This is a genomic window from Streptomyces sp. CAU 1734, assembly GCF_039888735.1.
Lineage (GTDB): Bacteria > Actinomycetota > Actinomycetes > Streptomycetales > Streptomycetaceae > Streptomyces.
The window spans coordinates 1-110,373 of record NZ_JBDQQP010000022.1 but is presented as its reverse complement, the minus strand read 5'-3'; the positions used below and the strand labels follow the sequence as shown (position 1 = coordinate 110,373).

Below are 110,373 nucleotides of genomic sequence, written 5' to 3'. Positions count from 1 at the left end.
CCATGACCGTGGCCTGACGTTCGACGGCGGCGTATGTCGGGTGTGGGAGAGCCGGCCCTGTGCCGGTCACCGCGTAAGGCCGAAATTAAGCAGATCAGGTGAAGCCGCCCACGGGAGAGAGTGAACGCCAGGTGAACCGTGTCGGGCGGCTGGGTGCGCCGCCCCGGGGAGCCCGTACGGGGGTGCGCCGAGTGGCGCACGGGGCCGGGCGGGCGGGCGCGGGCCCGGCGGATCCGGCGGACGGGGTGGACACGGCGAATCCGCGGGAACGGTCCACCTCCTCACTCCGGGGCGGAGCCCCCCGCGTCGTCCCGGCCCCGCGCGTGACCCGTGCGGGGTGATCTGTCCGGGAAATCAACCCGCAAGGTAACGCGCCCCGGGCGCCCGCGCGCCGGGAACACACGGGGGCGCGGCGGCGTGTTGACGGGCGCCGGGCGGCGGGTCAGCGCTCCGGGGCCGGGTCCGGGGTCCGCTCCGGGGTGCGGTTCAGGGTGTCGAGGAAGGCCGTCACGAGCTCCCGGTCCCGTATCTGCGTCAGCCGGCCGCGGGCGGCGGCGGGGGAGAGCCAGACGAGCCGGTCGACCTCGCTGTTGGGGGCGAAGGAGCCGCCGGTGTCCCGGGCGGCCCAGTAGCGGACCTCCTTGGGCCGGCCGTCGACCTCGTAGCGGACGGTCGGCAGCGCGGGTCCGAGCGCGCAGTCGCGCCCGGTCTCCTCCAGGACCTCGCGCAGGGCGGCGGCCCGGAATTCCTCGCCGCGCTTGAGCTTGCCCTTCGGATGGGACCAGTCGTCGTACTTGGGGCGGTGGACGAGACAGATCTCCACGCCGTCGCCGCACGGGGAGACGCGCCACAGCACGCATCCCGCCGCGAGCACCGGCCCGTCGCCGGGGGTCACCGGACCGCTCCCGGCAGCGCCGGGCCCTCCGCGCGGCCGGTCCGGCCGTGGCCGGGGATCCGCGCCCAGAGCTCGTGGAAGGCGAACCGGACGGCCTCCACCTCGTGCCGCTGGTCGGCGTGGAGGATGCCCAGCGCGTACGCGGTCGCCGGGGCGATCCGGGGGGTGCGGGCGGCCTCCGCCGCCGCTGCCGCCGCCTCCGCGGCGTCCCGGTGCCGGTCCAGGAGCGCCCCGGCGCGGCGCAGCGCCGCCATGGCCGGATCCGGCTCACCGGCCAGCACCTCGCCGGCGTACCGGTGCAGCCGCAGCAGCCGGCGCACCCGGTGCCACGGGGCGTCCTGCGCCTCGGAGGAGGCGATGGCGAGGCCGTTCATCAGTGCCTCCGCGTGGTGGAGCCGGCCCGCGGGGGCCGGCGGAAGGGCGGCCACCGCGTGCAGCAGCCGCTCTTCGGCGGCGGGGACCGGCAGCGGTTCCGGGAGGGGGTGCGGTACGGGGACGAGGGGGATCTCCGAGGCGAGTACGGCGACGGAGTCCGCGAGGGCGTGGAAGCGGGCGGAGCCCAGTGCCCGGAGGGCGGCCGAGTGGGCCCGGGTCCTGGCCGGATCGAGCCGGCGCTCCAGCAGGGCGGCGGCGCGGGCGGCGCCGGCGGTGAGGGTGCCGCGCCCGGCGGCCGGGGCGGGTCCGCGGCCGGTGCGTCCGCCGGCCGGGCGGGGCAGCGCCGCCCGCCCGCCCGCGGGCCCGTGGCCGGTGCCGTCCTGCCCGCTGTGCCCGCCGGTGCCGGCCGGGGCTCCGGAGAGCCGGCCGAGCGCGTCCAGCAGCCGGTTCAGCCGGGAGAGGCAGGCGTGTTCCTCGGCGAGTACGGCGGAGAGCCAGTTCAGTTCGGTACGGAGCCGGTCCGCCCAGACCGGGTCGAGCAGCGGGCGGAAGGTGTGGAGCGTGCCGCTGATCCGGCGGGAGGACATCCGCAGGGCGCGGGCGGCGTGCTCCGCCGCGGCTCCCTCCGGGCCCGCGCCCCCGCCGCTCTCCTCGTGGAGCCGCAGTCCGCGCAGGAACTCCGCCGCCCGGTCGTTCAGATACGCGGTGAGCGCGGCCGTGGCGGGCGGCCCCGGGAGACCGGGGCCGCCGGCGGTCCGGCCGGCCCCGGACACGCGGTCCGGGGCCGGCACTCTCCCCCGGGCGGGGAGTCGTGTCACATCAGGGTTGGGCACGCCTTCGCCTCCGGGCGTCAATGAGCATCTCCTGCACATTCCGCAGCGGCTGGCCCTCGGGGTCGGTCGCATGGCGGGTCCAGGCCCCGTCCGGGCCCAGGTGCCAGGAGGACGTGGAATCGGACATCCCGGTCTCCATGAACCGGGTCAGTGCCGCGCGGTGCGCCGGGTCGGTGACCCTGACCAGCGCTTCGATCCGGCGGTCGAGATTGCGGTGCATCATGTCGGCGCTGCCGAACCACACCTCGGGCTCGCCGCCGTTGCCGAAGGCGAAGACCCGGGAGTGCTCCAGGAACCGCCCCAGCACCGAGCGGACCCGGATGTTCTCGGAGAGCCCGGTGACACCCGGCCGGATGGCGCAGATGCCGCGTACCCAGATGTCCACCGGCACCCCGGCCATCGACGCCCGGTAGCAGGCGTCGATGATCGCCTCGTCCACCATCGAGTTGACCTTGATGCGGACATAGGCGGGCCGGCCCGCGCGGTGGTGCGCGGCCTCCTTGTTGATGCGGGAGACCAGTCCGTCGCGGAGCGACTTGGGGGCCACCAGGAGCCGGCGGTAGGTCTCGCGCCGGGAGTAGCCCGAGAGCCGGTTGAAGAGGTCGGAGAGGTCCGCGCCGACCTGCGGGTCGGCGGTGAGCAGCCCCAGGTCCTCGTAGAGCCTGGCGGTCTTGGGGTGGTAGTTCCCGGTGCCGACATGGCTGTAGCGGCGCAGGGTCTCACCCTCCTGGCGGACCACCAGGGAGAGCTTGCAGTGGGTCTTCAGGCCCACCAGGCCGTAGACGACATGGCAGCCGGACTCCTCCAGCTTCCTGGCCCACTTGATGTTGGCCTGTTCGTCGAAGCGGGCCTTGATCTCGACCAGGACCAGCACCTGCTTGCCGGATTCGGCCGCGTCGATCAGCGCGTCCACTATCGGGGAGTCGCCGGAGGTCCGGTAGAGCGTCTGCTTGATCGCGAGGACGTCCGGGTCGGCGGCGGCCTGCTCCAGGAACGCCTGGACGGAGGTGGAGAAGCTGTCGTACGGGTGGTGCAGCAGGACGTCCCGCTCGCGCAGTGCCATGAAGATGTCGGGCGCGGAGGCGGACTCGACCTCGGCGAGGTCGCGGTGGGTGCCCGCGATGAACTTCTTGTACTTCAGCTCGGGCCGGTCCTGGGAGGCGATGCCGAAGAGACCGGTCAGATCGAGCGGGCCGGGCAGCGGATAGACCTCGGCGTCGGTGATCTTCAGCTCGCGGACCAGCAGATCGAGGACGTACGGGTCGATCGACTCCTCGACCTCCAGCCGGACCGGCGGGCCGAAGCGGCGCCGCATCAGCTCTTTCTCCAGCGCCTTGAGGAGGTTCTCGGCGTCGTCCTCCTCGACCTCCAGGTCCTCGTTGCGGGTGACCCGGAACATGTGGTGCGCCAGCACCTCCATACCGGGGAAGAGCTCCTCCAGATGGGCCGCGATGACGTCCTCCAGCGGGACGTACCGCTGGGGCGACGCCTCCAGGAAGCGGGTGAGCAGCGGCGGGACCTTGACCCGGGCGAAGTGGCGGTGCCCGCTGACGGGGTTGCGGACCACGACGGCCAGATTGAGGGAGAGCCCGGAGATGTACGGGAAGGGGTGGGCCGGGTCCACCGCCAGCGGGGTGAGCACCGGGAAGATCCGCTGCCGGAAGAGGGTGAAGAGCCGGGCCTGCTCCTTCTCGGTCAGATCCGGCCAGCGGATGAGGTGGATGCCCTCGTCGGCCAGCGCGGGCGAGATGTCCTGCTGGAAGGTGGCGGCATGCCGGGCCATCAGCTCGCGGGAGCGGGTCCAGATCAGATCCAGCACCTCGCGCGGCTGGAGGCCGGAGGCGGAGCGGGTGGCGACCCCGGTGGCGATGCGCCGTTTGAGGCCGGCGACCCGGACCATGAAGAACTCGTCCAGGTTGGACGCGAAGATGGCGAGGAAGTTAGCCCGTTCGAGGAGGGGGGTCGCCGGATCCTCGGCGAGTTCCAGCACTCGTTCGTTGAAGGCGAGCCAGCTCCGCTCCCGGTCCAGGAAGCGTCCCTGGGGCAGTTCGCCGCCCGGGCCGCCGTGTTCCTCCTCGTCGTACGCGTCGAGATCCGCGTCGAGATCGGGCTCCAGGTCGGAGACCGTGGCGGCGACCGTGTGCGGCCGGTGCGCGGCTATGGAACCGATGGACGGCTGGGGATGCTGGACCGATGCCTCGGCGGGCTGCTGACTCATGAACCCATTCTTCCGCGTGGTGGGCGGAACGAGCGCGTCGGAGCGGGCCGGGGGGATCACGGCGTCCGGCGGAATGGTGACCGAGTCGGGTACAGCGGGCTGCATTGAGTGAGGATCGCAACGCTGTCTGAATGGCCGGTTAAGAGGATATGACGCTGGGGAATCGATGCGGCGCCCGCTGGGATACCGGCGCTGAGCTGCGAGGTTTCCGGGCCGGATGGGGTGTGGGGGCCTCGGTGATCAAGGAAGGGCGCCCGGATGGCGGGATTCCGCCGGGGTGGGCGGACCGGTGTCCGGGCTTCGGCCCCGGGGCGGGCTCCCCGGGGCCGCCGCCGGTCAGGACTCCGTGCGGTACATCAGATCGACCTCGTGGGTGATGAAGCCCAGCCGTTCGTAGACGGTCACCGCGGCCGTGTTGTCCGCGTCCACATAGAGCATCGCCGCGGGCAGCCGCTGTGCCGCCAGATGGCGCAGTCCGATCGCGGTGAGCGCCTTGCCGAGGCCGCCGCCCTGGGCGTCGGGCCGGATGCCGACCACGTACACCTCGCCGAGCCGCTCCGCGGCGTGGACCTTGGTCCAGTGGAAGCCGATGAGCTCGCCGTCCCGCTCGGCGAGGAAGAATCCGGCCGGGTCGAACCAGGGCTCGCCCTTGCGGTCGTCCAGGTCCCGCTGGGTGAGGGAGCCCTGCTCGGGGTGGTGGGCGAAGGCGGCGGCGTTCACCGCGAGCCAGGCGGCGTCGTCCTGCCCGGGGACGAAGGTGCGCACACTCACCCCGGGCGGCAGCACCGGCTCGGGGAGGTCGAGCGGCTCCAGCGGCCTGCGCAGCTGGCGCAGTTCGCGGAAGAGGGTGAGGCCGAGCACCTGGGCCAGATGGCGGGCGGCCGAGCGCCCGCCGTGCGCCCAGACCCGCAGCCGCTTGCCGGAGGCGGCGAGCAGCGCGCTGCCGAGTGCCCGGCCGTGGCCCTGCCCCCGGTGCGAGGGGTGGACGACCAGTTCGGCGGCCGGGGCCTCGACCGGGTCGGTGTCCTCCAGCTGCGCGTATCCGACGAGCTCGCCGCCGGCGGTCAGCAGCAGATGGCGCACGCCCTCCCGCCGGCCGCCGCGGAGCTGGAGCCGTCCCTGCTCGGAGACGGCCTGGGTCCCGTCGGACGCGGCGGCCTCCGCGAGCAGGGTGAGTACGGCATCGGCCTGTTCCGCCGTCGGCTCGTCGAGGGTTTCGATCTGCCTGCCGGGCCCGGGGGGAACTGCGTCGGTCGTCATGGGGACAGCCTAGGACGGCGCCCCCGAGAGCAGCAGGAGGGGCAGCGGCGGGGCGCAACAGTGGGACGGGCGTCGCACCCGAATCATGGTGCCGTGACACAGTGTTGGCGCACACTCATTGCCTCGCGAAGGGGAGGGGCCGCCATGCCGCCGAGGAGTTATCCGACCGCCCGACAGCGGCGGCTGGGGGCGGAATTGCGGAAACTGCGCGAACGGGCGGGGATGTCCGGCGCCACCGCCGCCGCGTTCCTGGGCGGTGAGCGGGCCCAGATCAGCCATATCGAATCCGGCCGTTACGGGGTGAGCGCCGAGCGCGTGCGCCGGCTGGCCGCCCACTACTCCGCGACCGACCGGCATCTCGTCGACGCGCTGGCGCAGATGGCGGAGGAACGCACCAAGGGCTGGTGGGAGGCGTACCGGGGGGTGCTGTCGCCCGGTTTCCCCGATCTGGCCGAGCTGGAGCACCACGCCACCGGGGTCCGCCAGATCCAGATGCTGCACATCCCCGGACTCCTCCAGACCCGGGAGTACGCCCGGGAGTTGATCCTCGGCGGGGTCGCGGGGCTCCCGGAGGCCGAGCTCGCTCCCCGGGTGGAGTTCCGGATATCCCGGCGGGGGATCTTCGACCGCCCGGTGCCGACCCGGTACGAGGCACTGGTGCACGAGGCCGCGCTGCGGATGCGGTACTGCTCGGACGAGGTCATGCGCGGGCAGCTGGAGTTTCTGCACGAGGTCTCGCACTGGCCGAGTGTCACGGTGCGGGTGATCCCCTTCGGCGCCCGGATCACCGGTTCGGTCCATTCGATGATGTACGCGAGCGCCGGCATTCCGCCGCTGGACACGGTCCAGCTGGACAGCGCCTTCGGCAGTGGATTCCTGGACGCCGAGCCGCAGCTGGCGCGGTACCGGGTGCTGCTGGAGTCGGCGGGGGCGGCCGCCCTCGACCCCGATGAATCGCGCACCGCGCTGCGGCGCATATCCCGGGAACGGTGAGTTCTTCCGCATGTCCGAGGCAATCCACTGGCAGAAGTCGTCGTTCTCGGGTGCGGACGACACTCAGGACTGTGTCGAGCTGGCCGGTGTCGACGGAATGATCCGCCTGCGCGAGAGCGACCACCCCGACCAGGTCATCACGATGCCCGTGGAGCGGCTGCGGTCGTTTCTGCGCGGCGTCAAGGCGGGCGAGTTCGACCATCTGACCGGAGGTCCGGCGGGCTGAACGCGCGGCGCCCCTCCTCGCCGTCCCGGCGGGCGCCGGCGGCCGGGTTCGGCACAACTGTGTGACGTCCCACTGTTGCGCCGTGGCGGAGCGCGGCGCTACCGTCGCTGTGCGTCGCCACCACGGGCCGGTTCCCGGCCATGCCACTGCGACAGGAGGCGAGACATGCTCGCGCCGTCCCACTCGGCGAGCCGGCCGGGGGCAATGCCGCCCTCGCGACGGATTCGCTCATCCCTGGTCCGCACCGGACTCCGGTACGAACTCCTGCTCCACCGGCCCTGTGCCGAGAACGAGAACGAACGCTGCCCCGAACCCCAGGAACTGGGCGCGCCCGACACCCCGCGCCGGGCGATCCGGGCCCTGCGCGACTCGGTGCGGGCGCGGGCCGCGCTGCTGGGCCCGCGCGACCGGTACGCCATTCTGGAGGCGCTCGACGACCACGGCGAGGGCGGGCTCTCCGGCGATGTGCAGGCGGTCGCCGCGCTCCACCGGGGCCTGCCGGTCGGTTTCGCCTTCACCTCGCTCAGCGGCGACCATCTCGAATGGGCGGTGCGCCCGGTGACCTTTCTCGCGCTGGTCCGGGTCCGGGACGGCGGTGCGGCCTGTCCGCCCGGCCGGAGCGCGGAGACGGCCGCCTTCGAGCCGCGCACCGTGCGCCCGGCGGTCCATCCGGCCCGCGGCCCGCGCACCGTACGGGCGGCGAGATCCGGTCCCGCCTCCGGCGGGCACAGCCGCGCACCGGCGCTCTGAGCCGTGCGGGCCGGGCGGAACACTCGTTTCCGCCCGGCCCGGCGGGGCCGCGCTCAGTAGATCTTGCGCGCCTTCGCCGCGGTGTTGCCGCAGAACGCCGCGTCGGTGACGGACGCCGCCCTGCTCCAGTCGCCGTTCTGGTTGGAGGCGACCGCACGCCGGCCGTTCTCCGTGGTCACGACCTCGGAGACGGAGCCGACGATCCCGCCGCTGTGGCCCCAGACCTTGGTGCCGCAACTGGTCTTGTAGGTGTAGACACCGAGGCCGTATCCGCCGCCCTCGCCCAGATCCCCGGCGGGCACCACGGTCTTCATGGCCCTGAGCTGCGCGGGCGGCAGCACCTTGCCGCCGAGCAGGGCACGGAAGAACCGGTTCAGATCGCCGGTGGTGGAGATGATGTCGCCGTCCGCCCAGCCCTGTGAGCCGTTCATCCTGGTGACGTCGTAGATCCTGGGCGCCGGCGTGGTGAAGTCGTAGAGGCTGGAGTACGCGCGGCTGCTCGGCTTCGGCAGGTGGACGCTGTTGCCGGGCTGGCTGGTGGAGGTGAGACCGAGCGGCTCGATGATGCGCTCGCGCACCGCGCGCTCATAGGCCGAGCCGGTCACCTTCTCGATGATCAGGCCGGCCAGGATGTAGTTGGTGTTGGAGTAACTGTGCTTGGCGCCGGGCTCGAAGAGCGGTGCGTGGCCCATGGCGACCCCGACATGGTATTCGGGCGGAATCGTGTCGTACCGGTGCTTCAGAAAGCCCGGGGCCAGCAGGTACTTCTTGACGTACTCCTCGTCGGCGAGATAGTCGAAGAGCCCGCTGGTGTGGTTGAGGAGCTGCCGTACGGTGATCTTCCGGCCGTCGTTGCCATGGCCCCGGACCACTCCCGGCAGATGCTTCTCCACCGTGTCGTCGAGATCGAGCTTCCCCTCGGCCTCCAGCTTCAGCAGTACGGTCGCCACGAAGGTCTTGGTGATGCTGGCGATCCGGAAGCGGTCGTTCACATCGCGCGGCTTCCCGGTGGTCCGGTTGCCGACGCCCGCGTGGTCCTTCCAGGAGCCGCCGCGGACGCTCTCCGCCGCGACCACGCCGGGGATTCCGCCCGCCACGATCGCCTCCATGGCCTGCCGGGCCGCCGGGTGCCCGCGCTCGCCCGCCTGCTCCGCGTGGGCGGGCGCGGCGAAGGCGGTGGCGGCCAGGGCCGCCGCCACGATCCCGGCCGCCCCGGCCCGTGCCGCGCTCCGGGCTATTCCGACGTGTGCTGTCATGTCCTGCTCCTCGCTGTGTGGTGTGTGCCGGTTCCCGGCGGCGGTGGTACGGGAAGGTCAGCGCCCGGACCCGGCCGCGGCCTCCCGGGCGGCCGTCCTCCCCCGCGGGCCCGTGTCCGGCTCCGCGGCGCTCGCGCCGGCCCTCGCCTCGGCGCCGTCGCAGAACCCGGCCGTCAGCAGCTCGGCGAGCCCGCCGTCGGACCAGTCCCCGTTGAGGTTGAAGGTGAAGGACCGGCTGCCGTCCTCCGAGGTCGCCGAGTACGAGGTGGAGCCGATCCAGCCGCCGCCGTGGCCGAAGATGGTCTTCTTGGTCTTTCCGCAGGTCAGAACATTCCGCTCCAGACCGAGCCCATAGCCGGAGCCGGCGTCGTCCGAGGCGGGGCTGATGGTCTTCATCTTCTTCAGCTGCGCGGCCGGCAGCAGCTTGCCGCCCAGCAGCGCGCGGTAGAACCGGTTCAGATCCCGCGAGTCGGAGATCATGTCGCCCTCGGCCCAGGACTGGGAGGCGTTCTGGTGGGTGACGTCGTGGATCCTGGTCGCGGCGGGGTCGAAGGAGAGCTTCGAATACGCCCGGCTGCTCGGCAGTTCCATCCGCGACCGGTTGCCGGGCGCGGTGGTGGCCCGCAGCCCCAGCGGCTCGATGACGCGCTCGCGCACCTCGCGCTCATAGGTCGAGCCGGTCACCTTCTCCATGATCAGGGCGGCGAGGACGTAATTGGTGTTGGAGTACGCGTAGTCCGTGCCGGGCTCGAAGCCGGGCGGGTGCTTCATCGCGGTGGCCACCGCCACCTGCGGGCTCCGGTAGTCGTAGCGGTGCTTCAGAAAGCCCCCGGCCGCCATGTACTTGTTCCGGTACTCGGTGTCGTTGAGGAAGTCGTATACGCCGCTGGTGTGCTCCAGCAGCTGCCGCACGGTGATCTTCCGGCCGTCGTGGCCGTTGCCCCGGACCAGGCCCGGCAGATGCTTCTCCACCGTGTCGCCGAGACCGAGCCTCCCCTCGGCCTCCAGCTGGAGCATCACCGTGGCGACAAAGGTCTTGGTGATGCTGGCGATCCGGAATTTGTCGTTGGTCCCGCGCGGCTTGCCGGTTCGGCGGTCACCGACGCCCGAGGTGCCCTTCCAGACCCGGTTTCCCTCTCTCACCTGCGCGGTCACCCCGGGGATGCCGCTCGCCACGATGGCGTCCATGGCCCGCTGCACCTCCGGCCGCTGCGGTGTCCGGTCCCCCTGCTGCGCCCGCGCGGAGGCGGTGAACGCCGTGGCGGCCAGGGCCGCCGCGGTGATGCCCACCAGCGCGGTGCGTGCCCCGATGCGTGCTCTCATGCCCGTACTCCTCACTCTTCCGCCCGTCCCGTGGTCGGCGGGGCGGGCGGTGTCGCTGTGCTGCCGTGCGCGGCGGCCGTCGCCGTGCCCGTACGTGCCCCCGCTTGATCCGGTTCCATTGGGTTTCCGATGGATCGGAGGGGCCTGTCCGGATTCATTCGGACGGCCGCCGGGGCGGGTGCGACGGGTCGGTGCGGTTCCGCCGCCGGAGCGGCCCTGTCCGTACGGCTGTGGTGTTCCGTGACGTGATCCCGTCCGGGCAGGGCCGCCGCGCAGCGGCATCGCCTGAAGTGACCTCGGGGGGAGGGGTTTTGGTTGATCGGCGTTCCGCTATGGCCGAATACCGCCGCTGGCGGAGAACGCACTTCCGGGCGCGATCCGGCCCCGGACGGCGCGCGAAGGCAATCAGGTCGTGACCTCATCCCTCTGTCGCGCTACGCGCGTTGACTCTAGGCTGCGCTCGCAGCCCCCCATTTCAACCGCCCAACCAGCAAGGGGAACGATGACACCCGTCCCGCAGAGCACCCAGCGCACGAGAACGGAGCGCCGGGTCAAGCGCACGCTCGCCGCGGTCGCCGGACTGGCCACCCTGGGGGCGCTGGTCGCCGCCATGCCCGCCGGATCCTCCGCGCAGCAGGGGAAGGACGAGCGACACCGGGGCAAGGACCGCACCGTCGACGTCCAGCTCCTCTCCTTCAACGACTTCCACGGCCATCTGCAGCCGCCCTCGGGCTCGGGCGGCCGGGTCACCCACACCAACCCGGACGGCACCACCCGGACCATCGACGCGGGCGGCGCCGAGTATCTGGCCACCCATCTGCGCGAGGCCCGCAAGGGGAATCGTTACTCCGTCACCGCCGCGGCCGGTGACCTGATCGGCGCCACCCCGATGCTCTCCGGGCTCTTCCACGACGAGCCCTCCATCGAGGCGCTGAACAAGCTGGAGCTCGACGTCAGCTCGGTCGGCAACCACGAGTTCGACGAGGGTGCCAAGGAGCTGGCCCGGATCCAGAAGGGCGGCTGTCACCCCACCGAGGGCTGCTACGAGAAGGGCAAGCGCTTCAAGGGCGCCGCCTTCCCGTACCTCACCGCCAACGTCAACCACGAGAAGACGGGCAAGCCGCTCCTCGACCCGTACTGGGTCTGGAAGGAGAACGGCGTCAAGATCGGCTTCATCGGAGTGACCCTGGAGGGCACCCCGGACATCGTCAACTCCGAGGGCATCAAGGGCCTGAAGTTCGCCGACGAGGTCGAGTCGATCAACAAGTACGCCCGGATCCTGGAGCGCCAGGGCGTCAAGGCGATCGTCGCGCTGCTGCACGAGGGCGGCTCGCCCGCCTCCTCCTCGTACAACTACAACTGCGACAGCCCCGGCCCCGGCGACGGGATCTCCGGCCCGATCGTGGAGATCGCCAGGAACGTCAGCCCGCAGGTCGACGCGATGGTGACGGGCCACACCCACCAGGCGTACGCCTGCTCCATCCCGGACCCCTCCGGCAACCCGCGCACCGTCACCTCGGCCGCCTCGGCGGGCCGGCTCTACACCGACACCACGCTGACCTACGACCGCCGCGTCGGCGACGTGGTCCGCACCTCGGTGAAGTCCGCCAACCACGTCGTCACCCGCGATGTGCCCAAGGCGCCGGACATCACCGCGCTGATCGACCGCTGGAACACGCTGGCCGCCCCGGTCGCCAACCGTCCCGTCGGCCACATCGCCGCCGACATCGAGAACCCGTTCACCGAGGAGCGCCCGCTGGGCAATCTGATCGCGGACGCACAGCTCGACGCGCTCGCCCCGGCCGACAAGGGCGGTGCGCAGCTCGCCCTGATGAACCCGGGCGGCATCCGCGCCCCGCTGACCCACAAGGCGTCCGGCGCCGAGGGCGACGGAGTGGTGACCTACGGCGAGGCGTTCACCGTGCAGCCGTTCACCAACATGATGAATGTGGTGGACCTGACCGGCGCCCAGCTGGTCACCGCGCTTCAGCAGCAGGTCAGCGGCTCGAACCAGGGCGCGCCCAAGATCCTCCAGGTCTCCCGGGGCTTCACCTACACCCTGGACATGACCAGGGCGGGTGCCGACCGGGTCGTCACCGGCTCGGTGCGGCTGAACGGCGAGCCGATCGACCCGGCGAGGACCTACCGGGTCGCCATGAATGAGTTCCTCACCGGCGGCGGCGACGGCTTCGCCGTCCTCAAGGAGCACAAGAACAAGCTCGTCGGAGCCTCCGACCTGGATGTCCTCATCGACACGCTCGCGAAGTCCAGCGCGTCCGCGCCGCTGACCCCGCCGGCGCCGGGACGGATCACCGTCATCAAGTAGGACGGTGGCACGAGGGCGGGGCGGCGGGGCCGGGAGGGCCCGCCGCCCCGCTTCCCTCTGTGCCGCGCGCCTCCCCGGCCTCCTCAGAAGGAGGGCGGTGCCGGGGGCCGCGGCGGGGCCGGTACCGCGGGCGGCGGCTCGGCGGCCCCGGGAAGGCTGATGGCCACCCGCGTACCGCCGCCGGCCGCCGGGGTCAGCTCCACCCCGCCGCCGGCCTGCTGCACCGTGCGCGCCACGATCGAGAGACCGAGCCCTGAGCCGGGCAGCGCCCGCGCCGACGGCGAGCGCCAGAACCGCTCGAAGACATGCGGCAGCTCATCGGCGGGAATCCCCGGCCCGTGGTCGCGCACCGTCAGCTGACCCGCCGCCAGCCGCACCTCCACCGTGCCGCCGGGCGGCGAGAACTTCACCGCGTTGTCCAGCACATTCACCAGCGCCCGCTCCAGCGCGGCCAGCTCGGCCCGCACCCACCAGGGCGCCAGCGAGGTCTCGAAGACCAGCTCCGGACCGCGCAGCCGGGCCCGCTCCAGCGCGGTGCCGGCGATCTCGTGCAGCGGCACCACCGTCAGCGGCCCGCCCTGCGCGGCGTCGGGCCGGGAGAGCTCCTGAAGATCCCCGATCAGCGCGGCCAGCTCGGTCAGCTGCGCCTTCACCGAGGCCAGCAGCGCGCGCCGGTCGTCCGGCGGAATCGCCCGGCCGGTCTGCTCGCTCCGCGCCAGCAGCTCGATATTGGTCCGCAGCGAGGTCAGCGGGGTGCGCAGCTCATGCCCCGCGTCCGCGATCAGCCGGGCCTGCCGGTCCCGGGAGGAGGCGAGCGCGGCGGTCATCGCGTTGAACGAACGCGAGAGCCGGGCGATCTCGTCCTCGCCGTCGGCCGGGATGTGGATGGTCAGATCCTCCGTGCGGGCCACATGCTCCACGGCCCCGGTCAGCCGGTCCACCGGCTTCAGCCCGGTCCGCGCCACCCACAGGCCCGCCAGGCCGGCGCCGATGACACCGAAGCCCGCGAGCCCGGAGAGCAGCAGCGCCAGCCGGTTCAGCGAGGTGTCGATCTCGTCCAGCGGCCGGGAGACCGAGACGGTGACCGGCAGGCCGTTGCCGATCCGCATCAGCGAGGTGTGCACCCGGACCGGCGAACCGTCGGCCGTGACGCTGTCGTGCAGCGCGCTCTTGCGCTTGCCGTTGGCGACCTCGACGTCCGAGGGCTTGACCTTCACCGGCTCCGAGTACGGCGCGACGCAGCGCCTGCCGTCCGGGGCCACCAGCTGGAAATAGGCGAAGGGCGGGAAGTCCTGGTCGACCCGGGCGTTGTTGTAGCAGTTGTCATAGGCCTGCTGGACGGCCTCGGCGGGCGCGGAGGTGTTGCGGAGCGTGTTGTTGAGCTCCGCGTTGAGCTGATTGCGGGTGAGCAGCCAGGAGACGACGGCCACCGCCGCCACGGCGATGGCGACCGCGACGGCGACCAGCAGGGCGAGCCGGGATCGGAGCGGAAGGGCGCGGAACCGGGCCGCCGGACCCGTCACGCCTCACCGCTCCCGGCCCGCAGCACATAGCCGACCCCGCGCACCGTGTGCACGAGCCGGGGCTCGCCGCCCGCTTCGGTCTTCCGGCGCAGATACATGACGTACACATCCAGTGAGTTGGAGCTGGGTTCGAAGTCGAAGCCCCAGACGGCCTTGAGGATCTGCTCCCGGGTGAGCACCTGACGGGGGTGGGCCAGCAGCAGTTCGAGCAGGGTGAACTCGGTCCGGGTCAGCTCCACCGCGCGCTCGCCCCGGTGGACCTCGCGGCTGGCCAGATCCATCCGCAGATCGGCGAAGGCCAGCACCTCGTGCCCGTCGTCCGCCGCGCCCGGGGCCTCCGCCCGCCCGGCGTAGGAGCTGCGGCGCAGCAGGGCGCGGATCCGGGCGAAGAGCTCGTCGAGCTCGAACGGCTTGACGAGATAGTCGTCGGCCCCGGCGTCCAGCCCGGTGACCCGGTCGCCGACGGTGTCCCGGGCGGTGAGCATCAGGATCGGCACGGTGGAGCCGGTGCTCCGGATCCGGCGGGCGGCGGTGAGGCCGTCCATCCTCGGCATCTGGATGTCCAGCACGATCAGCTCCGGCCGGTACGCCTCCGCCTTGGCGAGCGCGTCGGCGCCGTCGACGGCGGTCTCGGTGGCGTACCCCTCGAAGGCGAGGCTGCGCCGGAGGGCGTCACGGACTGCGGGCTCGTCGTCGACGATGAGGATGCGTTCGCCTTCACGGGGAGTGGTCGTCATGGGATCAGGGTTTCACGGCGGCCGGGACCGCACACGGAGCCGGTACGGGCTCCGTCGCGGTCAGCCTCCGGCGCGCAGATCGCCGAGGCTGTCCTTGACGGTGTCGACGGGGATGGCGAAGCCGAGCCCCACACTTCCGGCGGCCCCGTTGGCGGCGCTGGGCGAGTACATGGCGGAGTTGATGCCGATGATCTCCCCGCGCATATTGATCAGCGCGCCGCCGGAGTTCCCGGGGTTGAGGGACGCGTCGGTCTGGATGGCCTTGTAGGTGGTCTTCGACTCGCCGGTGTCGCCGTTGAACTGCCGGCCGCCGAATTCGAAGGGCCAGCCGGTGCCGTCCTGCCGCTGTTGCCGCTGGGCGCGGTCGGGCTCCTTGGCGACGGTGACATCGCGGTCGAGCGCGGAGACGATTCCGCTGGTCACGGTGCCGGTGAGGCCCTCGGGGGAGCCGATGGCCACGACTTCCTCGCCGACCTTGACGTCCTTGGAGTCGCCGAGCGCCGCGGCCCGCAGACCACTGGCCCCCCGCAGCTTGATCAGGGCGAGGTCCTTCTCCGGCTCGGTCCCGATCACATCGGCGGTGTATGTCTTCCCGTCGCTGAGCCGCACCTGGACGGTCTGGGCGCCGGAGAGCACATGGCTGTTGGTGACGATCTCGCCGTCGGAGGTGATGATCACCCCGGAGCCGGTGGACTGGCCGGCCCTGATCTCGACGATGCTGGGCATCAGGGCCTGGGCGACCCCGGCCACGGTTCCGGCGCTGGTGGTGGAGACGGTGGTGCCGCTGATCCCGGTGGAGCCCCGTGCGGCCTCGCTGCCGGCGGCCCGGTCGATCAGTACGGAGACGCCGCCCCCGATCGAGGCGGCGAGCACCGCGACGGCCAGCACCAGGCCGATCGGGCGCCTGCCGCGGCCCCGGTGCCGGGGTGCGGCGGCCGGGGGTTCGGCGGGGGGCGGCGGATAGGCGGCCCAGGGGGCGCCCGCGGCGGCGTCGTACGCCTGCGGATGGTACGGCGGGTGTGCCTCGTGGGCCTGATCGCGGTAGTGGTCCGTCATGCCCCCGACTCTCCCGGCCGCACATGAGAACCGTCTGAACTGCCACTGAGAAGCCGCGCAGAACTCGGTGGAAGCCGGATGAATCCCCGGCTCAGGTGGCGGCGGCGAGGGTGTCCGCGAGCCGGTCGGCGCCCGGGGCGCCGGCGGGCAGCGACCGGTAGAAGGCCACGGCACGGGTCCGGGTGAGACCGCCGCGGTAGCCGGGGGGCAGACTGCTGTACGCCTCGGCCGCGATGTGCGCCGCCTCGGCCCGCTCGCCGTCGTGCGCCCGGCAGGACGCCCGGTCGATGGCGATCAGCGCCCTGGTCATCAGCGAGGGCGCCCGGGAGAGCTCCAGGGCCCGCTCCTGGGCCTCGTACGCCCTGCGCGTCTCACCGAGCTGGGTCAGGGCCTGGCTGGCGTGGACGAAGTGCTTCTGGAGCGGATAGCCGAACCAGGTGTCGGTGCGCTGCTGCGGCACCAGGCGCTCGGCGATGGCCTCGGTGTCGGCGACCGCCTTCAGCGCCTTCTCCCGGTCGCCGGTGGCGGCATGCGCGCGGGCGGCGACGGCGGCGGCGAGCGCGGCGGCGGCGGACGGCTTGGCACCGGCCAGCTGCCGCGCCCGGGAGGCGAGCGCGGCGGCGGCCCGCGGTGCGCCGTAGTTCAGCGGGACCATGGCCTCGCGGCCGAGCACCCAGGAGTGCAGCAGCCGGTCGCCGGACTGTTCGGCGGCCCGTCCGGCCGTCCCGAACCAGCGGTGCGCCTCGCGGTGTTGACCGAGATCGTGCAGGACGATCGCGGTCATGCCGGCCATCCGTCCGGTGATGTAGCAGAGTTCCGTCCGGCTTTTCACGGTCTGGGGCCGGGAGAGCAGCGGATGCAACTCCGCGAAGTCCTCCAGGAGATGGGAAAGGACATCGCTGGGGTTCTGCCCCCGGTATCCGTATCCGTATCGCTCGGTCGTGGTCTCCCAGAATCCGATGTCGGCCGCGCTGGGGTCGGCGGCCAGCGCGGCATCGATATCGTGACGGGCGTTGGTCAAAGCGGCGAGCCCGGGACCGGCCAGTCCGGCAGCGAGCGCGCCGCGCAATAGGTTGCGGCGCTTCATGGGGTCGTCTCCGTCTTGGGTGTGGGGCCCCGGAGTTGTTGAAGCCTGTGCTTCCCGCGGCCTTTCCGCCAGGGCCGAGTCCCGGCCCCGATCGGCCGGTTCCGCCTTGACGGTGTCGAACATTTCTTCCGCTCCGGCAGCCGTGTCCGGTGCCAGGAGCACTGCCAATTCCTCAGTGGTCAGCTTGAGGAGCTTCGCGATCTTGGGGCGCTGCCAGGGGTGGGGCGCGGATCTGCCGCTCTCCCACCGCTGAACCGTGGTCCGGTCGGCGCCGACCTCTTCCGCGAACTTCTCCTGACTGTAACCGCATGACTTCCGATGCTGAATAAATCCGTGTCGTCTGGCGGTCATTCTCGTACCTCCGGCGCCGGAGAAAACTTCCCAGGTGAGAGTATCCGGTGCCGCAACTCCGCGGCAGAAGTGCGGCATTTGCGCGGTGGTGGCCGGAGCGGGCTCCCGGTTGACTCTCTCAGTCCAGCACCGACCGAGCCGAGGGGCAGCGATGAACGATCCCGGACGGGCCCAGCGGGCCGCCGTCATTCAGTCCGCCGACATCCCCCGCCGGGGCGAGTTCATACGCGTGTGCGCCGCTCCGGCTCTCACCCGGAAGAGTGCTCCGGGTAACCGCGATGCCAACCCGACGCCGTTCGGCGGGAGTTGGTTCGGCATTGGACTGAGGTGGTCGTTCATGAGTGCTGCAAACTACAACGAATATCGCTACCGGGTCGGCGAGGTGGTCACGGACACCGCCGGCAAGCGCGTCGGAAGGGTAATGGGCCATGTGGGAGGGCGAGTTCAGCTCCGCCCGCTGCACGGCGGTGTGGAGTGGGACGCGCTGCCGCAGAATCTGCGCAGGCTCACCTCGTCCGACGCGCTGAGCGCGGCGGTCGCCGAGGTCAACGCGCACAGCCGGCGGCGGGTCTGATCCGCCCGGCGGGAGCGCTCCCGCCCGCCGCCGGGGGCGGCGGCCACGCGTCCGGGGTGCCCGCGGCACGGCCGGCCGGGGTGATCGGGCCCCGGCCGAGCGGCCCCCGGGTGTTCTCCCGCGGTGCCCCGGTCCGGCCGCCGGTTCTCCCGGCCGGCGGCCTTCCTCCGGGTCGTGGGCGCCCTGGCGCGGGGCAGTGGCCCACCGGTGGGCGTTCAGGGGCCCGGGTCTCCGGGCGGGGGAGGGCCGGCGGGCGCGGCCCGGGGCTCAGCCGCAGCCGCAGGAGCGGCGGATGACCAGGCCCGACGGGAAGAGCCGGACCCGCTCGCGGCGGGAGCCGGCCAGCCGGAGGCTCTCGTCCAGGACCAGATCGACGGCGACCCGGGCCATCGCCGGACGGTCGGAGGAGACCGTGGTCAGCGGGGGGTCCGTCAGATGGGCTTCCTTCACATCGTCGAAGCCGGCCACCGCCAGCTCGCCCGGGACGTCGATGCGCAGCTCGCGGGCGGCCCGCAGCACGCCGATCGCCTGGTCGTCCGTGGAGCAGAAGATCGCCGGCGGGCGGTCCGGGCCCGACAGCAGCTTCAGGGCGACCTGATACGCCTCGTAGCGGTTGAAGGGGGCCTTGAAGAGCCGGCCCTCCACCGAGCGGCCGGATTCCAGCATCGCGCGGCGCCAGCCCTCGACATGGTCGGTGACCGGGTCGCCGACCGGCGGGGTGGTGTCCGGGCCGCCGAGGCAGGCCACATAGGGATAGCCGTGTTCCAGCAGATGGCGGGTGGCGAGCTGGGCGCCGCCGACGTCGTCCAGGACGACCGCGACGTCGTCGATCGCCTCGGGGCGCTCGTGCAGGAGCACGACCCGGGCCTCCCACGCCTCGATCTCCTGCGCGGCCTGCTCGGTCAGACCCTGGCTGACCAGGATCAGACCGGCGACCCGCATGCCGAGGAAGGCGCGGAGGTAGTGGACCTCGCGCTCCCGGCGGTAGTCGGAGTTCCCGACCAGCACCATTTTCCCGCGCTCGGCGGCCGCCTGCTCGACCGCGTGGGCCATCTCCGCGAAGAACGGCTGCCGTGCGTCGGGGACGATCATTCCTATGAGGTCGGTCCGCCGCGACGCCATCGCCTGGGCGACCCGGTCCGGTCGGTACCCCAGTTCCTTGATCGCGGCGAGTACTCGCTCGCGCGTGGCCGGGGCGACCGGCCGGGGTCCGTTGTTGATGACGTAGCTGACGACGGCGGTCGAAGTCCCCGCCAGTCGCGCCACATCGTCCCGCGTCACCTTGGCCACGCGCGGCAGTCTACGCGTGGTGACCTACCTCTGGGCAGGGCTTACAGCGGCTTTCTGCTGCTCGGCGGGTTCACCCGAACGGGTGAGTGCCGAGGCGGCCTCGGCGGCCTCCCGCTCCACCTTCTCGGGGGCGACGAAGCGGTAGCCGACATTCCGTACGGTGCCGATGAGCGACTCGTGCTCGGGGCCGAGCTTGGCGCGCAGCCGCCGGACATGGACGTCGACCGTCCGCGTACCGCCGAAATAGTCGTACCCCCAGACCTCCTGGAGCAGCTGGGCCCGGGTGAAGACCCGGCCGGGGTGCTGGGCGAGGTACTTCAGCAGCTCGAACTCCTTGAACGTGAGATCGAGCACCCGGCCCTTCAGCTTCGCGCTGTAGGTCGCCTCGTCCACCGAGAGATCGCCGTTGCGGATCTCCATGGGGGAGTCGTCGCAGCCGATCTGCCTGCGGCCCATCGCCAGCCGGAGCCGGGCCTCCACCTCGGCCGGTCCCGCCGTGTCGAGCAGGACGTCGTCGACACCCCAGTCGGCGGTGACGGCGGCGAGGCCGCCCTCGGTCACCACCAGGATCAGCGGGCTGCCGGGCCCGGTGGACCGCAGCAGCTGACAGAGCGACCGCACCTGCGGGAGCTCGCGGCGGCCGTCGATCAGGATCACATCGGCCCCGGGAGTGTCCACGAGGGCGGGGCCCTCGGCCGGTGCCACGCGCACGCTGTGCAGCAGCAGTCCGAGGGCGGGGAGTACCTCCGCCGACGGCTGGAGGGCATTCGTCAGCAGCAGAAGGGAACTCATCGCGCCCCACCTGCCCCGGTCCGGGTCATTGTTTGGTGCACGGTTCGCTCGCCCATAACGTCGGTTCCTCCTCGGTCCCTGCGAGGACGTTGGTGCGGCCCTGCTTTGTACGGTTGGTTCATCTGCTCGTAACAACGGTCAGAAAACACAAAAGGACCCGGGGGCTGCGTCGCCCGGATCCTCTCCGAGCACAATAGCTCACATGCGTTCCGAGCCAGAGGGCCGATTTCACAGTGCGGACGCCCTGCCGGCTTTGCGCGGCTCTTTCCGCGAAGCCCTGCGTACCACTCTTACCACTTTCGATCGCGTCCCGATCGAAGCCGAGTACAGACCGCGTACGGGGGCGCTCGAATCGCGCACAACCCGCCCTCGGGACGAGACCGCGATCGTGATCGCCCATGGTTTCAGCGGCTCGCTGGACCGGCCGTCGGTGCGCCGCGCGGCGGGCGTGTTCGCCGCCCACGCGGCCGTGGTGACCTTCTCCTTCCGTGGTCACGGCCGGTCCGGCGGGCGCTGCACGGTCGGTGACCGCGAGATTCTCGATCTGGCGGCGGCCGTCGCCTGGGCGCGTGAGCTGGGCCACCGGCGGGTGGTGACGGCGGGGTTCTCGATGGGCGGATCCGTGGTGCTGCGCCATGCCGCGCTGTACGGGCCGGGCGCCGGCCCCGGCCGGTCGCTGAGCCGGGGGCGTATCGAAGCGCGGGAGGCGCACAGGGCGCACGCCGCATATACGCAGAGTGACCCGCACGCCCCCGTGAACGGGGTGTCCGCCGCCGGTGCGGACGCCGTCGCCGCGGTGAGCGCGCCCGCCCGCTGGTTCTACCGGGGCACCGTTCCGATGCGGCGGCTGCACTGGGTGGTGTCCCGGCCGCTGGGCCGGGCGGTGGGCCGGTACGGGCTGCGCACCCGGATCGAACCGGCGGCGTGGGACCCCGTACCGCTCTCCCCGGTGGAGGCGGTGCCGCTGATCGCGCCGGCCCCGCTGCTGATCGTGCACGGCGACCGCGATCCGTACTTCCCGCTCGACCATCCCCGGGCCCTCGCCGCCGCCGCGGGAGCGGGGGATCCGGTCCGGCTCTGGCTGGAGCCGGGGATGGGCCACGCCGAGAACGCCGCCGGCGACCGGCTGCTCGGCCGGATCGGGGCCTGGCTCGCCGATCCGGAGTCCGCCGGCGATGGCTCATGATGGATGCGGACGACCGACAGGGGAGAGGCATATGCCGGCGGTGACCATCCGCTACTGGGCGGCGGCGAGGGCCGCGGCCGGGACCGACGCGGAGCCGTACGAGGCGGGCACGCTCGCCGAGGCCCTCGCGGGGGTCCGGCAGCGGCACCCCGGCGAGCTGACGCGCGTGCTGCGGCGGTGCTCGTTCCTGATCGACGGGGACCCCGTCGGGGTCCGGGACCATGAGACCGTACGGCTGGCCGAGGGCGGCACGGTCGAGGTGCTCCCGCCGTTCGCAGGAGGGTGAACCGCACAGCATGAGCAGTGACAGCAGCGATCAGCAGTATCCGTACGGGCAGCAGCCGGATCCGCACGGTACGGATCCGTACGGGCAGCCGGACCCCTACGGGCAGCAGCAGTACCACCAGCCGCAGCAGCAGCCGGGTCCGTACCACCAGCCGCAGCAGCAGCCGGGTCCGTACCACCAGCCGCAGGCACCCCGGGCGTACGGACAGAGCGGGCCGTACCAGTACCCGCAGCCCTCGCCGGGGGAGTACCAGGAGTCCGCCCAGACCTGGGAGGGCGAGACCTGGAGCACTCAGTACCAGCCGGCGGTGCCCGCCGCGCCCGCGCCCGGGCCGGCCGTTGAGGAGACCGCCCATCTGCCGCCGGTGCGGGAGGCGTACCCCCCGCAGGCGCACGGCGGCCACCGGCGGGCACCGGTCGCGCCCGCACCTCCCGGGTCGCTCCAGGGGGCGCTTCCGCTGCCGCCCGAGGCACCCGCCCCGCACCGCGCCGCCGGGCCCGGCACCCCCGCCGGACCCGCCGCCCCGGAGCCCGCCGAGGGCTACACCACCCCCACCACCGGCGGCAACGCCCGGATCACCGACGCTCAGCGGGCCCGTGCCGAGGGGCGCTCACCGATCATTCCGCCGGGGATCCAGCCGGCCGTGCTGACCGCCGGACTCGGCCTGCTCATCGCGGGCGGCGCGGCGATCGGCTCGTACGCCCTGCTGCTCCCGCTCGTCCTGCTCCAGGCCGTCACCGCGGCCGGCTGGTTCCGGCTGAACGGCATGTGGCCGGCCCGGCAGGGCATCGCGCTCGCCTTCGCCGGCGGGCTCGTCGCCGATGGCGTCCTGCTCACCGCCGGCCGGGAGAACGCCCCCGCCGCGATCCTCGGCACCCTCGGCGTCTGGGTGCTGATCACCCTCGTCCTCCAGCTCCGCAGCCATGCCAGCCCGGACGAACGCATGCAGGGCCTGATGGCCACCGTCGCCTCGGCGGCCCTGGCCGTCCTCGCGGCCGGATACTTCGCGGCCGCCGACGCGGCGGTGATCACCGGCGCGGTCGCGGTCGCCGCCGCCGTCGTGGTCCGCGCGCTGCCGCTGCCCGGGATCGTCTCCGTCGCCGCGGCCCTGGCCGCGGGCGCCGGTGCCGGTGCCCTCGCGGGCCGCTTGGCGGATCTCGGCTCCGGCGGGGTGCTGCTCGGACTGGGCGCCGGCGGCCTCGCGCTGATCGGACTGCGGGTGGCGAGCTATGACTATCCCTCCCGGTTCGTCCACTTCACGGCCGGGGTGGCGCTGCCGCTGACCGCTGCCGCGCCCGGCGTCTATCTGATCGGCCGGATGCTGGCCTGACCGGCCCGGATCCGGTGCCCGGGGCCGCGCGGCGGCCCCGGGCACCGGAACCAAAGGAGCCGCCCGTTCGTCGGTTCCCAGCGACAGGGTGTTGTCCGGAGCCGGGTGAAAGGGCGCGGAGAGCGGCCGAATCGCCAGCTGGGGGAGACCGATCATGCGCGCCGTGCGAATACTCCTGATCCTCGCCGTGGTCCTCGGCGGGATCTTCATCGCGGCGGACCGGATCGCGGTCCACTACGCGGAGTCCGAGGCCGCCGACCGGATCAGAAGCAGCCAGGATCTGAGCGACACCCCCGAGGTCTCGATCAAGGGCTTCCCCTTCCTCACCCAGGTCGCGGATCGCCGGCTCGAACGGGTCGACATCAGTCTCGCCGGGATCACCGCGAGCGCCGGCGGCCGGCCCGTGCGGGTCACCGAGGTCCGGGCCGAGCTGAGCGATGTGCTGATCCGGGGCAACTTCTCCTCCGCCGTCGCCGCGCGGGCCGACGGCTCCGCGAGGATCTCCTACGCCGATCTCGCCAGGTCCGCGCCCGGGGGTGCCACCGTCTCCTGGGCGGGTGCCGACCGGGCCGCGAAGAACCAGGTCAAGGTGACGGGTCCGCTGGTCCGGGTGCTGGAGGGGGCGGGGATACCGGTGCCCCGCGCCGTGGCGGACGCGCTGGGGGACCGCAGTGTCACCGTGCACAGCGAGGTCGAGCTCACCGGCGGCGACACGGTCCGGCTGAGGGCCGAGTCCCTGCCCGATCTGCCGGTGCCCGGCTTCGACACCGAGCTGCGCCGCGCCCTGGACTACGAGCTGAGGATCGAGCGCCTGCCCGTGGGCCTGAAGCTCGACCGCGCCCGGGTGGATCAGGGCGGGATCGAGTTCTCCGGCACCGGCAGGGATGTGGCGCTGGTGGGGTGAGGCCCCCGGGCCTCACCCGACGGCGGTGGCCATCCGCGGCAGCGCCGCGGCGGAGAGGATCACCGGAGGGGCGTACCAGCAGTAGTGGAGTAGCTAATTCCGGACCGGGATCCGGGTCAGCCGCTCCGTGACCGGGCCCGGATGGAAGGCGATGGTCAGCGGGACGCCGGTCTCCGCCGTCACCTCCGGGGCGAGGAGGGCCGGGAGCAAGGGTCCCGGCGTGAGCGGATTGGCGCCGGCGGTCCGCACCCTGTGCCGCGCCTTCTCTCCCCCGGGAGGGCGGTCAGTCCGGCAGATGGAGGGAGACCAGCCGGTCCAGATGGACCCCTGCCAGCAGCAGCGCGCGCTCGTCCCGGGCGACCTGTGCCGCGAACTCCGCTCCTTCCAGCGTGCTGATCACCGTGCTCGCCAGTTCGTCCGCCGTCCTGTCGTCGATGCCCGCCGCCCGCAGCCGCTCGCCGACCAGCCCCTGCCAGCGGGTGAACGCCTCGGCCGCCGCTTCCCGGATGTCCGGGAAGCGGGCGGCCGTGCCCAGCGCGGTGGCGGTGACCGGGCAGCCGTCGGCCCACTCCGAGGCGCGCAGCGACTCGGCCAGGCTGCGGGCGACGGCGCCGATCGCCGCGCCCGGATCGGGCTCGCTGTCCAGCAGCTCCCCGAGCACCCCGGAGAACTCCTCGTCCCCGCGGTGCACCGCGGCCACCGCCAGCTCCTGCTTCCCGCCGGGGAAGAAGTGGTAGACCGAGCCGAGCGTGGCCTCGGCCCGCTGCGAGATCTGCTTGATCCCGGTGCCCTCGTACCCCTGGCGCTGCATCAGCGCCGAGGCGGCCCGGACGATCCGCTCCCGTGTGCCGGGCCGGTCCTCGTCCGCCGCGGGCGTACCGTGCCGCTGTGTCCTGGTCTGCATCCCCCGAACGTACTGGATGGAACGTCCACTACAGAAGCCCCGCCCGCGCTTCCCCGGCCCGGTCGGCCGCATGGTGAGACGGCTCTGTCCGATGGGTAGAAGGCCAAGGGGGCCGAGACCTGGAAGGAGTGGTTCCGGACCCGGTGCAACCTCGTCTTCGTATCGAATAGTGGATGATCGTGTCTCGGTATTTGACACACCGGTGACATTGCGGGCGCTTCGTCCCTACGATCGGTCGCATGAAGCAGCGACAGGCGGATCTCACGAAGCGGCGGGCAGTCGACCTGTGCCGCGTCGCCGCCATGCTCTGTCGCGCCATCTGAGCGGGAGCGTTCGCTCCCCTGCCCCGGCCCTTCGACCCCTCTCACGGATCAGGGCCACCCGCTGTGCGCCGCGTACGCACGCCTCCCCGCGTCCCTCACGCTCCCGCACAGCTGATTCGCAAGCTTTCTTCGCACCGCCCGCCGCACACTGCCCCGGAGGAGAACAGCATGAGCCGCAGCGACGTCCTGGTTGACGCCGACTGGGTCGAGGCCCACATCGACGACCCGCAGGTCGCCATTGTCGAGGTCGACGAGGACACCTCGGCCTACGAGAAGAACCACATCAAGAACGCGATCCGGATCGACTGGACGAAGGACCTCCAGGACCCGGTCCGCCGTGACTTCATCGACCAGGAGGGCTTCGAGAAGCTGCTCTCCGCCAAGGGCATCGGCAACGACACCACCGTCATCCTCTACGGCGGCAACAACAACTGGTTCGCGTCCTACGCCTACTGGTACTTCAAGCTCTACGGCCACGACAGCGTCAAGCTGCTCGACGGCGGCCGCAAGAAGTGGGAGCTGGACTCCCGCGACCTGGTCGACGGCGCGCAAGTCCCGCAGCGCCCGGCCACCGAGTACAAGGCCAAGCCGCAGGACGCCTCCATCCGCGCCTTCCGTGACGACGTCGTCGCCGCGATCGGCACGCAGAACCTCGTCGACGTGCGCTCGCCCGACGAGTTCAGCGGCAAGCTGCTCGCCCCGGCCCACCTTCCGCAGGAGCAGTCGCAGCGTCCGGGCCACGTCCCGACCGCCCGCTCCATCCCGTGGTCGAAGAACGCCAACGACGACGGCACCTTCAAGTCGGACGACGAGCTCAAGGCCCTCTACGAGGACGAGCAGGTCGACCTGGCGAAGGACACCATCGCCTACTGCCGCATCGGCGAGCGCTCGGCCCTGACCTGGTTCGTGCTGCACGAGCTGCTCGGTGTCGAGAACGTCAAGAACTACGACGGCTCGTGGACCGAGTACGGCTCCCTCGTCGGCGTGCCGATCGAGCTCGGCGCCGCCAAGTAGTCCTGCCCTTCCCTGCTTTCCGAAGCTTCCTGATCTGGAGAACCGTATGTGTGGAGCGAAGGCCGGGGGCCCCGACGCCTCGGCGATCAAGCCCGGTGAGACCACCATCCAGGGCCATGTGACCCGCGACGGCGAGCCCGTCACCGGTTACGTCCGGCTGCTGGACTCGACCGGCGAGTTCACCGCCGAGGTCCCGACCTCGGCGACCGGCCAGTTCCGCTTCTACGCGGCCGAGGGCACCTGGACCGTCCGCGCCCTGGTGCCGGGTGGCACGGCCGACCGTACGGTCGTCGCGCAGACCGGTGGCCTGGCCGAGGTGGCCATCGCCGTCTGACGCGGGCCGGACCCGGGCGGCTCGACCGCCCATTGATCATCCGTCGAGCGATCGGTGATCATATTGAACGGCCGAAGGGCCGCATCCCCGGGGGTTGGACGCCACTGGATCGGGGTGCGGCCCTTCGGTTGTGCCCGCCGCCCGTCCCGTTCGGTGGCGGGGGGCCGATCCGGTCGTACGCTGGAGACATGTACGCACGGCGGCGGCGTGCCTATTTCCTGCTGATGGGCGTGTGCCTGCTTCTCTTCGTCACCGCCGGGGCCCTGGTGAGGCTCTGGTCGGTCCCGGCGGCCGTCGCCATGTGTGTGGTGGCGATGGTCATTCCGCCCTTCGCGGCGATCATCGCCAACCGGCGCGGCCCGGACGATCCCTGGTGGGACGAGGAACAGCCGCCGCCGCCCCCGCCGCGCCGGCGGCGCCGGGGGGACTCGCCGACCGGTGACCCCGAGTCCGACGAGTGGTGGGACGAACTCGACGGCAAGCGCAGGCCGTGAGCGGCCGGCGCCCGGCCGGTCAGTAGACCAGCGCCTGTACGCCCTCGCCCATGATCTCGCCGAGGAAGACCTGCGCCCCCGCGATCCGCACGCCCTCCAGGACGTCCTCCCCGGTGATCTCCCGGCGGGCCGCGCACTGGGTGCACAGGGTGATGCGCCCGGCCGTCAGGATCGAGTCGATCAGCTCCGGCAGCGGTGCCGCGTGCGGCAGTTCGAACTCCGCCGCCCGGCCCTGCAGCGCGAACCACGAGGACTCGCCGGTCAGCCAGAGCGACACCTCGACCCCACTGGCCACGGCGACCGCCGCCACCGTGAACGCCTGCGAGCACCGCTCGGGCGCGTCGGCACCTGCGGTCACCTTGATCACGAGCTTCTTCGCCATGACCGAACTGTAATCCGGGCCGCCGCGACCCCGCGCATCCCCGGCGGGCCGGATGTGTGCACGATGCACGGAGGAAGTCGGCGGGCCGGATCCGGTGGGGTCTCCCGGCCGGGCAACGGCTTTCCCGCCGACGCCGGCCGACCTCACACCGGCGGCCGGGCCCCAACCCATTAGGCTGGGGACCGGTCCGTTTCCACCCCGCGGTCCCCCGTGCGTACCGAGGAGCACCCCGTGCTTGAGTTCTTCTTCGAGGCCCTGCTGGTTCTGGTCTGCGTCGGCGTCGGCGCCTTCGCGGCCCTGACCGTGAAGAAGCTGTACCAGGGCCAGCGCTGACCGCCCTTTCCGTACCGCCCCTCCCCACAGATCGCCTGAGCTGATCATGATCGAGATTCCGTCCGACCTGAACCCGGACCTCGTCCCCCTCGCCTTCCTCCTCGGCACCTGGGAGGGCGCGGGCGTCTCCGACTTCCCCGGCGCCGAGAAGTGCAACTTCGGCCAGTCCGTCACCTTCAGTCATGACGGGCGGGACTTCGTCGAGTACTCCTCGCACAGCTGGGTCCTCGACGCCGAGGGCGGCAAGGTCAGGCCGCTGGAGAGCGAGCACGGCTACTGGCGCATCGACAAGGACCGCAAGGTCGAGATCGTCATGGTCCGCGACCAGGGCGTGGTCGAGGTCTGGTACGGCGAGCTCGCCGATCAGAAGCCGCAGATCGACCTGGTGACCGACGCCGTCGCGCGGACCGCCGCGTCCGGCCCCTACAGCGGGGGCAAGCGGCTCTACGGCTATGTCAAGGGCGACCTGATGTGGGTGGGCGAGAAGTCCACCCCGGAGGTTCCGCTGCGGCCGTACATGTCGGCGCATCTGAAGAAGGTCGTCACCCCGGAGCAGGTGGAGTCCTGGGCCAAGGACCTCGGTGACCTCCCGGACGACGGGATCACCTTCTTCAAGTAGGCCAATGCCGCGAGCGGGCCGCCGGACCGGCGGCACCGCCGCCGCGCCTGCCTACACTGGGAGCGTGGTGAGCACCGACTGGAAGAGTGATCTGCGGCAGCGCGGCTACCGGCTGACCCCGCAGCGCCAGCTTGTCCTGGAGGCGGTCGACACCCTCGGCCACGCGACACCGGACGACATCCTCTGCGAGGTGCGCAGAACCGCCTCCGGGGTCAATGTCTCCACCGTCTACCGGACCCTGGAGCTCCTGGAGGAGCTGGGGCTGGTCTCGCATGCCCATCTGGGCCACGGCGCGCCCACCTACCATCTCGCCGACCGGCACCATCACATCCATCTGGTCTGCCGGGACTGCTCGGCGGTGATCGAGGCCGATGTCTCCGTGGCCGCCGACTTCACCGCGAGGCTGCGCGAGACCTTCGACGGCTTCGACACCGACATGAAGCATTTCGCGATCTTCGGCAGGTGCGGCGGGTGCACGGCCGCCCGCGAGAGCGCCGCCGAGGCGGCCTCCTCCGGGTCCGGGGATCGCGCCGACGGGGCGCCGGCCGGCGAGTCGTAGGCTTTCCCCATGGCCACTGTGAAGAGCCCTCTGCTGTCCCTGCCCGGTGCCGTCCCCGCCGAGGGCGTCGACGAAGGCGTCGCCGCGCACTACGGCGATCTCTTCCGCGAACAGCGGGCCCTCGCCGACGGCAGGGGTCTGGTCGATCTCTCGCACCGCGCGGTGGTCACCGTCACCGGCGAGGACCGGCTGGTCTGGCTCCATCTGCTGCTCACCCAGCACATGACCGACCTTCCCGCGGGCCGGGCCACCGAGTCGCTGATCCTCACCTCCAACGGCCATATCGAGCATGCCCTCTATCTGGTGGACACCGGCGACACCGTCTGGATCCATGTGGAGGCCGGCTCGCAGGGGGAGCTGATCGACTATCTGGAGTCGATGAAGTTCTACTACCGGGTCGAGGTCGCCGACCGGACCGCGGACTTCGCGGTGGTGCATCTGCCCGCCGGATCCATCGCCGAGGTGCCCGGGGGTGTGGTCGTCCGCGAGATGTCCCACGGCCGGGATCTCTTCCTGCCGCGCGCCGATCTGCCGGCGTTCGCCGCCGCGCACGGCCCGGCGGCCGGGATCCTGGCGTACGAGGCGCTGCGGGTGGAGGGTCACCGGCCCCGCTTCGGCTTCGAGACCGATCACCGCACCATCCCGCACGAGCTGGGCTGGATCGGCACCGCCGTCCACCTCCAGAAGGGCTGCTACCGGGGCCAGGAGACGGTGGCCCGGGTGCAGAATCTGGGGAAGCCGCCGCGCCGGCTGGTCTTTCTCCATCTGGACGGCAGCGAGGTGCATCTGCCGGGGCACGGCACACCGGTCCGGCTGGCCTCGGACGGCCCGGACGGGCGCCCGCTGGGCTTCGTCACCAGCTCGGCCCGCCACCACGAGCTGGGGCCGATCGCGCTGGCGCTGGTGAAGCGGAACGTACCGGTGGACGCGGAGCTGATGGCGGGGGAGACCGCGGCGGCTCAGGAGACGGTCGTCGAGCCGTAGGGACCGGAGGGGCCGGGGCGACAGCCGTACGGCCCCGCCGCGGCCCCGGCGCGGTCATATGTCCAGCAGCACCGTGAACGGCCCCTGGTTGGTCATCGAGACCCGCATGCTCGCGCCGAACCTGCCCGTGCCGACCGTCGCGCCCAGCTCCCGCAGCCGGGTCACCACCTCGTCCACCAGCGGTTCCGCCACCGGCCCCGGCGCCGCCGCGTTCCAGGTGGGGCGGCGGCCCTTGCGGGCGTCCCCGTAGAGAGTGAACTGCGAAATCACCAGCAAGGGTGCATTCACCTCCGAGCAGGACTTCTCGCCCTCCAGAATCCGCATCGTCCAGAGCTTGCGGGCCAGTTGCGCCGCCTTCTCCGGGGTGTCCTCATGGGTGACCCCCACCAGCACACACAGCCCCTCGCCGGGGATCTCGCCGACCGTCGAGGTCCCGGACTCATCCGTCACGACGACGCTGGCGCCGTCCACTCTCTGCACCACAGCACGCATACAGACCAACCTATCCGGGGCTGAACGGGTGCAGAGCACCTGCGTCGGACGGCCGCGGAGTGGCACGATGCACGGAGGCGGTGCATCCCCTCGGCCCTCCGGGCCCGGTGAGACCCCATGCACCGGTCGAGGGGACGGACGCAGGCATATGAGCACATCTGGAACCGGGCAGCCGGGCGGCCCCGTATCGGCCCCGGCGCTCCCGCCGCCGGCGGTCGCCGCGCCGGCCCACTCCGGCGCCGGCGCCGTCCGCCCGCCCAGGCCGCCCCAGCAGCGCGCCGGCGCGGACACCCTCACCGAGCAGCCGCAGTACGAGGTGCGGACCCTGCGCCTGACCGAGCTGCGCGCCCTGCGCCGCGACTCTCAGCGCGACGAGGCCGACCTCAGCTATGTGCGGCGGCTGCTCCAGGGCCGGATCGACATCCTCCGGGCGGAGCTGGCCCGGCGCACCGACCCGGAGGCCCCGGTGGTCGACCGGCTCTCCGAGATCCTCACCGACACCCCCTCCCGGCTCCGCACCTCAGCCCGCCATGTGACCCTCTCCACCCCGCACGGCGAGGAGTACCGGCTGCTCGCCGCCGACATGCTCGGCGATGTCGAGCTCTCCGACCTCACCGCCCGGACGGACGACGAGCTCCTCGCCGGTCTCGGCCGGCTGATCGGCCATGAACAGCGGGTTTCGCTCCGCCGGCACCTCCTCCAGCGCACCACCGACGAGTGCAGCGCCGAGATCGCCCGCAGGTACCGTGAAGGCGAAGCACAAGTAGACGACCTGCTGACCTGAAGCGATCCTTCCGGAAGCGGGTTCCCTTCCGGAAGGCCATCGATGAGCAAGCAGCCCCGCCCCGCCGAAACCTCCGGCGCGATACCGCCGGTCCTCGCCGAGGTCGTGCGTTCCGGCTTTGTCGAGGGCCACCACCGGGGCTCCCTGGTCCTGCTCGCCGCCGACGGCTCCGTCGAGTACGCGCTCGGGGATCCCGCCGCCCCCGTCTTCCCCCGCTCCAGCAACAAGCCCTTCCAGGCCGCCGCCGTGCTGCGGGCCGGGCTCGACCTCACCGGTGAGCGGCTCGCACTCGCCGCCGCCAGCCACTCCGGCGAGGGCTTCCACCTCGCACTCGTCCACACCATGCTGGCCGAACACGGTCTGACCGCGGCGGATCTGAGCACCCCGCCCGATCTGCCGCTCGACCCGGTCGAGGCCGAGAGCTATCTCGCCGCCGGCCGGGTGCGCGAGAAGGTCACCATGAACTGCTCAGGCAAGCATGCGGCCATGCTCGCCGCCTGCGTCCTGAACGGCTGGGACCGCGCTTCCTATCTCGATCCGGGCCATCCCCTCCAGCGGCTCGTGCACACCGTGGTCGAGGAGGCGGCGGGCGAGCGGGTCGCGGCGGTCGGCACGGACGGCTGCGGGGCGCCCCTGATGGCGATCGGCCTCACCGGCCTCGCCCGCGCCTTCCGCTCCCTGGTCCTGGCGGAGCCCGGCACCCCCGGACGGCGGGTGGCGGACGCGATGCGCGCCCACCCGGAGTACGTCGCGGGCACCCGCCGGCCCGACACCTGGCTGATGCGGGAGGTGCCGGGCACGCTCGCCAAGATGGGCGCGGAGGCGGTGCAGGCCGTGGCGCTGGCGGACGGCCGGGCCCTCGCCTTCAAGATCGACGACGGCGGTGCGCGGGCGCTCGGCCCGGTGCTCGGCCGGGCGCTGGAGCTGCTGGGCGTCGACTCCCCGGTGACCGCCCGGATCGGGGAGGCGCCGCTGCTCGGCGGGGGCGTGCGGGTCGGAGAAATTCGGACGACTTTCTGACGCCGTTCTGCCTAGCGTGGGCGGCATGACGATTGAGACCCGCGGCATCACCGAGTCCGAATTGCCCGAGTGGCTGCGGGCCATGTCCACCGGCTTCCTGATGGCGCCGACGCCGGGCGAGCGCGAGATCGAGCTCCGCCGGTCCATGATCGACTTCGGCCGTACGCAGGGCGCCTTCGACCGGGGCCGCTGTGTCGCGACCTACCGCGCCTTCGCCCAGCACCTCAGTGTGGTGGGCGGGGGCACGGTGGTGTCGAACGGCATCACCAATGTCAGCGTCTCCGCCACCCACCGGCGGCGGGGTCTGCTCACCCGGATGATCACCGACGATCTGACGGCGGCCAGGGACCGCGGCGACATGGTGGCCTCGCTGATCGCCGCCGAGTACCCCATCTACGGCCGGTACGGCTTCGGCCCGGCCACCTGGACGGCCCAGTGGAGCATCGACGTCCCGCGCACCGGTCTGGACCCGCGCCGGGCGGGCCCGGCCGGCGGCGGCCGGATCGATCTGGTGGACGGCGCGGATGTGCGCGAGCTCGGCCCGGCGCTCCACGCCCGGCTGGAGGGGGTGCGGGCGGGTGTGGTCCGGCGCAAGGAGCGCTGGTGGCAGGCGGCCACCGGGGAGGTCCAGCTGCCGAGCATGCCGTGGACCGAGCCCTTTTACGCGGTGTACCGGTCGGCCTCCGGTGAGATCGACGGCCTGGCGGTCTACAGCGCCGACGACACCTGGGGCGACGCCAAGCAGCCGCTGAACACGCTGAGGGTGCGGGATCTGCTGGCGGTGAACCCGGCGGCGGAGCGGGCGCTGTGGCAGTTCCTCTGCTCCATCGACTGGGTGGTCACCGTGCGCTCGGGCAATCGCGCGCCCGACGATCTGCTGCCCCAGTACCTCCCGGATCCGCGCGCGGCCCGGATCACCACCCTGGCCGACATGATGTGGCTGCGGATCCTCGATGTGCCCCGGGCGCTGGAGGCGCGCGGGTACGCGGTCTCCGCCGGTCTCGTCCTGGAACTGCGCGACCGGATGGGTCTTGCCGGGGGCCGCTTCCGGCTGGAGGTGTCGCCGGAGGGGGCGGAGTGCGTCCCGACGGCCGGGCCGGCGGATCTGACGATGGACATCGGGGAGCTGGGCGCGCTCTATCTGGGGGACGCCTCGCCGGTCCGGCTGGCGGCGCTGGGCACGGTGGAGGAGAACCGGCCGGGCGCGGCGGCGGTCGCGGAGTCGGTGTTCCGCACTCCGCGCCGCCCCTGGTGCCCGGACATCTTCTGACCCCGCTCCCCTCTCAGCGGCCGGAGGCGAGGGCCGGGGAGAGCAGCAGCACCCCGCCGATGCCCGCGCAGGCGGCGTTCTCGGACTTCACTCCCACGGTGAGCAGGGCGAGTCCGAGCGCGGCCGTGAGGCCGAACCGCGTCTGTATGTACTGCTCGACGACCAGGGCGATCAGTGGCATGGGCGATTCCCCCTCGGATGGGCTGAGCCGGGCTCTCCCGGGTGCGGGCCGGCACCCGTACGGCGGTGGACGGGTCCGGACGGCCGGTGCGGCCGGGAGGTGCGGGAGGTGCGCGGGCGCCCTGGCGGGAGCCCGGCGCCGGGAGGTGCCGTGACACGGCACGGACGGCGCGTGGTGCGGGACGCCCGCCGGATCCCGCCGCCGTCGCCCGCCGGTACCGGAAGGCGGTCCCGGTGAGCGGGGCGGCAATATCCTGGCCAAGTGGCGGCCAACTTCACTTAAGTTGTCCCCAGTTGTTCAAGATAGATAAACAACTCTCCAACATCTCCCGCCGATGAGCGCAGAGTTGTAGCGTTCTGTTGTGACCCAGGAGCACCGCGCAGCCCATGGCACCCGGAAGCCCTCGCCCGCCGATGTCGCCGGGATCCTCTCCGGCCGGATCCACGAGGGGCAGCTCAGGGACGGGGAGCGGATGCCCACCCAGGAGGCCCTGGCCGAGGAGTTCGGCATCGACCGCCGCGCCGTCCGCCAGGCCCTGGACCTGCTCCGCAAGGCCGGGCTGCTCACCGCGGCGGTCCGCGGCGCCCCGGCCCGGATCGCCCTGCCCCGCCCGCCCGGCCCGGACGGCACCGAACCCCAGCAGACCGACGCCGGCCTCGGCCCGCGGCTGCTGGCGGCCTTCCGGGAGCGGGACGTCCGGCTCGACGCCATCTGCCTGACCGCCGAATCACTCAATCTGGCGCTCGCCGAACCGCTGCGCCTGATGCGCACCGGCCGGCTCGCGCCCCGCACCGTACGGGTCCGGCTGCTGCTGCCCTCCCGCGATCTGGAGCTCGCCTTCCCCCGCCCCGCCGGTGACTCGGTGGACGAGAGCCGCGTGCACGAGCACTGGCTCTCGCTCCGCAACAGCCACGGCCGGGTCCTCGGGGCCGGGCTGCGCGCCCTGCGCACCACCCGGGGGATCGATGTGGAGGTGACCCTCAGGGCGCTGCCGTTCACCCCGCCCGTCAAGCTCTATCTGCTGAACGGCTCCGCCGCGCTCTTCGCGTACTACACGGTCACCCGGCGCGAGGAGCAGATCGGCGACAGCACCGCCGAGATCTTCGACGCGCTCGGCAGCGATTCGGTGCTCTTCCCCTTCGAACGCGGCGGCGGCACGCGCGACGATTCCTTCGTCACCCAGTCGCAGGCGTGGTTCGACGGGCTGTGGGGCACGCTCGCCATGGACATCTCGCTCGGCAGCTGATCGGCGCCCCCGCGCCCGTACCCACCCCTGCCCCGTACGGACGGAGCGCTGTGACCGCCTCGCACCCGACCGCTGTGCCCGGTCTGTTCACCAAGGCAGGCTGTGTCCTCTTCGACTTCGACGGACCCGTCTGCCATCTCTTCGCCGGGCATCCGGCCGCCGCGGTCGCCGCCGGACTGCGCCGGTGGGCCGCCGGGCGCGTCCCCGGCGGCCTGCCCGTCCCGCCCGGGCCGGCCGACGACCCCCTCGCGCTGCTGCGCGCCGCCGCCGTCCGGGACCCCGGCGGAGAGCTGGTGCGGGAGATGGAGCGCCGGCTCACCGCCGAGGAGATCACCGCCGCCGGGACCGCGCGCCCGACCGAGGGCGCGGACGAACTGATCCGGCGGCTGGACGCGGCCGGCTTCCGGCTCGCCGTCACCACCAACAACTCCGCCGCCGCGGTGCGCCGTTATCTCGCCCGCCCCGGGACCGCGGACCGCTTCGGCCGCCATGTCCACGGCCGCCGACCGGATCCGGCGCTGATGAAACCGGATCCGGACTGTCTGCGGCGGGCCCTGGAGACCACCGGCTCCACCGCCGCCGAGGCCCTGATGATCGGCGACTCGGCGGCGGACTGCGAGGCCGCCGCCCGGCTCGGGGTCGCCTTCCTCGGCTACGCCCGCACCCCGGCCAAGCGCGAACGGCTGGCGGCGGCGGGGGCGACGGAGATCGTCGCCGGCATGACGGAACTGACCTCGGTGCTCGACACCCTGGAGACCGGACGGCCGTGAGCCGCCGTCTCCCCGGCCCCGGCCAGGAGCGGGAAGTTGGCCGGCGATGTCGAATGAAGTGGCCGAGTTGTACAGCCGAGTTGTGCACCCGGGCGGTGTGACTGCTATACCGTCGCTACAGCCCGCGCCGTGGGGCCGCTCCCGAAGAGGTGACATCGGCGGAAACGGTCCACCGTGCGCGGGCCGTACGGGTAACTTCCCCCTCATCACACCATGGGTGGACCACATCATCACCCGCACCACAAGCACCAGAGGCACCCAGCGATGACAGACGAGCCGGCATCGGAGGTCCATCGGCGGGCCGTCGCGCTGAGCCGCGACGACCGGGAGGTCGTGGGCCCGCTCAAGGGCTACCACCACGAGGCGTACGCCTTCCCCCTGCCGGCCGGCAACCCGCTCCGGGAGCGGTTCGAGCGCGGAAAGCTCCGCGCTCCGCGCCCCGGGGTCCTCTGGTACGACCGCCGCTGTTTCGCCTCCGAGGACGAGCTGCTGCGCGCCCTGCGGGGACGGATCTCCCGGATTCCGGAGACGATGGAGGTCGCCGACGGATTCCATCTCCAGGGCTTCATCGAGGGCAGGACGCTCGGCGCCGGAGCGCTCTCCGGCCACTCCCTCTCCCCGCGCCACGAGCGCCAGCTCGGCCGGCTCTTCGGCGAGCTGGTCGCGGTCAAGACCGATGAGCTGGACGGGGTGGCGCGCACCTGCCCGCCGGGCGGGCCCCCGCCGTCCGGCGAGGACTCGGCCGCCTTTCTCGACCGGCTGGCCGGCTTTACCCGGGACCAGGTGTACGGGCGCAATGAGGCCGTGTACGGCGAGCTCTTCGACGGACTCGGGGTGCGCCCCGCCGCGCTCGACCGGGTCGGGTCCCCGGCGGCCGGCCGGCTCGCGAACCGCCCCTTCGCCCTGCTCCACGGCGATCTGCACCGGCGGAACCTCATCGTGGACACCCGGGGCGACCTGTGGACCATCGACTGGGAACTCGCCATGATCGGCGACCCGCTCTATGAACTGGCCACCCATCTCCATCTCATGGGCTACCACCGGCGCGAGGAGCGCAGGGTGGGGCTGCGGTGGGCGACCGCGGTGGAGAGCGTGCTGCCGGGGAGCACCCGGGCCTGGGTACGGGATCTGCCCGCCCTGCTGGCGTACAAGCGCACCCAGTCGGTCTTCACCGATGTCATCCGCACCGCCGCGGCGCTGGGCCCGCGGTCCGATCCGAACTGGAAGGCGCTGCCGGGCGCGGCCTGGAAGGTGCGCCGCGCCCTGATCGCGGCCCGTGAGCCGCTGGGGCTGGCCCACGTGCCGTCGCTGCCGCAGGTGATGGCGGTCTACCGGGGCTGGCTCAGGTCGGGCGGCGGCTGAGGCGGTGGGGGCGCCCCCGTGCCCGTACCGCTTCCGTACCCCTCCCGTACCGCTTCCGTACCGCTCTCCCGTGCCGCTCGCTCACCGTGTCCGCAGCCGGAAGAGCGGTCCCGACGCCGCCACTCCCAGCAGGGTGAGCCCGCCGCACCAGGCGAGCGCGATCCAGGGGGCGTTCCCCACCGGCTGATCGAGCAGCAGTCCGCGCAGGGATTCGATCAGCGGGGTCACCGGCTGGTTCCCGGCGAAGGCGTGCAGCCAGTCGGGCATGGTCTCGATCTTCACGAACGCACTGCTCGGATACGGCAGAAAGGTCATGAAGAAGGTGAATCCGCCGGCCACCTCCGGGCTGCGCGCCAGCAGTCCGAGCGCCGCCGACAGCCAGGAGACGGCCACCACGAAGAAGAGCAGCAGCCCGCCGGCGGCGAGCCAGTCGGCGGCCGAGGCGGCCGGGCGGAAGCCGATCAGCAGCGACACCGTCAGCACCAGCGCGGTGGAGAGGATGTTGCGCAGGGCGCTGGCGACGACATGGCCGGTCAGTACCGGTGTCCCGCCGACGTCCAGCGAGCGGAAGCGGTCGATGATCCCGCTCTTCATGTCCTCGCTGACCCCGACCGCGGTGGTGGAGGCGCCGAAGGACGCGCACAGCACCAGGATGCCGGGCACGACATAGGTGACATACGCCGTTCCGGTGTCGATCGCCCCGCCGAAGAAGTAGATGAAGACCAGCATCAGCATCAGCGGCAGCAGCAGGGCGGTGATGATCGCGTCGATGTCCCGCCGGCTGATCCGGATCCGGCGCCCGGTGAGGGTCGCGGTCCGGTGCAGGGCGAGGGCGAGACGGCCGGGCGGCGCGGGAGAGGGCCGGCCGGCCGCCGGCGGTCGCGGGGTGTCAGGCATGTCCGGGCTCCTTGCCGGTCAGGGTCAGAAAGACATCGTCGAGAGTCGCCTGCCGCACGGTGAAGCGGACGACATCGCACCGCTCCGGGTCGGCACGGTCGAGCAGGGCGCGGATTCCGGCGGCGGTGCCGTCGGTGGGGAGTTCGACGGTCAGGGCCCCGGGGGAGCAGCGGGCCGTCCGCGATCCGGCGCCCTGATCCGTACGGGCTTCGCAGACCCGGCCGGAGATCCCGGTTCCGGTGCGGTTCCGGACGCGCGTGAAGGCGGCGGAGTCGGTGACCACGAGATCGAGGCGGTGATCGGCGACCCGTGCCTTGAGCTCGTCGGAGGTGCCCTCGGCGATCAGCCGCCCGCCGTCGATCAGCGCGATCCGGCCGGCGAGCTGATCGGCCTCCTCCAGATACTGCGTGGTGAGGAAGACGGTGGTGCCGCCCGCCGCGAGCTCGCGCACCACCTCCCACAGCTCGGCGCGGCTGCGGGGATCGAGTCCGGTGGTGGGTTCGTCGAGAAAGACGACCTGCGGGTCCCCGATCAGACTCGCGGCGAGGTCGAGCCGCCGCCGCATGCCGCCGGAGAAGGTCTCGGCGCGGCGGCGGGCGGCTCCGGTGAGCCCGAAGCGTTCGAGCAGCTCGGCGGCGCGCCGGCGGGCGGTGGTGCGGGACATCCCGTGCAGCCGGGCCACCATCCGCAGGTTCTCCTCGCCGGTCTGTTTCTCGTCCACCGCCGCGAACTGGCCGGTCAGGCTGATGGCCCGGCGCACCCGGCCGCGCTCGGCGGCGATGTCCCAGCCGGCCACCCGGGCCCGGCCCGCGTCCGGGGGAGTGAGGGTGGCGAGGATGCGAACGGTGGTGGTCTTGCCGGCGCCGTTGGGGCCGAGCAGGGCGAAGACGCCGCCGCGTTCGACGCGCAGGTCGACGCCGTTGAGGACGCGGACCCGTCCGTACGCCTTGGTCAGTCCGGCGGCCTCGATCGCCGCCGGCTCCCGGCCGGGGGCGCGCTCCGTGCTCCGCCGGCCGATGACCGGTGTCCGGTCCATGGCTCCTCCTTCTGCGTATGGCATACGCGTTATTGCGTAAGGGTTACGCATTACTAGGATGGAGGTCAAGGGGAACCGGCGCAGACGAGAGCGAGACGCGATGAGGGACCGCAGCGGCGGTGCGCGGGACACGGCCGGCGCCGGCGGCTCCGGCCGCACGGACGACACCGGACTGCCCGCGAGCATCGAGACGGCGTGGGGGCTGCGCGAACGCCCGGCGAAGGGGCCCAAGCCCGGACTCGGCCTGGACAAGATCGTGGCGGCGGCGGTCGCTTTGGCGGCGGCCGAGGGGCTGGGCGCGGTGTCGATGGGCCGGGTCGCCCGCGAGCTCGGTGTGGCCACGATGTCCCTCTACCGCTATGTCGCGGCCAAGGACGAGCTGTACATCCTGATGCAGGACGCGGTGGCCGGCCCGGCGCCGGCACCCCCCGCGCCCGGCACCGGCTGGCGGGAGGCGCTCACCGCCTGGGCGACGGAACACCGCGCGCTCTTCCGGCGCAACCCCTGGGTGCTGCGCATGCCGGTCTCCGGACCGCCCGTCACCCCCCATTCGGTGGCCTGGTGGGAGTGCGGCCTCGCCGCGCTCGCGGACACCGGACTGGACGAGGGCGAGAAGATCGGCGTGATCATGCTGGTCGCCGGGTTCGTGCGGAACGAGGTGCTGCTGTCGGCGGATCTCGCGGCCGCGATCGAGGCCCAGGGTGTGGGGGCGGACGAGGCGATGCGGAGATACGAGCGCACACTCCGGCGGCTGGCCGACCCGGAGCGCTATCCGGCGGTGGCCCGGCTGCTGGAGTCCGGGGTGATGACGGCCGGTCCGTCCGACCCGGAAGGGGATGCCGACGCCGAATTCGATTTCGGTCTGGAGACCCTGCTGGACGGTGTCGATGCCAGGATCCGGCGCCGCCGGACCGCGCCCTGAGGGCCTGGCTCAGGGCCCGGGCCCGGGCGCGGCGGGTTCGAGGCCGAGCCGGCCGTCCAGGGCGCCGGCGCCGCCGAGCCGGGCCAGCAGCGCCGGTGAGATGTAGAGGGACTCGACGGTCACCCGGCGCCTGCCGACGAGGGTGGCCTGGGACGAGGTGCCCGCCACCACATGACGGTGGGTCAGCCCCAGCTCCCCCGGCAGGGCGAGACCATAGGTGTTGTCCTCGGTCACCATGTCGTACGAGACGACGAAGGAGACCTTGTTGTCCACGGCCCGCTGGAGCACCTCGGCGAAGGAATCGCGCCGTAATCCCCGGAGATAACGGTGATCGGGGGCGCCGCTGGTGCCCTGGTACGGCGGATCCAGATAGACCAGCGCCTCCGGCTCCGCGCCGACCAGAGCGTCCTCGTAGCCGCCCGTGGTCACCGCGGAGCCGCGCATGGTGACCGAGGTCCGGCGGATGCGGTCCGCCATGTTCCCCGGCCTCGCCCCCAGCCGCCGGTGATCGGCGCCCTGGTTGAACTCACCCGTCCGCCGGCTGTAGCGGACGGCCGCCTTCACACACCGGCAGAGCAGATAGAGCAGCAGCTCCGGCCGCTTCGTGGCGTTGAACTCCGCCCGGGTGCGCAGGAAGTACGCGCGCGGGTCGGCCAACTGCTCGTTCCAGAGCCGGGTGTACTCGTCGATCAGCCGCCGGGGATCCTCGATGACGAGTCTCCAGAGCGCCATCAGCGGCTCATTGACATCCGAGATGTGCGCCGCCGAGGCGAGACCGCGGTGGCGCGCCGCCACCGAGACCGCCGCCGATCCGGCGAACGGCTCGACCAGCCGGGGAACCCCGCCGTCGGGAAAGAGCGAGAGGATCCGTCCCGCGAGCGCCCGCTTGCTGCCCTGGTAAGGAAAGACCTGCGGGACGGCCCCGGGCGGGCTCGGGCCGTCGGCCGTCCGGGGCTCTGGTGGGTGGCCGGCAGCGCTCATCCGAGGGAGGCTACCCGATGGCTCCCGTCGCCGTACGGCCTTCCGGAGCCGCCCTGTTGGTGTGCCGCGGCCGGTCCGGGCGGGCGGATCTCAGGCACCCGGCGGACGTTCCCGCACATCGGCGACGACACAGCTGATGTTGTCGGGGCCGCCGGCGCCGTTGGCCAGCGCGATCAGCTCGCGCACCGCGTCCGAGGGCTCCTCCGCGGCGGTGAGCACCCGGCGGATCTCCCCCTCCGCCACCACCGACGAGAGCCCGTCCGAGCAGAGCAGATAGCGGTCCCCCGGCTCCGCGTGGCGCAGCCGGATGTCGGGGGTGGTGTCGGCTCCCCTGGCCAGCGCCCGCACCAGCAGCGAGCGCTGCGGATGGGATTCGGCCTCCGCCTTCGTGATGCGCCCGTCCGCCACCATCGACCGGGCCGCGGTGTGGTCGTGGGTGATCCGGAAGAGCTCCCCGCCGCGCAGCAGATGGGCGCGGGAGTCGCCGATGTGGACGAGGGCGAGCTGCGATCCGGTCCACAGCATCGCGGTGAGCGTGGTGCCGGTCTCCTCCGGCGCGGAACCGGTGCCGGTCCGGGCGACCAGTTCGGCCGCGCTCCCGATGGCGTCCTCCAGGGTGTTGAGCAGGGCGCCCGCGGGGATCGCCCCGGCGTCCAGCCGGCGGAACACCTCGACGGCGGCGGCGCTCGCGGCGGCTCCCCCGCTGCCGAAGCCGTCGGCGACCGCGAGCAGCCGGGATCCGGCGTGGGCGGTGTCCTGGTTGGTCTCGCGGACGAGGCCGGTGTCGGAGAGGGCGGCGTAACGGATCTCCAGAGGCGGAGTCGCGGAGGTCATGGCGGAGTCCTTCCGTTCGAAGTGCTCGATGAGGAAGCCGGCGAGGTCCCGGCGGGCGGCGGCCTCCGCCTCGGCGCGGGCCCGGAAGACCCGGATCTCCCGGGCGGCGGCGCCCGCGTCCAGCCCGCACACCCGGGTGATGAGGGCGAGCGGCATGCCGATCCGGCGGAGCCAGGCCACCAGCCGGGCCTGTTCGAGCTGTTCGGGGGCGTAGAGGCGGTATCCGGTCACCGGGTCCACCCGGGCGGGCACGAGCAGTCCGAGGCTGTCGTAGAGGCGCAGTGCCTTCGGTGAGAGCCGTGCCGCCCTCGCGAAGGCTCCGATGGTCAGCAGGCCCATGCGACGTCCCTTCCGTTCTGCTCGTCCCGATGAGTCTGTGTCCTCCCCCAGGGGCAAGGTCAACGGGCGTCCGGAACGGGGAAAACCTTCTGGCGGGGCGTCCGCAGGCGGGGGATCATGGACCGGTGACATCGATCGAACGGGTGGCGCCCGCCGCCGGACGGGTGGCGCCGGCCGCGTCGGCGGCGGACCGCTTCCAGGACCACGCCGATCTCTGGAGCGCGGGGGAGATCCGCCCCGCCGAGCTCGTCGCCGCCGCCTGCGACGCGCTCGTCGCCGGGCTCGACAGCCCCGCGCTGCGAACACTGGCCGCCTGCACCAGGGGCGAAGCGGATTACGACGTACCGGATTTGCTTCCCGGGGCGCTGGGCGAACTCGGTCTCGTCTTCCGTCCGGCCGGCGGTGCCGAGGGGCGGGAGGCCGGTGCGCGGGCCCTCGCCCGCCGCATGCTCGCCGGCGATCCGGACCCCCGCGGTTTCGCCTTCCACATGCACCGGACGCACGGACACGGACTGCCGCTGACCGAACGCCTGGCCGAACTGAACGACGAGTACGACGAGTACGGCGGTCACGGCTGTTTCCCCGGCGACCGGACCCCGGCCGAGATCGACGCCGAGGTCATGGCCGAGGCGCGCCGCCTCGCGGTACGCCCCCGGCGTACGGCGGACCGGCCCGCCCCCGCCGCGCTCCGACGGGCCTCTCGCCGGCCGGACCGGACCGCGTGCTGACCGGTGGTTCACCGGCGTCCGCCGCCACGACACCTCGCGAACGGGGAAGGGAACGATGAACGACAGCGCACGGCTCACCGGGCGTTTCGAGGCGGACCGGGCGCATCTGCGCGCGGTGGCCCACCGGATGCTCGGCTCGGCCGCCGAGGCCGATGACGCGGTGCAGGAGACCTGGCTGCGGCTGTGCCGCTCCGACACCGACGGGGTCGAGAACCTCTCCGGATGGCTGACCACGGTGGTCTCCCGGATCTGTCTGGACATGCTGCGCACACGCGAGTCGCGGCGGGAGGGCCCGCTGGAGACACGGGAATCCGGAGGGGCCCTCGTCCCGGAGGGCGGTTCCGGCACTGCTCCCGGCCGGGGTCCCGAGGAGGAGGCGCTGCTGGCCGACACGGTCGGGGTGGCCATGCTGGTGGTGCTCGACACGCTCACCCCCGCCGAGCGGCTCGCCTTCGTCCTGCACGACATGTTCGCCGTCTCCTTCGACGAGATCGGCACCATGATCGAGCGCTCCCCGGCGGCGGCCAGACAGCTCGCCAGCCGGGCCCGCCGCCGGGTCAGGGGCGCCGGTCCGGCGCCCGGCACCGATCTGCCCCGGCGCCGGCGGGTGGTCGAGGCGTTCCTCGCCGCCACCCGGGGCGGCGACTTCGAGGCACTGGTCGCCCTGCTCCACCCCGATGTGGTCCTGCGGGCCGACCCGGCGGCCGGCCCCACGCCCCGGCCGGTCGTGGTGCTCGGCGCCCATACCGTGGCCAAGGGCGCGATGGCCGCGATGGGCCGGGCCCGGTTCACCGGACCGGCGCTGGTGGACGGGACCGCCGGACTGGTGATGGCGCCGCTCGGACGGCTCTTCCTGGTGCTCCGCTTCGAGATCACCGATGGGCTGATCACCGGCATCGAGGTGATCGCGGAGCGGGAACACCTCGGCCGGCTCGAACTCGCGCCGTTCGGCGACTGACGCCCGCCGGTGCCGTACGGGGATTCCCCGCCCCGTACGGCACCGGGACCAGCCGTACCATGTAACGCATGAATGCGTTGAGCGACCCTTACGAGCTACGGGTGGGCGTCCCCGCCGCCGAGGTCTACCGCCGGCTGCGCACGGACGCGGGACTCTCCGACAAGGCCCCCGAGGCCGTGGCGCTCGCCCTCCCCAACACCTGGTACGGCGTGGTCCTCCACCATGCCGGGGAGCCCATCGGCATGGGACGGATCATCGGTGACGGCGGCACCGCCTTCCAGATCGTGGACATCTGTGTCCACCCCGCTCACCAGGGGAAGGGGCTCGGCGGAGAGATCATGGCCGCGCTCACCGGGGAACTGGAGCGCCGGGCGCCCGCCACCGCGTATGTCTCGCTGATCGCGGACGGGCCCGCGCGTTTCCTGTACGAGAAGTTCGGCTTCGCCGACACCGCGGAGCACGGCTCGATCGGCATGTACCGCACGATGGGCTGACGGAGTGTCACGAGTGGCGCGGGTGGTGGACGGCCCGCCGGGTCCGGGCCGTCCACCGGGTGCTCCGTCCGGGCTCAGCCGGCGGCTCCGACATAGGCCGCGAGGTGCTCGCCGGTGAGCGTGGAGCGGTCGGCGACCAGATCGGCCGGGGTGCCCTCGAAGACGATCCGGCCGCCGTCGTGGCCGGCCCCGGGCCCGAGGTCGATGATCCAGTCGGCGTGCGCCATGACGGCCTGGTGGTGTTCCACGACGATGACCGACTTGCCGGAGTCCACCAGCCGGTCGAGCAGGCCGAGCAGTTGCTCCACATCGGCGAGATGGAGCCCGGCGGTGGGCTCGTCGAGGATGTAGACGCCGCCCTTCTCGGCCATGTGGCCGGCCAGCTTGAGCCGTTGCCGCTCGCCGCCGGAGAGTGTGGTGAGCGGCTGGCCGAGGGTGAGATAGCCCAGGCCGACATCGGCGAGCCGCCCGAGAACACGGTGCGCGGCGGGGGTGTGCGCCTCGCCCGCGCCGAAGAACTCCCCGGCCTCCGCCACCGACATCGCGAGCACCTCGCTGATGTCCCGGCCGCCGAGGCGGTACTCCAGTACCGCCGCCTGATACCGCTTGCCCTCGCACTCCTCGCAGGTCGTGGTGACCCCGGCCATCATCGCCAGATCGGTGTAAATGACACCGGCGCCGTTGCAGCCGGGGCAGGCGCCCTCGGAATTGGCGCTGAAGAGCGCCGGCTTCACCCCGTTGGCCTTGGCGAACGCCTTGCGGATCGGATCGAGCAGCCCGGTGTACGTGGCCGGGTTGCTCCGCCGCGAGCCGCGGATCGGGCTCTGGTCGACCGAGACCACCTCCGCACCGGCGGTCCCCGACCCCGCGGGCAGTGATCCGTGCACCAGCGAGCTCTTGCCGGAACCGGCCACACCGGTCACCACGACCAGCGTCCCGAGCGGGATGTCGACATCGACATCGCGCAGATTGTTCGCCGCGGCGCCGCGGATCTCCAGGGTGCCGGTGGGGGTCCGTACGGTCTCCTTGAGCGCGGCCCGGTCGTCGAAGTGCCGGCCGGTGACGGTGCCGCCGGTCCGCAGCCCCTCGACGGTGCCCTCGAAGCAGACGGTGCCGCCCGCCGAACCGGCGCCGGGGCCGAGGTCGACGACATGGTCAGCGATGGCGATGGTCTCCGGCTTGTGCTCCACGACGAGGACGGTGTTGCCCTTGTCCCGCAGCCGCAGCAGCAGATTGTTCATCCGCTGGATGTCGTGCGGGTGCAGGCCGGTGGTGGGCTCGTCGAAGACATAGGTGGTGTCGGTGAGCGAGGAGCCGAGGTGGCGGATCATCTTGACGCGCTGCGCCTCGCCGCCCGAGAGCGTGCCCGAGGGCCGGTCGAGCGAGAGATAGCCCAGGCCGATCTCGACGAAGGAGTCGAGCGTCTGCCCCAGCGCGGCGAGCAGCGGTGCCACCGAGGGCTCGTCGAGACCGCGCACCCACTCCGCCAGATCGCTGATCTGCATCGCACAGGCGTCGGCGATCCCGGTCCCGCCGATCCGCGACGACCGGGCGGCCTCGCCGAGCCGGGTGCCGTCGCACTCGGGGCAGGTGGTGAAGGTGACGGCGCGGTCCACGAACGCCCGGATGTGCGGCTGCATCGCCTCCCGGTCCTTGGCGAGGAACGACTTCTGGATCTTGGGGATCAGGCCCTCGTAGGTGAGGTTCACACCCTCGACCTTCACCTTGGTCGGCTCCCGGTAGAGGAAGTCCCGCATCTCCTTCTTGGTGTACTTGCGGATCGGCTTGTCCGGGTCGAGAAAGCCCGACTCGGCGTAGAGCCGTACGGTCCACCAGCTGTCCGACTTCCAGCCGGGGATGGTGAAGGCGCCCTCGGAGATCGACTTGGAGTCGTCGTAGAGCTGGCTCAGATCGATGTCGGAGACGCTGCCCCGGCCCTCGCAGCGCGGACACATGCCGCCGGTACGGGTGAAGGTCTGCTTCACCGTCGTGCGGGCACCGCGCTCGACCGTGATCGCACCGCTCGCCCGGACCGAGGGGACATTGAAGGCGAAGGCCCCGGGCGGGCCGATGTGCGGCTTCCCGAGCCGGCTGAAGAGGATGCGCAGCATCGCGTTGGCGTCGGTGGCGGTGCCGACGGTGGAGCGGGGGTCGGCACCCATCCGCTGCTGGTCGACGGTGATCGCGGTGGTCAGTCCTTCGAGTACGTCGACCTCGGGCCGGGTCGAGGCCGGCATGAAGCCCTGCACGAAGGCGCTGTAGGTCTCATTGATCAGCCGCTGCGACTCGGCCGCGATGGTCCCGAACACCAGTGAGCTCTTGCCGGAACCGGAGACTCCGGTGAACACCGTCAGCCGCCGCTTCGGGATCTCGATGCTGACGTCCTTGAGGTTGTTCACGCGCGCGCCGTGCACGCTGATCACATCGTGACGGTCGGCGGCGTGCGGCGCGGCCGGCTCCGTCCTCGTCGTCCTCTTGGCCCTGCTCATCGTCTCTCCGTTCTCCCGGCGCGGACTCTCCCGGCGCGGACCGCCGTGATGCGGGCTTCCGCGGTGCGCGGGCCGGCCCGCGCACCGCGCCGGCTCCGCCGGTGTCGCCCGGTCGAGCCAACCACTCAACCAACATCGGACAATACGCCCGGTTCCGGTCCCGGGCCGCCGCCGGCCGGGCTCACGGGGCGGGCGCCGGCCCGCCCGGGGCGTCATCGCAGCAGGCGGCGGCGCCGGGTGCGGGCTTCCCGCCCATCCGGTCGGCGCCGGCCTTCACGACATAGACCTCCCACGGCTCCCGGCCGGGCCCGTGGACCCAGACCTTGTCCTGGAGGGCGTAGCAGCAGGAGGTGTCGTTCTCCTCGAAGGTGGCGAGTCCCGCCTCCTCGAGGCGCTGTGCGGCGGCGGTGACCTGTCCGGTGGAGGCGACCTCGACGCCGAGGTGGTCCAGGCGGGTGTCCCGGCCGGGCTCGCCCTCGATGAGAACGAGCTTGAGCGGGGGCTCGGCGATGGCGAAGTTGGCGTAGCCGGGGCGGCGCTTGGCGGGCTCGACGCCGAACAGCCGGGTGTAGAAGGTGACCGAAGCCTCAAGGTCGGCGACCTTGAGGGCGAGCTGAACACGGGACATGGCGGACTCCTCGAACACTCTGTATTGATGTTTATCGATGCCTTGCGGTGTCGAGCTTGCCCCTTGGATCGAAGTTCGTCAACATAGAGGTATGTCGAAACAAGAGCTTCCGGTGATCGGGCGGGACACCGCCGCCGAGGGCTGCTGCCCCGGCCTGTTGTCGGCACCGCTGGACGAGGACCGGGCCGTGGTGCTGGCGAAGGTGTTCAAGGCGCTCGGGGACCCGGTGCGGCTGCGGCTGCTGTCGATGATCGCCTCCCGCGCGGGCGGGGAGATCTGCGTCTGCGACCTCACCCCGGCCTTCGGCCTGTCCCAGCCGACGATCTCCCACCATCTGAAGCTGCTGCGCGAGGCGGGGCTGATCGCCTCCGAGCGGCGCGGGACCTGGGTGTACTACCGGCTGCTGCCGGAGATGACCGACCGGCTCGCCGGCATCCTCACCCGCCCCGCGGGCGAGTCCCCGTCCGGGCCCGCGGAGCTCTCCGCGTGACCGCCCCGGCCGTGACGCCGGGCCGGCTGTCCTTCCTCGATCGCTACCTCGCCGTGTGGATCCTCACCGCGATGGCCGCCGGCCTGCTTCTCGGACGTCTGGTCCCGGGCCTCGGCGGCGTGCTGGCGGGGGTGACGGTGGCCGGGGTGTCCCTGCCGATCGCCCTCGGCCTGCTGATCATGATGTACCCGGTGCTCGCCAGGGTCCGTTACGACCGCCTGGACACCGTCACCCGCGACCGGCCCCTGCTGGTCTGGTCGCTCGTGCTGAACTGGCTGATCGGCCCGGCGCTGATGTTCGCGCTCGCCTGGATCCTCCTGCCCGATCTGCCGGAGTACCGGACCGGGCTGATCATCGTCGGGCTGGCCCGCTGCATCGCCATGGTGATCATCTGGAACGACCTCGCGCGCGGCGACCGGGAGGCCGCCGCCGTCCTCGTCGCGGTGAACTCCGTCTTCCAGGTCCTCGCCTTCGGCCTGCTGGGCTGGTTCTATCTCGACTTCCTGCCCGGCCTGCTCGGTCTGGCGGCCACCGGCCTGGACATCTCCGCCCGGGAGATCGCCCGCTCCGTCCTGATCTTCCTCGGCATCCCGCTCGCGGCCGGGTTCCTGACCCGCCGCCTGGTCGAGAGGTCGCGGGGCCGCGAGTGGTACGAGTCCTCGTTCCTGCCCCGGACCGGACCGCTCGCCCTCGGCGGGCTGCTGTTCACGATCGTCGTGCTCTTCGCCCTCCAGGGCGAGGCGATCACCTCGAAACCGCTGGACGCGGCCCGGATCGCGCTGCCGCTGCTGGTGTATTTCGCCGTGATGTGGGCCGGGTCCATGGCACTCGGCCGCGCGGCCGGCCTCGGCTACCCGCGCACGACGGCACTGGCGTTCACCGCCGCGGGCAACAACTTCGAGCTCGCCATCGCGGTCGCCATCGCCACCTTCGGAGCCACCTCCGGGCAGGCCCTCGCGGGCGTCGTCGGCCCGCTGATCGAGGTCCCCGTCCTCATCGGCCTCGTCCATGTCGCCCTGCGCCTCCGAGGCCGCTTCCCCCCGACCGCCGCGGCGGCCCGTCCCGCCGTCTCCCCGGAAGGCCCCGCCCGTGTCTGACGCCCGGCCGAAGCCGTCGGTGCTGTTCGTCTGCGTCCACAACGCCGGCCGCTCCCAGATGGCCGCCGCGTTCCTCACCCACCTCGCCGGCGGCCGGATCGAGGTCCGCTCCGCCGGTTCCGCCCCCGCCGACCGGATCAATCCGGCCGCCGTCGCGGCCATGGCGGAACGCGGTATCGACCTCACCGCCGAGATCCCGAAGCTCCTCACGGCGGAGGCGGTGCGGGCGTCCGATGTGGTGATCACCATGGGCTGCGGCGACACCTGCCCCGTCCTCCCCGGCAGGACCTACCTCGACTGGCGGCTCGACGACCCGGCCGGCCGGGGGGTCGACGCGGTCCGGCCGATCCGCGACGAGATCGAACGCCGGGTCCGCGCCCTCATCGCGAACCTCGCCGCCACGCCGTCCTGACCGGCGGCTTCCCGGGAGACCAACCCGCCGAGCGCCGGGTACGCGGCCCCGGGCGCGGCGGCTCACTCCTTCCCGCAGGAGCCCGGCCCGGCCCGTCACACGTGGCGCGGAACACTATTGCAAGCATTTGCTTGCAATAGTTAGCGGGGCGGGGCACCATCGAACCATGGCATCACTCAACGTCGGGAATCTCGGTGAGTACCTCCGCGAGCAGCGGCGCAACGCCCAGCTCTCGCTGCGGCAGCTCGCCGACGCCGCCGGGGTGTCCAATCCGTATCTGAGCCAGATCGAGCGCGGGCTGCGCAAGCCCAGCGCGGAGGTGTTGCAGCAGGTCGCCAAGGCGCTGCGGATCTCGGCCGAGACGCTGTACGTGCGGGCCGGGATCCTCGACGAGCGGGATCGCGACGAGCTGGAGACGCGGGCCGTCATCATCGCCGACCCCTCCATGAATGAGCGGCAGAAGGCCGTTCTGCTCCAGATCTACGACTCTTTCCGCAAGGAGAACGGATTCGAGACCGCGACCGGGGCAGCCGATCCCGGTGCGGAGTCCGTGGCGGACAAGGGTTCCGGCCCGGGTTCGGACACCCCTGTCGACGGCCCCCGCACGGCCGGCGGCAGCGATGCCGGCCACAACTCACCCTGAAACGTGTTCCAGGAGGACCAAAGTCATGGCCATCACCGATGACCTCCGCAAGACCTTCGCCGACCCCACCCCCCTCTACTTCGCGGCCGGCACCGCCGACCTCGCCTTCCAGCAGGCCAGGAAGGTGCCCGCGCTGCTGGAGCAGCTCGCCGCCGAGGCGCCGGGCCGGATCGAGGCCGTGCGCGGCGCCGACCCCAGGGCCGTGCAGGAGAAGGTGACCGGGCAGGCCAAGGAGGCCCAGGCCACCGTGCAGGCCAAGGTCGGCGAGGTGTTCGGCGGGCTCGACACCGATCTGAAGAAGCTCGGCGAGACCGCGCAGGACCTCGCGCTGCGGGGCGTCGGCGTGGCCGCCGAGTACGCCGTCAGGGCGCGCGAGACCTACGAGAAGGTCGCCGAGCACGGTGAGCAGACCGTGCGGTCGTGGCGCGGTGAGGCGGCGGAGGAGATCACGGAGATCGCCATCGCCGTGGAGCCCGAGCCGGTGAAGCCCGAGCCCGTGAAGCCCGCCGCCGGGTCGGCCGAGGTCACGGAGCCCGCCGAGCCCGTCACGGAGCCCGCCGGGTCCGCCGAGAGCGCGTCCGCCGGGGCCGAGGCGCCGAGGACGGCCGGCCGCAAGCCCGCCGCCCGCCGCCCGGCCGCCCGCAAGTCCGCCGCGAAGAAGAACACGCCGCCGGCGGAGTGAACGCACCCCCGCGAAGCGGGCCGGGCACCTTTGGGGGTGTCCGGCTCGTTCTCCGGGTACGTTGGCGATGACGTGCCTTGACCACTCACTAGGCGTAGGCGGTACCCATCATGTTGCGCGCAGGATTCGACGCCGGTATCGGGATGATCATCAGCCTGGTCTTCCTGGTGACCTCGGTGACCGCACTGATCATGGCCCTGCTGGCCCGCGATGACGCCTACCGGGCCGCCGACAAGCAGACCAAGAGCTTCTGGCTGGTCATCCTCGGCGTCACCGTGGCGGTGAATCTGACGATCAGCATGCTCTTCCTGTCCATCGCCGGACTGATCGCCAGCATCGTCTTCTTCGTGGATGTACGGCCCGCGCTCGCGCAGGTCTCCGGCGGCGGCAAGGGCCGGCGCGGCGGATCCAGCAGCGACGGCCCGTACGGCCCGTACAACGGCGGCAGGTAGTACCGGAGGTCCTGGCCGGGTCCCGTCAGTCCCGGCTCAGCAGCAGTACCGCCACGTCGTCCGTCAGCTCCCCGCCGTTCAGCTCGCGCGCCTCGGTCACGGCGGCGTCCAGCAGCGCCTCGCCGTCCAGCCCCTCCGCGAGCTGCCGGTTGATCATGCGCAGCATTCCCTCGTCGCCCAGCCGCTGCCGCGTACCCGGGCCCGAGCGTCCCTCGATCAGCCCGTCGGTGTAGAGCATCAGACTCCATGCCGCGCCCAGCTCCACCTGGCGGCGCGGCCAGCGGGCACGCGGCAGCAGACCCAGCGCCGGGCCGCCGCTCTCGTGGGACTGGGGGAGCAGGGGTGCTCCCCGGCCGTCCCGGACGATCAGCGGGGACGGATGGCCCGCCAGGCAAAGACCCGCCCGCCTGCCGTCCGGAGCGATGTCGACCGTGCAGAGCGTCGCGAAGATCTCCTCGCTCTCCCGCTCGTGCTCCAGCACCCGCTGGAGCGTGGACAGCAGCTCGTCCCCGCACAGTCCGGCGAAGGTGAGCGCCCGCCACGCTATCCGCAGCTCCACGCCGAGCGCCGCCTCGTCCGGGCCGTGGCCGCAGACATCGCCGATCATCGCGTGGACCGTGCCGTCCGGGGTGCGGACGGTGTCGTAGAAATCTCCGCCGAGCAGCGCCCGCGAGCGCCCGGGCCGGTACCGCGCGGCGAAGCGCAGATTCGCCCCCTGGAGCAGGGGAGTGGGCAGCAGACCGCGCTCCAGCCGGGCGTTCTCCTGCGCCCGCAGCCGGGACTCGGCCAGCTTCCGCTGGACGGTGTCGGCCCGCTTGCGCTCCACGGCGTACCGGACCGTGCGACTCAGCAGCCGTCCGTCCAGCTCGTCGCGGAAGAGATGGTCCTGCGCCCCCAGCCGTACGGCGTCGGCCGCGCGCTCCGCGTCCCCCGAGGTCGTCAGCGCCAGTACCGCGTGCCGGGGCGCCAGACGCAGCACATGCCGCAGCGGGGCCAGCTCCTCGTCACCCGCGCCGCCGGGCAGCGCGAGATCGACCAGCACACAGTGGACGTCGTCGGTGAGCAGCCGCTCCGCCTCGGTCAGATTCCGTGCGCTGCGGACCCGCACCCGGAAGCCCGCCCCGCTGTCCGGCTCCGGGACGCGGAAGCTGCCCGGGTCGTCCTCGATCACCAGCAGGGTCAGCTCCCCGCCCGCGGCCGACTTTTCCGCGGGGGCGTTCCGCTGACGCGGTACAGGTACAGGCATGTGATCCGGTTTCCTTCCCTCCCCCCGAGGGCACGGCGGGGCGACATTCGACATCCCGCCAGACGGGGACCATAGCGGTACCCCGGCCCGGAGCGGAATGGCGAGAGCGGGAGGGCGGGGGAGAGCCGCCCGGGCCCGCCCCGGCCTGCCCGGGCGGGCCCGGGGCCCGCGCCGGTACACGGAGGACATCCGGGGAGAACCGCGGCGGGCGGCCATGACGAACATCACGCGCCGGGGGACCCCGCCGGACCCGGCCGCCGGTCCGGCCCCGCCCCGCGATCCGGCGCCGGGTGTGCCCGGTCCCGGTCCCGATGCCGCCGCCCGCGGCTACCGCTCCGGGCGGACCACGCCGAGGATCCTCATGGAACCCGCGCCCGCGAGGGTCACCTGCCGGCCCGGCCGAGGGGAGTGGACCATCATGCCGTCCCCCACATACATGCCGACATGGCTCGCGTCCGCGTGGTAGATGATCAGATCGCCGGGGCGCATGTCCTTCACGGCCACCCTGGGGAGCCGGCGCCACTGCTCCTGTGAGGTGCGCGGGATGCTCTCCCCCGCCGCCGCCCACGCCTTGGAGGTCAGCCCCGAGCAGTCGTATGTACGCGGGCCCTCGGCACCCCACTCGTACGCCTTGCCGATCTGCGCCTTCGCGAAGGCCACCGCCTCCGCGCCCCGCGCGCTCGCCCCGCCGCCGGGACCGCCCGGCGCGCCGGACTTCAGCCAGTCGTTCTGCGCCTTCTCGGCCGCCCGCTTCTCCAATATCAGCAGCCTGGCCAGCTCCGCCTCGGCCAGCCGTCCCTCCAGCCGCTCGGCGGCGGCGATCCTGCTCGTGATCCGTGTCCTGGCACTCGCCTGGGCGGCCCGCTCCGCCTCCAGGTCCTTCCAGTGAGCCCCGGCGTCCTCGGTGTACGTCTCCAGCTCCGCCTGGGCCCTGGTCAGCTCGGCCATCAGATCGCCGGTCGCCTTCATGCTCTGCCGGACCCGCTCCACGCCGTCCAGGAAGAGCCGGGGATCGTCGGTGAGGACCAGCCGCGCGCCGGCCGGCAGCCCGCCGCCCTGATACTGGGCCCGGGCGGTGGCACCGGCCAGATCCCTCAGCGTGGCGATGCGCTCCCGCCCCTTCTCGATCCGCTGTGCCAATGCGGCGATCTCCGCCGACTTCCGCTTCGCCCGCTCCTCCGCGAGGTTGTACGCGTCCGTCGCCGAGACCGCCTGGTGGTACAGGCCCTCTATCTCCAGGCGCACTTGCTCCAGCGACTTCTCCCGGGGGGCGTCCGGCGGCAGCGGAACGGCCGGCAGCACCGGCGCGGACGGCCGCGCGGGCAGGGAGACGGCCGCCGCCGGGAGGGAGACCCCCGCGGCCGGAGCCGGCGCGGCGAACGCCGTGCCCGGCGCCGCGAGCACGGTCAGGGCGCAGCAGAGCAGGGTCATCGCGGCAGTGGCACAGTGGCGTCGGTTCACGACTCCCCCTCCATCGTCAGCGGAGCTGACGCTCGGCAAACCCGACCGGACCTGATTGACCGTCAGTAACGTGTGCGATGCCGTGATGGTGACACGGCACCCCGTGGAGCGACAGGGTCACCCGGAGACCGTCCGGCGGATCACTCCGGACCGCGTTCCCCCGTGATCACTGACGAATGATGGCCGCCCCGTGTTCCCGATTCGTACGGACGTTCACTCGAATCGGGGAGCGAATCGGGGAGCGAGCGCCGCCCACTCCACCGTCACCTCGCCCTGTCTCCACCGCCGCCGGCCGTCCAGCAGCGGCCAGTCCGCCGCCAGATCGCCCACCGCCCTGATCCAGCGCTGCCGCGCCCCGAGCGAGGCGAACGGCGCCGCCGCGGCCCACGCCCGGTCGAAGTCCCGCAGAAACGCATGCACCGGCTCACCCGGCACATTCCGGTGGATCAGCGCCTTGGGCAGCCGCTCCGCCAGATCGGACGGCCGGTCCAGCGAGCCGAGCCGGGCCGCGAAGGTGACACCGCGCGGACCCCGAGGCCCCAGCGCCACCCAGACATGGCGCCGCCCGATCTCGTCACAGGTCCCCTCGACCAGCAGCCCGCCCGGCGCGAGCCGCCCGCAGAGCCGCTCCCACACGGCGGCGACCTCGCCCTCGTCGTACTGGCGCAGCACATTCGCCGCACGGATCAGCATCGGCGGCTCGGCCACCGGGAGCTCGAAACCGCCGTGCCGGAAGGTCAGCCCCTCCCGCTCGTACGGCCGCGCCGCCGCGACCCGCTCCGGATCGATCTCGATCCCGACCACCTCGCACCGCGGATCGGCGGTGCGCAGCCACCCCAGCAGTTCCAGCGGGGTCCAGGGAGCCGCCCCGTATCCGAGGTCGACGGCCACCGGCCGGTCGCTGCGCCGCAGCGCGGGGCCGTGGACGGCCGCGATCCAGCGGTCCATCCGGCGCAGCCGGTTCGGGTTGGTGGTGCCGCGGGTGACGGTGCCGACGGGACGGTTCTTCCCGGACGTCGCACGGGGCGGAGGGGTGGGGCGGGGCATGCACCGAGCGTATGCGCCCCGCCGGGCGGACCGTGCGTCACGCCGGCACCCGCCGCCGCCCGGACCGTGCACCCCGCGCGGGAGCCCGTACCCGCCCCGCCGCCGAAGCTTCGCCCTCCCCCCGCCGCCCGCCGCGAGCAGCCACGCCCCCACCCGGCCGCGAGCGCCCCCACCCCCCGCCACCACCCAAAGCAATGATTTGGCAAAGTGATGGAGGGCGGGAAATGGAAGCGAAGGGTCCGCTGTTGTGTGCCCTTGGACGGCTGCTCGAGCCCGCAGCTTGTCGTGCTCGAAACCGGCCGCGTACCACGCCGGAACGGAGGATCGTCGACGTGAGCCAGTACGGCCAGTACGTCTCCCGCCTCGGCAGCGGCCTCAAGCCGCCCCTCATCAGATTCCCCGGCGGCCACCGCAAGCCGCGCCGGATCGCCATGCTCAGCGTCCACACCTCCCCCCTGCACCAGCCGGGCACCGGCGACGCCGGCGGGATGAATGTCTACATCGTGGAGCTGGCCCGACGGCTCGCGGCCATCGGCATCGAGGTCGAGATCTTCACCCGGGCCACCGCCGGCGGCCTCCCGTCCTCCGTCGAGCTCGCCCCCGGCGTCCTGGTCCGCCATGTCGACGCCGGCCCCTACGAGGGCCTGGCCAAGGAGGAGCTGCCCGGACAGCTCTGCGCCTTCACCCATGGCGTGATGCAGGCATGGGCCCGCCACCGCCCCGGCCACTACGACCTCGTCCACTCCCACTACTGGCTCTCCGGCCATGTCGGCTGGCTCGCCGCCGAACGCTGGGGCGTGCCCCTCGTCCACGCGATGCACACCATGGCCAAGGTGAAGAACGCCGCCCTCGCCGAGGGGGACCGGCCCGAACCCGCCTCCCGTGTCATCGGCGAGACCCAGATCGTCGAGGCCGCCGACCAGCTGATCGCCAACACGGCCGAGGAGGCCGGCGAACTGATCCGGTTCTACGACGCCGATCCCGCCAAGGTCGCCGTCGTCCACCCCGGGGTCAATCTCGACCGCTTCCGCCCCGCCGACGGCCGCGCCGCCGCCCGCGCCCGGCTCGGCGTCCCCCAGGACGCCTTCGTCCCCCTCTTCGCCGGACGAATACAGCCCCTGAAGGCCCCCGACATCCTGCTGCGCGCCGTCGCCCTGCTGGTCGAACGCGACCCCGGCCTGCGTTCCCTGCTGTACGTCCCGGTCGTCGGCGGCCCCAGCGGCAGCGGCCTCGCCAAACCCGAGGGGCTCCAGAAGCTGGCCGCCCGCCTGGGGATCGCCGACATCGTCCACTTCCACCCCCCGGTCGGCCAGGAGCGGCTCGCCGACTGGTTCCGGGCCGCGTCCACCCTGGTCATGCCCTCGTACAGCGAGTCCTTCGGCCTGGTCGCCATCGAGGCACAGGCGGCCGGCACCCCCGTGGTCGCCGCCCGGGTCGGCGGACTCCCGGTCGCGGTGGACCACGGACGGACCGGCTTCCTCGTCGACGGCCACAACCCCGCCGACTACGCCCGCGCCCTCCACCGGCTGCTGGCCGGCCCGGAGGTGGCCGACCGCATGGGCCGCGCCGCCGCCCGGCACGCCCAGTCCTTCGGCTGGGACCGCGCCGCGGCGGCCACCGCCGACGTCTACACGGCGGCGATGTACGAACACCGCCGCCGGGTACGCTCACGCCATGTCTGACGCACGGCGGCACCACGAGACGATCGAGCGCGCCCTGAAGGACGCGGATCTCTCCTGGGAGAGCCCGGAACCCGGCTCCTACGCGGTGACCCTGCCCGGCACCGCCAAGCTGGCCACCACCTGCTCCCTGCGCGTCGGCAGGCACTCCCTCTCCGTGAACGCCTTCGTCATCCGCCGCCCCGACGAGAACGCCGCCGCCGTGCACCGCCGCCTGCTGGAGCTGAATCTGCGGCTGTACGGAGTGGCCTACGCCGTCGACCGGCTCGGCGACATCTATCTCACCGGCAGGCTCCCGCTCGCCGTCGTCACGGCGGAGGAGCTGGACCGGCTGCTGGGCTCCGTACTGGAAGCCGCGGACGGGATCTTCAACACGCTCCTGGAGATGGGCTTCGCCGAGGCGATCCGCAAGGAGTACGCCTGGCGGGTCTCGCGCGGCGAGTCCACCCGCAACCTCGACGCGTTCGACCGCCTGACCGGCGGCGCGGGCGACCCCCCTCCGGGGCACTGAGCCCCGCCCGCTCAGACCCCCGCCCTCCCCGTGTCCGGGGCCTGGTTCTCCCGCTCCGCCGGGGGCACCCGGACCGGCGCGGGCACGGCCGGGAACCCGGCGTCCGCCGGCAGATTCCGCATCAGCAGCCCGTACCCGAGACCCGCGACCGTACCCAGGACCGCGCACATCCCCCACAGCCACCCGGCCCCGAATCCGTCGATGACGAATCCGGCGGCCAGCGGCGCCACCAGAGTCGCCACCGACCAGGTCAGGGTGTACATGCCCTGGTAGCGGCCCCGGCCGTGCACCGGGGAGAGCCGTACCACCAGTCCTGTCTGGGTGGGCGCGTTGACGATCTCGGCCAGCGTCCACACCACCACCGTCAGCGCGTACAGCCCGATCGACCCGGCGAAGGCGGTGAGCCCGAAGCCGTACCCCGCCAGCAGTGAGGACAGGATCAGCAGCCGGCGCGGATCGCGGTGTTCGATGAAGCGGGTGACCGGGATCTGCAGGGCCACGATCAGTACGCCGTTGAGCGCCATCACCGTGCCGTAGTCGGAGGGGGAGAGTCCGGTCTCGCCCATCGCCAGCGGGAGTCCGACGAGCCCCTGCATGAAGATCAGCGCGATCAGGAAGGAGAGGACGACCACGCCCATGAACCGGCCGTCGCGCAGTACGGTCGCCAGACTCACCGGCGGTTCCCGGTCGCCCGCCTTCCCCGGGTGCGCCGGGCGGGACTCGGGCAGTTTGATGTAGACGAGGACGGCGCAGGCCAGGGTCAGCGCGGCCTCTCCCAGGAAACCGGCCAGATAGCTGTACTCGGCGATGAAGCCGGCCGCCACCGCGGAGATCGCGAAGCCGAGGTTGATCGCCCAGTAGTTGAGCGAGAAGGCCCGCACCCGGTCCTCGGGCCGCACGATGTCCGCCATCATCGCCTGCACGGCGGGCCGGGAGGCGTTGCTGGCCATGCCGACCAGACAGGCGACGGCGGCGATGGCCACCGGGTGGCTGACCAGACCGAGCGCGGCGACCGACACCGCCGTCGAGAGCTGGGCGATCAGCAGGGTGGGACGCCGTCCGAGCCGGTCCGTCATCACCCCGCCGGCCAGCGAGGAGACGACTCCGCCCAGCCCGTACAGGGAGACCACGACCCCGGCGTACGAGGCGGAATAGCCGAGGTCGGCGGTGAGATAGAGAACCATGAAGGTGGCGACGAACCCGCCGAGCCGGTTGACCAGGGTGCTGGTCCACAGCCACCAGAATTCCCGGGGCAGCCCCGCGACGCTCTCCCGCGCGGCGCGGCGCAGTCCGGCAACGAGCATGGATCCCCCAGGAGCTTGAGCAGCAGTGTAAGAGTCTCTAGACAGGTTTGAACATTACCTGGGGCTCGGGGCCGATGGGCAGTTGATTTACCGGATCTGTCCATCGTCAGCCGTATGGCCCAGCCTCACCAGTCACGTCGAACACAGCCGTCCCGCAGCACCGGCCCCGGGGGACCCGCTGGGTCACCCCGCTCACCACCGCCCCGCGGCTCCGGACCGGAGCCGGAGCTTCCGCGCCCGCGCCTCCCGCGCCTCCCGCGCCTCCCGCGCCGTACCCCCGCCGCCCGCCGCCCGCCTCGCGCCCTCCGCCCCTCCGCCTCGCGCCCCCGCCCTCGCGCCGGCCGGGGCGAGGGCGGAGGGCGCTCATCCCCCGGACACCGGCCGTCCGGAGAGCGGACGCGGGTCCTGCCCGCAGGGTGGACGGGCCGCTGTCCGAAAGGTGGACGCCCCGCCATGAGCCGCCGGGAGAATACCCAGCTCAGAGCCGGTACAGACGCCTCGATCGGGCGATGACCAGCACACCTGTCCGGAAGGCGGTACGCCCGTCCATTAGGCTCGGAGGCATGGCCGACGCACCGTACAAGCTGATCCTCCTCCGCCACGGCGAGAGCGAGTGGAACGCGAAGAATCTGTTCACCGGCTGGGTGGACGTCAATCTCACCGACAAGGGCGAGAAGGAGGCGGTCCGCGGCGGTGAGCTGCTGAAGGACGCCGGCCTGCTCCCGGATGTCCTGCACACCTCGCTCCAGAAGCGCGCCATCCGCACCGCCCAGCTCGCGCTGGAGTCCGCGGACCGCCACTGGATCCCGGTGCACCGCTCCTGGCGCCTCAACGAGCGGCACTACGGCGCGCTCCAGGGCAAGGACAAGGCGCAGACGCTCGCCGAGTTCGGCGAGGAGCAGTTCATGCTCTGGCGCCGTTCGTACGACACCCCGCCGCCGCCCCTGGAGGACGGCACGGAGTTCTCCCAGAGCGGCGACCCGCGCTACGCGACCATCCCGCCGGAGCTGCGCCCCCGCACCGAGTGCCTCAAGGACGTCGGTGTCCGGATGCTGCCGTACTGGTACGACGGCATCGTCCCGGACCTGCTGGCCGGCCGCACCGTCCTGGTCGCCGCGCACGGCAACTCGCTGCGCGCGCTGGTCAAGCACCTCGACGGCGTCTCCGACGAGGCCATCGCGGGCCTGAACATCCCGACGGGTATCCCGCTCGCCTATGAGCTGGACGCCGACTTCAAGCCGCTCAAGCCCGGCGGCACCTACCTGGACCCGGACGCGGCCGCCGCCGCGATCGAGGCCGTCAGGAACCAGGGCAAGAAGTAGTCACACCCCGCGCATGCGCGATGGCCCCGTCCCCCTGGGGGACGGGGCCATCGCGGTGTCCGCCGGGCGGGTGCGGCCGTCAGCCGCAGCCGCCGCCGCACTGGCAGGATCCGCCCGACTGACAACCGCACGAGCAGCCGGGGCCGCAGGAGCAGGAGAGCGCGGGCGGAACCATCACTTCGATCGGGAATGCCTGCCTGAGGTCCGTGCTGGGGGAGTCGGCCATGGGTTCCTCCTCATCGGCGTACGAGATCGGCGTACGAGCCGTGCAGGATGTACGGGCACCCCCCGGTCAGCCGGCCGGGGCGTGCCGCCTCCCGCCATTCCACGACGGCCCCGGCGGGCGCGTCAACGGCGCGCGGAGGCGCGACTCCCTCCCCTGTCGTACGGGATTCACGCGCCCTCCACCGGTGTCACCGGCTGGATCTCGTCGGCGTGCTCCCCCGTCACCAGATAGACCACCCGCTTCGCCACCGACACCGCGTGATCGGCGAACCGCTCGTAGTAGCGGCCCAGCAGGGTCACATCCACCGCGGTCTCGATGCCGTGCTTCCAGCGGTCGTCCATCAGATGCTGGAAGAGCGTGCGGTGCAGCAGATCCATCTCGTCGTCGTCGTTCTCCAGCTGGAGCGCGAGATCGACGTCCTTGGTGATGATCACCTCGGCGGCCTTCGCCATCAGCCGCTGTGCCAGCTGGCCCATCTCCAGGATCGTGGCCTGGAGATCTCTCGGCACCGCGGAGTCCGGGAAGCGCAGCCGGGCGAGCTTGGCCACATGCTGGGCCAGATCGCCGGCCCGCTCCAGGTCGGCGCTCATCCGCAGTGAGGTGACCACGATCCGCAGATCCGTGGCCACCGGCTGCTGCCGGGCGAGCAGGGCGATGGCGCGTGCCTCCAGATCGTGCTGGAGATCGTCCACCTTCTGATCGGCGGCGATCACGGTCTCGGCCAGCTTGAGATCGGCGTCGAGCATGGCCGTGGTGGCGCGCCCAATCGCCGAACCCACCAGCCGGGCCATTTCGACCAGGCCCTCGCCGATCGAGTCCAGTTCCTCGTGGTACGCGTCCCGCATCGGGTTCCCTTTCTACAGGTGAACAGAGGTCCGGGTGGGTCTCTCGGACCCCCACGCTCCCACGGTGAGTCCGAAACGCGTCCAGGGCCTCCCGGCCAAATGAACCGGCCCCGTCCCCTCGGTGAACTCTGGGCGACGAGTGTTCGAGGTGCCACCCGATTGGCTGTGAGCATGTCCGCGGCCACGCATAACCTGGATACATGGACGTGAACGCGGCGGTCGCCGCAGTGGCGGCACTCGCCGGTCTCCTGACCGGCGTCATCGCCGTACTGGCGTTCCGCTGGAGCGAGCGCGAGCAGCGCCGTCCCACCCGGACATCGCTGCACACCGACGCCGTGCTGCCACCCGGAGTGGACACGGTGCTCTCCGTGCTGCGCTCCTCCGCCGTGGTGCTCGACGAGAGCGACTCGGTGGTCAAGGCGTCCTCGGCCGCCTATGCCCTGGGTCTGGTCCGTGGCGGAAAACTGACGGTCGAGCCCATGATGCAGATGGCCCGGGACACCCGCAGGGACGGCGAGATACGCCAGGTCGAGCTCGACCTCCCGCGCCGGGGCACCGGCCGGGGCGAGGCGCTGGCCGTCTCGGCCCGGGTCGCCCCGCTCGGCTCCCGGCTGGTTCTCCTGCTGGTCGAGGACCTCACCGAGGCCCGCCGGATCGAGGCGGTGCGGCGGGATTTCGTGGCCAATGTGAGTCATGAGCTGAAAACCCCGGTGGGGGCGCTCTCGCTGCTCTCCGAGGCCGTCATGGACGCCGCCGACGACCCCGAGGCCGTCTTCCGCTTCGCCGGCCGGATGCAGATCGAGGCGACCCGGCTCACCAATCTCGTACAGGAGCTCATCGACCTCTCCCGGGTGCAGAACGACGACCCGCTGGAGGACGCCGAGCCGGTCCGGGTGGACGAGCTGGTCGCGGAGGCCATCGACCGCTCCCGGCAGCCCGCGTCCACCAAGCAGATCACCATGGTCAGCGGGGGCACCGCCGGATTGCACATCTGGGGCAATCGCGGCAAGCTGGCCGCCGCGCTCGGCAATCTCGTCGAGAACGCGGTCAACTACTCGCCGGCCCGGACCCGGGTCGGCATCTCCGCCCGCCGGGTCTCCGTGCCGGGCGGGGACCAGATCGAGATAGCCGTCACCGATCAGGGCATCGGCATCTCCGAGAAGGATCGCGAACGAATCTTCGAACGCTTCTACCGGGTCGACCCGGCCCGCTCCCGGGCCACCGGGGGCACCGGCCTGGGGCTGGCGATCGTGAAGCACGTGGCCGCCTCGCACGGCGGGGAGGTCACGGTGTGGAGCACCGAGGGGCAGGGATCCACCTTCACCCTCCGCCTTCCCGAGGCGGGCGCCACCCGGGACCGTCCCCGCGCGCAGACGGTCACCGAGCCGGTCGCCGACACGGACGACACGGGCGACACGGGCGGCGACCCGGCCGCCGGCCCGTACACCCCGCTCGACACCCCATTCGCCCCGCACGCCGCGCCCGGCCCGCCGTACGGGTCGGAAACCCCCTCCGACCCCGCGTCCTCATCGGACCCGCGGTCATCACCCGGCCCGGGGACGGCCTCCGAGGCCGGCCCCGGTGCCCACCACCACCGCCGCCCGGACCCACCCGGCGGCGGCGCGCACGACGACCGGCCCCACGACCACATTCCCAACACCGACATCCCTGCCCCGGAGGTCCATCCGTGACCCGAGTGCTCGTCGTCGAGGATGAGGAATCCTTCAGCGACGCCCTGTCCTACATGCTCCGCAAGGAGGGCTTCGAGGTCGCTGTGGCGACCACGGGCCCCGAGGGGCTCGATGAGTTCGACCGCAATGGCGCCGACCTCGTCCTTCTCGATCTGATGCTGCCCGGGCTGCCGGGCACGGAGGTCTGCCGTCAGCTGCGCGGCCGTTCCAATGTCCCGGTGATCATGGTGACGGCCAAGGACAGTGAGATCGACAAGGTCGTCGGGCTGGAGATAGGAGCCGACGACTATGTCACCAAGCCCTTCTCCTCCCGCGAGCTGGTCGCCCGCATCCGCGCCGTTCTGCGCCGCCGGGGGGAGCCGGAGGAGGTCACCCCGGCCGCCCTGGAGGCCGGTCCGGTCCGGATGGACGTGGACCGCCATGTGGTCACCGTCGCCGGCGGCAAGATCGATCTGCCGCTGAAGGAGTTCGACCTGCTGGAGATGCTGCTGCGCAACGCGGGCCGGGTGCTCACCCGGATGCAGCTCATCGACCGGGTCTGGGGCGCGGACTACGTCGGCGACACCAAGACCCTGGACGTCCATGTGAAGCGGCTGCGCGCCAAGATCGAGCCCGACCCGGGCGCGCCGCGCTATCTGGTGACCGTCCGCGGCCTGGGCTACAAGTTCGAGCCGTAGCCGGCGGCGGGCGAGCCGCTGAGAGCAGACGCACGGAGGGCGCCCCACCGGTCATCGGTGGGGCGCCCTCCGTGCCGGACCGGCCGGGGTACGGAGAAGTCGCTGCCCGTCACGGGCCCGCTGAGGTCAGCCGGTGCTCTCGGTGGAGCCGTCGGCGGGACCCTCGGCCGGGTCGGCCGAGCCCTCGGCCGGGGCGCCGGGCTCACCGGACTCGTTCTCGCCGCCGGGCTCGCCGCTCGCGGCGTCGGAGGGGGTGCCCTCCGGCTCGGCGGACGGGGAGGGCTTCGCCGGCGCCGGCAGTGAGCTCGGGCCGAAGTCCCCGAAGCCGTCGGCGGTGGCGGCCACCACAAACGACTTGATCTTGACATCGCCGGTCTCGCTGAAGCGGAAGACCACTTCCTGGACGCCGCCGATGTTCCCGGCGAGCTCCTGGGCGTTCTCCACCACGGCGGAGGCGTTGCCCTTGCCGCCGATGACGATCGAGCCCTGCGCGGGCACGGTCACCGGGCCGGAGCCCTCGGCGGGGGAGAGCTTCACGGTGCCCGCGCCGCCCCCGAGGGTGACCGAGTCGATGGTCTGCTCCGCGGTGCCCGAGTTGAAGATCGTCGCCGAGATGACGGCCGGGCCGTCGGCCTCACCCTCGGCCCCGGTGATCACATTCGAGTTCTGAATGTTGATCGAGTCGACCTTGACATTGGCGGTGTCCGGCTTGATGCCCAGCGACTGCGCGTTGTTGCCCGCGCCACAGGCGGTGAGGACGGCGATCGACAGCGCGGTGGCGGCCGCGGCGAGGGCGCCGCGTCGAAGGTTGGCCCCGGACGGAGTTTGGGGGAGGCTCACGGCGGCGGCATCTCCTTGGACATACGGACTGACGGTTGACGGGTCGCTCGAACCGGCGCAATGGCGGCCGGGAGCGCGAGGGTTCGCGATACCGCCCGAGATCACCTCAGTTCGCCGACAGATTACAGAGCCGCCGCTCCCGCCCCGCACCCGACCCGCCCCTATGCGCACGCGGCCGCACCGGCCGGCTCCCCCGAGTCGCCCCCGGGGAGCCCCCCCCGGGCCCCTTCCGGGGGTGCCGGGAGGCCGGGGCCGGTGGCCCGGGGCCGGGCGGGGCGTTTCCGCGATCCGGCCCGCCCGCTGTCCGGACCCGCCGCGATCGGCCCTGCGGTGATCGGCCCGTCCGCTGTCCGACCTGCCGCGATCCGGTCCGCGCGTGACCCCGCCCCGTGATCCGATCCGATCCGCCGCGATCGGATCCGCGTGATCAGATCCGATCCATACGCGCTCGGACCCACCCGCGATCCGGCCCGCCGCGATCCGATCCGTGCGCGATCGAACACCCATGTCCTCTCGTCCGGTCCTTGAGCCGGTTCGGGGACGCTTCCGCCGAAGTGCCGATGCCGGTGTTTCGCACCGCGTTCACATATCACCGTGATCAATTTCGCCGCCCCGGCGCGCATTCCCTTCCGAATAGAACCGGCGCGCCTTCGTTGATCAATTCAGGATTCCGCGTCAGATGCCCCCGTACGGGTGAACGACCGTCGAACGGAGTACAGGAAGTCCACCGTCGGGAACCAGGCAAATCGGGACGTTCATCTGCGTCTCGGCGCCGTGTGGCCGGCGCGACATGCCCGTTTCCCGCCCCCCGCACAGCGGCTCCCACCTGCGAATACCCCCTTCCGGAAGCTGCTCGCAGCACGTACCGCGCGCTGTTGTCAAGCCCCGAGATATGCCCTGACCTGCGAAAACGCCATTCAGAAGATGCTGTATCCGTGTTACCCTGGATAGCCACGGAAGGGGTACCTGTCACATGACGTTCAAGGTTGGCGACACCGTGGTCTATCCCCATCACGGGGCCGCGCTGATCGAGGCCATCGAAACTCGCCAGATCAAAGGCGTGGACAAGACCTACTTGGTGCTCAAGGTCGCCCAGGGCGACCTGACGGTGCGCGTGCCGGCGGACAATGCGGAGTTCGTGGGTGTGCGTGATGTGGTCGGCCAGGACGGTCTCGACCGGGTCTTCGAGGTGCTGCGCGCGCCGTATGCCGAAGAGCCGACGAACTGGTCCCGGCGTTACAAGGCAAATCTGGAGAAGCTTGCTTCCGGCGATGTCATCAAGGTCGCCGAAGTGGTGCGTGACCTGTGGCGTCGTGAGCGTGAGCGCGGGCTTTCCGCAGGTGAGAAGCGGATGCTCGCGAAGGCGCGCCAGATCCTGGTGAGCGAGCTCGCCCTCGCGGAGAACACCAACGAGGACAAGGCCGAGGCTCTGCTCGACGAGGTCCTCGCGTCCTGACGCAATGGCGCATCAATGCCGCGGTGCCCGCTGACATGACATGATCATCTTTGATCACGGTTCTGTCGCCGGGCGCTGCGGCATGTTCAGTTGTGCATGTCTTCATTGTCCTTGAACCGGACACCTTGCCCATGAGTGTCCGCACTCGCCGCGCACCAACCCCCTGGTAGTGCGTGGCGTGCCGGGCCCGGGGCGGCAGACGCGGACCACTGGTCACGGAAGGGTCCGTCAAGGCGTCGCGCCCGGCACGCTGTGGCCATACCCATGTCGGCCGAGGAAACAAACCTGCCGGAGTGCAACCGATGTCAGACGAATCGCTTCCGCCCCGTACCGCGGCCGTGATCCCGGCTGCCGGCCGGGGTGTACGGCTGGGCCCCGGAGCCCCCAAGGCGCTCCGAGCGCTGAGCGGCACGCCCATGCTCGTCCACGCCGTACGCGCCATGGCCGCCTCCAACGCGGTCTCCCTCGTCGTGGTCGTCGCCCCGCCCGGCGACACCGCCCCGGTGCGGAATCTCCTCACCGATCTGGTCCTCCCCGACCGCACCGAACTCCTCGTCGTCCCCGGCGGCGAGAGCCGCCAGGAATCCGTGCGTCTCGGTCTCGACGCCCTGCCCGACGACATCGGCACCGTCCTGGTCCACGACGCGGCCCGCCCCCTCGTCCCCGTCGACACGGTGGACGCGGTCATCGAGGCCGTACGCGCCGGGGCCACCGCCGTCGTCCCGGCGCTCCCGCTCGCCGACACGGTCAAAGAGGTGGAGCCCGGCGAGAAGGGCGAACCCGAACCGGTCGTCGCCACCCCCGACCGGGCCCGGCTGCGCGCCGTGCAGACCCCGCAGGGATTCGAACGCGCCACTCTCGTCAACGCCCACCACATCCTCGCGGGGGCCGACGGGGAGGCGACCGACTGCGCGGGCATGGTCGAGCGCCTCGGCGGCTCCGTCGTCGTCGTACCCGGCCACGAAGAGGCGTTCAAGGTGACCCGGCCGCTCGATCTCGTACTCGCCGAGGCGGTACTCGCCCGCAGGAGGGCCAACGATGGCTTCTGATCCCCGGCCTCCCCAGCCCCCCCGTCGGCCCCTTCAGCTCCCGCTGGTGGGCATCGGCACGGATGTGCACGCCTTCGAGGAGGGCCGTGAGCTCTGGTGCGCCGGGCTGCTCTGGGACGGCGACGACGCCGGATCCGGCCTCGCCGGCCACTCCGACGGCGATGTCGCCGCCCACGCGGCCTGCGACGCCCTCTTCTCCGCGGCCGGTGTCGGCGACCTCGGCACCCACTTCGGGACCTCGCGCCCCGAGTGGTCCGGCGCCTCCGGGATCACCCTGCTCACCGAGGCCGCCCGGATCGTCCGCGCCGAGGGCTTCGAGATCGGCAATGTCGCCATCCAGGTGATCGGTGTCCGCCCGAAGATCGGCAAGCGGCGGGACGAGGCCCAGAAGGCGCTGGGCGCGGCGATCGGCGCGCCCGTCGCCGTCTCCGGGACCACCACCGACGGCCTGGGGCTGACCGGCCGCGCCGAGGGGCTGGCCGCCATCGCCACGGCCCTGGTCTACCGCCCCTGACACCCGGCCGGCGCGCTTTATCACGAAGTGATCTCGGCGCCGGGCGCGTACCCGCCCCGGCTCCGGTGCGCGCCCGGCCCCGCGAGGTCCCTGCGGCCGGCGCCCCGTCCCGTACGCCCCGCGCCGCCCCCGGCGTACCGCGTCCGCGGGAAGCCGGCCGGACCGCACCCGGCGCACCGGTGGACGCGGCCCGGCGCCCGCGCGCGGCCCGGATGCGACAGACGGGTGAACCCCGTGTGAAGGAATCGGCCGACCGAAATAATCGGGAGCTGTGACGTGCTGCACACGCAGGGGGATCGTCGCCGCCCGGCCGCTCCGACGCGGCCGTCACCGAAAGGCCGTAACCATGACCGCCGAACTCTCGGACGACCTGAAGGCCCGGCTGGACAGCCCCGTCTTCGTCAGCATCGCCACCATCCAGCCCGACGGCACACCCCAGGTGTCCCCGGTCTGGGTGAAGCGCGACGGCGACGACCTCCTCATCTCCACCACCATCGGCCGCCGCAAGGAGAAGAATCTGCGCCGGGACCCCCGGGTGACGGTTCTCCTCCAGCCCTTCGACGCCCCCTACACCTACGCCGAGATCCGCGGCACCGCCGAGCTCACCACCGAGGGCGGCCAGGAGCTCATCGACGAACTCTCCGTGAAGTACACCGGCAAGAGCTACGCGGAGTTCAACCCCGCCGCGGCCGACGACGCGCCGCGCGTGGTCGTCCGTGTCACCCCGCGCAAGGTCGTCGGCCGCATCTGACCGCCCGGCCCCGCCGGACCCCTCACCACTGCCCCGCCGATGGCCGATGACGGCCGTGGAGCACCGCCCTCACCAGGGCGCATAACGCGCCGATAAGAAAAATCAGCCCCGCGACCCCCAGGGGTCGCGGGGCACTGCCGTGCGCCCACTACCCTGGTTGCGTGACCATTCGCCTGTACGACACCAGCGCCCGGCAGATCCGTGACTTCAACCCGCTCGTTCCGGGCTGTGTCTCGATCTACCTCTGTGGCGCCACCGTGCAGGCCGCACCGCACATCGGCCACATCCGCTCGGGGCTGAACTTCGACATCATGCGCCGCTGGTTCGAGTACCGCGGCTACGACGTCACGTTCATCCGCAATGTCACCGACATCGACGACAAGATCATCTGGAAGTCGGCGGAGCAGAACCGCCCCTGGTGGTCCATCGGCTACGAGAACGAGCGCGCCTTCAACAACGGCTACGACGCCCTCGGCTGCCTGCCCCCCACCTATGAACCGCGCGCCACCGGCCACATCACCGAGATGGTCGAGATGATGCGCGGCCTCATCGAGCGCGGGCACGCGTATGAGGCCGAGGGCAATGTCTACTTCGACGTGCGCTCCCTCCCCTCCTATCTGGAGCTCTCCAACCAGGACATCGACGAGCTCCGCCAGCCGTCCGGCGAGGGCGAGACCGGCAAGCGCGACCCGCGCGACTTCGCCATGTGGAAGTCGGTCAAGCCCGGCGAGCCGAGCTGGGAGACCCCCTGGGGCCGCGGCCGTCCCGGCTGGCACCTGGAGTGCTCCGCCATGGCCCACAAGTACCTGGGCAGCGCCTTCGACATCCACGGCGGCGGGATCGACCTGATCTTCCCGCACCACGAGAACGAGATCGCCCAGGCCAAGGCGTTCGGTGACGAGTTCGCCCGCTACTGGGTGCACAACGGCTGGGTCACCATGAGCGGCGAGAAGATGTCGAAGTCGCTCGGCAATTCGGTGCTCGTCTCCGAGATGGTCAAGCACTGGAAGCCCATCGTCCTGCGCTACTACCTCGGCACCCCGCACTACCGCTCGATGATCGAGTACAGCGAGGAGGCACTGCGCGAGGCCGAGTCCGCGTTCGCCCGTATCGCCGGCTTCATCGAGCGCGTCTGCGAGAAGGCCGGGGGGCCGGTCGAGCCCGCCGGCGAGGTGCCGCTCGCCTTCGCCGAGGCGATGGACGACGATCTCGGCGTCCCGCAGGCCCTCGCGGTCATCCACACCACCGTCCGGCAGGGCAATTCCGCCCTCGCCGCCGACGACAAGGAATCCGCCGTCGCCCGCCTCGCCGAGGTTCGTGCGATGCTCGGAGTACTCGGTCTCGATCCGCTCGACCCGCACTGGGCGGGTGACGCGGAGAGCGGTGAGGATCTCCACGGCGCGGTCGACACTCTCGTGCGCCTCGTGCTCCAGCAGCGCGAGGCGGCCCGTTCCCGCAAGGACTGGGCCACCGCCGACGCCATCCGGGACCAGCTGCAGCAGTCCGGTCTCGTCATCGAGGACAGCCCGGAGGGGCCGCGCTGGACGCTCGGCCCCCGCTGAGCCCCGCCGAGTGTGCCGTCCGGCTCTCCGGGCGGCACACTTCATACGTACGTACGCCTACGGATTTCACGGAAACAGGTAGCAGTCATGGCCGGGAACAGCCAGCGCAGGAACCGCCGCACGTCCAACAAGAAGGGCGCGCAGGTCGGCAGCGGTGGCAAGCGACGCCGCTCCCTGGAGGGCAAGGGCCCGACGCCGCCCGCCTCCGCCCGTAAGGGGCATGTCAAGAACCGGGCCGCCAACGCCAAGGCCAGGCAGACCACCCGCCGTCCCGTCGCCCGCCGCGGCGGCAAGGGCAGCTCCGAGATGGTCGTCGGCCGCAACCCGGTCTTCGAGGCGCTGCGCGACGGCGTGCCCGCCACCATGCTCTACGTCCAGCAGTACATCGACAACGACGAGCGCGTCCGCGAGGCGCTCCAGCTCGCCACCGCCCGGGGCAAGCTCCACATCATGGAGGCCCCGCGCGCCGAGCTGGACCGGATGACCAACGGTCTCAACCACCAGGGCCTGGTGCTCCAGGTCCCGGCGTACGAGTACGCGCACCCGGAGGACCTCGCTGCCTCCGCCGCCGACCACGGCGAGGACCCGCTGATCGTCGCCCTCGACGGTGTCACCGACCCGCGCAACCTCGGCGCGGTCGTCCGCTCCGTCGCCGCCTTCGGCGGCCATGGCGTGGTCGTCCCCGAACGCCGCGCGGCCGGCATGACCGCGGGCGCCTGGAAGAGCTCGGCGGGCACCGCCGCGCGCACCCCGGTGGCCCGGGCGACCAATCTGACCCGCGCCCTGGAGGGCTACCAGAAGGCGGGCATCACCGTGGTCGGCCTCGCCGCCGACGGCGAGCACAAGGTCGGCGACCTCGAACAGCTCGGCGGCCCGGTCGTGATCGTGGTCGGCAGCGAGGGCAAGGGCCTCTCCCGGCTCGTCGGCGAGACCTGTGACTACCTGGTCCGCATCCCGATGCCGGGCGGCGCGGAGTCGCTGAACGCCGGCGTCGCGGCCGGCGTGGTGCTGTACGAGGCGGCCAAGCGCCGCGGCTGACGGTCCCCGGCCCGGCCTCGCCGGACCATGCTGTCCGGAGCCGGGCCTCCCGGACCCGTTCTCCCACACCCGGATCCGTCCTCCCGCAGCCGGGCTTTCCGGATCCGCCCCCCGGCCCGGGCGGGCGTCCCGGGCCCGGCGCGCGGGGCGCACGGGGGGTGTGAGGGGCGTGCGGCCGATGGGCCGACGCCGCCTCCGGACCCCCCGCCGGGCCTCTCACCAGCCTTGACGGGTCTCGGACAGATCCGATCCGTCAGGGCAGTGTCCTAACCGGATGTCACTCGGTTAGATGAGTGTGGACACCAGAACGCCCCGGCCCGGGTTCGATGATCAGCCTGCGCTGAGCATGGTCAAGGTTGACTGCGACCCCGCGCAGGTCATCGTGAACCACGCCAGCTTCCGGGTCCGGCTCGCCCCGAGCCCGCGCATGGCACGAGGCCAGTCGGACACCGCCCGTATCCCTGTCGTCGGCGCGGGCGGGACGGTGGTCCGGCGCCGGGCACCCGTTGTCTGGAGCGGCAGGTCCGCGCCGGGCGACTCGGGCGCGACCGGGCTCCTCCAGGCCGTGCGCAACAGCACCGCGACCGCCACCGCCGAGCGCGAGCGGTACGGCTCCGGCGGGGAGGGATACGGCTCCGGCGGATACGACACCGGATCGACCCAGCTGATCCCCCGGGTCGACCTGGTCGGCGACACGGTCGGCACCACCGGTGTCGCCGACACCGGCCCGATCCCCGTCATCGGCACCCGGAGCCGTCCCCTGCTCCCGCCGATGCGGCAGGCGATCGGCGCGTACGACGCCCACCAGCCGTACGGGCCCCCCGGCTCGGACCACGATCCCTACGACGACGAGCCCACCGCGATCGGCGACCACCCGGACAGTCCGGGCGGCGAGACCGTGCGGCACGCCTACTACCCCGGCCGCCGGATGAACCTCGGCGTGGTGCTGCTGCCGCTGCGGGTGTTCCTCGGCTTCATCTCCATTTACGCGGGCATGGGCAAGCTCTGCGACCCCGTCTACTTCGACGGCGGGGAGCGCGGCTCGATGATGAAGTGGCTGCACTCCCTGGACCCGTGGCCGCTCGCCGAGCCGCTGCGGGACTTCGCCCTCTCGCACCCGGTGGGTGCCGGTCTCACGGTCGCCTTCCTCCAGGTCGTCGTCGGTGTCCTCACCGTGCTGGGGCTCTGGCAGCGGGTCGCCGCCGTGGTGGGCGCGCTGCTCTCGGCGGCGCTGATCCTCACGGTGAGCTGGAAGACCGTGCCGGCCTACGACGCGCCCGACATCATCTACCTCGCGGCCTGGTCCCCGCTGATCATCGCGGGCGCCCCGGTCTACTCCATCGACGGACGCCTCGCCGGCGAGGCGTGGCGCAAGCTCGGCCCGCGCACCGAGATCGGTCTGCTGCGCCGCCGGGTGCTGCGGCGCGGTTCGCTGGTCGCGGCGGTGGTCGTCGGACTCACCCTGCTGATCGGCTCGATGCTGGGCGGCGCGGTGCGCTCCACCGATCTGGTCACCGTCCCGGGCCCCAACCAGGACCCGACCAACTATCTGCCGGGCTCATCGCTCCCCGACGGCAGGCCGACCGGTGAGCGCAGCTCCTCCGGCCCGAGCGGTTCCGGCGGCGACAAGCCCTCGCCGTCCGCCAGCCGCGCGGAGACCCCGGAGCGGCGGAAGTCCACCCCGGAGACCTCCGAGGACCGCACGGTCCGGGAGACCGCCGGAACCACCGCCGGTGCCGAGCGCTCCAGCAGCCCCGCGAGCACCGGCGGCGCCCAGCCCCCCGGCCGCTCCCAGCCCGCCCAGCAGCAGCCTCCGGCGGGCAGCTCCGTACCGTCGTCGAGCGGCGGCGCGGGCAGCGGCGGCTCCGGCAGCGCACCGGGCGGTACCCCGGACAACACCGGCTCCACGGGTGGCGGTTCGAGCAGCGGCGGCTCGACCGGCGGCGACAGCGGCCGGGTGATCGGCGGCCTGCTCGGCTGAGACATCCGGAAGGGAAGGCGGCCACCTCAGCGGGTGGCCGCCTTCCGTATGTCCACGTCTTCCGCGTCCGCGCTTTCCGTACGTCCGCCTCTTCGCGCGTCCTCCCGGCGGATGGCTAGCCGGCGGTCTGCGCGCGCAGTTCCTTCGCCGCCTCGGTCAGGTCCTTGGCGGTGTCGATGGCCCGCCAGTAGGCGCCGTTGGGCAGCGGGAAGCCCGCCAGCCGGCGCTCCCGTGCCAGCCCGGGGAAGGTGGTGCGCTCATGGTCGCCGAGGTCCGGCAGCAGTTCGCGGAAGGCCGCGGAGAAGACGTACACACCCGCGTTGATGAGATACGGCGACGGCGGCGACTCGATGAAGTCGGTGATGTGCCCGAAGGCGTCGGTCTCGACGGCTCCCCAGGGGATCCGGGGCCTGGCCAGGGCGAGGGTCGCGGTGGCGTCGCGCTCGGAGTGGAAGGCGGCCATCTCACGGAGCGAGAAGCGCGTCCAGATGTCGCCGTTCGTCGCGTACCAGGGCAGATCCGGGCGCGGAAGGGCGGCGGCGGCGTACTTGAGACCGCCGCCGCGGCCGAGGGGTTCGGCTTCGACGACGGTGGTGACCCGCAGCGGCAGGTCCGCGCTCGCCAGCCAGTCCTGGAGCACCTCGGCGAGATGGCCGCAGGAGATGACGGCGTCGGTCACGCCCTCGGCGGCCAGCCAGGAGAGCTGATGGCCGATGATCGGGACCCCGGTGCCCGGGATCTCGACCATCGGCTTGGGGCGGTCGTCGGTGTAGGGGCGCAGCCTGGAGCCCTGGCCGCCCGCCAGGACCACGGCCTGTGTCGGATACGTGGGCGTATACATGCCGTGAACGATATGCGGCACCGCCGCCGGCCGGGGCGCGGGTCCGCCGGAGGTCCCGTGCGGTCAGCTCCCCTGGCTCTGCTGGGCCACCCCGGCGGCGAAGGAGGTGTCGCAGACGGGCTTGGAGTAACTCTGCGCGCGGGTGGGCCCGAAGCGGTCGACGGCGGCCCGGCCGAGGGAGCGGGCGATCGACATGCAGTGCTTGGCGAGCGACGGGCTCGCCTCCACCTCGCGCTGGAGGTGGGTGAGGACGGTCCCCGGGTTCTGCTTCTGCATCTCGGTGAGGAGCTTGCCGCGCAGCACCTCCTGAGGTGCGCGGGGCTTGGCGCGCACGGAGACGTTCTGCGCGGAGGCGGTGAGCAGTTGGGTCTCGCTGGTCTGTCCCGCCCACGGGACGCTGGTGACCGCGAGGGTTCCGGAGAGCACCAGGACGACGGGGAGGACGAGAGCGAGCGTGCGGCCGATACGGCGTGCTGAGTGGGTCACGCGAGCGAGCGTAGCGGCCGGTAATCATCCGGCGACATTTCGTCACTCCAAGGAGGGACCGTGTCAGGCGTCTTTTCGAATGAGTGTGTCGAATGGACGCGCGGCGGCGATGGATGAAATGACCGGTGTATGCAATTCTGTCCGGCCCGCCGCCGGCCCGCCGCCGGCCCGCTGTCCGGCCCTCGACGCGGAACGGCCCCGCGGTGATCCGCGGGGCCGTTGCCGGTGTTTCCGTTCAGGGAGCTCAGTCGGTGAGGCGCTCACCGGTCGAGGTGGCGAAGACGTGGATCTCGCCCGCCTGCGGCACGACGTGCAGCTCGGAGCCCTTGGCGGGCACGGAACGGCCGCCGACGCGGACGACCAGTTCCTTGTCCTCGTTGCCGACCCGGGCGCTGCCGTACACAAAGCCGTCGGAGCCGAGCTCCTCCACGACGTTGACCTGGACGGCGAGACCGGCCGGGGCGTCCTTGGAGAGCGTGGCGGCCGAGGTGCCGTCGTGCTCGACGACATCGAAGTGCTCGGGCCGGACGCCGACGGTCACCGTCTTGTCGCCGCGGTCGGCGGCGGCGCTGAGCGCCTCACGGGAGACCGGGACGACGCTGTTGCCGAACTTCACGCCGCCGTCGGTGATCGGCACCTCGACCAGGTTCATGGCGGGGGAGCCGATGAAGCCAGCGACGAAGAGGTTGGCGGGGCGGTCGTACATGTTGCGCGGGGAGTCGACCTGCTGGAGCAGACCGTCCTTCAGCACGGCGACGCGGTCGCCCATGGTGAGGGCCTCGGTCTGGTCGTGGGTGACGTAGACCGTGGTGATCCCGAGACGGCGCTGGAGCGAGGCGATCTGCGTACGGGTCGAGACACGCAGCTTGGCGTCGAGGTTCGACAGCGGCTCGTCCATGAGGAACACCTGCGGCTCCCGCACGATGGCCCGGCCCATGGCCACCCGCTGGCGCTGACCGCCGGAGAGCGCCTTGGGCTTGCGGTCCAGGTACGGGGTGAGGTCGAGGATCTTCGCGGCCTCTTCGACCTTCTTGCGGATCTCCGCCTTGTTGACACCGGCGATCTTGAGCGCGAAGCCCATGTTGTCGGCGACGCTCATGTGCGGGTAGAGCGCGTAGTTCTGGAACACCATGGCGATGTCCCGGTCCTTGGGCGGCAGGTGCGTGACATCGCGCTCACCGATGCGGATGGCACCGCCGTTGACGTCCTCCAGACCCGCGAGCATGCGCAGGGAGGTGGACTTGCCACAGCCGGACGGGCCGACGAGGACGAGGAACTCGCCGTCCTCGATGTCGATCTGGAGCTGGTCGACGGCGGGCTTGTCGGAGCCCGGGTAGAGCCGGGTCGCCTTGTCGAACGTAACGCTGGCCATGGTGGCTGGTCCCCTCACCGGCAGGAACGTGCCGGACGATCCGAGTAAAGGATTGGTGTAGTCCACTCGAGTGGACTGCTGGTGACGCTACCCGCCGATTTCTGATCTGTCAGTAACGGTATGGGAACGAGATTTTCGTTCGGGGTGAGGTGGGGGTTTGGTTACACTGCTACGGCTGCCTCCTTAGCTCAGCTGGCCAGAGCAACGCACTTGTAATGCGTAGGTCGTCGGTTCGAATCCGACAGGGGGCTCGGCGAAAGGCCAGGTCACGTAGCCCGTGACCTGGCCTTTTCTCGATTCTGGGGTGGATGCGGGGCGGGGGCGGCGCGAGGTGGCCCGTGCGGGCGGGGCGCCGGCCGGTCTGGCTGCCGCTGTGGCCGAGAGTGTCGGAGACGATCTCCAGTTCCACGCCGGCGGTGCGGCGGCGAAGGCTCATCGTCGAGGAGGGTGTGGACCGCCGGACCTGGAACCGGCGCTCATGCACCGGCCACACCCGGGGTCCGATCGACAGGACGCGGGTCCACCGCCGCAGGCGATTCCGGGTACTGCACAAGACGGCGTGGCCAGTTCCGGCAATACGGATCAGCCCGCAAGGTCAGTCGCTGCGGACGATGACCGATGCCGACGTGTTCTTCTCGGCCTCGGTGAAGAGGAGAGTGGGTTCGGTGAGAATGTCGCGCCCCGTTTCGCTCTGGTAGATCTCGTCCACGCTGCCGAACCTGGCATCGGAGTAGTCCAGTCCGAGAAGAGCCGCGGCCCGGCGGACCGAAGGTTCGTCCGGTCCTTCGATCTCGATGAATGTGGGCAGGTCCGGCCAGGTGTCGAAGTCGAAGGCGATCTCCCCCAAGCACCACTCCTCGCGGTAGTTCTCCTGGTAGCGGACTTCACGGAGGCCCAGGTGACGAAGGATGTCTGCCATGGCGTGCGGATCCGCCACCTCGGTCTCGATCTCGGTGGTGCCGTCGATCGTGGTGGCGTCGGTGACCTGCTTGAGTGTGAGTGTCGAGCGGGTGCCCTCGTCTCGGAGCCGGATCCAGGCTCTCTCGTCGAGGGAGTCGTTCTCGAAGATCTTGCGGGTGAGGAGGGTGCGTGGGAACGCCTGGACGGCGCCGAGCTCGGCCAGCCTTGCTTGAAGGCCGGCGACGTCGACGTACAGGAACTTCGCCTCGTACTCGTGCTTCATGATTCCTTCTTCTCATGGCTGCGGGCGTCTGACGCACGGGCCGCGAGAAGCAGGCCCATCCGGTGGGTGTGATCCTCGAGTCGGCCGACGTGGGCCCGCTCGCCGAATTCGTCCGTGCGCAGTGTGAGCAGGACGTCCCAGCCGCCGATGAAGTGACGTCCAAGCCTTTCGGGAGACGTGTAGTGCTCGACCGGATGATGACGTTGACCCACCGGCATCATGAACTCCGCCCCGAACAGTCCGCCCGGCTTGACCAGACACTGCATGCGTTCGACGAATGTGGCGAGCGGCTGACGATGGTTGGCGCTGTAGTGCCATGAACAGCTTGTCCAGACCGCGTCACAGGGCATTTCCAACGGCTCGGTACGGAGGAAGTCTTCCTCCACGATCCGTACGCGGCCGCAGAGCCCTTCGAGTTCGAGCCGGTCGATCAGGCCCATCGCACTGGCATGCTTGTCACCCGGAAGGCTGACCTCACCTCCGCGCAGGGCGATCGGGTCGCGCTCGACGGCGATGACGTGATAGCCGGCGGCTGCCAGCGGCAGGACGAACTTGCCGTCGCTCGCTCCGATGACTGCGACGGTGGCGTCAGGAGTGGCGTGCTCCTTCAGTGTGGCGAGGAACTGAGGGAAGAAGGTGAGGGTGTGCTCCCAGAGGCTCTGTGTCCGCACGGTGATGGGCTCCTTGCGCATTGGCGGCCAGGATCGCCTGAAGTACCTCGTTGGGCCGAAGACCTGTGGTGTCCACGCGGTGCGTCGGGAAGTCGGCATAGGCATCGGCGACACGGTCGGCCGCGGTCTCGATGAGGACGTCCCAGCGGGAGACGGGTTTCCCCCGGCGGCTGAGGCGATGTTGGCGCTCACTCTCGGTGCAGATCAGTTGGTAGGTGGTGGGCTGTGGAAGACCGGGCGGCAGCGTGATGCCGAGACCGGCGCCAAGAGCCCGATGGCTGGTCAGGCAGCGGGCGAAGTAGCTCTCCACGACGACCGGGAGTCCCGAGGCAAGGCACCGTCGTATCTCGTCGGTGGCGGTGAACAGAGCGGAGAGGTAGAAGCACATCCGGGCTTCGGCGCTCCCCCTGCGGTCCACCTCGCGTCTCAAGGGCTGGTAGAAGGGCGGCACCGTAGGTACGAGGACCGCCCCGCGGGCGGCGGCCAGCATGGGTGCGATGGTCGACTTGCCGGTACCGCGAAGCCCTTCGAGGCTTTCGAACAGCGGCTGGTCAGACACGGGCGTACACCACGTCGGGAACCGCGAGGGTCAGTTCGTCGGTGGGGCTGGGCCGGTGGACGATGCGGTTGGCGGGCTTGTCGTACCAGAAGGCGTGCGAGTCCCTGCCGACCGCTTTGCAGGACATGGTGAGCGCGCCGCGCGGGTCGGCCTCGATCCGATCGATCTCCGATGGGCCGGCTGCGGGGGCGCAGATCTCCGGGGCACCGTGCTCCGACAGGTCTTCGTCGACGATCACTTCGATGGTGAGTTCGGCCGCCTGGAGCCGCTCACGCAGATCGGCGTACGCGGCGGAGTCGGTGATCAGGAGTTCGGGGTGGGAGGCGGCATTGCCGACCGGCCGCAGACAGTGCAGTTTGAGCTGACGCACCCCGAGGTTCCCCAGGATGCCGGCCAGGGGGAGTACCTCGGTGATGTTCCGCGAGGTGACGGTCATGGTCGCGCCGGTGGGGACACCGAGTCCGCGGGCAAGACCGAGGGCGTGCAGCGCGCTCTGGTAACTGCCGGACCTGCGGATGTGATCGTTGGTCGAACCGACGCCCTCCAGCGAGACCCTCAGCAGATCCAGGTACGGGGCGATCGTGGCGAGCCGGGGTTCGATCCGGTACCCGTTGGTGCAGATCTCGACCCGCAGACCCAGCTGCTGCTTGGCGTACCGGACAACCTGAGGCAGGTCTTTATGGACGAACGGCTCACCGCCGAGCAGGGTGACCGACTCGGTGCCGTACTGGTCGCGCATGAGCGTGAGCAGATTGATCGCCTCGTCGGCGGTGAAGGCGTCGGCATGCCGGAGACGCTCGCCGTGGAAGCAGTGCAGGCACTCGAAGTTGCAGCGGTACAGCAACTGCAAGTACAGCATTCGGATCCTGCGAATTCCGGTGACTTCCCCGATCACATGAGCCTCCTGGGCCGGTCGACTGACTGGATGCCTGATGGTGGCCGAGCGGGCGAGGACAGCATCACCGCGTATGCGGACGGCGCGGGGACGTCCTGGGACGTTTCAGCGTGCCGAGAAGGACTCCAGGATGCGGATGAGGCCCGGCGTGTCGGAGAGGTCGGCGAGTACGGTGGCCGCGCCGGCGGCGGCGAGTTCTTCGGCGCTGTGGATGCCCGAGGCGACCGCGACGATCCCGGAACCCGTGGCCAGGGCGGCCTCGATGTCGCGCGGGGTGTCCCCGACAATCACCACGGGCACGTCATCCGTCACCCCGCGGAGATGCTGGGCTCGCTCCCGGGCGACACTCACAAGATCGGGACGCTGTTCGGCGTCGGCGCCGAAGGCGCCAACAGACAGGTCCAGCAGGGAATCGAGACCGAAGGCGGACAGCTTCACGCCGGCGTTGGCCGCGATGTTCCCCGTCAGGACCGAGGACACCCAGCCGTCGCGCGTCGAGGCCGCTTTGAGGGCGTCACGCACTCCGGGCAGGGCGGTACCCCGCTTGCGGAGCTCGGCAAGACGCTCCTCTCCGGTCCGGGCGAGGGCGGCCTCAATGGTGGGCCAGCTCGGTTCGGGCAGGCCGTGCCGGATGAACATCTCCCGCATGATCAGACGATCCGTACGTCCCTCTGTCCGCGCAGGCCCGGCCGGTACACGCCCCGCCAGTGCCGAGAAAGCCGCCGCGTAGATCTCCTTGCTCACCCCGGCGTTGTCGATGAGCGTGTGGTCGATGTCCCACAGAACGATGAGCTGCATATCGCCAGGGTAGGGATCCGTCTCTGCCCCCCCGTCCAGAGAACGTCCCGAAACGTCCTTGTCCGATCTTGGTCGTCTCGGCTTCGATGAGACCCGTGAACGAGCGACTGCACTCCGTACTCGCCCAGCGTGGCGTCTCACCCGAGTCGCTCGCGGAACTCTGCGAGGTGGACCCCAAGACCGTGGGCCGCTGGCTCGGCGGGCGCCTGCCCCACCCTCGGCACCGATTCAGCGTCGCGCAGCACCTGCGGGTGGAGGAGACTTTCCTCTGGCCCGCCTCTCACCCGCGTGTCAGCCGACCCGGCACCGGACTCGGTGCCGAGCTCGTCGGTACCTACCAGAACCGGGCCAGCGTTCCCCGGGACACCTGGCTCTCGCTGCTCCGGGAGTCCCGGCAGCAGATCGGTGTCCTTGTCTTCTCCGGCACCTTTTTCGCCCAGTCCAATCCACATGTGGCGAAGATGCTCGCCGAGAGGGCGGCCGGCGGGGTCCGGGTACGGCTGTGCTTCGGCGATCCCACTGGCACGGCGGTTGCGATCCGGGGCCGTGAGGAAGGTATCGGAGACACCCTGGCCGCCAAGATCCGCGCCTCCCTCACCTACTACCGCTCCCTGCTCTCGGAGGCGGGGTGCGAAGTGCGGCTGCACGACACGACGCTCTACACCTCCATGTTCCGCTATGACGACGACCTGCTGATCAATCCGCACGTCTGGGGCCAGCCGGCCAGCGCCAACCCGCTTCTCCACCTCCGAAGGGCTGACGCCACTGGGTGGTTCGACAACTACGCTCAGAGTTTCGACGCCGTCTGGGCCGCCGCGCGGCCCTGGACACCCGACCAGGAGGGGACCGCCGCACATGGGCAGAACTGAGTACTACAACGAGCCCACCGCCCCGAAGGCGAACACCCTCATCCCGGCCAGCAACCTCTTGGTCGTCGACGACCAGGGCGCCATCCTGCTCCAGCGCCGCCGCGACACCGGTCAGTGGGCCCTGCCCGGCGGAGCCCAGGACATCGGCGAGACGGCGGCACAGTGCGCGGTACGGGAATGCCTGGAGGAGACCGGCATCGTCGCCGAGGTCACCGGCTTCCTCGGCGTTTACACCAACCCGAACCACATCGTCGCCTACACCGACGGAGAGATCCGCCAGCAGTACGAGAACACCTACATCGGCCGCCCGGTAGGCGGCGAGCCCACGATCAACGACGAGGCGGATGGCGTCCGCTTCATCCAGCCGGACGATCTCGACGCGTACGACATCCACCCGAGCATGCGCCAGCAGATCGGCGACTACCTGGCCGGCACGTACCCCTACCTGGGCTGACCCGCCTGGGCTGCTTCCACCCGTTCCACGGCAGAGAAGATCTCCGGTGACGCCCGGCGAATGAACCGCCCGACGAGGCTGTCCGTCCCGTAGCGGCCCAGGATCTCCGCCACCCGCTCCTGGGCGGTGGTCTGTTCCCCGTCGGGTGTGGTCGTCATGTCGCAGTACACCAGCGCATCCACCACCAGGGGCTCCTCCAGCAGGGGGAACTCCGCCTCCAGCGTCTTCCGCAGTCCGCGTTCCTCGGCCTCCAGCAGCGCGAAGGAGTGGTTCGCCACCAACCGGACCAGCCGCTCGTCGGCACCGTGCTCGTCACGGAGGAACCGGGCGCCGTCGAGCGGGTGGAAGCCGGTCACCGCAAGCCGGGGTGCGTACCCGACGTCATGGAGCACAGCAGCTGCCGCCAACAGATCGGCATCCTTCCCCAAGACCCACCCGACTCTGCCCGCTCGGGCTGCGACTCCCTGGCTATGCGCCCACCGTCGAGAAAGCACATCACCAAGCTCGGCTTCCGCGATCTGCCTGGCCCAGGCGACCATCGCCTCTTTCATAGCCTTCTACCTGCCCGGAAAGGCTGGTCGCCAGTCGCACTGGGTCAACAGGTCAATTCCGTCACCAGTTCACCGACGTCCGCCCGCCACCTGCGGACCTGGTCCTCAGTGGGACCGATCTCGTACTGGTGGTAGTGGCACCCCAGGCAGAGGTGCGACCAGACGGCGTTGGCCCGGCGGGCGGTCGTCGCGGCGGTGTAGCAGCGCAGGCAGAGCATCTTGGCCCGCGTGGTGATGTCGGCGAGGCCCGGCACCGCGGCTTCGAGCGTGCGGTCGACGGCGATCTCCAGGGCCGTCCGCAGCGCGAGGGAGGCTCCACGGTGGCGGCCGGCCGCCGTTGCCCCGACGCCGGGGTCGGAGAGCATCCGGTCGGCCGTCAGCAGCAGCTCTTCGATGGCGGTGTCCGGGGTGCTCGTCACTTGGTCACCTCTGCCTTACGCACCTTCTGCGCGAGGTCTTTGATCTCGTCCACGAAGCGGTGAGGGCCGGCGATCCGCGCCCCCGTGGCGTGGGCGCCGCTCTGGCACTGCTTGAGGAGGTCCACCGAACGCGATCCGCAGCGGGCGCGGAGTTCCCGATACACACCGTTAGCGGGGCCGATGTCGCCGAAGAAGGCCGGCGAGGCCATTTTCATGAGCTTGTCGGCGTCGGCTACGGCGGCGTGCAAATCGTGTTCGGAACCCCCGGAGCGGAGGTGCTGGACCCAGGCCGCTTCGACGAAGGCGTTCTCCAGAGCGACTCGGCACAGGCTGGGCAGCACATGGGTACGCGCCGCCTCCGGCAGGTTCTCGGTGCCGGCAAGGGCCCTGGCGTCACCGATCGCCTGGCGGACCGGGTCGGTCACCGGCTTGACGCTCACCTCGGACGACTTGCCCCGCTCGACCTCGAACACCGTGACGGGCAGCTCCCGCGTGGTGAAGGCACGCCGGAGCCGGGTGTCGTGGGTGAACACGATCACCTGCCGGTGTTCGCCGAGCTCGTGCAGGACCTGTGCGAGCCCGTTGACCTTGGCCGGGTCCATGGACTGCACGGGGTCGTCGATGACGATGAAGCCGAACGGGCTGTCGGCTGTGGCAGCCCGGGGCAGGAACAGGGACAGCGCGAGAGAATGCTGCTCTCCCTGACTCATCACGCTCAGTGCCGAAGCCTCCTCGCCGTCGACAGTGACGTCCATGACGAGCTTGCGAACGGTGGCCTTTTCACTGCCCTGAAGACTCACCGACCGGAGGTCGATATCGCTCTCCTGGCGAAGCTTCTCCCAGATCTGCTGAGAGTGACCGGTGGAGCCCTCCATACGCTTCTCCCGCAGTTCGGCGGTGAGCGCTTTGACCCAGGCACGAGCTTTTCGCACGTGCCCCAGCCGGGGTTCGCCCTCCGCCGCGGCGCGAGCCTTCTCCGTCCAGCTCGCCAGGCGCGTGACAAGCTGGCGCCACCGCTCGTCCCGCTTCTCCAGCTCCCTGGTGGCGTTGTCCTTCACCGCGGCGCAGGCGTCGGCCAGGGTCAGGGCAGTGTCGTGGATGCGCTGGGCGAGCTCCTTCGGGTCGTTGACCGTCCGGCAGGCGAGCCAGGCGCTCCACGGATCGGAGAGGGCTGCCGGGATCCGCGGGGGCGCCTGAATGAGGTTCTGTGCCTCCCGCGCCGCCGACCGCAGTTCGCTGCGGGCGTCCTCGGCGGTCTTCGCCTCCTGGCGGAGCATGGCGATCTGCGCACTGGCGCCCGCGGCCCACGCCACGTCGAGGATCTGCTCCGTGCCGCATACGGGGCAGGACTCCTCTTCGGGGTGACGGTCGTTGTGGGCCAAGGCCTTCTCCAGGAGGTGGGCGCGCTGCAGCGCGTCCTCGGCGCCGGTCAAGCGAACATCCTCGACTCCGGCAAGCGCAAGCCCGGCTCGGACACAGTCCGAGCCGGGCGTCTCCGTTCTGTGGACGCGGCGCCGCAGCCGGGTGAGCCCTGGTGCCCGCCGTGCGGCCCGTACGCCGTCGGTCCGGTGCCCGGAGGATCTTCGCGGCCGGGGCTTCCGCGCGGTTCCGGTCCGCGCGGAAGAGTTCGGTCAGTGCCGGCCCGAGATCCGGTCGGCCAGACTCGCGACCCGGTCGGTCTCCGCCGTGCGGGCCAGGGACTCGCGGCGGTCCGCGCCCCGGTAGGCCGCGTACATCGCCTGGACCCCCAGCCAGCGCAGCGGTTCCGGTTCCCAGCGGCGGACCCGGTGGTTGACCCAGGGGAGGGTGGTGAGTTCGGTCTCCCCGGCCTGGCCCGAGTCCTGCTGGATCAGGTCGCGCAGGGTGCGGGCGGCGAGGTTGGCGGTGGCGACGCCCGAGCCGACGTAGCCGCCCGCCCAGCCCAGACCGGTGGAGCGGTCCAGGGTCACCGTGGCGCACCAGTCGCGGGGGACGCCGAGGACGCCCGACCACGCGTGGTCGACGCGTACCCCCGCCAGGGTGGGGAAGAGGCGGATCAGCATCTCGTGCAGGGCCCGGACCGTCGCCGGACGCGTACTTCCGTCGTTGTCGGTGCGGGAGCCGTAGCGGTACGGGACGCCCCGGCCGCCGATCGCGATGCGGTCGTCCGCCGTGCGCTGGGCGTATATGTAGGCGTGGGCGAAGTCGCCCAGGGTCTCGCGGCCCTCCCAGCCCAGGGTCTCCCACCGGGACGCGGAGAGCGGTTCGGTCGCGATCATCGAGGAGTTCATCGGCAGCCACTCCCGGCGGCGGCCCTTCACCGTGGCGGTGAAGCCCTCCGTGCAGCGCAGGACATAGGGGGCGCGGACGGTGCCGTACGGAGTGACGGCGTGTTTGGGGCGGATCTCCGTCACCGGTGTCGACTCGTGGATGGTCACCCCGAGCGCCTCCACCGCCTCCGCGAGACCCTTGACCAGTTTTGCCGGCTGAAGCCGGGCGCCGTGCGGGGTCCAGGTGGAGCAGACGGCGCCGGCGACCCTGACGCGGTCCGCCGTGGCCCGCGCGCCGTACAGGGCGCGGTCCGTCTCGCCGAAGGCCGCCTCCGCCGCGTGGAAGGCCCTGAGCCGGGCCGCCTGTGCCGGGGTGCGGGCGACTTCGAGCACTCCGCCCCGGTGGACGCCGGCGTCGATGTTCTCCTCGGCCGCCGCCCGTACGACCTCCGCGACGGTGTCGTTCATCGCCCGCTGGAGGCGGACGGCCGCGTCGTGGCCGTGCAGCCGGGCGTACCGGTCGCGGCCGGCGATGCCGTTGTAGAGCCAGCCGCCGTTGCGCCCGGAGGCGCCGTAGCCGCAGAACCTCGCCTCCAGGACGGTGATGTTGAGGAAGGGCACGGCCTTCTTCAGGTAGTACGCCGTCCACAGCCCGGTGTATCCGCCGCCGACGATGCAGACATCCGCCGCGGCGTCACCGGGGAGCGGCTCGCGCGGGACGGGGAGGCCGTCCTGTGCGTACCAGAACGAGATTCCGCCGTTGACGGTGTTTCCTCCGGTCATGGTGCCGCCCCGTCCCCGCTGTTCGGTCGCTCCTCGCACGCGCCCGCCGCGTACGCGGCCGACTGTACGCAGCGGGCCCCGCCCGCGCCCCGCCCCGGGTGCCGGAAATACCGGGCGACGGGTCGGCACTCTGTCCATACGATCGGGGCATGATCGAGGTACCGGAAGAACTCGTCGCACTCCAGTACAGGCACGCGGGCGAGGCGGGCCGCGCTTTCATCGCCGCGCTTCCCGCGCGGACCGCGGAATTTCTCGACCGCTGGGAGCTGAGAAGGACCGGCGATCCCCTGCACGGTTTCGCCGCGCTCGCCCTGCCGGTGTTGTGCGCCGACGGCACCCCGGCCGTGCTCAAGCTCCAGAACCTGGACGAGGAGAGCGCCGGGGAGCCGGTCGCCCTGCGCGCCTGGGCGGGCGAGGGCGCCGTACAGCTGCTCGGTCATGATCCGGAGACCAATACGCTGCTGCTGGAGCGGCTGGACTGGTCCCGCGATCTCGACGGGATGCCCGACGCGCGGGACGCGGTCCGGATCATCGCCGAACTGCTCGCCCGGCTCACCGCACTGCCCGCGCCGCCGGAGCTGCGCCGGCTGGGGGACATCGCCGCCGGGATGCTGGAGGAGGTCCCGCGGCGGGCGGCGCTGCTCGGTGACGACGCCGAGCGCCGGCTGCTGCTGGAGTGCGCCGGTGCCGTGCGCGAGGTGGCGGGTGAGAGCGGGGACCGGCTGCTCCACTGGGATCTGCATTACGAGAACGTCCTGGGCGCCGGGCGGGAGCCCTGGCTCGCCATCGATCCCAAGCCGCTCGCCGGGGACCCCGGGTTCGAGCTGATGCCCGCGCTCGCCAACCGGTTCGATCCGGACGACACGCTCTGGCGGTTCGATCTGATGACCGGGACGCTGGGTCTCGACCGGGCGCGGGCGAAGGCGTGGACGCTCGGCCGGGTGCTCCAGAACAGCCTCTGGGACCTCGCCGACGGGGAGCCGCGGCTGGACGCGCAACAGGTGTCCATCGCGCGGACACTACTGGCAAACCGATGACCGGATCGGGCAGGCTGACTCCTATGATCCGTACAGCCGTGCCCGAAGACGTCCCCGAGATCCACCGTATGGTCCGCGAACTCGCCGAGTACGAGAAAGCGCTGGACGAGGTGCGCGCCGACGAGGAGCAGCTGCGTGAGGCGCTCTTCGGCGAGCGGCCCGCCGCCTACGCGCACATCGCGGAGACGGACGACGGCGAGACCGTCGGCTTCGCCCTCTGGTTCCTGAACTTCAGCACCTGGCGCGGGGTCCACGGGATCTATCTGGAAGATCTGTACGTGCGCCCCGAGCGGCGCGGCGGCGGGCACGGCAAGGCGCTGCTGACGGAGCTGGCGCGGATCTGTGTGGAGCGCGGCTACGAACGCCTGGAGTGGTCGGTCCTCGACTGGAATTTGTCTGCCGTGGAGTTCTACCGATCACTGGGCGCGGTGTCAATGTCGGAGTGGACCGTGAACCGGCTGACGGACGACGCCCTGGCCAAGCTGGGAGCGCGGTAGGCCAGCCTTCACGCACCTGAGCCCCGTCCGTCTGCCTCGGGGGAAGCTGACGGACGGGGCCGGTACCGGGGGCTCAGGCAGGGTCAGAACCCGGACCTCCGTTATCCCTACCGGGACAGCCCCGATGGCCTCCCGGAGAGGGCTCCGCGACCCCTTGCAGCCGCTCGACCTGTCCAAGGGCGAGACGGGCCGAAAGGGGCGTCTGTGACTACCTGTGAGGACTAGGCTCCGGCCATGGCTGAGCCTTTCGTCAACGGCGACGTGCACCACCGCGCTTGCGGCATCTGCCCGTCTCGTTTCTTCCCTGTCGGGGAATTCGACGTGTTCGAGCGTCCTACCAAGGAATGCCCGTTCAACCCGAACGACGGGCATCGGTACGCGACGGACGGAACACTGGTCTGCGTCCATCCCGAGAAGGTCGGACTCCCGGCCGGGCGGTACAAGAGCGAGAACGTACCGCTCAAGGTCGAGCTGTGCTTGCCCGCCGACGAATCCGACGTTGTTCCGTACCTGCACGACTTGCTGTACGGCGTAGCGCCCGTGCTGCTCAACGATCTGATCGGGCAAGCCCAGGTCGAGATCCGGCGGACGTTTCCCGACCTGGACCCGATCACGACGCTACGCCGCGCACTCAGCTAGCCAGCCGTGGCGAACCCGGGGGCGAATCGCTTGCCCCCATCGAAGATCCCCATGGGCTCGTACTTGGCGCTGACGACCGCCCGCCGTTTTTCGGTCTCTTCCCTGCCGAACCAGTACCGCTCATTCAGCGGTCCCCATGCGGCGCGGTAGATCTGGTGGGTGTAGTCGCCGTGGTTCCATGCGCCGATCTGTTCACGGTCGGTCGCGTGCACGAACCGAATCCCGGTCCGGTCCTGGATACGGGACAGGACCGTGAACTGAGCGGCCAGCGCGTGGATCATCTCGTCCACGGGGACGGACACCGGAACCTCAGCGGCGTATTCGTCGCCGGTCATGTCGTAGACGGCCGCCTTGATCGCCATGGCCCGGATGGCTTCCGGGAACAGGGGCTCGACATCCTTGGCGATGTCGTAGCCGTCCACCAGCGCGTACCCCATGTAAGAGGTCCAGTCGTCGTTGTACTTCGCGCACGCCGTCCGCAGACGGTCGTACTCCGGGTCGGCCTCGATGGTCGCCAGGATCTCGCGCGCTCGCTCAGCCACCTTCTCAGGGGCGGGGCGGACAAGGGTTGCGTTCACTCTCCACTCTCCTTTTCGGTTGCGTGCCTTTCCGAACCCGTCCGGCCGTCGACCGTCACGCAGACAGCCGGACGGGGTGCCGCCCGCTCCCACTGGAATCCATCGAGCTGGGGGAAGCCTGATCGTTGGCTGTCCAGTGGGGCGGAGTCTCTGCGGTTATGCGCCTATGCCACGGGCCACGACTGCCAGCTCAGCCGGCGGGGCCATCCATTCGATTCCGCCCCCCTTCGGGACTGACGAACGCCATGGGGACACCCTGCGGCCGGAGCGTTCCGCCTTTGGGGATGTAGCGGCGAGGGTCCACCCAGTCGGGGACGATCGCGCGCAGTATGCCGACCCGTCCGTCTGTCGCGCACGCGCGCGCGGATGTGCTTGTCAGTGACCATCAGCGCTCCCGGGCCCGATGGTTCCCGTAGGGGTGTTGCGCCGCTTCTCCGGGGCTCCGAGCAGCGTCACCAGCTCCGGGGCCGGAAGGCTGTCCCGCACGGCGCTGCGGCACTCCATGTGCAGGCGCAGGGATACCGGCCGGTCGAAGCAGGAGGCGAAGAACCTGACGCGCATGTGCGGCTCGAACTTCCCGATGGGCTCGGGGCGCTGGTGGCGCGCCTCTACCCGGTCGGAGCGCGCCAGTACGGCTGTGAACGTCCCGCCGTCCGTCGGGGCCGTCACCGGGGGCACTCCCGGTGCACGTAACCGGCGATGGCGGGCGCGCCGGTCGGGCGATCCTGCGTGACCCGGTTGACGCGCTCGTACCGGCCGATGGGGGTGCCGCACCTCAGGCACGTGTACCCGTCCGGCGCGTACTCGTACCGCTCTGAGTCCGGCGCGAGGTTCGGGCCAGGACCGATGTTCTGGGGTGCGGTCACTACAGCACCACCTTCCCGGTTGTGGCGTGGTCTCGGTAGTCGGCGAGACCCCTGTAGAGGCGATCGAGGGTGGCCCGGTTAGCCCGGGGGAAGGGACCGCGCGGCGTGTCCAGCGGGAAGGGGTGGAGAACCACCTTGACGGGTCCGTTCGGCGTCTCAATCGTCGCGGGCAGGGTCACGGACCACGCGCCCGCGCGGTTCGCCCACCGGACGTACTGAAGGGCGACAAGCTCGCCGTCCGTGAGGCCCGCACCCTCTTGGGCAACAGGCGCTCGACGGGGAGTAAGACGCGGCGCTCCGTGTCGCCGTCCCGTCGCGGTCTGCTACTCATCCGGCTGCCTCCTCGCTCGCTCCCTGGGGGGTTTCGGTGCGTGACCAGATGAGCACAACTACCCGTAAGCCAAAGGGCTTTGAGCGGCACTTCTCACATTCTCGAACATCGTTCGATGCCGTTCTCAGAGCAACACGTGAGGTCAGAGCATGAATGAGGATGGTTCCACCGGAATTTTGAATCCCTTTGAGACCTTCGGTGCGGACGTGAGGGAGATGCGGAAGGCGCGCAAGATGACAACGACTGGCCTTGGTTCAGCCGTTGGCTACTCAGCGGCCTACGTGTCCAAGGTGGAGCGCGCCAAGCTCGTGCCCAGTGAGAAGTTCGCCGTGGGATGCGACTGTGTGTTCGGCACTGGGACGATGCTTCTCCGGCAGTACGTCCAAGCCCTTGAGGGGGACCACCCGTCTTGGTTCGTGCCGTACCTCCAGTACGAGCGGCGAGCGCGGCAGATCCTTGCCTACTCGACGCTGAGCCCCAACGGGTTGCTTCAGACACCCGCGTACGCACGCGCGCTGTACGGGATGAGCGTTCCCCGCCTCTCGGAAGAGCAAGTGGAAGCCAAAGTCGCTGCGCGCATGGCACGGCGGGAGATCCTGGACCGCATCGACCCACCGGCCCCTGAACTTTGGGTCGTGCTTCACGAGGCTTGCCTACGGGTTGAGGTAGGTGGACGACACGTGATGGCTGGCCAGCTCCAAAGCCTGCTGGACGACGCTCGGCGGCCGAACGTATCTCTTCAGCTCTTGCCGAATACTGCCGTACCGGCAACTTCCAGGCCCTTTACGCTGCTCACCTTTCAGGATGCGCCGATGGTGCTTCATGCTGAGGGTCCGCAAGGCGGACGACCCCAAGAGGCACCCAAGATCACGTCCGCCGCGATGGCGATTTACGATCGGCTACGGGCAGAAGCCCTTGGCCGAGATCACTCGCTGGCCCGCATCTTGAACGCTCTTGAGGAGTACACACGATGACCCCCCGAACCCAGCCCGCACACACGTGGGTGAAGAGCAGCTACAGCGATGCCAATGGCGGCGACTGTGTCGAGTGGGCTCCCGCCGTCGCAGCGGCAACCGGCGTGGTCCCCGTCCGGGACAGCAAGCGCCCGACCGGCCCGGCCCTCATGCTGTCGCCCAGCGCGTTCGTCGGGCTGGTGACGCTAGCCCGCAGCACTGATGTGGGCTGAGGATCGCCCCGCTCTGAGAACCCCGTTCGGTGCAGCCGGGCGGGGTTTCTCATGCCCGCACCATGTGCGATGAGATGGCAACATCCGCTGGAAGAAGGTGCGTTGCTGATTGTTTCCCAGCCGGCTGCAACCCCAGCGCTTCCCAGCGTTCCCCGGGAATGGCGAAATCCCCCGACGGCTCACCCCGTAGCGGGGCGGTCGTCGGGGGCCAGTCGGGCCTCCAGGGAGGTGGTCGTCCTCGCGGCGGGCCCACGTGTCGGAGCTTCGACCGAGGGGGCGGGGGTCTGCCTGAGGCTTCCCTCTCCGGCGTCGACCTCGAGCAGGCTCTTGGGCGTGATTGCGGCCGTCGGTCTCACCAGGGATTTCCCCAGGTCAAAGGACGGTCGGTATGCGGGGCAGAGGTCTTGGCGGACCCTGGATCCCGTACAGACACCGAGCCTCTATCACGCTTCGATGCCCCGGCGGGCACCTCAGGAGGTGCCCCCTACCTCCAGTCTCACGCAGAGCGGTAACACCTGAAATGCGTATAGGCAATCAAGTACCCTAGAAAATGAAGGGACTTGGAGGTGTACCCATGGCCTGGGCCATGAGCAACGACTATGCGGCAATCCTGACAACGCTCAACGCCACTGTGCTAATTGTTGGCACAGTTCAGCATTCATCGCTAATGGCAAAATTGGGCCGGAGGACCGCGGCGGAAATCAGGGATTTGCATGATGTGATGGGCCAGTTGATTGAAGACCTCAGGGCCGGGGTGGAATCTTCGCCAGAGCTACTTCGCAGGTCGAGTTATCTGCAAAAGATCGCAAAGAAGAAACGCCCCTACATCTTAACCGCATCCTTTGTCTGGATGGTCGTGTGTATGCTTTTAATTTCCTCTCAAATTGATATCCTCAAATGGGCTGGCGCCGCTAAGCCGGGAGTAAGTTCGGGGCTAGCGCGCAAGGCTTTCATGATCACCGTAGCGGCGATTTTAGTGCTGGCGGTTGAGGCAATTTTCAGTGCTGGTGTAAACGCAAAGGAAGAAGCTAATAAAGTCATGGTAGATTTCAACCTGAAATATCCTCAAGCGGAACTCTATGCACTTGCTAACCGTCAGGCTGAGAGGAATCTACCCCAACCTGAAAGCGATACAACGACGCCAGATGCTCGGCCTTAACGCGACCGCATGGATTCCACGCAGCCTCCGAATGCTGCCTCTATGGCCGGCTGTGGGGTGGAAACCCCGAGCGAGCTCCTACTGAGGCATCGAATCAGCGTGTCGCAGTAAGGGTGATTCGCTGAATGGCTGCCGGATGCGGGAACGCGTGCGCCATACGCATGGTGGCCTTGATGGCTACCTGGTCGCTGGTGAACTTCGCGTCCGTGGACACGTCCAGGCGCACGTCCCGACGCATCACCACCTGTACGCGGTCGCGCGGGATGCCCCAGACGGTGCCGGCCTTCACGGCGCTGGTGACGTGCAACGGCACGCCCAGGATGGTGCGCCGGGTCGGCATGGTGGGGTCGGAGCCCAGAAGCGGGACGTTGCTGTCCTTGGCCTGCTTGAGCTTGCCCAGGGCCAAGGCGTCCACCGGGTTGGCGGCGAACGCGGAGAGCGTGGCTCCCTCCTCCTCCGCCTGGCTGAGCGCCACCAGGAAGGCATCCGTGTTCGTGAAGGCCGGACCGGCGTCCACAATGCCGACGCCATTCACCTTCTCCAGGCCCTTGGGAGCCGGGGCCGGAAGATCGCCGAAAAACGAGCGGTCCAGGATTCGGGCGATGGAGCGGGCCAGGCCGTTGCCCACCAGGGTCTGAGCGTCGGGGTTGCTGTCCTCGGCCAGTTCGGAGGAGACGACGGACAGACCCGCGATCTTGGCCGGGGTGACCTCCAGTTCTCCCAGGGTGGCGTCCGTCGGGGTGATCTCCTCCCCCTCCGCCACGAACGACGCGCCCGCGTCCGTGTCCACCATCGGGATGTGAATGGTGGTGCTGGCCGTGGTCAGCTTTGTGGCCACCTGGAGCGCCACGCTCTCCCGCTCCACGGGCTGAACGATGAGCGGGCCGTGGTCGTCGGGGGTTATGCCGGACGCGCCGGTTGAAGTCGTCAGAAGAGCCAAGGTTGTTTCCCGGTGCAGTAGTCAGAGGTTCTTGCGGGCGGCTTGGAAGACGCCGCCCCAGGTCGGTGTCCGGTGCTCGCCGGACGGGGTGAGGCCGCCGCGTCCGTGCCCCGGCGGGTTCAGAGCCGTGTGCATGGCCCTGTTGATCGCGCTCGCCACCGCCGCCAGGCGGTCCGCCGAAAGCTCCTCAGGGAGGGCCTGGGCGATCTCCTCCGTCACGTACGGGTAGCGGCTCACGACGGCCGCCACGGCGTCCGAGCGGGCCCGCCGCTCTTCTTCCTCCTCCAGCTCCCGCACGCGGGTCTGAAGGGCTTCCACGTTGAGCTCCGCCGGGTCCGTCAGGGGCGTCTCACGGCCGTCTGAGGGCGTCACGGACAGCTCAGACACCGCCATGGCTCATCTCATTCCGAGCGGAGTAGATGGGCCGCATGGCGGCCCGTGCCTCCGCCTCCGAGATACCGCCGTTGGTGTAGGCATTGCGCGTCATCTCGCCAAGGTCCTTGGCGGTCTTGTCACGCAGTGCGCTGAAGTCCGACGCCTGGGCGTGTGCTCCGCTCTCACGTGCCAGGTGCAGGGCGTCGCAGAGAGCGGCGACAAGGCGGCGGGTCAGGTTGATGCGATCGAGGATCAAAGAGTTCTCCGGAGGGGAATTCTGGGCATACGAAAACCCCGCGATCCGGAGTGCTCCGGAACGCGAGGTTGGATGGCCATGTTTCGCGCAGAGCGCTCCCGATGCCAACGGGGTGATCAAAGATGCCCAACTGGGGCGTCTCCATAGGTATTAACTGGGAGTCGTGACACTTGAGATGCGGAACGGCGTCCCGCCGGGAACGGTCACTTCACCCAAGGGGCAAATAAAGTGCCCTGGAGAGGTTCTTCTCTATATGTGTGCAGGAGAAAGAAGGTTCCCAGGGCACTTTATTTGCCCCTTGGCGCGCCCCTTCGTAACTGATGGTCGAATCGGTTGCTACGTAACGTGAGAGGAAGGCTGGAGTGTTTACGGGAGAGCGCTTCTCTTGTGAGGTGCCTCTCATGTGCATCCAGTTACGAGAAAGGCCCGCCCTCCCAGAGGGAGGACGGGCCCATGTGCGATTGCCCTCGTTAAGCGGCGGTCGCCAGTTCATGATCCTGAGCTTGGGTTGGAATGTACGTGTCTTCCTCGCCCGCCCAAACGGATCGGATGCTCAGGTCCTTCATGCCCGGAGTCCGCACCATGTACGTCCGCTGGAGCGCCAATCCGAGAACCGCCCGGCGGGACTCCAGGGCTTGGCCGTCTCCAGCCGACAGGGCTTCCGCCGCCTCTTCCGGGTCAAGCAACATGGACAGGTCGATCACCGGTTCCGGCAGCTTTGAGAGTGCTCCCTCCACGGCGGCCAGTTGCGCGGAGATGCGGGTCCGGCGTCGTTCGTACCGTGACGGGCCCTCCACATCATCGAACTCCCCGCGCTCCCACCGAGCCTCTTCCAGGGACTCCAGGCGCGCCCGGAGCGTCTGGGCCTTGGTCTCAAACGCTCCCCGCTCCGCGTCGTACTCCGGGGCGTATGTCGTGAGCCAGCGCTGTTCGACCGCACGGAGCATGGGGTCATCGGGTTCCATCGCGGCCAGCCGAGTCATGACGCGATCCGCCACAAGGCGCTCCAGGTCGTTCGCGACGACGGAGGAAGAGGAGCAAGGGTGGCCGTGCGCCTTTGCCGCGCATCGGTAGAACGATCGGCGCGGCGGCTTCCGCCGGTTGCCGACCATGGCACCACCGCATTCCCCGCATCTGGCGAACCCGGCCAACAGGAAAGTGACCGGACGCCCGGGGGAGCAGCCTTTCCCGGTGAGCTTGCCGGGCTTCTTCACAGTGCCCTTACGGGTGCTGAGACGAGCGAGAATCCGGCGGTGTTCCACTTCCGTGATCAGTCCCTGACCCACGTGGATCGGCTCTCCGTCGGCGGACTCCGCGATCTTCCCGTCGTGGACCATGAACCCGGCCAGAATCGGGTTCGTCAGGATGTGCCGAACGGTGGTGAGGCCCCAGGAATCACGGGAGCGGATCGGTGTCTCCTCAATGTGCGCGGCTTCCTCGTCGCGGCCGGCCTCACGGAGCCGGGCCAGTTTCTCCACACGCTTGGCGTACCGGAGAGTCGGGACCCCGTCCGCTGTCACACGGGCCGCTATTCCCCGGAGCGTTCCTCCGGCCAGAAATTCCCGCACCATGCCCCGGACGATCGGGCCATCCGTCGGGTGCGGCTCCAGGTGGCGGTCCGCATTCACCACAAAGCCGAACGGGCGCTCTTTCACCCATCGGCCCTTTTCGCGGTCGCGGAACTGTCGGGCCGCGACACGGAGCTGAATGTTCTTGGCCTCTTCCTTGGCCTGTTCCGCGAGGAACGATGCCAGGGTGACCCAGCCGGGGTTCGCGGAGTCCAGGTTGTCCTTCAGGGAGACGAACCGGACCCCGGTGTCCTCCACCAGCTCCACGACGTCCGCGAGCTGCCTGATCCCCTGGCGTGAGACCCGGTCCCACTTCCAGGCGATCAGCAGCGTGGGGCGATGCTCCCGGACGTACACCGCCATGGCGTCGAACTCAGGACGCCGGACCTTGGCCTTGGAAGCGCTGACGACCTCCCGGAAGACCTTGATCTCCACGTCAGGGCCCACCAGCTCCCTGGCCTTCCGGACACAGTCCGCTTCCTGTCCCTCCAGGGAGTCGGACACATACGTTTCATGCGAAAGCCGCAGGTAGAGCACTGCGACGGTACAAGCGACACTCAAAGACACGGGTACCCACCAGCGTTCACGTCCAGGGTTTACCTCCGTCCACTGGGGGCCGTGACACGGCACAAAATGGCTGGTGGTGAGTGCTCAACTGGAACACCCCGTCGATCGACTTCTACTGCGGCCTCGGCGCGCGGCCGCAGGACGAGTGGACGGTCTACCGGCTGACCGATGACGCCCTGGCGCGGCTGGGGCGGCGGGAGCGGTAGGCCGCCGGGGCCGAGGGCGGGGCCGGACGGCCCCGCCCTGTGCCGATCAGGGGATCAGGACCACTTTGCCCATGGTGGCGCGGGTCTCCATGGCCCGGTGGGCGCCGGCCGCGTCGGCGAGCGGGAAGCGCTGGACGGCGGGGCGCAGCCGGCCCGCGGCGGCCTCGGCGAGTGAGCGGGTCTCCAGATTGCGGACATCGCCGCCCGCCTTCTCGATCATCGCGGGGCCGAGGACGGACTCGGAGGTGATGCCGCGCTCGGCGAGCTCCGCCTCGGTGAAGGAGAGCGGGCCGTCGGCGAACCAGCCGAAGACGAGATGCAGGCCGCCCTTGCCCAGCAGATCGACGGCGGCGAGACCGGTCTCCCCGCCGACCGCGTCGAAGACGACATCGGCCTTCCGGCCGCCGAGGAAGTCGCGGACCTCCTGGTCCCAGCCGGGGATCCGGTAGTCCACCGCGAGGTCGGCGCCGTTCGCGCGGACCCGGTCGACCTTGGCCGTACCGCCGGCCAGGCCGATGGCCACGGCGCCGACGTTCTTCGCGTACTGCACCAGCAGGGTGCCGATGCCGCCGGCCGCCGCCGGGATGATCGCGATGTCCCCGGGGCCCAGTTCGGTGAACTGGAGGATGCCCAGCGCCGTACGCCCCGTGCCGATCATCGCGATGGCCTCGGCCTCGCCGAGCGTGCCCGGAATCTCATGGAGCCTGGCCGCCTCGGTGACGGCGAGCTCGGCGTAGCCGCCGGGGCCCATGCCGATATGGGCGACGACCCGCTTGCCGAGCCAGCTCTCGTCGGTGCCCTCCCCGAGCGCGTCGACCACGCCCGCGACCTCCCGGCCGGGGATGGCGGGCAGTGACGCGGGGCTGGCCGGGTGGCCCTCCATGCCCTCGCGCAGTGCCGTGTCGAGCAGATGGACACCCGCGGCGGCGACCGCGATCCGTACCTGGCCGGGGCCGGGTACGGGGTCCTCGACCTGCTCGTGGACGAGGTTCTCGGCGGGGCCGAAGGCGTGGAGGCGGATGGCGCGCATGGTGTGGGCTCCCCTGGGATCCGGCCGGTGCGGGACGCGTCCCGGCCGAGGTCGTTCCGGCGGTTGCGCCGGTGCCGGCACCGGTGGGTGCCGTCGGGGACAACTCTCCGACCTCAAGTCTTGTTGAGGTCAAGCGCCGCCGGAGATCCCGGTTCAGGAGCGCGGGAACCTGGCCTGGAGATCCCAGATCACCGGGTTGTCCGCGAGCCCGTCGTGCATGTCGGTGAGGTCCGCGATCAGATCGTGCAGAAAGTCCCGAGCCTCGCGGCGCAGCTCGCTGTGGCTGAAGGTGAGCGGCGGTTCGTCGCGGGCCATCCAGTCGGCCTCCACATCCACCCAGCCGAAGCGCCGCTCGAACAGCATCCGGTCGGCGGACTCGGTGAAGTCCAGCTCGGCCCGCTGGGGTCCGGCCGCCCGGCTGCCGCGCGGATCGCTGTCGATGCTCTCCACGATGGAGCAGAGCGCCCAGGCGAAGTCCAGTACGGGGACCCATCCCCAGGCTGTGGACACTTCCCGGTCAGCCTTGGTGTCCGCGAGGTAGACGTCGCCGGAGAAGAGGTCGTGGCGGAGGGAGTGGGTGTCCGCCCGGCGGTAGTCGGTCTGCGGGGGGTCGGGGAAGCGGGGGGAGAGGGAGTAGCCGATATCGAGCACGGGGGTGATGGTGTCACGCGAGGGGGTGGGGCGGTGGCGGGGTGGTCAATTTGTCAAGCTATGGACATGTTTAAAGCGCCATGTTTGTCATATGGGTTGACGTATGGCAATCAACTTGCGACGCAGGGTGACGGGGCTCTAGCGTGCTTGTGCAGCGAGGAGCCCGGTCGGCCGCTCATCCGAGAGGGGACATGCATGACAGTTCAGAGCGTGAGGGCCCGTGGCGGGGCACGATGTAGGGGAGGAGGCGACGCCATGACCCCCAGCACCGCCCAGGGCGGCCAGATGTCCGTTGAGGACTTCGAGCAGCTCGAACGTCACGCCCCGGAGACCGTGACGCTCGAATTCATCAAGGGAAAGCTAGAGGTCAAGCCCATGCCGGACGGCGACCACGGGGCGATCTTCATGTGGCTGCTCAGGCAGTGCATTCAGCATCGGCCCGATCTGGATCTCCATCCGGATCAAGGGCTGGCCGTTGAGGCGTACCGCGCGGGTCGGGCCCGGCCCGATGGCGTGCTCGCGCCCGTGGCGCACTTCGCGGGGCAGGGCGAATGGTCCCACCCCGACGGTGTCCTCATGACCGTGGAGATCACCTCCCACGACTCCGACACGGACCGCCGCGACCGCAGCGAGAAGCGCGCCGGATACGCCGAGGCCGGCATCCCCGTGTATCTCCTCGTCGACCGGAAGACCAACACCCTGGTCGTGCACAGCGAGCCGAAGGACGGGACCTATCTTCAGGCCCCGTCCTTCTCCTACGGCGAGGATGTCGAGCTTCCCGGTCCGGTCGGGTTCACCCTCCACACCGACAAGCTCAAGGACTACTCCTCGTAGCCCCATCCCTCCCACCGGTGCTCCGGCCCCGCGCGGTCGCGGAACCGGAGCGCGATGGTCAGAAGGTGTTCCGGAGCGGGATCAGAACCGGTTCGGGTTCTGCGGGAACGGCGACGGCGCGATCGGGTCGGCCGAGTGACGGGCCGCGCCGGACGGGCCGGCCTTGCACGTCGAGTCGTTCGCCTGGAGCTTGCCGTTGAGCAGGTACGCGCTGCCCGCCTTGTTGGCGCAGGCGTTCCCGCCGAAGAGGTAGACGCCGTGGCCCTCGCCCTCGTCGACCGTCACCAGCCGGGAGCCCTTCAGCGCCTGGCGCATGCCGATCGCGGTCGACAGCGGGGTCTGCGAGTCCCACTCGTTCTGGATGATCAGCGCGGGGACACTGTTGTCCACCGTGACGCCGGGAGCCGCCGGCTTCCAGGACGCGCACGGCTTGATGTTCGAGCCGAAGTCGCCGAAGAGCGGCCAGCGCGCCTTGTCCCGGGTCGCGTCGGCGGCGTACTGCATACGGTCCGCCGGCCAGGCGGCCGTGTTGTCACCGCAGGCCACCGCCCAGAACACCGCGTCCGAGTTGTCGTACGGGATTCCGCCCGGCATCAGGGAGGAGCGCACCGCCTCGGTCGTCCGGGTGTACAGGCCGGGCTTCTCCGCCGAGCCGAGGAGCCGCTTGGCCGTCGACTTCTTGCCGGCGGCGGCCTTCTTCACCTCCACCACCATCGCGGCGGCGGTCTTCGGCGTGAAGAACTCGGCCCGCAGGTGGTACCGGATGTCATCGGCGGTGATGGTCTCGCCGTCGACCACGATCGGCTTCTTCTCGACCTGCTTCACCAGGTCCCAGAAGGTCTTGCGGACCGCGGCCGGGGTGGTGCCCAGCTTGTACGTCGCGGACCTCTTCGCGGTCCACTCGGTCCAGCGGTCGAACGCGGGCTCCGCGCCCTCCGCCCACACCTGGAGCATGCCGCGCCAGGCGAGCTTGGGGTCCACCGAGCTGTCCAGGATGAACCGGTCGGCGCGGCTGGGGAACATCTGGGTGTAGACGGCGCCGAGCTGGGTGCCGTAGGAGTAACCCAGGTAGGAGATCTTCTCCTCGCGCAGGACCGCGCGGAGCAGGTCCATGTCCTGTGCGGTGTTGGCGGTGTTGATGTGCGCCAGCGTGTCGGCGTTGTACTTCTCGCACTTGCGGGCCACCAGCTTGGCCCACTGGGTGTCCTTGGTGAAGGTCTTGGCCTTGTACGGCCGCGGCCAGACCATGTCCTTGTCGGAGAGACCGCAGCCGAGCGGGGAGCTGAGCCCCACACCGCGGGGGTCGAAGCCGATGAGGTCGTACTTCTCCTTCACCGACTTGGGCATGGCCTCGTTCAGCATCAGCGGCATGGCTATGCCGGAGCCGCCGGGACCGCCGGGGTTGGAGAGCAGCACACCGTGCCGCTTGGCCGGGACCGCGCTCTTCAGCCGGGATATCGCGATGTTCATCTTCGGGCCGCTGGGGCGCTGGTAGTCCAGCGGCACGCGCAGTGTCGCGCACTGGAGGGCCGCGGGGGCATCCGGAGAACAGCGCTTCCAGGCCAGCTTCTGCTGGACGTACGAATCCAGCGGGCTCGCAGCGGATGCCGGAGCGGCGGCGAGTCCGGGGGCGAGTGTCGCCATGACGCTCACTGCCAGCACGGGCGCAAGCCGTCGTCGCTTCATTCAGGCGATCCTTCTCTTCGTGAATCTCGGGTGAATCGAACTCTCCCGCGCACTCTCCCGTGCCCCGGATACGTGGAAAACCCCCGCCGGGTCGGACCTTTCTCCGACTCCGGGAGGGGAGGCGAGCTGCGGGAATCGTTCTCCGGGCGTACGGGGGAGGGGCCGGGACCGGCTATGGGCGGTCCCGGGGCGGGAACTGACGGGCCGTCTCCGGTGACCGGGGGCCTTCCGGCACATTTTGCCCTGCGGCCGGAGAGACACGTCAGGGAGGGGCCGTGATGATGACCGCGGCACCGGCGACACTCATGGCACGGCGGCCCGGTGAGTGGTTCGGTGAGTGGCCTGATGAGTGGTCCGGTGAGTGGTCCGGTGAGGTTTCACGGCACCATCACCCGGTGATAATTGCGTGCCGACGTCCCGCATGTCACGTTCATGACGGAAGCCGGGCCGCGGTGAGCGGCCGGGGCGGCCGTCCCGAGTGCCGCGCGCAGTTGCCGCGCAGGTCACCTCGGCGGTCTCGGCGGCGCCCCCACAGCGGCCCGATCACGGGGACCGGGACATCGGGCGGGCCCACCCGGTAACCACTTGCGTACCACAGCTATCGTTCTTCCACGCGACCGCCGCACTCTCGCGGGGTCGCGGTGCGGCCCGCCCTTTCCGGTGCGAGGCCGCTCTTCCGACCTGTGGGGGGTCCTTTGACGCGCTCGAAGCGCTCGCTGCCGTACAGCCTGGTGCGCACGGCAGCGGTTTTCGCACTCTCGGCGGGTGTCGCGGCACCCGTACTCGTGGCCGCGCCGGCCGCGTCGGCGACGGCGGCGGATGTCAGCCGTGTGGCCACCCTGGACGGCGGACGACTCGAAGTCGGGCTGCCGTACAACACCCTGTGGGTGAAGGTGAGCGTGCTCGCCTCCAGCGCGCCGGACGCGGCTGTTCTCGTCTCCACCGATCAGCTCGTCCAGAAGGAGAACTGGGGTTCTCTCTGGAGCACCGCCGAACCGCTGCGGCTGCCCGAGGGCACCGCCTACGGCGACTACCCGGTCCGTGTCGAGTACCGGATATCCGGCGGTCCCGCGCGCACCTGGAACGGCGGCACCTTCGGATACCGCCTGCACACCGGTGTCAGCGAGCTCTCCTTCGACCGCCCGGGCACCGACTACGACAACCCGGCGGCCGTTCTCTCGGGCGCGGCGACCACCTATGACCCGGTCACCGGGACGACCGCTCCCGCCCGTGCGGGCACCAAGGTGAAGGTGGTCCTGAGGACCACCTCGCCGACCTGGTGGGACGCGCGGAACCAGACGGTGACCGCGGTCACCGGCGACGGCGGCACCTTCCGGCTGCCGGTCACCCTCAACGGCGAGGTGCGCGACGGCACCGCCGAGGTGACCGAGCCCGCCGCCGACACCGATCCGCTGGACGCCCGTCCCGTACCCGTGCTGACGGCCGACTGGACGCGCTACCGCGTCGAGGCGCGGACCGACAAACGCCGGGTGCACGCGGGGCAGCCGGTCAAGGTCACCGGGCGGGTCGAGCGGCTGACCGACGAGGGCTGGCAGCCCTTCGCCGGGGCGCAGATGCTCTCCGCCACCAGCCCGCCCGATGAGCGGGAACACACGGTCAGCGGCCTGATGGGCAAGGGCACCGCGGCGGCCGACGGCACCTTCAGCTATACGGCGAAGGCGGTGCACAGCGGTTCCGTCCACACCTTCGTCAAACCCTCCGGGTACTTCGCCAAGCTGCCGGCGGACGCCTCCGAGATCGCCGTTCCGCAGAAGGCCACCCTGAGCGGGGTCAAGATCGCGCTCGACCCGTTCGGCGAGGTCAAGGCCACCGGCAAGTTCACCGGCCCGAACTGCAACTACGACACGGTGACGCTCCAGCACTCCTTCGACGGGCGCAACTGGTACAACCTGCGGCACGCCAAGCCGCAGTTCGACGACCACAACCGGTGCAGCTTCGACATCCGCACCCTCGGCTATGTCAGCGCCTTCTACCGGGTGCACCACGCCGAGTCGGACCGGCTGCTCGCCGTCGCGAGCCCGGCGATCCACCAGGCCCGCAAGCCGGTGCGCTTCACCGGCGCCAAGTTCTCGCCGACCCGGCCGTCGCTGAACACCAACCTGACCGCGTCGGGCACCCTCCAGCGCCAGGTCAACGGCAAATGGCAGCCCTACAGCGGCGCCAAGCTGACCGTGCTCTTCCGCTTCAAGGGCGAGAGCGAGTGGTACTGGGTCGTCAAGGGCAAGTCCGGCAGCGGCGGCAAGTACAAGCTCAAGGGCAAGGTCTACGGGGACGGCCACTGGGCCGTGGTCACGGAACCCGCCAACGGCTACTTCTACAACGAGACAAAGGTGACCTACATCAATGCGCGCTGACGAGAGAAGCCGCGGCGGGGTCGCCCTCTCCCTCGTCGCGTCGGTCGCCGCCCTCTCCCTTGCGGCCGGCGCCGCCCCGGCGCTGGCCGCCGATTCCCCGGCCGCCGCGCCCGCCGCGCGGTCCGCCGCCGCGACGGCGGTGGGCATCGGCGCCGCCGTCACCGTCCCCGACGCCCGGGGGCTCTTCGAGACCACCGCCTGGACCGACGCGCCGGGGGCGGCCATCGCCTCGGTCTCCGCGCGGATCCGGGACGGTGCCTCGGTGATCGGCGAGGTGGCCGCCCTGGAGGGCACCTTCATCAAGGGCCGGTACCGGGTGCCGGTCGCGTCCGCGCTCAGGCTCACCGAGGACGGCGGCTCCATCCCCGCCCTCGGCCGGTACGCGATCGACGTCACCGCGACCGACACCAAGGGCAACACCGTCACCCGCACCGACGCGGGCACCCTCGACTTCACGCTGCGGCCCGTGATCGGCTTCCAGTTCGACAGCCCCAGCTGGCAGGAGCGCGTGGTCCGGCCCAAGGGCCGGCTCTACGGGGTGCAGCCCGGCTCCGGGGACGCGGTCGGGCTGCCCGGCCGCGATCTTCGGATCGTCCGGACCGGCTCCACCGACACCACACACTCCGCGGTGACCTCCGAGAGCGGCGAATTCACCGCGCCCGACTTCCCGGTCACCGGCCTGGGCGATGTCTTCAAGATCGCGTATACGGAGAAGAACGCGCAGGTCAGCGGTGAGACCAACACCAGTAGGAGCGTTCACCACATTCTGACCCGGCAGATCACGGTGACCGGCGCCGCCGACCGCACCCGGCTGCTGCCCGGCCAGACCGCGACGGTCACCGGCCGTGCGCTGTACGGGCAGGAGCTGGCGGCGGGTGTCGTCCTGCGGGTCGGCCTCGGCTATGACGCCCGGTACGGACAGACCGTCACCACGGACGGCGACGGCCGTTTCACCGCCTCGGTCAAGGGTGTCACCGACGCCCGGCTGAGCGGCTGGAAGGCACTGCCGGTCGACGGTTTCCTCAGCGGATCCGCCCAGGGGAAGCTGGAGGTGCCCGCCGAGACCGTGCTCAAGGCGACCTCGCTCGCGCTGAACGCCGAGGGCCGGGCATCGGTCTGGGCCTCGGCGCGGCTCCGGTACCAGTCGGGCGAGGTGCCGAACATGTACCAGACCGTTCATCTCGAACGGTCGGCGGACGGCAAGGCCGGCTGGAAGTCCATCGGCGCCATGGACACGGACCCCGGACGCCCGTACTCCGTCCGGATTGAGGGCAACTCGACCTCGGGGGCCTGGTTCCGGCTCCGCGCTCTCGGCAACGAGGGGTATCTGGAGAGCGTCACCGCGCCCGTCCGGCTGCACCGCGATCTGACCAGGGTGGCCTCCGTCAACGCCTCGCCGGAGCCGGTGAAGTACGGGAAGACCGTCACGGTCACCGGTACGGTGCAGGCCCGGCCGGCCTCGAACGCCGCCTGGAAGGCGCTGAGCAAGGCCAAGGTCCAGCTCTGGTTCAAGGACAAGGAGTGGGACAGCTGGCAGAAGGTCACCTCCGGCACCGCCGACTCCAAGGGCCGGGTCTCGCTGAAGGCCAGGGCGCACCGGGACGGCCACTGGCTTATCCGGTACTTCGGCGACACCAAGCACTTCAACTCGGCCGCCACCGGCGGTGACTTCGTCGATGTGCGCTGATCGGGCGCGCCGGTTCTGATCGGGTGCGCCCGGCACGATCGGGCGCGCCGGGTCCGAGTGAGCCGGGTCCGGTCACGGGTGTCCGGTGCGGCCCCGGGTACGCGGTCCGGCCCCGGGCACCCGGTTCCGTTCCGGGTGTCCGGGCCGATCGCCGGCGGGTCCCGCGCGGGCCCGCCGCGACTGCGCAGATCCTCCGCTTCCGCCGGCCCGACTTCCCCCGGGCCGGGCGGACCCGGCCCGGGCGGGTGCCGTCGCCGCGCGGACCGGACACAGACGAAGGGCGGCACCCTGATCAGGGGTGCCGCCCTTCGGCGTACTGCGGAACTACCGATCCCGGGGGATCAGAAGTCCATGTCTCCGCCCGGCATACCGCCCGGAGCGCCGCCCGCGGCGGCCTTCTCCGGCTTGTCGGCGATGACGGCCTCGGTGGTGAGGAAGAGCGCGGCGATCGACGCGGCGTTCTGCAGCGCGGAACGCGTCACCTTCGCCGGGTCGATGATGCCCTCGGCGATCATGTCGACGTACTCACCCGTCGCGGCGTTGAGGCCGTGACCGATGGGAAGGTTGCGCACCTTCTCGACGATGACGCCGCCCTCGAGACCGCCATTGACGGCGATCTGCTTGAGCGGGGCCTCCAGGGCGAGCCGCACGGCGTTGGCGCCGGTCGCCTCGTCACCTTCGAGGTCCAGCTTCTCGAAGACCGAGGAAGCCTGGATGAGCGCGACGCCGCCACCGGCGACGATGCCCTCCTCGACGGCCGCCTTCGCATTGCGAACGGCGTCCTCGATGCGGTGCTTGCGCTCCTTGAGCTCGACCTCGGTCGCGGCACCGGCCTTGATGACGGCCACGCCGCCGGCCAGCTTCGCCAGACGCTCCTGGAGCTTCTCGCGGTCGTAGTCCGAGTCGGAGTTCTCGATCTCGGCACGGATCTGGTTGACCCGCCCGGCGACCTGGTCGCTGTCACCGGAGCCGTCGACGATGGTCGTCTCGTCCTTGGTGATGACGACCTTGCGGGCGCGGCCCAGCAGGTCGAGACCGGCGTTCTCCAGCTTGAGGCCGACCTCTTCCGAGATGACCGTGCCGCCGGTGAGGATGGCGATGTCGTTCAGCATGGCCTTGCGGCGGTCGCCGAAGCCCGGGGCCTTGACGGCGACGGACTTGAAGGTGCCGCGGATCTTGTTCACGACCAGCGTGGACAGGGCCTCGCCCTCGACGTCCTCGGCGATGATCAGCAGCGGCTTGCCGGACTGCATGACCTTCTCCAGCAGCGGAAGGAGGTCCTTCACGTTGCCGACCTTGGAGTTCACGATCAGGATGTACGGGTCGTCCAGGGACGCCTCCATACGCTCCATGTCGGTGGCGAAGTACGCCGAGATGTAGCCCTTGTCGAAGCGCATACCCTCGGTGAGCTCCAGCTCCAGACCGAAGGTCTGGGACTCCTCGACGGTGATGACGCCTTCCTTGCCGACCTTGTCCATGGCCTCGGCGATGAGCTCGCCGATCTGGGTGTCAGCGGCGGAGATGGAGGCGGTGGAGGCAATCTGCTCCTTGGTCTCCACATCCTTCGCCTGCTCCAGCAGCGCACCCGAGACGGCCTCGACGGCCTTCTCGATACCGCGCTTCAGGGCCATCGGGTTGGCACCGGCGGCGACATTGCGCAGACCCTCGCGGACGAGCGCCTGAGCCAGAACGGTCGCGGTGGTCGTACCGTCGCCGGCGACGTCATCCGTCTTCTTGGCGACTTCCTTGACCAGCTCGGCGCCGATCTTCTCGTACGGGTCCTCCAGCTCGATCTCCTTGGCGATGGACACACCATCGTTGGTGATCGTGGGCGCGCCCCACTTCTTCTCAAGGACGACATTCCGGCCCTTGGGACCGAGGGTGACCTTGACGGCGTCGGCGAGCTGGTTCATCCCGCGCTCAAGGCCGCGCCGTGCCTCCTCGTCGAACGCGATGATCTTTGCCATGTGAAGTGTCCTCCACGGACTGGGTGGGAAGCTCTGGCGGACCGCGCTGGCGCCCGCGACGGACGGCCTGCCCACCGTGCGGGTCATGCCCCGTGCGGCGTGCGGGCCTCACCGACCCGGTCCATATGTGGCACTCTCACTGGGAGAGTGCTAACGCCAATGATTAGCACTCGCCCCCTCCGAGTGCAAGCGCCTTCCCCCGGAACAGGACCCTCCGCACCGGGTTCAAGCCGGGTGCGGGCGGTCTCTCACGGGCGGTCGCGGCAGGTGGGGCGCCCTGCCCGGGCCGTTGTGCGGCCGGGTGCGACTGGCCCGGTCCATTCGGCCCGCCCCACGCTCTTCGGCCCCGTGTTCGGCGCGGTGGCGGCCGGAACGGCCGGAGCGGGACGGTGCCGGGGCGGGTGCGCGCGCATGACCGGCGGCAGGCGGGGTGCTCGCGCCGGCGGGGCGGGCGGGTCGGCGGACGCGGGGCCGCAGGGACCGTGCACGCGATGCGGCCGGGCGCGGGGCCGCGCCGCACGGCCGCGTCACGCGCCGCGTCCGGGCCCGGACACTCTCTGTCCCGGACACTCTCTGTTTGTGGGCCGCACACATGTGGGGTCCGCACCCCGTGACCGGGATGCGGACCCCACATGCGTGAGCGCGTCGGTGGCCGATCGCGTCGCAGATGTTCGCAGATTCAGACCGCGAGCTTGACCATGTCAGCCTGCGGGCCCTTCTGCCCCTGTGAGATCTCGAACTCGACTCGCTGACCCTCCTCCAGGGTGCGGTATCCGTCCATTTGAATCGCGCTGTAGTGGACGAATACATCCGCACCACCGTCGACCGCGATGAAGCCGTAGCCCTTCTCCGCGTTGAACCACTTGACGGTGCCCTGAGCCATGCCTAACTCCCCTATTACTGGCCCTTGCGCAGGACCGCACCTCGCGGACCCGGGTCAGACCTCCACCGGCTTCAACTCCCCGCCAGCGGCGGTGAGTCATTGGCGGTGTGCGCCGGAACGCGTCGACCGCGGCTGAATGTATCTGTCCAACTGCCCTCTGCAACAGGTCAATCGGACGAGAAATCCCGGCCTCGGCGAAGGGGTAATTGGCCCGAATTCAAGAAATTCCGGGGCAAGTCGGGCCGGGCAAAAAAGACGTAAGAGACAAACCAAGCAGGCACATTGGCTGTTTCTTGTCGTGCGCGGGCGCATTCTCATATGTAGCCCGGCGGGCGCATCGACGGCGCGTTCCCCAACTGTAGCGTGCTCAACCCTATGGAATTGCCCCCTCCGTTTCTATTGCGGAGGGGGCAATCGAGGTGACGTTGCGTAGACGCCGGCCGGGCTCAGCCGCCCGCGACGGCGGGGATGATCGAGATGCCGGCGCCGTCCGGCGTGGCGGTGTCGAGACCCTGGGCGAAACGGACGTCGTCGTCGTTCACATACACATTGACGAAGCGGCGGAGCTTGCCCTGGTCGTCCAGGACCCGGGCGGCGATCCCGGTGTGGTTCTTCTCCAGGTCCGTGATCACCTCGGAGAGGGTCGCACCCTCGGCCGGGACCTCCGCCTTGCCGCCGGTGTAGGTGCGGAGAATGGTCGGGATGCGGACGTTGACGCTCATCTTCAGATCTCCCAGGGGTTTCAGTGGGCCAGACCGGCGTCGCGGAACGCGTCCAGGCTGGGGCGGATGGTCGCGGTGGGGCCGGTGGTCGGGGCGACGGCGTCCAGGGTCTTGAGGCCGTCACCGGTGTTGAGGACCACCGTGGTCAGCGCCGGGTCGAGCGCCCCGGCCTCGATCAGCTTCCGGGTCACTCCCACGGTCACCCCGCCCGCGGTCTCGGCGAAGATGCCCTCGGTCCGGGCCAGCAGCTTGATCGCGTCCACGATCTCCTCATCGGTGACATCCTCCACCGCGCCGCCCGTGCGGCGGGCGATGTCCAGGACATACGGACCGTCCGCCGGGTTGCCGATCGCCAGCGACTTGGCGATGGTGTCGGGCTTCACCGGCCGCACGACGTCGTGACCGGCCTTGTAGGCCGCCGACACCGGCGAGCAGCCCTCGGCCTGGGCGCCGAAGATCTTGTACGGGCGGTCCTCGACCAGGCCGAGCCTGATCAGCTCCTGGAGCCCCTTGTCGATCTTGGTGAGCTGGGAGCCCGAGGCGATCGGGATCACGATCTGGTCCGGCAGCCGCCAGCCGAGCTGCTCGCAGATCTCGTACGCCAGGGTCTTGGAGCCCTCGCCGTAGTACGGGCGCAGATTGACATTGACAAAGCCCCAGCCCTCGCCGAGGGAGTCGCCGATCAGCTCGGAGCAGAAGCGGTTCACATCGTCGTAATTGCCCTCGATGCCGACCAGCTCACCGCCGTAGACGGCGGCCATCACGACCTTGCCCTGCTCCAGGTCGTGCGGGATGAAGACACACGAGCGGAAGCCCGCACGGGCCGCGGCCGCGCCGACCGCGCCGGCGAGATTGCCGGTGGAGGAGCAGGAGAGAGTGGTGAAGCCGAAGGCGCGGGCGGCCTCGACGGCGATGGCGACGACCCGGTCCTTGAAGGAGTGGGTCGGGTTGCCGGAGTCGTCCTTGATGAAGAGACCGCCGGTGACGCCCAGCTCGCGGGCGAGGTTGTCGGCCTTGACCAGCTTGGTGAAGCCGGGGTTGAGACTCGGCTTCCCGGCCACATCGGCGGGGACGGGCAGCAGTGGTGCGTACCGCCAGATGTTGTCCGGGCCGGCCTCGATCCGCTTCCGCAGCGACTCGGGGTCGCCCTCGGGCAGGTTGTAGGCGACTTCGAGGGGGCCGAAACAGGACGAACAGGCAAAGATCGGGCCGAGTTCGAAACGCTCTCCGCACTCGCGGCAGGAAAGCGCCGCGGCGGGACCCAGGTCCGGGGAGGTGGAGGTTTCGGTGGTGGCGACAGTCTGCGCAGCCATGGAGGGGAGGCCCTTTCTCCTCATCTTCCTCATGGCGCACTTCGCCATGAGACGGATTTGGCACCTTCCCGAGCCGGGAGCCTCGCACCACATGATCGCGATTCACGATCGGTGACGGAGACCGGCTGGAGGGTTGCCGGGGCTTCAACGGGCCGTATCCCTCTGCCCCTCTGGATGAGCGGTATTTGATTGTTTAACCAGTGATCACGCCACCCCGACATGCGCCGGGGTTCCGTGTTGTTCAAGACTGTAACCGAAGGTTTGGATGGTTGAGATAGTCGTCCGAACGACGAGACGAAGGTAACAACCGCGTCGCCGTCGGCGGCGCACTGGGGAGTGGGCAAAGGTGCTCGAAGAGGTGGAACGCTGGCTGACCAGGCGTTCCTGGACGGCGGCCGACCGCCCGCTGGACGTGCTGAGGGCCGCCAAGCGCGGCACCACGGTGAGTGTGGTGCTGCCCGCGCTGAACGAGCAGGAGACGGTCGGCGACATCGTCGCCGAGATCCGCCGGGCGCTGATGGGGCCGTCCGGGCTGGTGGACGAGCTGGTGGTGATCGACTCCGGCTCCACCGACCGCACCGCCGAGGCGGCGGCCGCCGCCGGCGCGCGCGTGGTGCACCGGGACGCCGTACTGCCCCGTATCCCCGCCGTCCCCGGCAAGGGCGAGGTGCTGTGGCGCTCCCTGCTGGTGACCCGCGGCGACATCGTCTGCTTCATCGACGCCGACCTGCGCGACTTCTCCGCGGACTTCGTCTCCGGGATCGTCGGACCGCTGCTCACCGACCCCGAGGTGCAGTTCGTCAAGGCGATGTACGACCGGCCGCTCGGCACGGCCCCCGGACAGGGCGGCCGGGTGACCGAGCTGGTGGCCCGCCCGCTGCTCAATCTGCACTGGCCGCAGCTCGCCGGATTCGTCCAGCCGCTGGGCGGCGAGTACGCGGCCCGGCGCACCCTGCTGGAGCGGCTGCGCTTCCCCGTCGGATACGGAGTGGAGCTCGGCCTGCTGGTGGACGCGCTGCACACGGTGGGCCTCGACGCGCTGGCACAGGTCGACGTCGGCTCCCGCAAACACCGCCACCAGGACGGACAGGCGCTGGGCCGGATGGCCGCCGCGATCTACCGGACCGCCCAACTCCGGCTCTCCCGGGGGAGTCTGGTCCGGCCCGAGCTGACCCAGTTCGAACGCGGCGAGGACGGATTCGTACCGCGCACCCACCCCGTCGACACCGAGGAGCGCCCGCCGATGCGGGAGATCGGCGAGTACGCGGCACGGCGCGCGGCGTGAGAAGCGCGCGCGGAGAAGGGAGACCCCAGGGGCGGGAGTGAGCCAACCGGAGGCGTACGCACGTTTGAGGGTTCCCGGGACGGGCTAGGTTTCGCTCCATGGCCTCCGAGGACTCAGCCAACGACCGGATCCACTCCGGAAACCCGTCCGGAACCCGGGACGACGGGCCGGACACCGGGGCCGCGCCCCGCGCCTCGGTGCTCGTCGCCTCCAACCGGGGCCCGGTCTCGTACACCCTGCACGACGACGGCACCCTGGAGACCCGGCGCGGCGGCGGCGGCCTGGTCTCCGGGCTCTCCGCCATCGGATCCGGCGCCGACACCCTCTGGGTCTGCGCCGCCCTCGGCGACGGCGACCGCGAGGCGGTGCGGCGCGGGGTCGCCGAGCCCGGCACCCTGATGCTCGACATCGACGAGGACGTCCACGCCGACGCCTACAACGGCATCGCCAACTCGGTCCTCTGGTTCATCGGCCATCTTCTCTACCAGACCCCGCTGGAGCCCGTCTTCGACGCCGAGTTCCGGCGCCAGTGGGCCTCCTACGAGAGCTACAACCGCTCCTTCGCCCTGGCCCTGGCCGACCGGGCCGGGGAGGGAGCCGCCGTCCTCGTCCAGGACTACCACCTCTCCCTCGTCCCCGGGATGCTCCGCGAACTCCGCCCCGACCTGCGCATCGGCCACTTCACCCACACCCCCTGGGCCCCCGCCGACTACTTCCGGCTGCTCCCCGACGACATCGCGGCCCAACTGCTGCGCGGCCTCCTCGGCGCCGACCGCGTCTGCTTCCACACCCGCCGCTGGGCGGACGCCTTCGCCGGCTGCTGTACGGAGATCCTGGGCCCGGAGTCGCTGAAGGGCACCCGCATCGGGGTGCACGGGCTCGGCGCCGACGCCGGCTTCCTGCGCGAGCGGGCGCACCGGCCGGACGTGGACGACCGGCTGGCCGCCCTGCGCGAACAGATCGGCCCGGACCGCCGCACCATCGTGCGGGTCGACCGCACCGAGCTCTCCAAGAACATCGTGCGCGGCCTGCTGGCCTACCGCCATCTCCTGGCCGGCCGGCCCGAGTGGCGGGAACGCGTGGTCCATGTCGCCTTCGCCTACCCGTCCCGGCAGGATCTCGCCGTCTACCGCGACTACACCGAGCAGGTGCGGCGGCTGGCCGACGAGATCAACACCGAGTACGGGACGCCGGGCTGGACCCCGGTCGTCCTCCATGTGAAGGACGACTTCGCCCGCTCCCTGGCCGCGTACCGGCTGGCGGACGTCGCGCTGGTCAACCCCATCCGCGACGGCATGAATCTGGTCGCCAAGGAGATCCCGGTGGTCTCCGAGGAAGGGTGCGCGCTGGTGCTGTCGCGGGAGGCGGGGGCGTACGAGGGCCTGGGCGAGTACGCGATCACCGTCAACCCGTACGACATCACGGGCACCGCGGACGCGCTCCACCAGGCGCTGACCATGCCCGCCGAGGAGCGCTCCCGGCGCACCGGACTGCTGACCGAGGCGGCGACCGCGCTGCCGCCGAGCCGGTGGTTCCTGGACCAGCTGGAGGCGCTGCGGGCCTAGGCCCAATGCCGTTGTCTTTGTGGTGGGCGTACTGTGTTTGGTAGTGGGTCCCGGGGGTGGTTCAGGTGGCTGCGAGTGTGTCTGACTTATCGGGTCTTGGTCTCCTGACCTGGGTG

General features: G+C 71.0%; 109 protein-coding genes, 1 tRNA gene, 1 pseudogene and 1 riboswitch. Of the genes and pseudogenes, 58 read left to right on the top strand and 53 right to left on the bottom strand.

Annotation, left to right across the window (positions count from 1 at the left end; translation table 11 throughout):
* Positions 1–442: 442 nt before the first annotated feature.
* The 4 genes from AAFN69_RS31955 to mshD all read right to left on the bottom strand — a co-directional run bounded on the left by AAFN69_RS31955 (position 443) and on the right by mshD (position 5,581).
* Positions 443–895 (bottom strand): NUDIX hydrolase, encoded by a 453-nt coding sequence (locus AAFN69_RS31955; protein WP_347732393.1) that lies wholly within the window; start codon positions 893–895, stop codon positions 443–445.
* The gene (locus tag AAFN69_RS31950; RefSeq protein WP_347732392.1) at positions 892–2,103 is read right to left on the bottom strand and encodes a CHAD domain-containing protein; all 1,212 of its coding nucleotides are present in this window, start codon (positions 2,101–2,103) and stop codon (positions 892–894) included. Before AAFN69_RS31950 ends, AAFN69_RS31955 begins: the two co-directional genes overlap by 4 nt.
* Entirely contained in the window at positions 2,090–4,321 is a 2,232-nt protein-coding gene (locus AAFN69_RS31945) for an RNA degradosome polyphosphate kinase (RefSeq protein WP_347732391.1), read from the bottom strand. Before AAFN69_RS31945 ends, AAFN69_RS31950 begins: the two co-directional genes overlap by 14 nt.
* A gap of 336 nt (positions 4,322–4,657) precedes the next feature.
* Positions 4,658–5,581, bottom strand: a complete 924-nt coding sequence (gene mshD / locus AAFN69_RS31940) for a mycothiol synthase (protein ID WP_347732390.1) — start codon at positions 5,579–5,581, stop codon at positions 4,658–4,660.
* 144 nt (positions 5,582–5,725) lie between these two features.
* Between mshD and AAFN69_RS31935 the strand changes: the two genes are divergently transcribed.
* The 3 genes from AAFN69_RS31935 to AAFN69_RS31925 all read left to right on the top strand — a co-directional run bounded on the left by AAFN69_RS31935 (position 5,726) and on the right by AAFN69_RS31925 (position 7,550).
* Entirely contained in the window at positions 5,726–6,574 is an 849-nt protein-coding gene (locus AAFN69_RS31935; protein ID WP_347732389.1) for a helix-turn-helix transcriptional regulator, read from the top strand.
* Between the two features lie 10 nt (positions 6,575–6,584).
* Positions 6,585–6,800, top strand: a complete 216-nt coding sequence (locus tag AAFN69_RS31930; protein ID WP_347732388.1) for a DUF397 domain-containing protein — start codon at positions 6,585–6,587, stop codon at positions 6,798–6,800.
* 165 nt (positions 6,801–6,965) lie between these two features.
* Complete coding sequence (locus AAFN69_RS31925; protein WP_347732387.1) at positions 6,966–7,550, top strand: hypothetical protein; 585 nt, start codon at positions 6,966–6,968, stop codon at positions 7,548–7,550.
* A gap of 53 nt (positions 7,551–7,603) precedes the next feature.
* Here AAFN69_RS31925 and AAFN69_RS31920 read toward each other — a convergent pair whose 3' ends face one another.
* Positions 7,604–8,806, bottom strand: coding sequence for a serine hydrolase domain-containing protein (locus AAFN69_RS31920; protein ID WP_347732386.1), 1,203 nt, complete (start codon positions 8,804–8,806; stop codon positions 7,604–7,606).
* A 57-nt stretch (positions 8,807–8,863) separates the two neighbouring features.
* Entirely contained in the window at positions 8,864–10,129 is a 1,266-nt protein-coding gene (locus AAFN69_RS31915; protein ID WP_347732385.1) for a serine hydrolase domain-containing protein, read from the bottom strand.
* Positions 10,130–10,631: 502 nt separating this feature from the next.
* Here AAFN69_RS31915 and AAFN69_RS31910 point away from each other — a divergent pair.
* Complete coding sequence (locus tag AAFN69_RS31910; RefSeq protein ID WP_347732384.1) at positions 10,632–12,455, top strand: bifunctional metallophosphatase/5'-nucleotidase; 1,824 nt, start codon at positions 10,632–10,634, stop codon at positions 12,453–12,455.
* Between the two features lie 83 nt (positions 12,456–12,538).
* Here AAFN69_RS31910 and AAFN69_RS31905 read toward each other — a convergent pair whose 3' ends face one another.
* From AAFN69_RS31905 to AAFN69_RS31890, 4 genes are all read right to left on the bottom strand, one after another.
* Complete coding sequence (locus tag AAFN69_RS31905; protein WP_347732383.1) at positions 12,539–13,978, bottom strand: HAMP domain-containing sensor histidine kinase; 1,440 nt, start codon at positions 13,976–13,978, stop codon at positions 12,539–12,541.
* A complete protein-coding gene (locus tag AAFN69_RS31900; RefSeq protein ID WP_347732382.1) occupies positions 13,975–14,715 on the bottom strand; it encodes a response regulator transcription factor in 741 nt (246 codons plus the stop codon). The genes AAFN69_RS31905 and AAFN69_RS31900 overlap by 4 nt, the downstream gene beginning before the upstream one ends.
* A 60-nt stretch (positions 14,716–14,775) precedes the next feature.
* On the bottom strand, positions 14,776–15,771 hold the full coding sequence (locus AAFN69_RS31895; protein WP_347732381.1) for a trypsin-like peptidase domain-containing protein: 996 nt from the start codon (positions 15,769–15,771) through the stop codon (positions 14,776–14,778).
* A gap of 91 nt (positions 15,772–15,862) precedes the next feature.
* Entirely contained in the window at positions 15,863–16,858 is a 996-nt protein-coding gene (locus tag AAFN69_RS31890; RefSeq protein ID WP_347732380.1) for a hypothetical protein, read from the bottom strand.
* A gap of 688 nt (positions 16,859–17,546) precedes the next feature.
* On the opposite strand from AAFN69_RS31890, the gene AAFN69_RS31885 reads away from it, so the two are divergent.
* Complete coding sequence (locus tag AAFN69_RS31885; protein ID WP_347732379.1) at positions 17,547–17,783, top strand: hypothetical protein; 237 nt, start codon at positions 17,547–17,549, stop codon at positions 17,781–17,783.
* A 267-nt stretch (positions 17,784–18,050) separates the two neighbouring features.
* Here AAFN69_RS31885 and AAFN69_RS31880 read toward each other — a convergent pair whose 3' ends face one another.
* Together AAFN69_RS31880 and AAFN69_RS31875 are read right to left on the bottom strand one after the other, a co-directional pair.
* Positions 18,051–19,073 (bottom strand): LacI family DNA-binding transcriptional regulator, encoded by a 1,023-nt coding sequence (locus tag AAFN69_RS31880; RefSeq protein WP_347732378.1) that lies wholly within the window; start codon positions 19,071–19,073, stop codon positions 18,051–18,053.
* Between the two features lie 24 nt (positions 19,074–19,097).
* Positions 19,098–19,865 (bottom strand): response regulator transcription factor, encoded by a 768-nt coding sequence (locus tag AAFN69_RS31875; protein ID WP_347732377.1) that lies wholly within the window; start codon positions 19,863–19,865, stop codon positions 19,098–19,100.
* Positions 19,866–20,067: 202 nt separating this feature from the next.
* Between AAFN69_RS31875 and AAFN69_RS31870 the strand changes: the two genes are divergently transcribed.
* The 4 genes from AAFN69_RS31870 (at position 20,068) to AAFN69_RS31855 (ending at position 23,571) form a co-directional block, all read left to right on the top strand.
* A complete protein-coding gene (locus tag AAFN69_RS31870) occupies positions 20,068–21,051 on the top strand; it encodes an alpha/beta hydrolase (RefSeq protein ID WP_347732376.1) in 984 nt (327 codons plus the stop codon).
* A 31-nt stretch (positions 21,052–21,082) separates the two neighbouring features.
* Positions 21,083–21,337, top strand: coding sequence for a MoaD/ThiS family protein (locus AAFN69_RS31865; protein ID WP_347732375.1), 255 nt, complete (start codon positions 21,083–21,085; stop codon positions 21,335–21,337).
* Positions 21,338–21,347: 10 nt separating this feature from the next.
* Positions 21,348–22,667, top strand: a complete 1,320-nt coding sequence (locus AAFN69_RS31860) for a hypothetical protein (protein ID WP_347732374.1) — start codon at positions 21,348–21,350, stop codon at positions 22,665–22,667.
* 154 nt (positions 22,668–22,821) lie between these two features.
* Positions 22,822–23,571 (top strand): DUF2993 domain-containing protein, encoded by a 750-nt coding sequence (locus AAFN69_RS31855; RefSeq protein WP_347732373.1) that lies wholly within the window; start codon positions 22,822–22,824, stop codon positions 23,569–23,571.
* A gap of 283 nt (positions 23,572–23,854) precedes the next feature.
* On the opposite strand, the gene AAFN69_RS31850 is transcribed toward AAFN69_RS31855, so the two are convergent.
* Positions 23,855–24,475 (bottom strand): TetR/AcrR family transcriptional regulator, encoded by a 621-nt coding sequence (locus tag AAFN69_RS31850; protein ID WP_347732372.1) that lies wholly within the window; start codon positions 24,473–24,475, stop codon positions 23,855–23,857.
* Positions 24,476–24,966: 491 nt separating this feature from the next.
* On the opposite strand from AAFN69_RS31850, the gene AAFN69_RS31845 reads away from it, so the two are divergent.
* The 3 genes from AAFN69_RS31845 to AAFN69_RS31835 all read left to right on the top strand — a co-directional run bounded on the left by AAFN69_RS31845 (position 24,967) and on the right by AAFN69_RS31835 (position 26,640).
* The gene (locus AAFN69_RS31845) at positions 24,967–25,812 is read left to right on the top strand and encodes a sulfurtransferase (protein WP_347732371.1); all 846 of its coding nucleotides are present in this window, start codon (positions 24,967–24,969) and stop codon (positions 25,810–25,812) included.
* Positions 25,813–25,858: 46 nt separating this feature from the next.
* Complete coding sequence (locus AAFN69_RS31840; RefSeq protein WP_347732370.1) at positions 25,859–26,146, top strand: DUF1416 domain-containing protein; 288 nt, start codon at positions 25,859–25,861, stop codon at positions 26,144–26,146.
* Between the two features lie 188 nt (positions 26,147–26,334).
* Positions 26,335–26,640: a DUF3099 domain-containing protein gene (locus AAFN69_RS31835; protein ID WP_347732369.1), complete on the top strand. Its 306-nt coding sequence runs from the start codon at positions 26,335–26,337 to the stop codon at positions 26,638–26,640.
* A gap of 19 nt (positions 26,641–26,659) precedes the next feature.
* Here the strand turns inward: AAFN69_RS31835 and AAFN69_RS31830 are convergent, their stop codons facing one another.
* Positions 26,660–27,022 carry a DsrE family protein gene (locus tag AAFN69_RS31830; RefSeq protein ID WP_347732368.1) on the bottom strand — a complete coding sequence of 121 codons (363 nt, stop codon included), beginning with the start codon at positions 27,020–27,022 and terminating at the stop codon, positions 26,660–26,662.
* Positions 27,023–27,401: 379 nt separating this feature from the next.
* Here AAFN69_RS31830 and AAFN69_RS31825 point away from each other — a divergent pair, with 379 nt between their 5' ends.
* The 3 genes from AAFN69_RS31825 to AAFN69_RS31815 all read left to right on the top strand — a co-directional run bounded on the left by AAFN69_RS31825 (position 27,402) and on the right by AAFN69_RS31815 (position 29,517).
* A complete protein-coding gene (locus AAFN69_RS31825) occupies positions 27,402–27,974 on the top strand; it encodes an FABP family protein (protein ID WP_347732367.1) in 573 nt (190 codons plus the stop codon).
* Positions 27,975–28,038: 64 nt separating this feature from the next.
* On the top strand, positions 28,039–28,533 hold the full coding sequence (locus AAFN69_RS31820; RefSeq protein ID WP_347732366.1) for a transcriptional repressor: 495 nt from the start codon (positions 28,039–28,041) through the stop codon (positions 28,531–28,533).
* 18 nt (positions 28,534–28,551) lie between these two features.
* Positions 28,552–29,517, top strand: coding sequence for a glycine cleavage T C-terminal barrel domain-containing protein (locus tag AAFN69_RS31815; RefSeq protein WP_347732410.1), 966 nt, complete (start codon positions 28,552–28,554; stop codon positions 29,515–29,517).
* A 54-nt stretch (positions 29,518–29,571) separates the two neighbouring features.
* On the opposite strand, the gene dtd is transcribed toward AAFN69_RS31815, so the two are convergent.
* Positions 29,572–30,009 carry a D-aminoacyl-tRNA deacylase gene (dtd, locus tag AAFN69_RS31810; RefSeq protein ID WP_347732365.1) on the bottom strand — a complete coding sequence of 146 codons (438 nt, stop codon included), beginning with the start codon at positions 30,007–30,009 and terminating at the stop codon, positions 29,572–29,574.
* Between the two features lie 148 nt (positions 30,010–30,157).
* Here dtd and AAFN69_RS31805 point away from each other — a divergent pair, with 148 nt between their 5' ends.
* The 3 genes from AAFN69_RS31805 to AAFN69_RS31795 are packed head-to-tail and all read left to right on the top strand — an operon-like array spanning position 30,158 to position 33,083.
* On the top strand, positions 30,158–30,793 hold the full coding sequence (locus AAFN69_RS31805) for an ABC transporter substrate-binding protein (protein WP_347732364.1): 636 nt from the start codon (positions 30,158–30,160) through the stop codon (positions 30,791–30,793).
* A 42-nt stretch (positions 30,794–30,835) separates the two neighbouring features.
* Positions 30,836–31,813, top strand: a complete 978-nt coding sequence (locus tag AAFN69_RS31800) for an asparaginase (RefSeq protein WP_347732363.1) — start codon at positions 30,836–30,838, stop codon at positions 31,811–31,813.
* A gap of 25 nt (positions 31,814–31,838) precedes the next feature.
* Positions 31,839–33,083: a GNAT family N-acetyltransferase gene (locus tag AAFN69_RS31795; RefSeq protein ID WP_347732362.1), complete on the top strand. Its 1,245-nt coding sequence runs from the start codon at positions 31,839–31,841 to the stop codon at positions 33,081–33,083.
* A gap of 13 nt (positions 33,084–33,096) precedes the next feature.
* On the opposite strand, the gene AAFN69_RS31790 is transcribed toward AAFN69_RS31795, so the two are convergent.
* Positions 33,097–33,264, bottom strand: a complete 168-nt coding sequence (locus AAFN69_RS31790; protein ID WP_347732361.1) for a hypothetical protein — start codon at positions 33,262–33,264, stop codon at positions 33,097–33,099.
* A gap of 361 nt (positions 33,265–33,625) precedes the next feature.
* On the opposite strand from AAFN69_RS31790, the gene AAFN69_RS31785 reads away from it, so the two are divergent.
* The 3 genes from AAFN69_RS31785 (at position 33,626) to AAFN69_RS31775 (ending at position 36,642) form a co-directional block, all read left to right on the top strand.
* A complete protein-coding gene (locus tag AAFN69_RS31785; protein ID WP_347732360.1) occupies positions 33,626–34,510 on the top strand; it encodes a GntR family transcriptional regulator in 885 nt (294 codons plus the stop codon).
* A 50-nt stretch (positions 34,511–34,560) separates the two neighbouring features.
* Entirely contained in the window at positions 34,561–35,280 is a 720-nt protein-coding gene (locus AAFN69_RS31780) for an HAD-IA family hydrolase (RefSeq protein ID WP_347732359.1), read from the top strand.
* A gap of 264 nt (positions 35,281–35,544) precedes the next feature.
* Positions 35,545–36,642, top strand: a complete 1,098-nt coding sequence (locus tag AAFN69_RS31775; protein ID WP_347732358.1) for an aminoglycoside phosphotransferase family protein — start codon at positions 35,545–35,547, stop codon at positions 36,640–36,642.
* Between the two features lie 81 nt (positions 36,643–36,723).
* Here AAFN69_RS31775 and AAFN69_RS31770 read toward each other — a convergent pair whose 3' ends face one another.
* Together AAFN69_RS31770 and AAFN69_RS31765 are read right to left on the bottom strand one after the other, a co-directional pair.
* Positions 36,724–37,539, bottom strand: coding sequence for an ABC transporter permease (locus tag AAFN69_RS31770; protein WP_347732357.1), 816 nt, complete (start codon positions 37,537–37,539; stop codon positions 36,724–36,726).
* A complete protein-coding gene (locus AAFN69_RS31765) occupies positions 37,532–38,575 on the bottom strand; it encodes an ATP-binding cassette domain-containing protein (protein WP_347732356.1) in 1,044 nt (347 codons plus the stop codon). Before AAFN69_RS31765 ends, AAFN69_RS31770 begins: the two co-directional genes overlap by 8 nt.
* Positions 38,576–38,675: 100 nt before the next feature.
* On the opposite strand from AAFN69_RS31765, the gene AAFN69_RS31760 reads away from it, so the two are divergent.
* The gene (locus tag AAFN69_RS31760) at positions 38,676–39,497 is read left to right on the top strand and encodes a TetR/AcrR family transcriptional regulator C-terminal domain-containing protein (RefSeq protein WP_347732355.1); all 822 of its coding nucleotides are present in this window, start codon (positions 38,676–38,678) and stop codon (positions 39,495–39,497) included.
* Between the two features lie 9 nt (positions 39,498–39,506).
* Here AAFN69_RS31760 and AAFN69_RS31755 read toward each other — a convergent pair whose 3' ends face one another.
* On the bottom strand, positions 39,507–40,478 hold the full coding sequence (locus AAFN69_RS31755; RefSeq protein WP_347732354.1) for a DNA adenine methylase: 972 nt from the start codon (positions 40,476–40,478) through the stop codon (positions 39,507–39,509).
* A gap of 90 nt (positions 40,479–40,568) precedes the next feature.
* A complete protein-coding gene (locus tag AAFN69_RS31750) occupies positions 40,569–41,651 on the bottom strand; it encodes a MerR family transcriptional regulator (protein ID WP_347732353.1) in 1,083 nt (360 codons plus the stop codon).
* A gap of 125 nt (positions 41,652–41,776) precedes the next feature.
* Here AAFN69_RS31750 and AAFN69_RS31745 point away from each other — a divergent pair, with 125 nt between their 5' ends.
* The 3 genes from AAFN69_RS31745 to AAFN69_RS31735 all read left to right on the top strand — a co-directional run bounded on the left by AAFN69_RS31745 (position 41,777) and on the right by AAFN69_RS31735 (position 43,831).
* Complete coding sequence (locus tag AAFN69_RS31745) at positions 41,777–42,379, top strand: hypothetical protein (protein ID WP_347732352.1); 603 nt, start codon at positions 41,777–41,779, stop codon at positions 42,377–42,379.
* Positions 42,380–42,434: 55 nt separating this feature from the next.
* Positions 42,435–43,337: a sigma-70 family RNA polymerase sigma factor gene (locus AAFN69_RS31740; RefSeq protein WP_347732351.1), complete on the top strand. Its 903-nt coding sequence runs from the start codon at positions 42,435–42,437 to the stop codon at positions 43,335–43,337.
* A gap of 68 nt (positions 43,338–43,405) precedes the next feature.
* Entirely contained in the window at positions 43,406–43,831 is a 426-nt protein-coding gene (locus AAFN69_RS31735; protein ID WP_347732350.1) for a GNAT family N-acetyltransferase, read from the top strand.
* 74 nt (positions 43,832–43,905) lie between these two features.
* Here the strand turns inward: AAFN69_RS31735 and AAFN69_RS31730 are convergent, their stop codons facing one another.
* Together AAFN69_RS31730 and AAFN69_RS31725 are read right to left on the bottom strand one after the other, a co-directional pair.
* A complete protein-coding gene (locus AAFN69_RS31730) occupies positions 43,906–46,320 on the bottom strand; it encodes an excinuclease ABC subunit UvrA (RefSeq protein ID WP_347732349.1) in 2,415 nt (804 codons plus the stop codon).
* A gap of 181 nt (positions 46,321–46,501) precedes the next feature.
* Positions 46,502–46,948, bottom strand: a complete 447-nt coding sequence (locus AAFN69_RS31725) for an ArsI/CadI family heavy metal resistance metalloenzyme (RefSeq protein ID WP_347732348.1) — start codon at positions 46,946–46,948, stop codon at positions 46,502–46,504.
* 91 nt (positions 46,949–47,039) lie between these two features.
* Here AAFN69_RS31725 and AAFN69_RS31720 point away from each other — a divergent pair, with 91 nt between their 5' ends.
* The 6 genes from AAFN69_RS31720 to AAFN69_RS31695 all read left to right on the top strand — a co-directional run bounded on the left by AAFN69_RS31720 (position 47,040) and on the right by AAFN69_RS31695 (position 50,724).
* Positions 47,040–47,438, top strand: coding sequence for a metalloregulator ArsR/SmtB family transcription factor (locus AAFN69_RS31720; RefSeq protein ID WP_347732347.1), 399 nt, complete (start codon positions 47,040–47,042; stop codon positions 47,436–47,438).
* Positions 47,435–48,535, top strand: a complete 1,101-nt coding sequence (gene arsB / locus AAFN69_RS31715) for an ACR3 family arsenite efflux transporter (RefSeq protein ID WP_347732346.1) — start codon at positions 47,435–47,437, stop codon at positions 48,533–48,535. The genes AAFN69_RS31720 and arsB overlap by 4 nt, the downstream gene beginning before the upstream one ends.
* Positions 48,528–48,947 (top strand): arsenate reductase ArsC, encoded by a 420-nt coding sequence (locus AAFN69_RS31710; RefSeq protein WP_347732345.1) that lies wholly within the window; start codon positions 48,528–48,530, stop codon positions 48,945–48,947. Before arsB ends, AAFN69_RS31710 begins: the two co-directional genes overlap by 8 nt.
* Before the next feature lie 166 nt (positions 48,948–49,113).
* Positions 49,114–49,590, top strand: coding sequence for a helix-turn-helix transcriptional regulator (locus AAFN69_RS31705; protein ID WP_347732344.1), 477 nt, complete (start codon positions 49,114–49,116; stop codon positions 49,588–49,590).
* A 25-nt stretch (positions 49,591–49,615) separates the two neighbouring features.
* A complete protein-coding gene (locus AAFN69_RS31700; RefSeq protein WP_347732343.1) occupies positions 49,616–50,272 on the top strand; it encodes a hypothetical protein in 657 nt (218 codons plus the stop codon).
* A 110-nt stretch (positions 50,273–50,382) separates the two neighbouring features.
* Positions 50,383–50,724, top strand: coding sequence for a DUF2516 family protein (locus tag AAFN69_RS31695; protein ID WP_347732342.1), 342 nt, complete (start codon positions 50,383–50,385; stop codon positions 50,722–50,724).
* Positions 50,725–50,749: 25 nt separating this feature from the next.
* Here AAFN69_RS31695 and AAFN69_RS31690 read toward each other — a convergent pair whose 3' ends face one another.
* From AAFN69_RS31690 to AAFN69_RS31680, 3 genes are all read right to left on the bottom strand, one after another.
* Entirely contained in the window at positions 50,750–51,970 is a 1,221-nt protein-coding gene (locus tag AAFN69_RS31690) for a SpoIIE family protein phosphatase (RefSeq protein WP_347732341.1), read from the bottom strand.
* Between the two features lie 327 nt (positions 51,971–52,297).
* Positions 52,298–53,431, bottom strand: a complete 1,134-nt coding sequence (locus tag AAFN69_RS31685; protein WP_347732340.1) for an NlpC/P60 family protein — start codon at positions 53,429–53,431, stop codon at positions 52,298–52,300.
* A gap of 213 nt (positions 53,432–53,644) precedes the next feature.
* On the bottom strand, positions 53,645–54,478 hold the full coding sequence (locus AAFN69_RS31680) for a class I SAM-dependent methyltransferase (protein ID WP_347732339.1): 834 nt from the start codon (positions 54,476–54,478) through the stop codon (positions 53,645–53,647).
* 332 nt (positions 54,479–54,810) lie between these two features.
* On the opposite strand from AAFN69_RS31680, the gene mshA reads away from it, so the two are divergent.
* Both mshA and AAFN69_RS31670 read left to right on the top strand, forming a co-directional pair.
* A complete protein-coding gene (gene mshA, locus AAFN69_RS31675; protein ID WP_347732338.1) occupies positions 54,811–56,160 on the top strand; it encodes a D-inositol-3-phosphate glycosyltransferase in 1,350 nt (449 codons plus the stop codon).
* Positions 56,153–56,668, top strand: a complete 516-nt coding sequence (locus AAFN69_RS31670; protein ID WP_347732337.1) for a YbjN domain-containing protein — start codon at positions 56,153–56,155, stop codon at positions 56,666–56,668. Before mshA ends, AAFN69_RS31670 begins: the two co-directional genes overlap by 8 nt.
* An 11-nt stretch (positions 56,669–56,679) precedes the next feature.
* On the opposite strand, the gene AAFN69_RS31665 is transcribed toward AAFN69_RS31670, so the two are convergent.
* Positions 56,680–57,972, bottom strand: coding sequence for an MFS transporter (locus AAFN69_RS31665; protein WP_347732336.1), 1,293 nt, complete (start codon positions 57,970–57,972; stop codon positions 56,680–56,682).
* Between the two features lie 563 nt (positions 57,973–58,535).
* Between AAFN69_RS31665 and AAFN69_RS31660 the strand changes: the two genes are divergently transcribed.
* A complete protein-coding gene (locus tag AAFN69_RS31660; protein ID WP_347732335.1) occupies positions 58,536–59,294 on the top strand; it encodes a phosphoglyceromutase in 759 nt (252 codons plus the stop codon).
* Positions 59,295–59,687: 393 nt separating this feature from the next.
* Here AAFN69_RS31660 and phoU read toward each other — a convergent pair whose 3' ends face one another.
* Complete coding sequence (gene phoU, locus AAFN69_RS31655) at positions 59,688–60,365, bottom strand: phosphate signaling complex protein PhoU (protein ID WP_347732334.1); 678 nt, start codon at positions 60,363–60,365, stop codon at positions 59,688–59,690.
* Between the two features lie 200 nt (positions 60,366–60,565).
* Between phoU and AAFN69_RS31650 the strand changes: the two genes are divergently transcribed.
* Both AAFN69_RS31650 and AAFN69_RS31645 read left to right on the top strand, forming a co-directional pair.
* Positions 60,566–62,056, top strand: coding sequence for an ATP-binding protein (locus AAFN69_RS31650; RefSeq protein ID WP_347732333.1), 1,491 nt, complete (start codon positions 60,566–60,568; stop codon positions 62,054–62,056).
* The gene (locus tag AAFN69_RS31645; protein WP_347732332.1) at positions 62,053–62,733 is read left to right on the top strand and encodes a response regulator transcription factor; all 681 of its coding nucleotides are present in this window, start codon (positions 62,053–62,055) and stop codon (positions 62,731–62,733) included. The genes AAFN69_RS31650 and AAFN69_RS31645 overlap by 4 nt, the downstream gene beginning before the upstream one ends.
* 126 nt (positions 62,734–62,859) lie before the next feature.
* On the opposite strand, the gene AAFN69_RS31640 is transcribed toward AAFN69_RS31645, so the two are convergent.
* Complete coding sequence (locus AAFN69_RS31640; protein WP_347732331.1) at positions 62,860–63,573, bottom strand: DUF461 domain-containing protein; 714 nt, start codon at positions 63,571–63,573, stop codon at positions 62,860–62,862.
* A gap of 973 nt (positions 63,574–64,546) precedes the next feature.
* On the opposite strand from AAFN69_RS31640, the gene AAFN69_RS31635 reads away from it, so the two are divergent.
* From AAFN69_RS31635 to AAFN69_RS31605, 7 genes are all read left to right on the top strand, one after another.
* The gene (locus AAFN69_RS31635; protein WP_003953493.1) at positions 64,547–65,029 is read left to right on the top strand and encodes a CarD family transcriptional regulator; all 483 of its coding nucleotides are present in this window, start codon (positions 64,547–64,549) and stop codon (positions 65,027–65,029) included.
* Positions 65,030–65,331: 302 nt separating this feature from the next.
* The gene (ispD, locus tag AAFN69_RS31630; RefSeq protein ID WP_347732330.1) at positions 65,332–66,078 is read left to right on the top strand and encodes a 2-C-methyl-D-erythritol 4-phosphate cytidylyltransferase; all 747 of its coding nucleotides are present in this window, start codon (positions 65,332–65,334) and stop codon (positions 66,076–66,078) included.
* Positions 66,068–66,592 carry a 2-C-methyl-D-erythritol 2,4-cyclodiphosphate synthase gene (gene ispF, locus AAFN69_RS31625; protein ID WP_347732329.1) on the top strand — a complete coding sequence of 175 codons (525 nt, stop codon included), beginning with the start codon at positions 66,068–66,070 and terminating at the stop codon, positions 66,590–66,592. Before ispD ends, ispF begins: the two co-directional genes overlap by 11 nt.
* Before the next feature lie 346 nt (positions 66,593–66,938).
* Positions 66,939–67,343, top strand: a complete 405-nt coding sequence (locus tag AAFN69_RS31620; protein WP_347732328.1) for a PPOX class F420-dependent oxidoreductase — start codon at positions 66,939–66,941, stop codon at positions 67,341–67,343.
* 161 nt (positions 67,344–67,504) lie between these two features.
* Positions 67,505–68,905 carry a cysteine--tRNA ligase gene (gene cysS, locus AAFN69_RS31615; protein ID WP_347732327.1) on the top strand — a complete coding sequence of 467 codons (1,401 nt, stop codon included), beginning with the start codon at positions 67,505–67,507 and terminating at the stop codon, positions 68,903–68,905.
* Positions 68,906–68,992: 87 nt separating this feature from the next.
* Positions 68,993–69,943 (top strand): 23S rRNA (guanosine(2251)-2'-O)-methyltransferase RlmB, encoded by a 951-nt coding sequence (gene rlmB / locus AAFN69_RS31610; RefSeq protein ID WP_347732326.1) that lies wholly within the window; start codon positions 68,993–68,995, stop codon positions 69,941–69,943.
* 346 nt (positions 69,944–70,289) lie between these two features.
* Positions 70,290–71,924: a DoxX family membrane protein gene (locus tag AAFN69_RS31605; protein WP_347732325.1), complete on the top strand. Its 1,635-nt coding sequence runs from the start codon at positions 70,290–70,292 to the stop codon at positions 71,922–71,924.
* A 115-nt stretch (positions 71,925–72,039) separates the two neighbouring features.
* Here the strand turns inward: AAFN69_RS31605 and AAFN69_RS31600 are convergent, their stop codons facing one another.
* The 3 genes from AAFN69_RS31600 to ugpC all read right to left on the bottom strand — a co-directional run bounded on the left by AAFN69_RS31600 (position 72,040) and on the right by ugpC (position 74,623).
* Positions 72,040–72,765, bottom strand: a complete 726-nt coding sequence (locus AAFN69_RS31600) for a nucleotidyltransferase family protein (RefSeq protein WP_347732324.1) — start codon at positions 72,763–72,765, stop codon at positions 72,040–72,042.
* Between the two features lie 63 nt (positions 72,766–72,828).
* Positions 72,829–73,251 (bottom strand): hypothetical protein, encoded by a 423-nt coding sequence (locus AAFN69_RS31595; RefSeq protein WP_347732323.1) that lies wholly within the window; start codon positions 73,249–73,251, stop codon positions 72,829–72,831.
* A 244-nt stretch (positions 73,252–73,495) separates the two neighbouring features.
* Entirely contained in the window at positions 73,496–74,623 is a 1,128-nt protein-coding gene (gene ugpC, locus AAFN69_RS31590) for a sn-glycerol-3-phosphate ABC transporter ATP-binding protein UgpC (RefSeq protein ID WP_347732322.1), read from the bottom strand.
* Positions 74,624–74,800: 177 nt separating this feature from the next.
* On the opposite strand from ugpC, the gene AAFN69_RS31585 reads away from it, so the two are divergent.
* Positions 74,801–74,874: transfer RNA gene (locus AAFN69_RS31585), tRNA-Thr, on the top strand.
* Positions 74,875–75,218: 344 nt separating this feature from the next.
* Here AAFN69_RS31585 and AAFN69_RS31580 read toward each other — a convergent pair.
* The 5 genes from AAFN69_RS31580 to AAFN69_RS31560 all read right to left on the bottom strand — a co-directional run bounded on the left by AAFN69_RS31580 (position 75,219) and on the right by AAFN69_RS31560 (position 78,729).
* Positions 75,219–75,806: a class IV adenylate cyclase gene (locus AAFN69_RS31580; protein ID WP_347732321.1), complete on the bottom strand. Its 588-nt coding sequence runs from the start codon at positions 75,804–75,806 to the stop codon at positions 75,219–75,221.
* Positions 75,803–76,477 carry a class I SAM-dependent methyltransferase gene (locus AAFN69_RS31575; protein ID WP_347732320.1) on the bottom strand — a complete coding sequence of 225 codons (675 nt, stop codon included), beginning with the start codon at positions 76,475–76,477 and terminating at the stop codon, positions 75,803–75,805. Before AAFN69_RS31575 ends, AAFN69_RS31580 begins: the two co-directional genes overlap by 4 nt.
* Positions 76,395–77,036: a hypothetical protein gene (locus tag AAFN69_RS31570; RefSeq protein WP_347732319.1), complete on the bottom strand. Its 642-nt coding sequence runs from the start codon at positions 77,034–77,036 to the stop codon at positions 76,395–76,397. The genes AAFN69_RS31575 and AAFN69_RS31570 overlap by 83 nt, the downstream gene beginning before the upstream one ends.
* The gene (locus AAFN69_RS31565; protein ID WP_347732318.1) at positions 77,029–77,931 is read right to left on the bottom strand and encodes a radical SAM protein; all 903 of its coding nucleotides are present in this window, start codon (positions 77,929–77,931) and stop codon (positions 77,029–77,031) included. The genes AAFN69_RS31570 and AAFN69_RS31565 overlap by 8 nt, the downstream gene beginning before the upstream one ends.
* Positions 77,932–78,036: 105 nt before the next feature.
* Positions 78,037–78,729, bottom strand: a complete 693-nt coding sequence (locus tag AAFN69_RS31560) for a haloacid dehalogenase-like hydrolase (protein WP_347732317.1) — start codon at positions 78,727–78,729, stop codon at positions 78,037–78,039.
* 95 nt (positions 78,730–78,824) lie between these two features.
* On the opposite strand from AAFN69_RS31560, the gene AAFN69_RS31555 reads away from it, so the two are divergent.
* Both AAFN69_RS31555 and AAFN69_RS31550 read left to right on the top strand, forming a co-directional pair.
* Positions 78,825–79,598, top strand: a complete 774-nt coding sequence (locus AAFN69_RS31555; RefSeq protein WP_347732316.1) for an XRE family transcriptional regulator — start codon at positions 78,825–78,827, stop codon at positions 79,596–79,598.
* Entirely contained in the window at positions 79,585–80,052 is a 468-nt protein-coding gene (locus AAFN69_RS31550) for an NUDIX domain-containing protein (protein ID WP_347732315.1), read from the top strand. Before AAFN69_RS31555 ends, AAFN69_RS31550 begins: the two co-directional genes overlap by 14 nt.
* Here AAFN69_RS31550 and AAFN69_RS31545 read toward each other — a convergent pair.
* From AAFN69_RS31545 to AAFN69_RS31530, 4 genes are all read right to left on the bottom strand, one after another.
* Positions 80,040–80,603: an HD domain-containing protein gene (locus tag AAFN69_RS31545; protein WP_347732314.1), complete on the bottom strand. Its 564-nt coding sequence runs from the start codon at positions 80,601–80,603 to the stop codon at positions 80,040–80,042. The two genes, AAFN69_RS31550 and AAFN69_RS31545, sit on opposite strands and share 13 nt — an antisense overlap.
* Before the next feature lie 44 nt (positions 80,604–80,647).
* Positions 80,648–81,022: a hypothetical protein gene (locus AAFN69_RS31540; RefSeq protein ID WP_347732313.1), complete on the bottom strand. Its 375-nt coding sequence runs from the start codon at positions 81,020–81,022 to the stop codon at positions 80,648–80,650.
* Positions 81,019–82,455 carry a hypothetical protein gene (locus AAFN69_RS31535; protein WP_347732312.1) on the bottom strand — a complete coding sequence of 479 codons (1,437 nt, stop codon included), beginning with the start codon at positions 82,453–82,455 and terminating at the stop codon, positions 81,019–81,021. The genes AAFN69_RS31540 and AAFN69_RS31535 overlap by 4 nt, the downstream gene beginning before the upstream one ends.
* Before the next feature lie 198 nt (positions 82,456–82,653).
* Positions 82,654–84,054, bottom strand: coding sequence for an FAD-dependent oxidoreductase (locus tag AAFN69_RS31530; RefSeq protein ID WP_347732311.1), 1,401 nt, complete (start codon positions 84,052–84,054; stop codon positions 82,654–82,656).
* Positions 84,055–84,203: 149 nt separating this feature from the next.
* Between AAFN69_RS31530 and AAFN69_RS31525 the strand changes: the two genes are divergently transcribed.
* The 3 genes from AAFN69_RS31525 (at position 84,204) to AAFN69_RS31515 (ending at position 86,227) form a co-directional block, all read left to right on the top strand.
* Entirely contained in the window at positions 84,204–85,091 is an 888-nt protein-coding gene (locus tag AAFN69_RS31525; protein ID WP_347732310.1) for an aminoglycoside phosphotransferase family protein, read from the top strand.
* A 23-nt stretch (positions 85,092–85,114) separates the two neighbouring features.
* Positions 85,115–85,588, top strand: a complete 474-nt coding sequence (locus AAFN69_RS31520) for a GNAT family N-acetyltransferase (RefSeq protein WP_347732309.1) — start codon at positions 85,115–85,117, stop codon at positions 85,586–85,588.
* 234 nt (positions 85,589–85,822) lie between these two features.
* Positions 85,823–86,227 (top strand): hypothetical protein, encoded by a 405-nt coding sequence (locus AAFN69_RS31515; RefSeq protein WP_347732308.1) that lies wholly within the window; start codon positions 85,823–85,825, stop codon positions 86,225–86,227.
* On the opposite strand, the gene AAFN69_RS31510 is transcribed toward AAFN69_RS31515, so the two are convergent.
* Complete coding sequence (locus AAFN69_RS31510) at positions 86,224–86,769, bottom strand: hypothetical protein (RefSeq protein ID WP_347732307.1); 546 nt, start codon at positions 86,767–86,769, stop codon at positions 86,224–86,226. The genes AAFN69_RS31515 and AAFN69_RS31510 overlap by 4 nt on opposite strands.
* 411 nt (positions 86,770–87,180) lie before the next feature.
* On the bottom strand, positions 87,181–87,474 hold the full coding sequence (locus AAFN69_RS31505; RefSeq protein WP_347732306.1) for a hypothetical protein: 294 nt from the start codon (positions 87,472–87,474) through the stop codon (positions 87,181–87,183).
* A gap of 677 nt (positions 87,475–88,151) precedes the next feature.
* Between AAFN69_RS31505 and AAFN69_RS31500 the strand changes: the two genes are divergently transcribed.
* The 3 genes from AAFN69_RS31500 to AAFN69_RS31490 all read left to right on the top strand — a co-directional run bounded on the left by AAFN69_RS31500 (position 88,152) and on the right by AAFN69_RS31490 (position 90,347).
* Positions 88,152–88,976 carry a helix-turn-helix transcriptional regulator gene (locus AAFN69_RS31500; RefSeq protein ID WP_347732305.1) on the top strand — a complete coding sequence of 275 codons (825 nt, stop codon included), beginning with the start codon at positions 88,152–88,154 and terminating at the stop codon, positions 88,974–88,976.
* On the top strand, positions 88,973–89,188 hold the full coding sequence (locus tag AAFN69_RS31495) for a DUF397 domain-containing protein (protein ID WP_347732304.1): 216 nt from the start codon (positions 88,973–88,975) through the stop codon (positions 89,186–89,188). Before AAFN69_RS31500 ends, AAFN69_RS31495 begins: the two co-directional genes overlap by 4 nt.
* Before the next feature lie 586 nt (positions 89,189–89,774).
* The gene (locus tag AAFN69_RS31490; protein WP_347732303.1) at positions 89,775–90,347 is read left to right on the top strand and encodes a hypothetical protein; all 573 of its coding nucleotides are present in this window, start codon (positions 89,775–89,777) and stop codon (positions 90,345–90,347) included.
* A 94-nt stretch (positions 90,348–90,441) separates the two neighbouring features.
* On the opposite strand, the gene AAFN69_RS31485 is transcribed toward AAFN69_RS31490, so the two are convergent.
* The 4 genes from AAFN69_RS31485 to AAFN69_RS31470 form a co-directional block, all read right to left on the bottom strand.
* Entirely contained in the window at positions 90,442–91,287 is an 846-nt protein-coding gene (locus tag AAFN69_RS31485) for a phage major capsid protein (RefSeq protein WP_347732302.1), read from the bottom strand.
* Positions 91,288–91,308: 21 nt separating this feature from the next.
* Positions 91,309–91,674 carry a hypothetical protein gene (locus AAFN69_RS31480; RefSeq protein WP_347732301.1) on the bottom strand — a complete coding sequence of 122 codons (366 nt, stop codon included), beginning with the start codon at positions 91,672–91,674 and terminating at the stop codon, positions 91,309–91,311.
* A complete protein-coding gene (locus AAFN69_RS31475; protein WP_347732300.1) occupies positions 91,667–91,918 on the bottom strand; it encodes a hypothetical protein in 252 nt (83 codons plus the stop codon). The genes AAFN69_RS31480 and AAFN69_RS31475 overlap by 8 nt, the downstream gene beginning before the upstream one ends.
* A gap of 470 nt (positions 91,919–92,388) precedes the next feature.
* The gene (locus tag AAFN69_RS31470) at positions 92,389–94,023 is read right to left on the bottom strand and encodes a recombinase family protein (RefSeq protein ID WP_347732299.1); all 1,635 of its coding nucleotides are present in this window, start codon (positions 94,021–94,023) and stop codon (positions 92,389–92,391) included.
* A 104-nt stretch (positions 94,024–94,127) separates the two neighbouring features.
* Here AAFN69_RS31470 and AAFN69_RS31465 point away from each other — a divergent pair.
* A pseudogene (locus AAFN69_RS31465) lies at positions 94,128–94,259 on the top strand (GNAT family N-acetyltransferase); the annotation flags it as partial.
* Between the two features lie 46 nt (positions 94,260–94,305).
* Here AAFN69_RS31465 and AAFN69_RS31460 read toward each other — a convergent pair.
* Together AAFN69_RS31460 and AAFN69_RS31455 are read right to left on the bottom strand one after the other, a co-directional pair.
* On the bottom strand, positions 94,306–95,289 hold the full coding sequence (locus tag AAFN69_RS31460; protein ID WP_347732298.1) for a zinc-binding dehydrogenase: 984 nt from the start codon (positions 95,287–95,289) through the stop codon (positions 94,306–94,308).
* A gap of 153 nt (positions 95,290–95,442) precedes the next feature.
* On the bottom strand, positions 95,443–95,940 hold the full coding sequence (locus tag AAFN69_RS31455) for a hypothetical protein (protein WP_347732297.1): 498 nt from the start codon (positions 95,938–95,940) through the stop codon (positions 95,443–95,445).
* 255 nt (positions 95,941–96,195) lie between these two features.
* Between AAFN69_RS31455 and AAFN69_RS31450 the strand changes: the two genes are divergently transcribed.
* Entirely contained in the window at positions 96,196–96,774 is a 579-nt protein-coding gene (locus tag AAFN69_RS31450; protein ID WP_347732296.1) for a Uma2 family endonuclease, read from the top strand.
* 81 nt (positions 96,775–96,855) lie between these two features.
* Here AAFN69_RS31450 and AAFN69_RS31445 read toward each other — a convergent pair whose 3' ends face one another.
* The gene (locus AAFN69_RS31445) at positions 96,856–98,460 is read right to left on the bottom strand and encodes an alpha/beta hydrolase (protein ID WP_347732295.1); all 1,605 of its coding nucleotides are present in this window, start codon (positions 98,458–98,460) and stop codon (positions 96,856–96,858) included.
* Between the two features lie 695 nt (positions 98,461–99,155).
* Between AAFN69_RS31445 and AAFN69_RS31440 the strand changes: the two genes are divergently transcribed.
* Together AAFN69_RS31440 and AAFN69_RS31435 are read left to right on the top strand one after the other, a co-directional pair.
* The gene (locus AAFN69_RS31440) at positions 99,156–100,835 is read left to right on the top strand and encodes a hypothetical protein (RefSeq protein WP_347732294.1); all 1,680 of its coding nucleotides are present in this window, start codon (positions 99,156–99,158) and stop codon (positions 100,833–100,835) included.
* A complete protein-coding gene (locus tag AAFN69_RS31435; protein ID WP_347732293.1) occupies positions 100,825–102,522 on the top strand; it encodes a hypothetical protein in 1,698 nt (565 codons plus the stop codon). The genes AAFN69_RS31440 and AAFN69_RS31435 overlap by 11 nt, the downstream gene beginning before the upstream one ends.
* Before the next feature lie 341 nt (positions 102,523–102,863).
* On the opposite strand, the gene groL is transcribed toward AAFN69_RS31435, so the two are convergent.
* The 4 genes from groL to thrC all read right to left on the bottom strand — a co-directional run bounded on the left by groL (position 102,864) and on the right by thrC (position 107,407).
* A complete protein-coding gene (gene groL / locus AAFN69_RS31430) occupies positions 102,864–104,489 on the bottom strand; it encodes a chaperonin GroEL (protein ID WP_190124892.1) in 1,626 nt (541 codons plus the stop codon).
* Positions 104,490–105,168: 679 nt separating this feature from the next.
* The gene (locus tag AAFN69_RS31425) at positions 105,169–105,372 is read right to left on the bottom strand and encodes a cold-shock protein (RefSeq protein WP_005315736.1); all 204 of its coding nucleotides are present in this window, start codon (positions 105,370–105,372) and stop codon (positions 105,169–105,171) included.
* A 446-nt stretch (positions 105,373–105,818) separates the two neighbouring features.
* Positions 105,819–106,094: a MoaD/ThiS family protein gene (locus tag AAFN69_RS31420; RefSeq protein ID WP_347732292.1), complete on the bottom strand. Its 276-nt coding sequence runs from the start codon at positions 106,092–106,094 to the stop codon at positions 105,819–105,821.
* A 20-nt stretch (positions 106,095–106,114) separates the two neighbouring features.
* Positions 106,115–107,407 carry a threonine synthase gene (thrC, locus tag AAFN69_RS31415; RefSeq protein WP_347732291.1) on the bottom strand — a complete coding sequence of 431 codons (1,293 nt, stop codon included), beginning with the start codon at positions 107,405–107,407 and terminating at the stop codon, positions 106,115–106,117.
* A 17-nt stretch (positions 107,408–107,424) separates the two neighbouring features.
* A riboswitch (SAM riboswitch) is annotated at positions 107,425–107,588 on the bottom strand.
* A gap of 165 nt (positions 107,589–107,753) precedes the next feature.
* On the opposite strand from thrC, the gene AAFN69_RS31410 reads away from it, so the two are divergent.
* Positions 107,754–108,692, top strand: coding sequence for a glucosyl-3-phosphoglycerate synthase (locus AAFN69_RS31410; RefSeq protein ID WP_347732290.1), 939 nt, complete (start codon positions 107,754–107,756; stop codon positions 108,690–108,692).
* A gap of 98 nt (positions 108,693–108,790) precedes the next feature.
* Entirely contained in the window at positions 108,791–110,257 is a 1,467-nt protein-coding gene (locus AAFN69_RS31405) for a trehalose-6-phosphate synthase (protein WP_347732289.1), read from the top strand.
* Positions 110,258–110,373: the final 116 nt, after the last annotated feature.

Bases quoted from the DNA above. Each gene is read 5' to 3' on its own strand.
- AAFN69_RS31830 (WP_347732368.1), bottom strand. From the start codon at position 27,022: ATGGCGAAGAAGCTCGTGATCAAGGTGACCGCAGGTGCCGACGCGCCC.
- rlmB (WP_347732326.1), top strand. From the start codon at position 68,993: ATGGCCGGGAACAGCCAGCGCAGGAACCGCCGCACGTCCAACAAGAAG.
- AAFN69_RS31835 (WP_347732369.1), top strand. From the start codon at position 26,335: ATGTACGCACGGCGGCGGCGTGCCTATTTCCTGCTGATGGGCGTGTGC.
- AAFN69_RS31450 (WP_347732296.1), top strand. From the start codon at position 96,196: ATGACCCCCAGCACCGCCCAGGGCGGCCAGATGTCCGTTGAGGACTTC.
- AAFN69_RS31865 (WP_347732375.1), top strand. From the start codon at position 21,083: ATGCCGGCGGTGACCATCCGCTACTGGGCGGCGGCGAGGGCCGCGGCC.
- AAFN69_RS31405 (WP_347732289.1), top strand. From the start codon at position 108,791: ATGGCCTCCGAGGACTCAGCCAACGACCGGATCCACTCCGGAAACCCG.
- AAFN69_RS31435 (WP_347732293.1), top strand. From the start codon at position 100,825: ATGCGCGCTGACGAGAGAAGCCGCGGCGGGGTCGCCCTCTCCCTCGTC.
- dtd (WP_347732365.1), bottom strand. From the start codon at position 30,009: ATGCGTGCTGTGGTGCAGAGAGTGGACGGCGCCAGCGTCGTCGTGACG.
- AAFN69_RS31530 (WP_347732311.1), bottom strand. From the start codon at position 84,054: ATGACCGGAGGAAACACCGTCAACGGCGGAATCTCGTTCTGGTACGCA.
- AAFN69_RS31890 (WP_347732380.1), bottom strand. From the start codon at position 16,858: ATGAAGCGCCGCAACCTATTGCGCGGCGCGCTCGCTGCCGGACTGGCC.
- mshD (WP_347732390.1), bottom strand. From the start codon at position 5,581: ATGACGACCGACGCAGTTCCCCCCGGGCCCGGCAGGCAGATCGAAACC.
- AAFN69_RS31795 (WP_347732362.1), top strand. From the start codon at position 31,839: ATGACGATTGAGACCCGCGGCATCACCGAGTCCGAATTGCCCGAGTGG.
- AAFN69_RS31850 (WP_347732372.1), bottom strand. From the start codon at position 24,475: ATGCAGACCAGGACACAGCGGCACGGTACGCCCGCGGCGGACGAGGAC.
- AAFN69_RS31760 (WP_347732355.1), top strand. From the start codon at position 38,676: ATGAGGGACCGCAGCGGCGGTGCGCGGGACACGGCCGGCGCCGGCGGC.
- AAFN69_RS31445 (WP_347732295.1), bottom strand. From the start codon at position 98,460: ATGAAGCGACGACGGCTTGCGCCCGTGCTGGCAGTGAGCGTCATGGCG.
- AAFN69_RS31770 (WP_347732357.1), bottom strand. From the start codon at position 37,539: ATGCCTGACACCCCGCGACCGCCGGCGGCCGGCCGGCCCTCTCCCGCG.
- AAFN69_RS31620 (WP_347732328.1), top strand. From the start codon at position 66,939: ATGACCGCCGAACTCTCGGACGACCTGAAGGCCCGGCTGGACAGCCCC.
- AAFN69_RS31705 (WP_347732344.1), top strand. From the start codon at position 49,114: ATGGCATCACTCAACGTCGGGAATCTCGGTGAGTACCTCCGCGAGCAG.
- AAFN69_RS31725 (WP_347732348.1), bottom strand. From the start codon at position 46,948: ATGTCCCGTGTTCAGCTCGCCCTCAAGGTCGCCGACCTTGAGGCTTCG.
- AAFN69_RS31885 (WP_347732379.1), top strand. From the start codon at position 17,547: ATGAGTGCTGCAAACTACAACGAATATCGCTACCGGGTCGGCGAGGTG.
- AAFN69_RS31420 (WP_347732292.1), bottom strand. From the start codon at position 106,094: ATGAGCGTCAACGTCCGCATCCCGACCATTCTCCGCACCTACACCGGC.
- thrC (WP_347732291.1), bottom strand. From the start codon at position 107,407: ATGGCTGCGCAGACTGTCGCCACCACCGAAACCTCCACCTCCCCGGAC.
- AAFN69_RS31925 (WP_347732387.1), top strand. From the start codon at position 6,966: ATGCTCGCGCCGTCCCACTCGGCGAGCCGGCCGGGGGCAATGCCGCCC.
- AAFN69_RS31805 (WP_347732364.1), top strand. From the start codon at position 30,158: ATGAGCACATCTGGAACCGGGCAGCCGGGCGGCCCCGTATCGGCCCCG.
- AAFN69_RS31525 (WP_347732310.1), top strand. From the start codon at position 84,204: ATGATCGAGGTACCGGAAGAACTCGTCGCACTCCAGTACAGGCACGCG.
- AAFN69_RS31670 (WP_347732337.1), top strand. From the start codon at position 56,153: ATGTCTGACGCACGGCGGCACCACGAGACGATCGAGCGCGCCCTGAAG.
- AAFN69_RS31875 (WP_347732377.1), bottom strand. From the start codon at position 19,865: ATGAGTTCCCTTCTGCTGCTGACGAATGCCCTCCAGCCGTCGGCGGAG.
- AAFN69_RS31550 (WP_347732315.1), top strand. From the start codon at position 79,585: ATGGGCAGAACTGAGTACTACAACGAGCCCACCGCCCCGAAGGCGAAC.
- AAFN69_RS31945 (WP_347732391.1), bottom strand. From the start codon at position 4,321: ATGAGTCAGCAGCCCGCCGAGGCATCGGTCCAGCATCCCCAGCCGTCC.
- AAFN69_RS31700 (WP_347732343.1), top strand. From the start codon at position 49,616: ATGGCCATCACCGATGACCTCCGCAAGACCTTCGCCGACCCCACCCCC.
- AAFN69_RS31660 (WP_347732335.1), top strand. From the start codon at position 58,536: ATGGCCGACGCACCGTACAAGCTGATCCTCCTCCGCCACGGCGAGAGC.
- AAFN69_RS31895 (WP_347732381.1), bottom strand. From the start codon at position 15,771: ATGACGGACCACTACCGCGATCAGGCCCACGAGGCACACCCGCCGTAC.
- AAFN69_RS31495 (WP_347732304.1), top strand. From the start codon at position 88,973: ATGACCCCCCGAACCCAGCCCGCACACACGTGGGTGAAGAGCAGCTAC.
- AAFN69_RS31800 (WP_347732363.1), top strand. From the start codon at position 30,836: ATGAGCAAGCAGCCCCGCCCCGCCGAAACCTCCGGCGCGATACCGCCG.
- AAFN69_RS31580 (WP_347732321.1), bottom strand. From the start codon at position 75,806: ATGAAGCACGAGTACGAGGCGAAGTTCCTGTACGTCGACGTCGCCGGC.
- ispD (WP_347732330.1), top strand. From the start codon at position 65,332: ATGTCAGACGAATCGCTTCCGCCCCGTACCGCGGCCGTGATCCCGGCT.
- AAFN69_RS31930 (WP_347732388.1), top strand. From the start codon at position 6,585: ATGTCCGAGGCAATCCACTGGCAGAAGTCGTCGTTCTCGGGTGCGGAC.
- AAFN69_RS31735 (WP_347732350.1), top strand. From the start codon at position 43,406: ATGAATGCGTTGAGCGACCCTTACGAGCTACGGGTGGGCGTCCCCGCC.
- AAFN69_RS31600 (WP_347732324.1), bottom strand. From the start codon at position 72,765: ATGTATACGCCCACGTATCCGACACAGGCCGTGGTCCTGGCGGGCGGC.
- AAFN69_RS31520 (WP_347732309.1), top strand. From the start codon at position 85,115: ATGATCCGTACAGCCGTGCCCGAAGACGTCCCCGAGATCCACCGTATG.
- ispF (WP_347732329.1), top strand. From the start codon at position 66,068: ATGGCTTCTGATCCCCGGCCTCCCCAGCCCCCCCGTCGGCCCCTTCAG.
- AAFN69_RS31845 (WP_347732371.1), top strand. From the start codon at position 24,967: ATGAGCCGCAGCGACGTCCTGGTTGACGCCGACTGGGTCGAGGCCCAC.
- AAFN69_RS31605 (WP_347732325.1), top strand. From the start codon at position 70,290: ATGGTCAAGGTTGACTGCGACCCCGCGCAGGTCATCGTGAACCACGCC.
- AAFN69_RS31515 (WP_347732308.1), top strand. From the start codon at position 85,823: ATGGCTGAGCCTTTCGTCAACGGCGACGTGCACCACCGCGCTTGCGGC.
- AAFN69_RS31500 (WP_347732305.1), top strand. From the start codon at position 88,152: ATGAATGAGGATGGTTCCACCGGAATTTTGAATCCCTTTGAGACCTTC.
- AAFN69_RS31855 (WP_347732373.1), top strand. From the start codon at position 22,822: ATGCGCGCCGTGCGAATACTCCTGATCCTCGCCGTGGTCCTCGGCGGG.
- AAFN69_RS31915 (WP_347732385.1), bottom strand. From the start codon at position 10,129: ATGAGAGCACGCATCGGGGCACGCACCGCGCTGGTGGGCATCACCGCG.
- AAFN69_RS31870 (WP_347732376.1), top strand. From the start codon at position 20,068: ATGCGTTCCGAGCCAGAGGGCCGATTTCACAGTGCGGACGCCCTGCCG.
- phoU (WP_347732334.1), bottom strand. From the start codon at position 60,365: ATGCGGGACGCGTACCACGAGGAACTGGACTCGATCGGCGAGGGCCTG.
- AAFN69_RS31935 (WP_347732389.1), top strand. From the start codon at position 5,726: ATGCCGCCGAGGAGTTATCCGACCGCCCGACAGCGGCGGCTGGGGGCG.
- AAFN69_RS31460 (WP_347732298.1), bottom strand. From the start codon at position 95,289: ATGCGCGCCATCCGCCTCCACGCCTTCGGCCCCGCCGAGAACCTCGTC.
- AAFN69_RS31665 (WP_347732336.1), bottom strand. From the start codon at position 57,972: ATGCTCGTTGCCGGACTGCGCCGCGCCGCGCGGGAGAGCGTCGCGGGG.
- AAFN69_RS31840 (WP_347732370.1), top strand. From the start codon at position 25,859: ATGTGTGGAGCGAAGGCCGGGGGCCCCGACGCCTCGGCGATCAAGCCC.
- AAFN69_RS31635 (WP_003953493.1), top strand. From the start codon at position 64,547: ATGACGTTCAAGGTTGGCGACACCGTGGTCTATCCCCATCACGGGGCC.
- AAFN69_RS31730 (WP_347732349.1), bottom strand. From the start codon at position 46,320: ATGAGCAGGGCCAAGAGGACGACGAGGACGGAGCCGGCCGCGCCGCAC.
- AAFN69_RS31860 (WP_347732374.1), top strand. From the start codon at position 21,348: ATGAGCAGTGACAGCAGCGATCAGCAGTATCCGTACGGGCAGCAGCCG.
- AAFN69_RS31490 (WP_347732303.1), top strand. From the start codon at position 89,775: ATGAGCAACGACTATGCGGCAATCCTGACAACGCTCAACGCCACTGTG.
- AAFN69_RS31690 (WP_347732341.1), bottom strand. From the start codon at position 51,970: ATGCCTGTACCTGTACCGCGTCAGCGGAACGCCCCCGCGGAAAAGTCG.
- AAFN69_RS31720 (WP_347732347.1), top strand. From the start codon at position 47,040: ATGTCGAAACAAGAGCTTCCGGTGATCGGGCGGGACACCGCCGCCGAG.
- AAFN69_RS31545 (WP_347732314.1), bottom strand. From the start codon at position 80,603: ATGAAAGAGGCGATGGTCGCCTGGGCCAGGCAGATCGCGGAAGCCGAG.
- AAFN69_RS31425 (WP_005315736.1), bottom strand. From the start codon at position 105,372: ATGGCTCAGGGCACCGTCAAGTGGTTCAACGCGGAGAAGGGCTACGGC.
- AAFN69_RS31755 (WP_347732354.1), bottom strand. From the start codon at position 40,478: ATGAGCGCTGCCGGCCACCCACCAGAGCCCCGGACGGCCGACGGCCCG.
- AAFN69_RS31680 (WP_347732339.1), bottom strand. From the start codon at position 54,478: ATGCCCCGCCCCACCCCTCCGCCCCGTGCGACGTCCGGGAAGAACCGT.
- AAFN69_RS31910 (WP_347732384.1), top strand. From the start codon at position 10,632: ATGACACCCGTCCCGCAGAGCACCCAGCGCACGAGAACGGAGCGCCGG.
- AAFN69_RS31920 (WP_347732386.1), bottom strand. From the start codon at position 8,806: ATGACAGCACACGTCGGAATAGCCCGGAGCGCGGCACGGGCCGGGGCG.
- AAFN69_RS31825 (WP_347732367.1), top strand. From the start codon at position 27,402: ATGATCGAGATTCCGTCCGACCTGAACCCGGACCTCGTCCCCCTCGCC.
- AAFN69_RS31560 (WP_347732317.1), bottom strand. From the start codon at position 78,729: ATGCAGCTCATCGTTCTGTGGGACATCGACCACACGCTCATCGACAAC.
- AAFN69_RS31695 (WP_347732342.1), top strand. From the start codon at position 50,383: ATGTTGCGCGCAGGATTCGACGCCGGTATCGGGATGATCATCAGCCTG.
- ugpC (WP_347732322.1), bottom strand. From the start codon at position 74,623: ATGGCCAGCGTTACGTTCGACAAGGCGACCCGGCTCTACCCGGGCTCC.
- AAFN69_RS31750 (WP_347732353.1), bottom strand. From the start codon at position 41,651: ATGGGCCTGCTGACCATCGGAGCCTTCGCGAGGGCGGCACGGCTCTCA.
- AAFN69_RS31900 (WP_347732382.1), bottom strand. From the start codon at position 14,715: ATGACGACCACTCCCCGTGAAGGCGAACGCATCCTCATCGTCGACGAC.
- groL (WP_190124892.1), bottom strand. From the start codon at position 104,489: ATGGCAAAGATCATCGCGTTCGACGAGGAGGCACGGCGCGGCCTTGAG.
- AAFN69_RS31765 (WP_347732356.1), bottom strand. From the start codon at position 38,575: ATGGACCGGACACCGGTCATCGGCCGGCGGAGCACGGAGCGCGCCCCC.
- AAFN69_RS31740 (WP_347732351.1), top strand. From the start codon at position 42,435: ATGAACGACAGCGCACGGCTCACCGGGCGTTTCGAGGCGGACCGGGCG.
- AAFN69_RS31775 (WP_347732358.1), top strand. From the start codon at position 35,545: ATGACAGACGAGCCGGCATCGGAGGTCCATCGGCGGGCCGTCGCGCTG.
- AAFN69_RS31650 (WP_347732333.1), top strand. From the start codon at position 60,566: ATGGACGTGAACGCGGCGGTCGCCGCAGTGGCGGCACTCGCCGGTCTC.
- AAFN69_RS31790 (WP_347732361.1), bottom strand. From the start codon at position 33,264: ATGCCACTGATCGCCCTGGTCGTCGAGCAGTACATACAGACGCGGTTC.